This is a genomic window from Cellulosimicrobium sp. RS, assembly GCF_046159675.1.
Taxonomy (GTDB): Bacteria; Actinomycetota; Actinomycetes; order Actinomycetales; family Cellulomonadaceae; genus Cellulosimicrobium; species Cellulosimicrobium funkei.
This window is the reverse complement of record NZ_JBJXVU010000010.1, coordinates 57,055-168,099: the sequence shown is the minus strand read 5'-3', so window position 1 is coordinate 168,099 and position 111,045 is coordinate 57,055. Positions and strand designations below refer to the sequence as shown.

Genomic DNA, 111,045 nt, shown 5'->3' with positions numbered 1-111,045 from the left:
ACCTGCTGCCGCTCGGCGCGCAGGCCGCGCAGCCCGCGGCGGACGGCGCCGACGGCACCGTGTCCTGGTACGACGACGTCAAGGGCTTCGGCTTCGTCGCTCCCGACGGCGGCGGCGACGACGTGTTCGTGCACGTCAGCGCCCTGGGCCGCGGGCTCACCGAGCTCGCCGAGGGTGCGCGCGTGACCTACGACGTCGTCGAGGGCGACAAGGGGCCGAACGCCCGGAACGTGCAGCTCGTGGGCGGCTCCGGGCGCCCGGGTCCGGACCGCGGCCGTCCGGGCTCGGACCGTGGTCGTCCGGCGCCCGGCGGGCGCGTGCGCGGCGGCGAGGGCACGGTCGCGCGGTACGACGCGGACCGCGGCTTCGGCTTCATCACGCCCGACGCCGGGGGCGAGGACCTGTTCGTCCACGTGTCCGTCGTGCGCGGCGGGGAGGAGCTCGAGGAGGGCGACCGGGTCCGGTTCAAGATCCGGCAGAGCGACCGCGGGCCGCAGGCCGACGGCGTCGAGCTCATCTGAGCGAGGGGCGGCGCGGCTCCCGTCGAGCCGCCCTGCCCCGCACCTGCCCCGCACCCGCCCCGCTGCGTCTCACCGCGGCGGGGCGCGGTCGTCCTCGCCGGGGGCCGTGGGGATTGCCCTGGAAGTCGGTGGTGCCGGTCCCTAGGGTCGTCGGATGGACGCCCAGGAGATCCGCTCGGCCTACCTCGACTTCTTCGCCGCCCGGGGGCACGCCGTGATCGAGCGAGCGCCCCTGGTCCTGCGCGAGGACCCGACGACCCTGTTCACGGGCGCGGGCATGCAGCCGCTGATGCCCTACCTGCTGGGCGTGCGCCCGCACGCCGCCGGGCGGCTCCTGGTCGACTCGCAGCCGTGCCTGCGGTCGCAGGACATCGACGAGGTCGGCGACCCACGGCACACGACCTTCTTCGAGATGCTGGGCAACTGGAGCCTGGGGTCGGGCGACGTCGAGCGGCAGGTCCGGTGGTTCGCCGACTTCCTCGCGCTCGTCGGCGTCGACCTCTCGCGCCTCTACGTCACGTGCTTCCGCGGGTCGGTCGAGCACGGGATCCCCCGGGACGAGGTGGCGGCCCAGGCCTGGGTCACGGTGTTCGCCGAGCACGGCATCGAGGCGTCGGTCGTGGACGTCGGGTCGTGTGCGGACGGGGACCGCGACGGCATGCGCGGCGGCCGGGTCTTCCTCTACGACGCCGAGGAGAACTGGTGGAGCCGGGGAGGTGGTCTGGAGGGCACGCCCGTCGGCGACCCCTGCGGACCGGACTCGGAGGTCTTCTACGACCTCGGACCGGAGCTCCACGACCCGTCGACCGGCGAGCCGCACCCGGCGAGCGAGGGAGGACGGTTCGTCGAGATCGGCAACCAGGTGTTCATGCGCTACCGCCGCACGAGCGAGGGCTTCGTCCTCCTCGACGAGCCGAGCATCGACTTCGGGGGCGGGCTGGAGCGCATCGCCGCCGCCGCGACGGCGACGCCCGACGTGTTCGACGTGAGCCTGCTGCGGCCCCTGGTCGACCGGCTCGAGGACCTGAGCGGTCGCACGTACGAGGACGACCCGCGCCCGTTCCGCGTGATCGCGGACCACGTGCGCGCCGCGACGTTCCTCGCCGCCGACGGCGTGCGGCCGAGCAACAAGGCGCACGGGTACGTGCTGCGGCGGCTCGTGCGCCGGGCCGTGGTGCACGCGCTCCGGCTCGGGCTGGAGGACCGGTTCGTCGACGACCTCGTCGCCGTCGTGGCCGAGTCGTACCGCGACGCCTACCCGAACCTGGCCGAGCAGCGCGAGGACCTGAGTGCCGTGCTCCGGGACGAGGAGTCGCGCTTCCGGCGCACGGTGCACCGGGGCCTCCGAGAGCTCGAGAGGCTCCATGGCACGACCGTCACGGGCGACCACCTGTTCGTGCTCGCCGACACCTGGGGCTTCCCCGTCGAGCTGGCGGTCGACGAGGTCCGCCGCCGCGACATGCCTCTCGCCGCGGACTGGCAGGAGGGCTACGCGGAGCAGCGTGCACGCCAGCAGGCGCGGTCCCGGGTGGCCGCGAGCGGGGAATAGTGCGGGTCGCGTGAAGGTTGAGCCTGATGGACTCAAGTTGAGCCGGGTGAGGTTGCGCGAGCACCGACCACGGATCTACCTTGAGTGAAGCAGACTCAACCCGGTGTGCCGAGGCGCAGCAGCGCCGTCGGGCACCCAGAACGACGGAGGCACACACATGGCACGAGCAGTCGGGATCGACCTCGGCACCACCAACTCGGTGGTCGCCGTCCTCGAGGGCGGAGAGCCCACGGTCATCGCGAACGCCGAGGGGTCGCGCACGACGCCGTCGGTGGTCGCCTTCTCCAAGACCGGCGAGGTCCTCGTCGGCGAGGTCGCCAAGCGCCAGGCGGTCACGAACGTCGACCGCACCATCAGCTCGGTGAAGCGCCACATGGGCACCGACTGGTCGGTGGAGATCGACGACAAGAAGTACACCGCGCAGGAGATCTCCGCGCGCATCCTGGGCAAGCTCAAGCGCGACGCCGAGGAGTACCTGGGCGAGCCCGTCACGGACGCGGTCGTCACCGTCCCGGCGTACTTCAACGACGCCGAGCGCCAGGCGACCAAGGACGCCGGGCAGATCGCGGGCCTCAACGTGACCCGCATCGTCAACGAGCCCACCGCGGCCGCGCTCGCCTACGGCCTGGAGAAGGGCAAGGAGGACGAGCTCATCCTCGTCTTCGACCTGGGCGGCGGCACGTTCGACGTCTCGCTCCTCGAGGTCGGCAAGGACGAGGACGACTTCTCCACGATCCAGGTCCGCGCGACCTCGGGCGACAACCGCCTCGGTGGCGACGACTGGGACAACCGCATCGTCGAGCACCTCATCAAGCAGGTGAAGAACAGCTCGGGCGTCGACCTGTCGAAGGACAAGATCGCGCTCCAGCGTCTGCGCGAGGCCGCCGAGCAGGCGAAGAAGGAGCTCTCGTCCGCGACGAGCACCACCATCTCGATGCAGTACCTCTCGATGAGCGAGAACGGCCCCATCCACCTGGACGAGAAGCTCACGCGCGCCCAGTTCCAGCAGATGACGCAGGACCTCCTCGACCGGACGAAGGCCCCGTTCCACAAGGTCATCTCCGACGCGGGCGTCTCCGTCTCGGACATCGACCACGTCGTGCTCGTGGGTGGCTCCACCCGCATGCCGGCCGTGACCGACGTCGTCAAGGAGCTCACGGGCGGCAAGGAGCCGAACAAGGGCGTCAACCCGGACGAGGTCGTCGCCGTCGGCGCGGCCCTGCAGGCCGGCGTCATCTCCGGTGACCGCAAGGACGTCCTGCTCATCGACGTGACCCCGCTGTCCCTCGGCATCGAGACCAAGGGCGGCGTGATGACCAAGCTCATCGAGCGCAACACGGCCATCCCGACCAAGCGCAGCGAGATCTTCTCGACGGCCGAGGACAACCAGCCGTCGGTGCTCATCCAGGTGTTCCAGGGCGAGCGCGAGTTCGCGCGCGACAACAAGCCGCTCGGCACGTTCGAGCTGACCGGCATCGCGCCGGCCCCGCGCGGCGTGCCGCAGATCGAGGTCACCTTCGACATCGACGCGAACGGCATCGTCCACGTCGGCGCGAAGGACCGCGGCACCGGCAAGGAGCAGAAGATGACCATCACGGGCGGCTCGGCGCTGCCCAAGGAGGACATCGACCGCATGGTCAAGGAGGCCGAGGAGCACGCGGCCGAGGACAAGAAGCGTCGCGAGGACGCGGAGACCCGCAACCAGGCCGAGGCGTTCGTCTACTCGACCGAGAAGCTCGTCTCCGAGAACAAGGAGAAGCTCCCCGCCGACGTCGTCACCGAGGTCGAGGCCGACATCGCGTCGGTCAAGTCCGCGCTCGAGGGCGAGGACGCCGACGCCGTGAAGACCGCGCACGAGAAGCTCGTCGCGTCCTCGCAGAAGATCGGCCAGGCGCTCTACGCCTCGGCCGAGCAGGAGCAGGCCGCCGGCAACCCCGGCGCCGCGCAGGACGACGCCACCGCCGCGGCGGGCGCGACGTCCGCCCCGGACGAGGACGTCGTCGACGCCGAGATCGTGGACGAGGAGGACGAGCGCAAGTGACGGCCGACGGACCGACCGACCCGCAGGGCCCCGAGGAGCAGGCCGGGCGCGAGCCCGGGCAGGGCTCCGACGACAAGCCCTTCCAGTTCACGGACAAGCGTAAGGTCGACCCGGAGAGCGGTCGGCCCCGCCCCGAGGGCGAGGCCGGCGGCTCCGCGGGCGACGACGCGGAGACGGACCCGCTCGCGGGCCTCGACTTCGAGCCGTCCGACGAGGCCGGGGTCGACGCCGCGGTCCTCGCGGCGAAGGCCGAGGCCGCGGAGCACCTCGACGCGCTCCAGCGCGAGCGGGCCAGCTTCACGAACTACCGCAACCGGTCGCTGCGCGACCAGGAGGCCGCGCGCACGAAGGGGATCGAGGACGTGCTCACCGCGCTCCTGCCGGTCCTCGACGACATCGACCGCGCGCGGCAGCACGGCGAGCTGACGGGGCCGTTCGCGGCCATCGCCGACAAGCTCGACGCGTCGCTCGAGAAGTTCGGGATCGAGCGCTACGGCGCGGTCGGGGACGAGTTCGACCCCACCGTCCACGAGGCGCTCATGCACCAGCCCGACCCCGAGGCCACCGCCACCACGGTGAACCTCGTCATCGAGCCGGGCTACCGGATCGGGGAGCGGGTCGTGCGCGCCGCGCGCGTCTCGGTCGTCGGCCCGCAGTAGCCACCCCTTCCTCGTGCCCGACGGCGCGGGCGCACCTCCCGCGCGGAGGTGCGCTCCGCCGTCGGGCACGCGAGGATCACCAGCAGCAGACCCACCGGCAGCAGCCACGGAACGAAGGACCAGGACCACGACCACCGACAGGAGGGAGGCGCCGTGACCGGACAGGACTGGATGGAGAAGGACTTCTACGCCGCGCTCGGCGTCCCCAAGGACGCCGACGACGCCGCGATCAAGAAGGCCTACCGCAAGCTCGCCCGCAAGTACCACCCTGACCAGAACCAGGGTGACGCGAGCGCCGAGGCCAAGTTCAAGGAGATCGGCGAGGCGTACGCGGTGCTGTCGGACCCCAAGGAGCGCGAGCAGTACGACGCGATCCGGGCGATGGCGGGCGGCGGCGCGCGCTTCTCCGCGGGCCCCGGCGGTGCCGGGGGAGCGGGCTTCGAGGACGTCTTCGGCGGCATGTTCGGCGGCGGCGGGGGCCCGGGCGGCACCCGGGTGCGCTACTCGACCGGCGGCCAGGGCGCGGGCGGGTTCGAGGACATCCTCGGCTCGATGTTCGGCGGCGGCGCGGCGGGCCAGCAGTTCGGCGGCCCCCGCCCCCGTGCGGGCGCCGACCTCGCGGCCGCCACGACCCTGCCGTTCCGGCAGGCGGTCGAGGGGTCGACCGTGACGTTCACCGTCGACGGCCGCACGGTCACCACGCGCATCCCGCCGGGCGTCCGCGACGGCCAGAAGATCCGGCTGCGCGGCAAGGGCCGCCCCGGCACGGCGGGCGGGCCCGACGGCGACCTCGTCGTCACCGTGCACGTCACCCCGCACCCGGTGTTCTCGCTCGACGGCGACAACCTGCGGATCACGGTCCCGGTGACGTTCCCCGAGGCCGCGCTCGGCGCCACCATCGCCGTCCCGACGCTCGACGGCTCGACCGTCAAGGTCAAGGTGCCGGCCGGCACGCCCTCCGGGCGCACGCTGCGCGTCCGCGGCCGCGGCGTGAAGACCGCCAAGTCGACCGGCGACCTGCTCGTCACGGTCCAGGTCGCCGTGCCGCAGAAGCTCTCGAAGGCCGCGCGCGAGGCCGTCGAGACGTTCGCCGCCGAGACCGCCGGCCAGGACGTGCGCGCCGACCTGGTCCGCCAGGCCGCGGAGTGAGGGGGGCGACCATGATGCCCCAGCAGGAAACTCATCATCTCTCGATCGGTGGGGACTCGAGCGGCGTCGGACGCGCTCCCGCGAGCGACGTCGACCAGGACGCGCCCGTCCTCGTCATCTCGCAGGCCGCCGCGCTCGCGGGCATGCACCCGCAGACCCTGCGCCAGTACGACCGCCTCGGCCTCGTGGTGCCGCGCCGCACCGCGGGCCGGGGGCGGCGGTACTCGCTGCGCGACGTCGCGAAGCTGCTCGAGGTGCAGCGCCTCAGCCACGACGAGGGCATCAACCTCGCGGGCATCCAGCGGATCCTCGCCCTCGAGTCCCAGGTCGAGCGGCTCGAGCGGCGCATCGAGGCGCTCTCGGCGCGCGTCGAGCCGGGCGGCCGCGTGTTCGCCGCCGCGGCGAGCGGCGACGTCGTCGTCGTGCCGCGCGGGCGCAGCGTGCGGCGCGGGGTCGAGGAGGCCCTGCGCGAGACGCTCGTCGAGCACGGCGAGGCGCGCGCGCTCGTCATCTGGCGGCCCCGGGCCGACGGCACCGACAACTGACCTGCGACGAGGCATTTCCGCAAGAATGCCGTGCGCTAATTGCAGCGCATTCCTGCATTTCTTAGCAAGGCCTTCCTTGCTATACACCGAGGAATTCCGGGAATACCGTGGAACGCGGAGACCGACCCACGGCGGGTCCTCGGAGACAGGAGATCGCGATGAGCAGCCTCACGGAGATGCCCCAGGTCGTCGAGTGTTCCATCGACGGCTGCGGCTACAACCACGACCACGGGTGCCACGCGGGCGCCGTGACCATCGCCGGTCACACGGGCGACGCCGAGTGCGCGACCTTCATCCCGCTGGGCACGAAGGGCGGGCTGGAGAAGGTGCTCGCGCACGTCGGGGCCTGCCAGCGCACGGAGTGCGTCCACAACGCCTCGCTCGAGTGCTCCGCGCCGTCGATCCGCGTCGGGGCGGGCGCGTCCGGCGAGGACCGGGCCGACTGCCTCACCTTCACGCCGCGCTGACGCGCGGTCGCCGCCTTGCTCGCGGGCGGTCGGTCACCCGCCGGCCGCAGACGCCCCCGGACGCCCCGGACCACGTGCTCGCCCGCGTGGGACGGGGCGTCGTCGTGTCAGCGCTGGAGCGTGTCGAGGAGCTGGACGGCCGCCGTGTGGGTGCGGGGGAGCGGTTCGAGCCAGACGCGCGGCGGCCGGCGCAGGATGGCCGTGACGCCCAGCGCGAGACCGGTGCGCTCGATGTTGTGGCGGAGCACGGTGCGCACCATCGCGTCGTCCGCGTCCCGCTCGCCGAGCACGACGAAGAGCCCGTTGCCGATCGAGGCCATGGGGTGGCCCTCGCCGAACGTGTGGGTGAGCGCGCGGCCCATCGCCGCCGAGCGCGCGAACCGCTGCCATCCCGTCAGGTCGTCGAGCGCGACGTCGACGACGAGCAGCCCGTGGGTCTGGGTCGCGTCCAGGCCCGCGCGCTCGGCCGCGCCGTACGTCTCGCGGAGCCGGTGCACCAGGTACTGCGTCGTCGCGAGGCCGGACTCCGGGTCCAGGACCTCGGGTGTCACGGGGCTGGCCTCGTACCCCTCGGACCAGCCGACCGCCACGCCGCGGACCAGGTCGACGACCGGCTCGCGGTCGTGGGCGCGGTACAGGCAGACGACGTCGTCGATGGCCTCGCCGATCCCGACCCCGGCCTCCGCGCGGACGCGGCCGAGCCGCTCGGCGGCGGGCGTCGTGTCCCGCTCCTCGCACAACGCCTCGACGAGCGCGTCGACGGCAGGGTGGTACCAGTCGCCCGGCCGTAGCCAGACGCTGTCGGCGCTCGCGCGCCGCCACCGCTCGCGCACGGCGTCGGTCGCGGGCACGGCGTACCCCGGGAGGTGGTCCATGTAGATGAGACGTCCGGACGAGCCGTCCATGACGCGGGAACGGCGAGAAGTTTCCAGGACCTCACGTCCCGGGTGAAAGGGGACGAAAGCCAGAAAGCACCGTCGTTCCTGTTCCGGTGGCGGGAACCCTCTGCCCGTGAGATGGACGGGCGTCTACTATGGCCACCGTAGCCTCGGTTCGGGGCGGTCTCCGGGGCGGGTGACGATGACGCAGGCACAACGGGTGGACAGCGAGGCGTTCAGCGACGCCGAGCTCATCACCGCCGTACGTGCAGGGGACACGAGCGCCTACGGGGTGCTCTACGAGCGGCACGCCGGGGCCGCGCGCACGGTCGCGCGCCAGTACGTCCGCTCGGGCGCCGACGCCGACGACGTCGTGTCCGACGCGTTCGCCCGCACGCTCTCCGTGCTGCAGAACGGCGGCGGCCCGGACGTCACGTTCCGCGCCTACCTCTTCACGGTCGTGCGCCGTCTGTCGTACGACCTCGTCAGCGGGGCGCGGCGCACGCAGCCGACCGACGACGAGCGCACGTTCGAGTCCGCGTTCGGCCCGATGGCCTCGACGGAGGACCCGACGCTCGAGGGCTTCGAGCGCTCGACGGTCACGCGCGCCTACCAGGACCTGCCGGAGCGGTGGCGTGCCGTGCTCTGGTACACCGAGGTCGAGAACCTGTCCCCGGCCGAGATCGCCCCGCTGCTGGGCCTCACCGCGAACGGCGTCTCCGCGCTCGCGTACCGCGCCCGCGAGGGGCTGCGCCAGGCGTACCTCCAGCAGCACCTCACGTCCGTGCCCGCTGAGGAGTGCCGCACGGTCAACGCGCTCCTCGGGTCGTACGTGCGCGGGGGCCTCGCCAAGCGCGAGACGGCACGCGTCGAGTCGCACCTCGAGGGCTGCGACGACTGCCGCGGGCTCGTGCTCGAGCTGGGCGACGTCTCCCACGGCATGCGCGCCGTCATCGCCCCGCTCGTGCTCGGCGTGGGCGCGCTCGGTCTCGTCGGGACGGCGCTGCCCACCACGGGTGGCGCGGCGGTCGCCGGCGGGCTCGTGGCCGCGCTCCAGGGCGCGTCCGGCAGCGGGACGGCGAGCGGTTCGGGCGCCGGTGGGTCGGGCGGCGCGGGCGGGTCGAGCGCCGGTGGGTCGAGCGCCGGAGGATCGGGCGCCGGTGGGTCTGGCGCGGCGGGCGGTTCGGGTGCTGCCGGCGGGTCTGGCGCGGCGGGCGGATCCGGTGCGGCGACCGGTGCCGGGGCCGGTGCGGGCGTCGGCGGCGGCGCCGGTGCGGGTGCCGCCGGGACCGGGGTGATCGGCGGGGCCGGTGCGGCGGCGGGAGCCGTCGGTGCCGCGGGCAGCGTCGCCGGGGGAGCGGCCGGTGCGGGCGCGGGTGCGGGGGTCGCCGCAGTGGGTGGAGCAGCGGCCGTCGGCGGTGCGGCGGCGGGCGGCGGTGCCCTGGCCGCGGCCGGGGCCGGAGGCCTGCTCGCGCTGGTCGCGTCCGCGCCGATCGCCGCGGCGGCGGTCACCGTGGGCGTGCTCGCGGTCGCCGGGCTGGGCGTCGCGGGCGCGCTCGGGGCCTTCACTCCCGAGCCCACGCCGTCACCGATCTCGCAGTCGTCCCCGGCGCCGTCCGGCTCGTCCCCCTCTCCGTCTCCGTCGCCCTCGCCGAGCTCGGGCACGACCGCCCCGACGCCCGACCCCACGACGGACCCGACGTCCCCCACCAACATCCCGCCGGCGCCGACGGACTCCGCCACCCCCGACGCGACGACGGCTCCACCTGCGGATGGGGGCGCGCCCGGCGGGACGACCCCGGTCGGCTCGACGCCCACCGACCCGGCTCCCGGCGGCTCGACCCCCGTCGACCCGGGGACCGGCGAGCCGACGCCCGTCGACCCGCCGCCCGAGCCGGCTCCGGCCGCGCTCGACGTTGCGCTCGGGACCGGCATCGAGATGGAGGCGCGCAAGCCCGCCGACGTGCGCCTGACGGTGTCGAACTCGGGCGGGAGGGCGGCGCAGGACGTCACGGTCGAGGTCGACCTGCCGGCCGGCGTCGAGGCCGTCACGTCGTCGGTCGTCGCGCGCGGCGCGTCGGTCGCCCCCGCGCTGCGCACGGCTGCGCTCCCGTGCGGGCCTGCCGCCGCGGGCGGGACGCTCGCGTGCGCGGTGGGCGTGCTCGCGCCCGGCGAGGCGCGTGACCTCGTCGTCACGGTCACGGCCCGGGGCGGCGGCGTCTACGAGTTCCCGGCGCGCGTGAAGGCGGAGGGCCTGCGCACGGTGGAGCGCAACCTCACGCCGCCGCCCCTGAAGTACGTCGGCGCGGAGGTCCGGCTCGACGACGAGCGCGTGACGCTCGCGGCGAACCCCGGGTCCGCGACGCTCACGCTCACGGCCGCCAACACCGGCGACCGTGATGCCCAGGGCGTCCGCTTCACCGTGCCCGAGCTGCCGAAGGGGCTGTCCCTCCGACCTGTCGACGACGGCTGGACCTGCACCACCCCCGCGCGGGGCGCCGCGCTCGAGTGCGCGAGCGACACCGTGCTGCCCGCGCCGGCCCGGGGTGCGTCCGCGGGACGGTCGGTCGAGCTGGCGGTCGAGCTGCGCGCGAACGGTGCGTTCGTGCCCGAAATCCAGCAGCGCGACGACGGCGCGCTCCGCGTGCTCCCCGCCGACGTCCCCGTCGAGGTGCGGGCCGGAGCCGACGACCAGGCGGTCACGGCGAGCCGCACCCTGAGCGCGGCGGTGCCGCTCGCGTGGCTCGGGGCCGACGGCGTCCAGGTCCGCGCGGAGAACGCGGACGGCACGGTGCGGTACACCGCCGACGTCGCGAACCGGACGGGCGCGCCCGTCACGGTCGGCCTCGCCGCGCCCGACACGCCCGCGTGGCACGCGGCCGACCTCCCCGCGCGCACGAGCGTCGGTGAGAACGCCTCGCTGGTCGTCGACGTCAACGCGCCCGCGGTGCCCGCGAGCATGCTCGTGCTCTCGCAGGAGCGGCTGCTCGTCGGGCCGGGCGGCGAGGCGGTCGTCTCGCGGCCGCCGAGCGACGTCGCGCTCGCGCTCGACGGCCAGACGATCGCGCCGGTCGTCCCGGACGCTGCGGTCGCGCAGTGCGTGTTCGACCCCGAGACGGACACGTCGTCAGCCGCCGCGACGCTGGCCTTCGACAACTCGGCCTCCACCCTCCCGGTCGAGTTCTCGGTCGACGGGCACCCGGGCCTCGCGCAGACGGTCCCGGCGCGGGCCCGTGCCGAGGTCGAGCTTCCTCCGGCGGGAGCCGCGCCTGCGACGTACGCGCTGCGGGCCGACGGCGACGCGCTCGTCTCGCGCACGGTCGGCGCGGTCGACTGCTTCGAGTGGGACGTCGAGGGCTCGGCGACGACGCGCTGGTCGCCGGAGACCGGGTCGTTCGTCGTCGAGGGCACGTTCTACAACGACCACGCCGTGGCGGCGCTGAGCGTGGCCCTCTCCGCAGGCAGGCACGGCGCCGCGGAGACCGTGGAGGTCGTGCCGGGCGGTGAGGCGTCGTTCGCCGTGGACACGGGTTCGCGGGACGTCGCGGCGGGGTCCGCGACGTTCCGGGTGGCGCGCGTCGATGCACCTGGTGCGGAGCCGCACCAGGTGCGGGCGTCGTTCGACGCGGCGCGGCACGCGCCGTCGGCGTCGCGCGAGCCCACGGTGGGCGCGTGCGTGTTCGACCCGGCGACGGACACGTCGTCCGCGCCGGTGACGCTGCACCTGGACAACGCGGCGTCGACGGTGCCGGTGACGTTCTCGGTCGCCGGCCGTGACGACCTGACCGCGACGCTCGCGGGTGGCGTGATGCGTGACGTGGTCGTGCCCGGTGGTGTCGGTGCGCAGGGCGCGACGTTCGCGGTCGTCGCGGACGGGGAGACCGTTGCGCGGCACGTGGTCGACGGCGTCGACTGCTTCGCGTGGGACGTCGAGGGTTCGGCGACGACGCGCTGGTCGCCGGAGACCGGTTCGTTCGTCGTCGAGGGCACGTTCCGCAACGACCACGCGGTGGCGGCGCTGAGCGTCTCGATGTCCGCGGGTCGGCACGGCGCCGCGGAGGCCGTGGAGGTCGCGCCGGGCGCGGAGGCGTCGTTCACCGTGGACACGGGTTCGCGGGACGTCGCGGCGGGGTCGGTGACGTTCCGGGTGGCGCGCGTCGGTGCGCCCGGTGCGGAGCCGCACCAGGTGCGGGCGTCCTACGACGCTGCGCGGCACGCGCCGTCGGCGTCGCGCGAGCCCACGGTCGGCACGTGCGTGTTCGACCCGGCGACGGACACGTCGTCCGCGCCGGTGACGCTGCACCTGGACAACGCGGCGTCGACGGTGCCGGTGACGTTCTCGGTCGCCGACCGTGACGACCTGACCGCGACGCTCGCGGGTGGCGAGATGCGTGACGTCGTCGTGCCCGGTGGTGTCGGTGCGCAGGGCGCGACGTTCGCGGTCGTCGCGGACGGGGATCCCGTCGCGCGCCACGTGGTCGACGGCGTCGACTGCTTCGAGTGGCGCGTCGAGGGCTCGGCGACGGCGGAGTGGTCGCCCGCCGAGGGCGGCGGCTCCGTGGTGGTGAGCGGGACCTTCCGCAACGACCACGCGGCGGCGACGCTGCGCGTGGCCCTGGACGGCGGAGAGCTCGGCACGACGCGCGCGGTCGACGTCGCACCCGGCGCGGAGGCCGTGCTGACCCTCGACACCGGTTCCCGGCAGGTCGCCGCGGGCGAGGTCGCGTTCCGCGTCTCCCGGCTCGACGGCTCGGGCCGGTCGCACGTCGTGACCGCCGCGTACGACGCCGTGCGGCACGCGCCCGCGGTGGACTCGCCGACCGTCGGGGCGTGCCGGCTCGACCCGGCGACCGAGCGGTCGTCCGCCCCGGTCGCGCTGCGCTACGACAACACGCGCTCGACCGTCCCCGTGGTGTTCGCCGTCGCCGGTCGCGACGACCTGACGCGCACGGTCGACGGCGGCCGGGACGCCGTCGTCGACCTGCCCGGCGGTGTCGGGGAGGCGTCGCTGACGCTCGACGTGCTCGCCGACAGCGCGGCCCTCGCGAGCCACGAGGTCCCGGGCGTCGACTGCTTCGACTGGTCCGTCGCGGACGGCTCCGCGTCGGCGACCGCCACGTGGGTCGTGCCGAAGGGCGCGGGCGCCGGCTCGACGGTCGTGCGCGGGACGTTCCACAACCCGTACCGGGCGACGACGCTGCGGGTCACGATGACGACGCCGTACGGGGTCGCCGCGCCCGTGGAGGTCGCCCCGGGCGCGACCGCGACGCTCGCCGTCGACACACGCCTGCGCGACGTCCCGGCGGGAACGGCCACGTTCGCGGTCGAGCGGGCCCACGCCCCCGGCCTGGCGGGGAGCACGCTGACCGCGGCGTACGCCGCGACGACCTACGCGCCGTCGTGGGCGCGCACGGCGACGGTCGAGGCGCGCTGGCAGGACGGCTCGATCCGGCTCGTCGGCACCCTGACGAACGACACGGCGGAGACGCTCGACGCCCGGATGCTCGGCGGAGCGCTCGGGGACTCCGCCCCGGTGAGCGGCATCAAGCCGGGGGAGACGGCGACCTTCACGATCGACACGGGCGCGCTCGACGTCAAGGCCGGGAAGGTGACCTTCCGCCAGTACCGCTGGGTGCTCGGGAAGGGCTTCCAGGACTCCGCCCTCGCGGCGACCTACCGGGGCGCGGCGTACGTGCCCGACTGGGCGGCGACGCTCACGGCGACGACGCAGTGCGCGCCCGGCGGGGGCGGGGTGGTGCTCACGACCGGTCTGCGGAACGACGCCGACGAGCCGACCCGCGTCGTCGTCCGCACCCCGTTCGGCACGCGCGACCTCGGCGAGGTCGCGCCGGGTGCGAGCGCGAGCGTCGACCTGCCCGCGGGTGCCCTCGCGGTGCGGTCCGGTGCGGTCACGTTCGAGCTCTCGCGCACGGTCCTCGGCACCCCGTTCGCGGAGACGGTGACGGCCCGGTTCGACGCGCTCGACTGCGCGGTCGTGGCGCCGGGCGGGAGCCTCGTCCTCGGTGACCCGTACTACGACGCGAAGCGTGGTGACTCGTTCCGCACGGTGTCCGTGCTCCTCGACAACGCGGGCTCCAACGTCCCGCTGACCTTCCGGGTCACCGGGCAGGCGAAGGGGCAGTGGGACCTCGCGGCGGGCGAGCGCCGCACGGTGGCGCTGGGCGAGGCCTCCGGGTCCGGGGCGAAGTACGTCCTGCACGCGGGGTCGTGGTCCGAGCAGCTCGTGGTCGACCCCTTCAGCGCGGCGCCCGCGTGCTACGCCGCGTGGGAAGCGGGGGAGTGGTACGGCTTCGGCGACGAGGTGTCCTACGGCGGCTGGAACTACACGGCGCGGATCGCGAACGTCCTCATCCGGCCCGACCGTGACCCGCTCGGGGTGATCTGGCAGCGCGAGGCCCGCTGCGAGGGCTGACGCGCCCGACGTCCGTCGCCGGGCCGGGCGGTCAGGGCAGGACGTCGGCGAGCGCGTCCTCGACGGGGCGGTCGCCGCCCACGAGGTCGAGCACGAGTCCGGCCGAGCGGGGCTCGTGGAGCACCGCCGCGAGCACGAGCGCGACGTCGTCGCGCGTCACGTCGGACCGCTCGCCCACGGCGGCGCCGGGCTTGCGCCGCTTGCCGCGCGGCTTGTCGCCGTCGCCCACGGGGGCGAGGGCCACGAGCCCGACGCCCGGGTCGTCGGTGAGACGGCCGGGCCGGACGATCGTCCACTGCAGGTCCGTGCGGGCGCGCAGGTCGTCCTCCGCGGCGGCCTTCGCGCGCAGGTAGGCCCAGAACACGTCGTCGACGCCGTCGGGGCGCTCGTCGGCGCGGGCCGCCTCGACGCCCCGCGACGAGACGAGGACGTAGCGCCCCACCCCGGCGCGCTCGGCGGCGTCGGCGAGGAGGGCCGCGCCCGCGCGGTCGACCGCGTCCTTGCGCGGCGCCCCGCTGCCGGGTCCGGCGCCCGCGGCGAACACGACGGCGTCCGCGCCCTCGAGCTCGAAGGACACGGCGACGGCGTCGTCCTTCTCGAGGTCGACGAGCGCGACGTGCGCGCCGAGCTCCGTGAGATCCGTGATCTGCGCGGCGGACCGCACGAAGGCGACGACGTCGTCCCCGCGCTCCACCAGCGTCCGGGCCAGGCGACGGCCCACCTGGCCGTGACCTCCCGCGATGACTGTGCGCATGGGCCGAACGTATCGCCGCACGCGCGTCCGCGCCCGGCGAGCGGGCGGCGTGCGAGGGTCGTCACAGGAGGGGGTTGCGCTGCCGGGCGCGTGGTCCCCCACGTACCCCCACGTCGACCGCGGCCCGGCAGCGCGGTCCTCAGGCGGCGTCCCCCGAGCCGCCGAGGACGACAGGGGTCTGCGGGTCGAACCGGTAGCCGAGCCCGCGGACCGTGGTGATGACGTGCTCCAGCCCGAGCTTCTCGCGCAGGCGTCGCACGTGGACGTCGATGGTGCGGCTGCCGCTCGCGACCTCGTGGTCGGCCCACACGGTCTCCAGCAGCTCGGCGCGCGTCACGACCCGGTGCGCCGTGCGCGCGAGGTACGACAGCAGCTCGAACTCGCGGAAGGTCAGGCGCGCCGAGCGGCCCTCCACGGTGACCGTGCGCCCCGCGGGGTCGATGACGACGCGCGGCACGGGCGAGAGGGTCGCGAGCCGCTCGCGGAACGCGGCGATGTCCTGGACGGGCGACGTCGTCGCGGTCGTGAGCTCGGCGAGCGCGAGCGCCGTGTACGTCTCGGCGCTCGGCAGCCAGTCGCGCGCGAGCTCGCCCAGGGCCTCGGCGAGCTCGACGAGCTGCGCCTGCGGCTGCTCGCCCGGTGCGGCGTCGACGCCGACGTAGAGCACGAAGCCGGGGTTGCGCCGCGGGGCGGCGGGCTCGGGCGCCGCCGCGCGGGGTGCGGGGGCGGGCCGCGGTGCGGTGGGGCGCGGCGTCGTCGCCCGGGCGGCGGGGACGCGGGCCGACGGCGTGCGGCGTGCGGTGCGGGTAGCGGTGAGCGTCATGGGTGGCTCCGGGTGCGTCGGGCCGACGGCGACGCCGGGAGTCCGGCGGGTCGGCAGGGGTCGAGGGCTGAACCGAGGTGCGGGAGAGGGTTCAGGCCTGACAACAGACGCACACGACCGCGCCCGGGAGCACGCCGGACGGCGCGCTGACGGGACGGGTCGAGGTGCTCACGGGAGCGAGCATGGCAGCGGAGCGCACGGCACGCCAAGAGGAGCCGTGGAAGTTCTCAGCATGCGGAACGCGGCGATCTCGCGTTCCGGGCGTGTCAAGCAGGGGGCGGGGCGTCCCGGCGGGTGTTCGTGCAGGTGGGAGCGTCAGACGACGCCGTACAGGCGGTCGCCCGCGTCGCCCAGCCCGGGCACGATGTATGCCTTCTCGTCGAGGCGCTCGTCGACCGCCGCGACCACGAGCTGGACGTCGACGCGCTCGCCGACCGCCTTCTCGAGCACCTGGATGCCCTCCGGGGCGGCGAGCAGGCACACGGCCGTGACATCGCGCGCCCCGCGCGCGAAGACGTAGTCGATCGCCGCGACCAGCGTGCCGCCCGTCGCGAGCATCGGGTCCAGCAGGAACACGTGCCGGCCCGTGAGGTCGTCGGGGAGGCGGTTCGCGTACGTGACCGCCTCGAGCGTCTCCTCGTCGCGCTGCATCCCGAGGAACCCGACCTCCGCGGTGGGCAGGAGCCGCGTCATGCCCTCGAGCATGCCGAGGCCCGCGCGCAGGATCGGCACGACGAGGGGGCGCGGCTCCGCGAGCCGGACGCCGACCGTCCTGGTCACGGGCGTCTCGATCTCGTGCGGCTCGACGCGCACGTCCCGCGTCGCCTCGTACGCGAGGAGCGTGACCAGCTCGTCGACGAGGAGCCGGAACGTCGAGGACGTCGTCTCCTTGTTCCGCAGGACGGTCAGCTTGTGGGCCACGAGCGGGTGGTCGGCGACGTGCAGGCGCATGGTGACAACGGTATCGGACGGCGGGCCGTCCGCCGTACCGGCCGGTAACCGGTCCGCGCACGGGGTGGGCGCCCGGTCGCTAGCCTGGTGCGGCCCGCTCCTACCGACCGGAGGTCCCGTGCCCGACGACGTCGCCCACCCCGGCGAGCCGGCCCACCCGGGCGGCCTCGCCCGCTCGGGCGACCCCGCGCACCGGGGCGACCTCGCGCACCCGGAGGAGGGGACGGCGTCGGGCACCGTGCCGCGCGGGCTCGCGATCCCTGCCACGGAGGGCGCGTTCCCGCCCGCCACGGTCGCGGGGCGCCGCCGGACGTGGGACGCCCTCATGGGCCTCGCGCTGCACGAGGCGACCCACGCGCTCGCGAGCGCCGACGTGCCCGTGGGGGCGGTCGTCGTCGGGCCGGACGGGCGGCTGCTCGGCGTGGGGCGCAACCGGCGCGAGGAGACGGGCGACCCGACCGCGCACGCCGAGGTGCTCGCGCTGCGCCAGGCCGCCGCGACGTGGGGGGAGTGGCGCCTCGAGGGCTGCACGCTCGTCGTCACGCTCGAGCCGTGCGTCATGTGCGCGGGCGCGCTCGTGCTGGCGCGCGTCGAGCGGCTCGTGCTCGGGGCGTGGGACCCGAAGGCCGGCGCGACCGGCTCGGTGTGGGACCTCGTGCGCGACCAGCGCGCGAACCACGCCGTCGAGGTCGTCGGCGGCGTGCGCGAGGACGAGTGCGCACGGCTGCTCCGCGACTTCTTCGGCGCGCAGCGCTGAGCTGCCACGCGGCCGAGGTGGCCTGCGCGGCGGTGGGGAGGGACGGCGACGCCGGGTCGTGGCGGGCCTGGCGGGAGGCGCCGAGGAACGAGGCGCCGGATGGTAGACCCGGCGTCGTCGTCCCTCCCCACCGCTCCCGACCCGACACACCTCAGCGCGCGAGCGCCTCGGCGAGGGCGGTGAGGGTCTCCGTGGTGCCGGCCTCGATCTTGAGCGTCGCGAGAGGGTCACCGCGCGTCCAGCCGCGGTTGACGATGACGACCGGCTTGCCGTCCTTCGCCGCGTGCCGCACGAACCGCAGCCCGCTCAGCACCGTGAGCGACGACCCGGCGACGAGGAGCGCGTCGCCCTCGTCGACCATCGCGAACGCACGGTCGACCCGCTCGCGCGGCACGTTCTCCCCGAAGTACACGATCTCCGGCTTGAGGACCCCGCCGCAGAACTCGCACGGTGCGGGCCGGAAGTGCGACGTCTGCTCGATCACCGCGTCCGCGTCCGGCGCGATCTCCACGTCGCCGACGTCGCCGACGCTCTCCAGGAACCCCGGGTTGAGGGCGGTCAGGCGCTCGGCCAGGTGCTCGCGCGAGATGACGCGCCCGCACTGCAGGCAGATCACGCGGTCGTAGCGGCCGTGCAGGTCGATGACGTTGCGGCTGCCCGCGTCCTCGTGCAGCAGGTCCACGTTCTGCGTGATGAGCCCGACGAGCACGCCCGCGTCCTCCAGCCGCGCCAGCGCCCGGTGGCCCGCGTTCGGGTGCGTGCGGTGCACGTGCTGCCACCCGACGTGGTTGCGCGCCCAGTAGTGGCGGCGGAACGCCTCGTCCTGCACGAACTGCTGGTACGTCATCGGGTTGCGCGGCGGGGAGTCCGGGCCGCGGTAGTCCGGGATCCCCGAGTCCGTCGACACGCCCGCGCCCGTGAGCGCCGTGACCCGCAGCCCGCGCAGCAGCTCCACCGCGTCCTCGACCGTCCCTGTCCGCGGCGCCGGCTCCGCGCCCGCCGGCGGCTGGCTCGGCCGCCACGCGAGCCGCGACGACAGGGTCGGGACGGCGGACGGCAGGTCGGCGGCCGACGTCGCCACGTGCGCGGGGGAGGCGGTCGTCGGTTCGGTCGGGTCGGTCGGGGACGGTGCGGTCGGGTCGCTGGGCACGTCTCCCACGGTACGACGAGAGCGGGGACAGAAACCCGGCCTGCCGAGGTAGCCCTGGTCACCCCGAGGGAGCCCCGAGGTCCCGCGAGGTAGAGCCGTGGTCGGGCGAGGTAGAGGCGTGGTCCACGCGAGGTAGAGCCGTGGTTGGGCGAGGTAGAGCCCAGGTCACGCGAGGTAGAGCCGCGGTTCACGCGAAGGAGAGCCGCGGTCGGGTCGGTAGACCTGTGACCACGCCTCTACCTCGCGTGACCTGGGCTCTACCTCGGTGGAACGCGCGGGCCGGGATTCCGGCCCGGGCGACATGCGGTCAGGACTCGGTGATCGTGCCGGAGGTCGTGCTGCCCTCCGTCGTCGCGCCGTCCTCCGCAGCGCCGTCCTCCGCAGCGCCGTCCCCTGTCGTGCCGGGCCGACGCGCGGCGCCGCCCGGGCCTGCGGTGCCCGACCACTCGCCCGCGACGGCGGTCACCGAGCCGGACGGGGCGGTCACCGTGTAGGTCTCGCCGGTCGTCACGTCGGGGGAGGAGACGACGACGTTCGCCGTCTCCTTGGTGACGGTGAGCTCGGCGACGCCGGTGCCGTCGGCCGCCGTGACGGTGACGGTGTCGCCGGCGCTCGCAGAGACGTCGGCGGCGAGCCAGCCCTGCTCGGAGTCCGTGGCCGGGACGACGACCATCCCCGCGCTGCCCGCCGCGACGAGCGAGCCGCCGGAGACGGTGAACGTGCCGTTCACGTCGAGCGCGCCGTTGCCGTCGTTGGTCGGACCCTGGACGACCGTCTCGCCGCCCGTGACCGTGAGCGAGCCGTTCGAGTCGATCCCGTCGCCGCCGGCGTCGATCGTGAGCGTGCCGCCGGAGATCGTCAGCGACGAGCCGTCGTCGGCGTCCATGCCGCCGCCCGCCATGCCGCCCGCCCCGCCGCCGGGGCCGCCCTGCGGCAGGTTCGCGCCGTCGGGGGGCTCGAGACCGTCGGGCAGGTCGCCGCCCTGCGGGGGCTCGGGCATCTCGCCGTCGGCCGGCATCTCCGGCGGGGTGTCGCCCGCCGTGCCACCCGGTGCACCGTCCGGCGGCTCCGGCATCGTGCCGTCGGTTGAGCCGCCCGCCGCCGAGCCGCCTGCTGCCGTGTCGCCTGCCGCCGAGCCGCCCGCCGCCGCGTCGCCCTCGCCGGTGCCGGTTGTCGACCCGACCGTCGCGTTGAGGCCGTCGTCGCTCGCCGTCACGTCGACGTCGCCGCCGGAGATCGTGAGGGTCGCGCCCTCGATGCCCTCGACGGACGTCGTGACCGTGAGGTCACCGCCGGAGACGGTGGCGTCGCCGTCGGCGTGCACGCCGTCGTCGCCGGACGACAGCTCGACGGTCCCGCCCGAGACGGACACGGCGCCGTCCGAGTGCAGGGCGTCGTCGGCGGCGTCGACGGTGACCGTCGCATCGTCGCCGACCACGACCCCCACGTCGCCCTTGAGACCCTTCGCGGACGCGTCGTCGCTCACGTCGGTACCCGCGCCGCCGGCCGCGGTGACGGTCAGCGTGCCGCCGGAGACGACGACGTCCGTCACCGCCTGGACGCCGTCGTCGCCCGACGTGACGGCGACGTCCCCGCCGCGCACGTCGACGAACCCGAGGGCCGCGTCGCCGTCCTCGGTGGACTTCAGCCCGTCCTGCGCGGCGGTGACGTCGAGCGTCCCGCCCGTGACGACGAGGTAGTCCTTGCCGCGCAGGCCGTCGTCGCCCGCGTCGACGGTGAGGTCGCCGCCCGCGACGACGAGGCCGTCCTTCGAGACGATGCCGTCGTTCGCGTGCGACGTCACGGTGAGCGCGCCGTCGCCGCCGATCACGAGGTCGGCCGTCGAGAACAGCGCGCCGTCGGGCTCGCCGTCGGCGTCCAGCTCGGAGGGCTCCTCGGCGTCGGTGAGGCTGTTCGTCGAGCCGTCGGCGAGGACCACCGCGACCTTCTCCGCGTCCTGCACGTTCACGGCGGCGTTGGTCGGGGAGGTGATGTCGGCGTCGTCGAGCACGAGCTGGACGAGCCCGTCCTCGGCGGTGTCGACGACGACCTGCCCCTCCAGGGTGCCGCTCAGCACGTACGTGCCGGGGGCGGTCACGGTGACGGTCGCGCCGTCGACGGTCACGCCGTCGCCGTCCACGGTGGCGGTGCCGCCGTCGAGCGCGACGGTCGTCGCCGACGCCTCGTCGACCGCGAGGTCGGCGTCGTCCACCGTCACCTCGGCGTTGTCGGCGCGCGCCTCCTCGGGGGTGAGGCCGGCGACGGCGTCGGACGCGGCGGTCGAGGTTGTGGTGCTCGCGCTCGCGGACGTGTCGTCCGTGGCGGCGTCGCTGCCCAGGACCGAGCAGCCGGCGAGGACGGCGGCCGCCGCAGCCGCGGTGAGGTACGTGAGGGGTCGTCGGATGCGCATCACAGGCTCCTGTCGTCGTGCCCGGGGGTGCGGGCGGGGTGTCGGGCGAGGTGGTGGTCGGGAGTCCGGTCGGACGTCGTGCCGCCCGGGGAGGGGGTGAGGTGGCGGCGGATCACGCGCCGCCAGGGGCCGTCGGGCAGGTCGGGGCGCAGCAGCGCCAGCCCGGTGCCGTACTTCGAGATCCGCTCGGGGCGGTGGCCGTGCCGCCACAGCAGCCGGTCGAGGTCCGACGGCGTCGAGCCGCCCTTCGTCTCGACGACCGCCAGGTGGGTGACGGGCCAGGAGAGGGGCCGGGCGCCGTCGGGCCGGTCGAGCTCCCACGTGAGCCCGGTGTCCACGGTGGCGCGCGCGGCGCCGTCGGGCCGGGGGAGCAGGAGCGTCGTGCGGCGGTACCGCGACACGAGGCCGGGTGCCAGCGCGTGCTCCGGCACGCCGTCGATGCCCTCGGCGGCGAGGGTCCGGTGGACGAACTCCTGCCCGCCGTCGAGCGCCGTCGGGCAGTCGTGCGCGACGCGCTGCTTGAGCGTCGTGCCGCGCGCGGCGCGCGTCTTGACCTCGAGGAAGCTCGTCCCGGAGTCGAGGTACGTGCGCGTGCGGACCTTGAACCGCCGACGGCGGCGCGTCGCCGTGAGGCGGAACGACGCGAGGTCGGGCGTGTCGAAGTACACCGACTCGTAGGCCGCGCTGCGTGCCCCGTCGATCTCCAGGACGCGCGCGGCGGTCGTGCGGGCGAGGGCGTCGAGCACGGCGACCGCGTCGTCCACGGGCAGGACGTACTTCCGGTCGACCCGGGTCAGCAGTGCGGCGGTCCCGACGAGCTCGTCGAGGTCCACCCCGGCGAGCGGGTGCAGGGCGGCGCGCACGCGGTCGTCGGCCGAGAGGGTCTGCGGGCTCATGCGCGCACCCCCGTCCGGGCGGGGAGACCGTCCGGGGCCGTGGCGGCCACGCGGAGCGGCGCGGCGTCGGCCGCGAGCGGGGGGACGGCGTCGGGCAGGACGGCGGGACGGGCGGGGCGCGCGCCCCGGCGCGGCGTGCGCGGCGCGGTCCAGCGGACGTCGACCCAGGTCGTGTCGTTGACGAGGTCGAGCCGCTGCACGCTCACCCCGCGGACCTCGGCGCCGAGCAGCTCCTCCAGGTAGCGCGTGAGCTCGGCCGGGTCGGCGAGGGCGCGGTCGACGACGACGGTCTGGCTCTGCGCGCGCCGCAGGACGCGCGGGTGGTCGACGACGGCCATCACCCCGACGACGAGCGCCATGCCCGCGAGGGACAGCCAGCCGGTGGCCGCGCCGAGGCCGCCGAGGAGGCCCAGCGCGAGGGCGGCGAAGTAGTAGGCGACCTCGGTCTGCGAGAGCTCGGTCGAGCGGAGGCGGATGATCGACAGGACGCCGAAGAGCCCGAGCCCCAGACCGGCGCCGACGCTGCTCGTCGCGAGCGTCGCCGCGACCGCGAGCACCCCCACGTTGACGCCGAGGTACGCGACGACGAGGTCCCGGCGGCGGTGCCGGGGGAAGTAGAGGCCGAACGCGAGGACGGTGACCGCGACGAGGTCGACGAGGTACAGGACGGGCTGGGACACGAGGCCTCCGGGTGCCGGGGCGCTGGGCGCCGTGGTCGAGGACGTCCCCATTCCGCCGGTCGAGCCTGTGCGGCCGCTGTGGAGGGCACAGGGTGCGTGTATGAGTTCCCTCGGGGCCTCTCGACCGCGCGATCCACGCTGCTCGGCACAGGTGGTGACCGGTGTCACGACCTCGCGCCCAGGCGGTGATGTTAGCCTCACCTAAGTCACCGACGAGAGGTTGTCATGTCGACCACCACCGCGCCCGCCCCGCGGCGCGCCCGCCCGCAGACGGTCCTCGAGGTCCTCGAGACCGCGTGGCTCTCCCCGCACCTCGTGCGCGTCGTGGCCGGGGGCGACGGGTTCGCCGCGTTCACGACGAACGAGCACACCGACAAGTACGTCAAGATCTACTTCGCCAAGCCCGAGCTCGGCCTCGAACCGCCCTACGACGTCGCGGCGCTGCGCGACACGCTCGCGCCCGAGGACGTGCCCGTCACCCGCACGTACACCGTGCGCTGGGTCGACGAGGCGGCGCAGCGGCTCGCGATCGACTTCGTCGTGCACGGCGACGAGGGCCTCGCCGGGCCGTGGGCCGCGCGCGCGAAGCCCGGCGACCGCCTCGTCCTCTCCGGCCCTGGCGGCGGGTACCTGCCCGACCCGGCCGCCGACTGGCACCTGCTCGCCGGCGACGACTCCGCGCTCCCCGCGATCGCCGCCGCGCTCGAGGCCATGCCGCGCGACGCCGTCGGGCACGCCGTGCTCGAGGTCGGGACCGAGGCGGACCGCCTGCCGCTCGAGGCGCCCGACGACGTCCAGGTCACCTGGGTGCTGCGCGGCGACGCGCCCGCCGGGACGACGACGCTCCTGCCCGACGCCGTCGCCGACCTCCCGTGGCGCGAGGGCCGCGTCCACGTCTTCGCGCACGGCGAGCGCGGGGCCATGAAGGCCCTGCGCCGCGTCTTCACGGAGCGCGGCGTGCCGCGCGCCGACCTGTCGCTCTCCGGCTACTGGGCCTACGGCCGCGCGGAGGACCGCTTCCAGGCGGAGAAGCGCGAGCCCGTCGGCCAGATCTTCGAGGACTGAGGAGTCCCATGCACCGCACCAGCACCACCCGTCCCCGCCGCGCGCTCGCGGCCGTGTCCGCGCTCGCCGTCCTCGCGCTCGCCGCGTGCTCGTCCGGCGACGGCTCCGGCGACCCCACGCCGTCCGGCAGCACCGCCGCCGACGGCGCCGCCGACACCTTCCCGGTGACCATCCCCACCGCGTTCGGCGACGTCGAGATCCCCGAGGAGCCGGAGCGCGTCGTCGCGCTCGGGTGGGGCGACGCCGAGACCGCCCTCGCGCTCGGCGTCCAGCCCGTCGGCGCGAGCGACTGGCTCGCGTTCGGCGGCGACGGCGTCGGCCCGTGGCTCGCCGACGCGTACGACGAGTCGCCCGAGATCATCGGCACCCTCGAGCCGTCGTACGAGCAGATCGCCGTGCTCGACCCCGACGTCATCCTCGACGTGAAGTCGTCCGGCGACCCCGAGCGGTACCAGCGGCTCTCCGAGATCGCCCCGACCGTCGCCATCCCCGAGGGCGGCGAGGCCTACCTCACGCCCATGGAGGACCAGGTCGGCATGATCGCCGCCGCCCTCGGGCGCAGCGAGGCCGGCGACGAGCTGCTCGCCGAGGTCGACGACGCGTTCGCCGCCGCGCGCGAGGACCACCCCGAGTTCGCGGGCAAGACCGCCGTCATCGGGTCCTACTGGGCCGAGGGCTTCGGCGCCTACGTCTCGACCTCCAGCCGCGGCGAGTTCATGCAGGGCCTCGGGTTCGACACCAAGCCCGAGATCGACGAGGCCGCCGGCGAGGAGTTCTCCGCCACCCTCGGCACCGAGAACGTCGACCTGCTCGACGCCGACCTCACCGTCATCCAGCCCATCGGCTTCAACGCCGCCGACGTCGAGGCGCTCCCGATCTTCCAGACCGTGCCGTCCGTCGCCGACGGCCGCTACGTCGTGTTCGACGACAAGGACCTCTCCAACGCCTTCTCGCTCGGCACGCCCACGGCCGTGATCTACGCGATCGACAACGTCACCCCGCTGTTCGCCGAGGCGCTCGCCGGGAAGTGACGCCCGTGCCTGGCGGCGGGGTGCCCGACGGCGGCGCGGTCTGGCCGCGGGCGCGGCCCAACGGGGGGCGCGGGCCGACGGCGCGGGGCGGGCCGGGTGGTCCGTCCCGCGCGGGCGTCGAGGGGGCGTGTGCGACCCGGCGCAGGACCGGCTGACCGGCCGATTCGGTGTCCGGGGGTGTGACCAGGTATCCTTCCTGGGCCGGGTATCCCGGCGAGGTAGCGTGTCCGAGCGGCCTAAGGAGCACGCCTCGAAAGCGTGTGTGGGTGAAAGTCCACCGTGGGTTCAAATCCCACCGCTACCGCCACCCGAAGGGCCCCACAGCCGCAGAATTTTGCGGCTGTGGGGCCCTTCGTCATGCGGAGATATCTGTCGCCCTCTCGGAGCGCCCTGGGCCTGGCCGGGACGCGCCAGCGCTCCAATGCTCGTCACTTCACGGTCGCCGGCTGTGCCGCTGCTGCCCGTCGCTCCTGCACAGCGCGCAGCTGCGCAGCGATGTGCCGTGCGGCGGCCCACGTCGCGCCGTACCAGGCGATCGCTCCCAGGACGCAGCCCACGCCGCCCCACATCTGCATGGCGTAGTAGGCCGCCACGACTGCCGCCGCCACCGCGACGACGCCAACCGCTATCCGTCGGGGCGTCTTCTCGTCCGCCGGCGGATGCCATCGGCGGGTCCGCGCCTGCTCCCACATCAGGACGATGGTGCTAGGCGTGAAAGCCGCCAACACGAAGGCCGTCGTTCCCGGCGGGACCGGGACGAGGACCGCCGACACCAGTAACGGCGGACACATCAGCGGAGGGGCCCACAGTCGGAACTTCCAGGTCCACGCGTCCATCCGGGCCAGTCGGGGGTGTTGGTCTGATACCGGTCGCACGGCACTCTCCTCGTCGTCGGCTGTCCGACCGACGACCGCCGCCGGTGACCGCACTGTAGCGAGGCGACGAGCACCCGCGGTGACGGACGACGGCCCGTCGCCTGAAGGCTCTCGGGCCGTGCGGCGGTGCAGCGATGAGTTCCCCTCCGCGCCGCGGTCTGCCGTGCAGACCGTCGGAGCCGAGGAGAACGCGATGAAGCTGTTGCTCACGTCAGGGGGAGTCACGAACCCGACGATCGAAGGGGCGCTCGTCGCGCTGCTGGGTCGGCCGGTCGGTGAGTGCTCGGCGCTGTGCATCCCGACGGCGTTGTACGGCCACCCGTGGGTGGGGCCCGGGAAGAACGTCCGGGACTTCATCACGGGGGAGTCGGACCACATGGCGGGTCTGGGGTGGGGGTCGGTCGGCGTGCTGGAGCTGACGGCGCTGCCGAGCATCCCCGCGGACCGCTGGGTGCCGCTCGTCCGGGAGACGGACGTCCTGCTGGCCGCGGGCGGTGACGCGGGCTACCTGGCGTACTGGATGCGGCGGTCGGGGTTCGCGGACCTCGTGCCGTCGCTCACCGAGACGGTCTGCGTCGGGATGAGCGGCGGCAGCATGGCGCTGACGCCGCGCATCGGCGAGGAGTTCGTGGGGTGGGAGCCGCCCGACGGCGAGGACGCGACGCCGCTGGGGCTCGTCGACTTCTCGATGTTCCCCCACCTGGGCCACCCGGACCTTCCCGACAACACGGAGGCCGCGGCGCGACGGGGGGCCGCCGCCCTGGGCGGGCCGGCGTACGCGGTCGACGACGAGACCGCGTTCGTGGTCGACGGCGCGGTCGAGGTCGTGTCCGAGGGCGTCTGGCACCGCCTGGCGTAACCCGCGTCGGCTCGACCCGGCCCCGGGCCCGGCGCGACCCCGCGCCGCTCGACCCTCGCTCCGGCGTCGGGCCCGACCCTCACCCCGACCGGCGCGACGCCCGCACGACGGCCGTCGCGGACGCGAGGCCGAGCACGAGGAACGCCCCGGCGACGAGCAGCGACCCGCGGGTCGCGTCGGCGAACCCGGACGCGAGCGCGTCGACGACCTCGGGTTCCTGCGGCCCGAGCTCGCCGTGCGTGCCCTCGGCGCGCAGCTTCGCGATGACGTCGCCGGCGGAGCCGCTCGTCGCGTCGGCGAGGCGGGTGACCTCGGCGTCGGGCAAGCCTTCGCCGTCGAGGGCCGCGGGCACGGCGCTCGCGAGCAGGACGGCGAGCGCGGTCCCGACGAGCGCGGTCCCGAGCGCGGAGCCGACCTGCCGCGCCGTCGACTGCGTGGCGGAGCCCTGGCCGGACTCCTCGGCGGGAACCTGCACGAGGGTCGTGCTCGTGAGCTGCGCGGAGGCGAGGCCGAGCCCGACGCCGTAGACGACGAGCAGGGCCGCGAGCAGCCACGGGGAGACGGTCGCGGTGACGGTGAGTGCGACGGCGGCGACCCCGACGATCTCGAGCGCGAGGCCGATGACCACGACGAGCGGGGCGCCGACGGCGGCGGCGAGGTGACGCGCCGACGCGCCGGAGAGGAACGCGCCGAGCGCCATCGCCGCGAGCACGAGCCCGGCGCCCATGGTGGACAGCGCGAGCACGTTCACGAGGAAGAGCGGCAGGACGAAGATGATGCCGAACTCGCCGACCGCGACGGTCGTCGCGGTGACGTTGCCCCACCGGAACGTCGGGATGCGGAACAGCGTGAGGTCGAGCAGCGCGGACCGCCGCACCCGCGCGCGGTGCCGCTCCCACACGACGAAGAGCACGAGCAGGAGCAGCCCGGCGGCGAGGAACACGGGGGTCGGCGAGACGGGCGCGGACGCCGGCCAGGTCGCCCCGAGCAGCTCGACGTCACCCTTCGGGCTCCACCAGCCGAACGTCTGGCCCTCGATGAGCCCGAACACGAGCGCGCCGAACCCGAGCGCGGACAGCAGGAGCCCGACGAGGTCGAGCCCGGGGGCGAACGCGTGCGCGCGGGTCTCGGGCACCCAGAGGTAGGCGCCGACCACGACGAGCGCGCCGACGGGGACGTTCACGAGGAAGATCCACGGCCACGTGAACGACGTCGTGATCCAGCCGCCCGCCAGGGGGCCCACCGCGGCGGCGCCGGAGATGACGGCGCCCCACACCCCGAACGCCGCGGCCCGGTCCTTGCCGCGGAACGTCGCGTTCACGGTCGACAGCGTCGAGGGCAGGATCGCGGCCGCGCCGAGGCCCTGGGCGAGCCGCCCGACGATGAGCGAGCCGCCGTCGTCGGCCGCGGCGGCGAGCAGCGACCCGGCGAGGAAGACGACGACGCCCACCACGAGGAGCCGGCGCCGCCCGAGCCGGTCGCCGAGACGGCCCGACGAGAGCAGCAGCGCGGCCAGCACGACGGCGTACGAGGCGCTGATCCACTGCGCCTCGCTCAGCCCGAGGTTCAGGTCGGCGACGATGTCCGGGACGGCGACGGCGACGATCGTCCCGTCGATGACGACCATCGACAGCGCGACCGCCAGGACGACGAGCGCACGCCACCGGTTGGCGTGGGCCCGCGGGTCGACGGCGGGTTCGTCGTCCTCGGGCGGTTCGGTCTGCGGCGCGTTCCCCTGCACGGACTCCACGGGGCCTCCCTGGTGTCGTGACGCGGCCCTGCGTCCAGGATCGCCGCGCACGCGGGGGAGCGCATCAGCAGCGCCGGGCAGTTCAGGCGCGGTAGCGCGCGACCGCTCCCGCCGCGAGGTCGCGCCACGGGAGGGACGCCGGGCCGTCGTCGCCCGCGACGGCGCGGCGCGTGCGGGAGGCGAGCGCGCCGTCGTAGAGCGCGAGGAGCTCGGCCGCGAGGGCGCCGGGGTCTGCGGCGCCGGTCGCGGCGGCGAGGTCGCGCAGCCGGTCGACGAGCAGCCGGGTGTCGGCGGCGAGCCATTGGTACGCGGGGTGCTCGGGGTCGGTGACCTCGACCGCGGCGGCGAGGAACGCGCAGCCGCGGGTGCTCGTCGCGGTGGGGAAGCCGTCGAGCGCGTCGAAGACGGCGAGCGCCCGTGCGTCCGCGTCGTCCCCGCAGCGATCCAGCGCCACGTCCCACGCGGCCCGCCAGCGCTCGTGCCGCCGCTCCAGGTAGGCCGCGACGAGGTGGTCCTTGCCGGCGAAGTGCGCGTACAGGGTCGCGGGGGAGACCTCAGCGCGGCGGAGCACGGCGTCGACGCCGGTCGCCGCGATCCCGTGCTCGACGAACAGCGCCTCCGCGGCATCGAGCAGGCGGTCGCGGGCCGGTCGGCGTGCGTCGGTCCGGGGCATGGGGATAGCGTAACGATCACTATGCTGAAACGATCGTTACACCCCGCCGCACCAGCCCCCGGCCGCGTGGTCGCCGCGGGCACCGGCCTCGTCGCGGTGACGTACGGCGTCGTCCGCTACGGGTACGGTCTCCAGCTCCCGACGCTCACGACCGAGCTCGGCCTCTCGTCCGCCGCCGCGGGCGCGATCGCCGCGGGCAGCTTCGCCGCGTACTGCGCCGCCGCGCTCGGGGCGCAGCGCGCGATGGCCCGACGCTCCCCGCGCGCGGTCGTCTGGGCCGCAGCGGCGCTCGCCGCGGCAGGGGCGGTCCTGGTCGGGCTGTCGTGGTCGTCCGCGAGCCTCGCGGCGGGCGTGCTCGTCGCGGGCAGCGCCGCCGGTGCGGCGTCGCCCGCGCTCGTCGCCGCGGTCGGCGCGACGGCCGACGGCCGCCGGGCCGGGCGCATGCAGGCCGTCGTGAACTCCGGGACGGGCGTCGGCGTGGCGCTCGTGGGGCGGCGACGCTCGTCGCGCCGGACGTCTGGCGTCCCGTGTGGTGCGCCGCCGCGGTCGGGGCGGTGGTCACGGCGGCGGTCGCCGACCGGAGCGCGCGCTGGCCCGCGGCCCCCGAGTCGCCGCCCGCGTCCGGCGGCGCGGGCGGGCGGTCGCTCGGGCGCGCCGGGTTCGCGGCCGCGGTGGCCGGGATCGGCAGCGCTGCGGTCTGGACGTTCGGGCGCGACCTCGTCACCGTGACCGGTGGCCTCCCCGGCCGCACGACGGCGGCCCTCTGGTGCCTCCTCGGCGCGGCGGCGGTCCTCGGTGCCCTCAGCGGCGACGCCGTCCGCGTGCTCGGTCTGCGCGGCGCCTGGGTCGTGACGGCCGTCGCGACGGCGGTCGGCACCGCCGCCCTGGCCCTCGCCCCGGGCAGCGTGCCCGTCGTCGCGGTGGCGGGCGCGCTCTTCGGCGGCGCCTACACCGCCCTCAGCGGCGTGCTCATCGCGTGGGGCACCGTGCTGCGCCCGCACGCCGCCGGACGCGCGACCGCCGCGCTCTTCGTCACGCTCACGGCCGGGCAGGCGGTCGGCGCGCTCGCGACGGGCGGGCTGAGCGACGTCGTCGGGCCGCAGGCCGCGTTCTGGGTGGGCGCGGCGTTCCTCCTCGTCGCGGCCGGGGTCGTCCCGCGCGTGCCCGACGGCGCGGGGCCCGGTCGGGAGCGCGCCGACCGCCCGTCGTCGGGCAGGGCCGGGACGGAGGGGACGAGCGCGGACAGGGCGAGCACGGACGGGACGAACAGAGGCGCGACGAGCGCGGGCGAGACGAGCGCGGGCGAGACGAGCGCGGGCGAGACGAGCGCGGACGGGACGAGCACGGACGACACACGCGCGGGCGCGGCGGCTCGCGGCTACACGTCGTCGTCGGCGGGCGAGGCGCGCACGGGCTCACCGTCGGGGCCGAGCGGCTCGACGAGCGCGAGCGCCTCCGCCTCCGGGTCGACCCAGCGCTGGTAGCCCGGGCCGGTCCGCGCCGTCTCGAAGCGGACGGCGACGCGGCCGTCGTCGCCGACGCGCACGACCCACCCGCGCCCGTCAGCCGGGGTGGCGACGTCGAGGCCGGGGGCGAGGAGGGCGGCCGTCGCCTGGACGGGTCCTGTCGCGGCGGCGCCGGGCGCCTCGGCACCCACCGACTCTGCACCCACCGACTCTGCACCGACCGCCCCGGGGCCGACCGCCTCATCGCCCGCCGCCTCGGCGCCCACCACCTCCGCGGCGATCGGAACGGCGGGGTCCTCCGCCGCGTCCGCGCCGAGCGGCAGCATGAGCTGCGCGTGCTCGGACAGCGCGTGGAACGCGACCCCGAGCAGGCGGACGGGCTCGGTGACGTCCGCGAGGCGCAGCGCGCGGTGGGCCGCGTCGCGGAGGGCGCCCTCGTCGGTCGTCGGGCGAGACAGCGTGACCGAGCGGGTGAGGGTCGTGAACGACGCGAGGCGCACCTTGACCACGACGGTGCGTGCCGCGACGGCGTGCCGCTCGAGGCGGGCGAGCGCGGCGTCGACCACGGGATCGAGCGCCGCGGCGATCGCGGACCGGCCGTGGAGGTCGGTGTCGAACGTGTGCTCCGCGCCCGCGGACTTGCGCTCACGGACCGTGGAGACCGGGCGGTCGTCCCAGCCGCGCGCGATCCGGTAGAGGTTGGTGCCGCCCGCCTCGCCCGCGACGAGGAGCAGGGTGTCGAGCGGCTGACGGCGCAGGTCGGCGACCGTGCGCACCCCGAGCTCGTCGAGCCGCGCGGCCGACACCGGGCCGACGCCCCAGAGCGCTCGCACGGGCAGGTCGAGCAGGAACGGGTCCTCGTCGTCGGCCCCGACGACCCGGACGCCGCCCGGCTTCGCGGCCTCCGAGGCGAGCTTCGCGACGAGCTTGGACCGCCCGAGCCCGAGCGAGACGGGCAGGCCGCTCAGCTCGCGCGCCCGCTCGCGGATCCCCGTGGCGAGCGCCTCGAGGTCGGTCTCCGGCCCGACGGCCGCGGCGACGTCGGCGAACGCCTCGTCGATGCTCACGGGCTCGACGAGGTCTGTCACCTCGCGCAGCGCCGCCATGATGCGGGCCGAGTAGGCGGAGTACGCGGCGAACCGCGGCACGACGACGACCGTCGACGGCGGGCACAGCCGCCGCGCCTGCTCCATCGGCATCGCCGAGCGGGCGCCGTACTGCCGGGCCTCGTACGACGCCGTCGCGACGACGCTGCGCGGCCCCACGCCGCCGACGAGCACCGGGCGCCCGCGCAGCGACGGGCGCTGGTGCTGCTCGACCGCGGCGAAGAACGCGTCGGCGTCGAGGTGCGCGATCGTCGGACGGGCGCGCAGCACGGGGGCGTGCGGCGCACGGTCGAAGCTCACCGCCCTACTCTGCGCCCTGCCACCGACAGCGGTAAGAGTTTCGTTCGGACCCTGGCGTGACGGGGACGCGCGCGGGTATCTTGCAGGAGACCGAACAAATCCCGGGATCCCCAGCCCGGGCCGAAGAGCAACGAGGCCTTCATGACCGATCGATCGACACCCAGCGCGGCTGCCCCCGGCCGCTCGCTCGCCAGGACCTCGCCAGCGCGCTCGCGCGTGGTCGCGGCCTCCGCCGTCGTCGGGGCGCTCGCCCTCACGGCCGCCACCTTCGCGTCGCCCGCCGCGGCGGCGCCCCAGCCCACGGCCAAGCCGGCGGCCTCCGTCGCCGGGCCGTCGGACATCAACGGGTTCCGCAGCGTCGGCTACGTCATGGCCGACTCGCGCGTCACCCGCGACTTCCACGTGGCCGACCTCGTGCGCACCGGAGCGATCGAGGACCTCACCCACATCAACTACGCGTTCGGCAACGTCACGACCGACCTGGTGTGCGACATCGCCGACGTCCCCGGCGAGGGCGACCCCCTCAACGACTTCGTCGCGGAGGTGCCCGCCGCGGACTCCGTCGATGGCAAGGCCGACAAGCCGGGCCAGAAGCTCGCCGGCAACTTCAACCAGCTCAAGAAGCTCAAGGCCGTCAGCCCGGAGACGAAGATCCTCGTCTCCCTCGGCGGCTGGACCTGGTCGGACAACTTCTCCGAGGCGGCGTCCACGGCCGAGGGTCGTACGCGGCTCGTCGACTCGTGCCTCGACCTCTACATCGACGGCAACCTGCCGGTCGTCGACGGCAAGGGCGGCCCCGGCGTCGCGGCCGGCATCTTCGACGGCATCGACATCGACTGGGAGTGGCCGGTCACCGGTGGCGAGACGGCGAACGTCCGCCCGGAGGACAAGGAGAACTTCCTGCTCCTCATGGAGGAGTTCCGTGCCGAGCTCGACGCGCGCGGCGCGACGACGGGCCAGGACTACCTGCTGACGGCGTTCGCGCCCGCGGGCGGCTGGAACGCCGGCCAGGGCGGCTGGCTCGACCCGCGCCTGTTCGCGGTCGTGGACTTCCTCAACGTCCAGGGCTACGACTTCCACGGCGGCTGGGTCCCGAACAAGACGGGCCACCAGGGCAACCTGCACCCCGACGGCGCGGAGAACTGGGGCCTCGGCCTCGACGGCGCGCTCGGCATGTACGTGAAGGCGGGCGCGGACCCGTCGCAGATCAACGCGGGCCTCGCGGCCTACGGCCACGGCTGGTACGGCGTCAAGGACGGCACGAAGGGCTGGCAGCCCGCCGCCGGGTACGTCGGCACGAAGACGTACGCCGAGCTGCGCTCGTTCGGCGGGAAGAAGTTCTTCGACCCGAAGATCGGCGCGAGCTGGCTGTACAACGGCGACCAGTGGTGGAGCTACGACGACCCGGCGTCCGTGACGGCGAAGGCCGAGTTCGTCGCGACGCAGGGCTACGGCGGCGCGATGTGGTGGGACCTCTCCGGCGACTACCGCAACGAGCTCGGCGACGCCCTGGGCTCGACGCTGCGCGCGGCGACCCCCGGTCCCGGCGTGGCCGAGGAGTGCGCGGTGCCCTGGTACGGCACCGGCGTCTACACCGGTGGTGAGGTCGTCTCGCACGAGGGCTCGGAGTACAAGGCCCAGTGGTGGACCCGCAACCAGGAGCCGGGTGCCAGCAACGCCTGGAAGAAGATCGGCCCCTGCGGCACCGCGCCCGAGGTCGAGGCGGCGGTCTGCGCCCCGGCCTGGTCGCGCGAGGCCGTCTACACCGGCGGCCAGACCGTGTCCCGCGCCGGCGTGAACTACACGGCCCAGTGGTGGACGAAGGGCGAGCTCCCCGGTTCCGTGACGTGGGGCTCGTGGGACCCGGTGGGTCTGTGCGCCTGAGCTGACGGCTGGTCCGGGTGCCGCGCGCGCCCGGACCGCCCCCGCACGACGACGGGGTGCCGGGAGCGCGTCCCCCCGGGGTCTCAGCGCTTCGAACGCAGGTCGCGGCGCAGATAGTGCCACGCGAGGACGCAGCACACGATGCCGTTGAGGAGCCCCACGACGACGTCCGCCGGCCCGTGGGCGCCGCGGTAGAGCCGCGAGAGCCCCACGCCGAGCGGCACGAGGCAGCACAGCACCGTCACGACGACGCGCAGGACCGGGTTCGTGATGCGCTGCGCGAGCAGGGCGAGCGTCAGGTAGAACGCCGCCGACGCGCCCGTGTGCCCCGAGGGGAAGCTGGACGTCGGGGGCGCCTCGTCGAGCCGCGAGACGTCGGGCCGCTCGCGCCCCACGACGATCGACGACGTGAGGAAGATCAGCGCCTGCAGTGCGACGGCGAGCGCGGGCACGAGGGCGAACCACCACTGCCGGGTGCGCCACCACACGAGCGCGACGGTGAGCAGCGTGCCGCCGATGATGAACTCGGTCGTGCCGATGAGGGAGAGCACGTCGGTGACGGTGTCCCAGAACGGCGTGCGCCGTTGCTCGAACCACCGGTTGACCGCGACCTCGCCCGGCAGGTCGCCGAGCGGTCCGGTGACGAGGAAGCCCGTCGCGACGATGACCACCCACAGCACCGCCCCCGGGAGGAACGCCCGCAGACCGACGTCGCGCAGCACCTCCTTCGCCGTGGGGCGGGTCGTGTCCAGCTCGTAGCGGTGCACGAAGGGTTGCATCAGACCTCGTTCCTGGGAGTGTCACCGGAGGGACGGCCGGACCGCGCGGCGGTCCACCCGTGGTAGCCGACGGCGGACGCCCCCGCGACCGCGCCGCCGAGGAGGATCCCGCCGACGACGTCGGACGGGTAGTGCGCGCCGAGCAGCACGCGGTCGGCCGCGGTGACGAGGGCGAGCGCCGTCGCACCGCCGACCACCGCGACGCGGCCTCGCCGCCCGAGCAGCGGCCAGACGAGCACGCTGAGCGTCACCCCGACGGCCGCCGCGTTCATCGCGTGCCCGGAGGGGAAGCTCGCGCCCGGCACGGTCGACACGGCGTCCTCGAGGACGGGCCGCGCGCGGCCGACGACCTCCTTCGCGCCGAGGCCGAGAGCCCACGCGCCCCAGATCGTCCCGGCCGCCCAGGCCGCGCGCGACCCGAGCCCGTGGCGTCGCCACGCCCAGACGCACACGCCCATCGCGGCGAGGTTCATCCACCGCGCGGCGAGCGCCTCCTGCCCCACGAGGAGCGCGCGCTCGAGCGCGGGGCGCTCGCCGGCGAACCGCGTCGCCGCGGCGACGGCGGCGCGGTCGGCGTCGACGACGACCCCCGACTCCGCGCGCACGAGCCAGGCGAGCGCGAGCACGGGGAGCGAGGCCGCGACCCCGTACGCCGCCGCCCGCCACAGGGCGCGGTACGGGGTCCGGTCGGCTGGCACCCCCGGACAGTAGCGGCACCCCCGTGACGTCGCGCGCGGGAGCGGGTGCCTCGCGTCAGGCGGGGAGCGCCGCGACCGCCTCGATCTCGACGAGCGCGCCCGGCCGCCCGATCCCGACCCGCAGGACGGTCACGGCGGCGGGGTGCGGGCCCCAGACCTCGCCGACGGCGGCGAAGCCCTCCATGAGGTCGGCCTCGGGGTCGAGGTAGACGGCGAGCCGCGCGACGTCCTCTGGCCCGGCGCCTGCCTCGGCCAGCACGGCGAGGACGTTGCGCAGCGCCTGCGCCGTCTGGGCCGCGATGCCGCCCTCGACGATCGCGCCCGCGGCGTCCGTGCCGTTCTGCCCGCCGACGTAGAGCGTGCGGCTCGTCTCGACGATGGTGCCCTGCGAGAACGCGGGGTTGCGGTGCAGCCCGGGCGGGTTGAGGTGCGTGACGCTCTGCGTGGCCATGGTCGTCCCCTTCTGCGGTCCCGGTCCTGGTGCTGCCGACGCTACGCCGTGCCGCCGACAGACCCCCGACAGGCCCCCGGACACGACCCCGAGACGCCCTCGGCGGGTGGTCCGCGCGGCCCCGACGGGCCGGTCCGGCGTCGGCTGTGTAGGAAGGAGGGGTGAAGCAGTCAGCAGGGCTCGTGCTCTACCGGTTCCGTGCCGACGTCGTCGAGGTGCTCCTCGGGCACATGGGGGGCCCGCTGTGGGCGCGCAAGGACGCGGGCGGGTGGACGATCCCCAAGGGCGAGGTGGAGCCGGGGGAGGACGAGCACGCGGCGGCGCTGCGCGAGTTCGCGGAAGAGCTCGGCGTCCCGGCTCCCGCCGGCGCGGCACCGGACCTCGACCTCGGCACGGTGCGCCAGCGCGCGGGCAAGCTCGTCGCGGCGTGGGCGCGGGAGGCGGACCTCGACGTCACGACGATCGCGAGCAACACGTTCGCGCTGGAGTGGCCGCCGCGCTCGGGACGCATGCAGGAGTTCCCGGAGCTCGACCGGGCCGGCTGGTTCGCGCTCGCGCGCGCCCGCGGGCTCGTCGTCGCGGGTCAGGTCCCGCTGCTGGACCGGCTGGAGGAGCTGCTCGCGCGCGAGCCGGCGCGGAGCACGACGACCGAGGGATGACGAGAGCCCGGGACCGCGGTCCCGGGACCGTCGAGCGGGAGACGTCAGCCGAGCAGGTAGGGCGCCGCGGCGAAGCCTGCGGCGAGCCCGACGAGCGCGACGGCGACGGCGGACAGGTGCGAGCGGCGCGCACGGCTCGCGGTACGGCGGGCTGCGTCGGTCACGGTGGTCATGACGGTCCTCTCGTGGGGGGCGGTTCCAGGGAGAGGGACCACGTCAGACGCGATCCATGACGCGAAACCCGGCCGTCGTGGCGCGATCTGCGTCACACCGCGGCGGCCGAAACGCGCCAACCCTGGTGCAGCATCGTGCACCAGGGTTGGTCGGCTCGCGCGGCGGAGCCCCGAGGGGGCCCGCCCGGAGGGTCAGGCGCGCAGGACGAGCGCGTCCCCCTGCCCGCCGCCGCCGCACAGCGCCGCCGCGCCGACGCCGCCCCCGCGGCGACGGAGCGCGAGCGCGAGGTGCAGCGCGAGCCGAGCGCCCGACGCGCCGACCGGGTGGCCGAGCGCGATGGCGCCGCCGTCGGCGTTGACGACGTCCGCGTCGATGCCGAGGTCCGCGACGGACTGCAGCGCGACGGCGGCGAACGCCTCGTTGATCTCCACGAGGTCGAGGTCCGCGGCGGCGATCCCCTCGCGCTTCACAGCGGCCTCGATGGCCCGCGCCGGCTGGGAGTGCAGCGAGTTGTCGGGTCCCGCGACCTGGCCGGCCGCGCCGATCTCGGCGAGCCACGGCAGGCCGTTGCGCTTCGCGAAGGCGCGGCTCGCGACGACGACCGCCGCCGCGCCGTCGGACAGGGGCGAGCTCGACCCGGCGGTGATGGTCCCGTCCTGCACGAAGGCGGGGCGCAGGCGCTCCAGGGCCTCGAGCGTCGTGTCGGCGCGCACGCCCTCGTCGTGCTCGACGACGACCGGCTCGCCCCGCCGCTGCGGCACCTCGACGGGGGCGATCTCCTCGGCGAGACGCCCGGCGTCGCGCGCCGCGGCGGCCCGCTGGTGCGAGCGCAGCGCGAACGCGTCCTGCTCGGGGCGGCCGATGCCGCGCGTCACGCAGCCGCGGTCGGTGAGCTCGCCCATGACCTCGCCGCTGAACGGGTCGTTCAGGCCGTCGTGCGTGAGCGAGTCGGCCATCGTCACGTCCCCGAACGCGAACCCGGAGCGCGACCCGACGACGAGGTGCGGCGCGTTCGTCATGGACTCCTGGCCGCCCGCGACGACGACGCTCGCCTCGCCCGTGCGGACCAGCCGGGCCGCGTCGATGATCGCGGTGAGGCCCGAGAGGCACAGCTTGTTGATCGTCACGGTGGGCACGTCCCAGCCGAGGCCCGCGAGGATCGCGGCCTGGCGCGCGGGGCCCTGCTTGGCGCCCGCCTGCACGACCTGCCCGACGATCACCGTGTCGACCTGCTCCGGCGCGACGCCCGCGGCCGCGAGCGCGCCGCGGATCGCGTGCGCGCCGAGCTCGGCCGCCGAGAGCGAGGCGAGCGCGCCGCGGAAGCGCGCGAACGGGGTGCGCGCGCCGTGCAGGAGGACCGGGGTGACCTCGTCCTCGGGGGTGACGGCGGCGGCGTCGGGCAGGGGGCTGGCGTCGGTGCTCATGGGACTCCGATCCGGGAGGGCGAGGAGACGGGGCGAACAGGAAGGAGCCCCGGCGCCGCGAGGAGGGGCGAGCGGCGCCGGGGAGCGGGGGGAGGGCGTGCGCCCTCGGGCCCGTCAGACGAACGCGGAGACGCCCGTGATGTCGCGCCCGACGATGAGCGCCTGGACCGACTCGGTGCCCTCGTACGTGTGCAGGGCCTCGATGTCGGCGAAGTGCCGCGCGACGCGGTTCTGGAGCAGGATCCCGTTGCCGCCGAGCAGGTCGCGCGCGCTCGCCGCGACCTCGCGCGCCCCGCGGGTGCACGTGTACTTCGCGAGCGACGCCTGCGGGCCGGTGAGCGTCCCCGCCTCGTCGAGCCGCGTCATCTGCGCGACGAGGAGCTGGAGCTGCGTGATCGTCGAGAGCATCCGCGTGAGGCGCTCCTGCACCATCTGGTTCGCGGCGAGCGGGCGCCCGAACTGGACGCGCTGCTTCGCGTACGCGACCGCGGCCTCGTAGCACGCGACCGCGTGCCCGACGGCGGCCCACGCCACCCCGAGGCGCGTCGCGAAGAGCACGCGCGACGTGTCCTTGAACGACCGCGCGCCGGGCAGGGCGTTCTCGGCGGGGACGAACACGTCGTCGAGCACGACGTGCGCCTGCCAGATCGCGCGGAGCGACACCTTGCCGGTGATGGTCGTGCCCGTGTAGCCCGGGTTGTCCTGCGGCACGACGAACCCGTGGACCTGGCCGTCGCCGTCGTCGCCGACGAGGCGCGCCCACACGACCGTGATGTGGCCCGACGACCCGTTGCCGATCCACTTCTTCTCGCCGTTCAGCACGTAGCCCTCGACGCCGTCGCGCGTCTCCTTGCGCGCCGTCGTCTCGAGCGAGACGGAGTCCGAGCCGTGGGTGGGCTCGGTGAGCGCGAACGCGCCGAGGATCTCCCCGCGCGCCATGGGCTCGGCGTACTTCGCCCGCTGCTCGTCGGAGCCGAGCATCTGGATGCTGCGCAGCGCGAGACCGCCCTGGACGCCGCAGATCGTCGCGACGGAGCCGTCGCCGCGCGACATCTCCATCGCGGCGAGGCCGGCGGCGAGCTGGCTCACGTGCGGACGACCGTCGACGTCGACGCCGTCGCGCAGCAGGTCGAGCTCGCCCATGCGCTTGACGAGGTCGAACGGGACCTCGGCGCGCTCCCAGTAGTCGTCGATGACGGGCAGCACCTCGTCCTGGACGAACTGCCGGACGCGCTGCAGGTGGGCGCGGTCCTCCTCGGTCGCGTCGGCGAACGCGCCGGCGTAGTCGAGGTCGAGCGGGGTCGCGAGGTCGTAGGTGGGCTCGGTGACGCCGGGCATGATCGGGGTGGTGGGCATCGGTGCTCCCCTGGGAGGGCGGCTGCGGTCGGTCGACCGTCCTCGACGCGGTTGCCCGGGGTGCGGGCCCGGCGTCGGCGGCGGTCCCTCCCATAGTGCAGCGATACCCCGTCTCAGTCAATCGAGACGGGGTATCGGTGTGGGTGGGGTCGGGTGACCGGCGGGTCAGGCGGGCGCGCCCGCCGCCGCGGCGTCCGCCTCGGCAGCGGCGGCCGCGCGGCGGTTGACGCGCCACCACACGAAGAACCCGACGAGCGTGAACGCGCCGTAGAACACGTACATGAACGCGGACGCGTAGAAGCCGGCCGAGATCAGCAGGGGCACGCCCACGACGTCCACGGCGACCCAGATGAGCCAGAACTCGACCCAGCCCTTCGCCATGCCGTACGTCGCGAGCAGCGAGCCCATGAAGATCCACGCGTCGGCCCAGACGGGCTCGTACGACTCGAGCGCGCGGAAGACCGGGGTCAGGAGGGCCGTGCCGCCGACGAGCGCGACGACGAGGAACACGCGCTGGCGCCACGACGCCCAGCGCGGCACGACGGCGACGCCGTGGCTGTCCGCGTCGGCGTCGCCGAGCCGCGCCTGGGTCTTGCGCCACTGCACCCACCCGTAGACCGACACGACGACGAACATCACCTGGCGGCCCGCCTGGCCGAGCAGGTTGACCGGGTTGGGCGTCGCGAACACCGCGCCGAGGAACACCGTGAGCAGCAGCAGGTTGCCGACGATGCCCACGGGCCACGCCCACACCTTGCGCCGCATGCCGCCCAGCGCCGACGCCAGGCCGAACCCGTTGCCCACGATCTCGCGCCACAGCAGATGCTGGTCGCCGATCGTCAGCTGCGCGTCGAACAGCGCGTGGATCAGGTCCATCGGATGTCCTCGTCCTCCCGGGCACGGGCGCTCCGGGGTGAGGGCGGGCGGCCGGGCCGGGCCACGAGGGCCCGACGGCGTCGCTCACCACGGCGAGACCGCGCCCCGTCGCGCGGGCTCGCGAGAGCCCGGCCGAGGACGGCCGCGCCGCACGTGCTTCCTCCCATCCGGACTGTCACCGTCGGTCCTGGAGTTCCACCAGGTCAACCGCGCGTGGGCGCGGGTCGCGGACTGTCACCGCCGGCTCGGAATTGCACCGACCCCGGAGCACGTTCGTGCGTACTGCGTTCTGCAACCGCCGATGCTACTCGCGCATTCCCCGGGCACGGGACTCGCACCGCACCGTCCCACGGACTGAAACACGATGCGACCCTGCGCCGCCGAGCAGGTGGTCCTGGTCCGTCCGCGGGCGCAGACGAACCAGGACCACCTGCTCGGCGGGGCGGGGCGGGAGGGGTCAGGCCAGGGCGTCGCGGACGGCGCGCGCGACGTCGTCCGCGACGCCCTGCGCGTCCGCGTCCGCGTCCACCACGGTTACGACGACGCGCCGCGCCGCGGGCACGCCGTCCCCGCTGCGCTCCTGGGCGGCGGCGTCGGGCGCGGCGTACCGGCCGACGGCGGCGCGGCGCAGGTCCGCGAACGCCTCCTCGAGCTGGGGGCGCAGGTCCTGCTCGGGGGAGCGCAACCACCGGCGCAGGAGCGCGTTGTGCACGGCGACGACGGACGCCGCGAACGCGATGGACGCTGTCGACCGGCGCTCGTCCGGCGGGAGCGCGTCGCGCAGGTACGCGGTGAACGCGCGCTCGTAGCGGTGGGTCGTGACGAGCTCGCGGTCGCGCAGCGCCGGCACCTGCTGGAGGAGCTGCCAGCGGGCGAGTGACGTCTCGCGCTGCCCGACGTGGTGGTCGAACACCAGCCGCGCCGCGCGGCACACCTCGAGGTACGGGTCGACCGTCGGGTCGGGCGTGAGGTGCCCCTCGGCGTCGGGCACGGGCCGCGTCGCGGCGAGCATGACGACGACCTCGTCGAGCAGGAGCTCGTGGTCCGCGAAGACCACGTCCTCCTTGGACCCGTAGCGGCGGAAGAAGGTGGCGCGGCTGACCTGGGCGGCGTCGGCGATCTCCTCGACGGTCGTCTGCTCGTACCCCTTGCGGGTGAAGAGCTCGATCGCTGCGTCGACGGCCTGGGCATGGGTGCGGCTGCGGACGTCGGTCATGCACCGGACGGTACACCGGTACCCGGCGCTCGCCCGGCCCGGGGCGGTGGCCCTGGGGCGGCGCCGGGTGCGAGGCTGGGGCCATGCCGGACCAGCCTCGCGTGCACGCGATCCACGTCGCGAAGGCCCGTCGGCTGCCGACGCGGGTCGTCGCGTCGGTCGAGGCGGAGGAGGGCAAGGGCCTCGTCGGTGACCGGTACCACGGGTCGAAGCACCGGCACGTGACGATCCAGACGCTCACCGACCTGGCGGCGGCCTCCGCGGACCTCGGGCAGGAGATCGACCCCGGTCTCACCCGGCGCAACGTCACGCTCACCCACGGCGACCTGCCCACGAAGCCGGGGTCGTTCCTGCGGATCGGGGACGTCGAGCTCCAGGTGCTCCGGATCGCCGCGCCGTGCCGGCTGCTCGACGACTGGATCGCGCCCGGCGCGATGCGCGCGATGCACACGCGGGGCGGCGTCGTGTGCCGGCTGCTGTCGTCCGGCACGGTCCGGGCGGGCGACGTCGTGGTGTGGGACGCGGCGGCCGCCGGCGAAGCCTGAGCCCCGGGGCGGCCTCCGGCCCGACGGTGGCCGGGCGCGTGCCGTCGGCAGCGGCGCCCGTGCTTCGACGGTAGACCTGTGGCGGCGCCCGCGTCGACGGCTGGAGCGGGTGAGACCGCGGGCGTCGGGGAGATCCCTGGTGCGCGGGCCGTGGGCGCCGGACCGAGGGTCAGCCGCCGAGGAACGCCTTCATCGCGAGGGTCGAGAAGAGCACGGCTCCTGCGGCCACGGCCAGGGCGACGACCCAGCCGTTCGCCCGCTCGACCGGGGGGACGGCGGGCCGACGCGCGGGGGCCGCGCCCCGCCGTCGGGCCCGGGACGCGCGGCGCGCGGTGAAGCGCAGGCCGCGCGCTGCCGCGCGGGCGGACGGCTGGTCGGGTGCGCCGTCGTGGGCGGGGAACGCGGTGTCCCGGGCGGGGGTGGGGGTCACGGTGCGCCTCCGGAGGTTGGCCGGCGCCGCTGACCGGCGCCGTACCGACAGTCTGTCCCGCGGCGCACCCCGGGCGCGTCGCCCGTCCGGTGGATCCTGCGGCCCGCCGGGGTGCGACCTCCGGATGACGAGCGCGTGGTCCTCGTGGCCCGCGAGGTGCACGCTCTCGCACCGCCGGCCGCACGGGCGACCCCACGGCCGACCGCACGGCGGCCCGGACGAGCGACCGCCCGGCGGTCAGCGCGGGGCGTTCTCCTGGTACCGGGGCCGGCCGCCCCGGGCGGCGCGCTGCAGGTAGCGGACCTCGCGCAGCGCGACGGCCGCGGCGACCACCAGCGGGACCCACGCCCAGACGCGGCCGCGCAGCACGAGCACGAGGCACACGACCGCGACGACGATCCCGCCGAGCACGGTCGCGACGCTCGCCCAGCGCACGCCGCTCCGGACGTCGTCGGCCCGCTGCCACCAGCGGCGCAGCCGCTCGCCGAGGCCGGGGCGGGGTGCCGGCCCCGGGCTGACGCTCATGCGCGGGCCTCGCGCGTGAGGGCGACGCCCTCGATGCTGCGGACGGCCATGCGGAGCGCGTCGGCGCGCGAGATCTCGCCGTCGTCGGCCATGGACCACGCGTTGAAGAGCATCCACCACAGGGTGCGGACGATCCACGCCACGCTGAGCTGGTCGTCGACGACGCCGGCCTCCTGCCCGCGGCGCAGCAGCTCCCGCACCGGCTCCTCGGCCTGCTCGGACTCGGCCCAGAACGCGGACTCGGCGTCGGCGAGCTCGGTGAACAGCACCATGTACCAGGGGCCGAGGTCGAAGTACTCGAAGGCGAGGCGGCGCAGCGCGGAGGCCGGGGGTCCGTCGTCGAGCCGCGCGGCGGCGATCGCCGCGCGCGTGCGCTCGACGGTCTCGGCACCGATCGCCTCGACGAGGTCGGCACGCTCGGGGAAGTAGCGGTGCAGGGTCGTGCGGCCCACCTGGGCGGCCTGCGCGACGTCGCCGAGCGACGCGGACTTGTCCGTGCTGAGCACCGAGACGGCCGCGTCGAGGATCGCGCGGCGGGTCCGGGTGCGGGTGCCGCTCGTGGGCGGCTCGTCGGGAGCCGCTCGGGAGGGCGTGGCCGCGGGGGTGCTCCGCGCGCTCGTTCGTGCCGTCACGCGGCCCACGATAGCCCGCGTCGTGACGGAACGCCGCTTGTCACGGATGGAACACCCATGTTCCACTAGGGGCGTCGAGCGCCCCGGCGCACGACCTCTCGCGCCGCGTCAACGACGGTTGACACGAGAGAGGATGTCAACCATGGTTGACGACATGTCCCCGACCTCCACCACGCCCGAGGCCCCACCCGCTCCTCGCGACGCCACCCCTCGGGGCCCGTTCCTCCCGCGCCTCGCGGTGCTGTGGCAGTTCGTCCGCCCGCACCGCCGGACCCTGCTGCTCGGCCTCGTGCTCGGGCTCGGGACGACGGCCGCCACCCTCGCGACGCCGATGGTGACCAAATGGGTGCTCGACACGCTCGGCACGGGGGAGTCGCTGACCCCGGCCGTGCTCACGCTCGTCGGGCTGCTCGTCGTCGGGCTCGTGCTCGGGCTGTGGCAGTGGGTCCTGCTCGGCACGCTCGCCGAGCGCGTGGTGCTCGACGCGCGGTCGTCCATGGTGCGGCGCTTCTTCCGCGCCCGGATCGGCGCGCTCACCGGCCGTCCGACGGGCGAGCTCGTCACGCGCGTCACGTCCGACACGGTGCTGCTGCGCGAGGCGGCGTCGTCGAGCCTGGTCAACCTCGTGAACCTGGCGGTGTCCCTGGTCGGGACGGTCGTCCTCATGGGCGTGCTCGACCTCGTCCTGCTCGGCACGACGCTCGGGGCGATCGTCGTCATCGGCGTCCTCGTGGGCGCCCTCATGCCCCGCATCGCGAAGGCGCAGGAGAAGGCGCAGGAGTCGCTCGGCAGCCTCGGCGGCACGCTCGAGGGTGGGCTGCGCGCGATCCGCACGATCAAGGCGAGCCGCGCGGAGGGGCGCCAGATCGACCGGGTGCTCGACGACGCGCAGGACTCCGCGCGCCACAGCGTGCGGGCCGTGCGGACCGAGGCGGTCGCCTGGAGCATCGCCGGGGGCGGCATCCAGCTCGCGATCATCGTCATCCTCGCGCTCGGCGCCTGGCGCGTGGACCAGGGGCTCCTGGCCGTGTCGAGCCTCGTCGCGTTCCTGCTCTACGCGTTCCAGATCGTCGAGCCCGTCACGGGGCTGACCATGAACGTCACCCAGCTCCAGGCCGGCATCGCGGCCGCGGGGCGGATCCGCGAGGTCCAGGCCATCGAGCCGGAGGAGGACGACGACCCCGCCGCGCGTCGGCCGGCCGGGGTGGGCGCGGCGTCGGGCACGGCGGCCCCGCACGACGCGCCGCGGCTGTCGCTGCGCGGCGTCACCGCGCGCTATCTGCCGGGCGGCGAGCCCGTGGTGCGCGACCTCGACCTCGACGTGCCGTCGCGCGGGCAGGTCGCGATCGTCGGCCCGTCCGGGGCGGGCAAGACCACGACCTTCTCGCTCCTGCTGCGCTTCCTGCAGCCCGAGTCGGGGCGGATCCTCCTCGACGGCGTGCCCTACGACGACCTCACGTTCGACGACGTGCGGCGCCGCTTCGCGTACGTCGAGCAGGAGACCCCCGTCGTGCCGGGCACCATCCGCGAGAACCTGCGCCTCTCCGACCCCGCCGCGACCGAGAAGGCGATGTGGGCGGCGCTCGCGCAGGTGCGTCTCGACGCCAAGGTGCGCTCGCTGCCCGACGGCCTCGACACGTCGCTCGTCGGGACGACCGTCTCGGGTGGCGAGCGCCAGCGCGTCGCCCTCGCGCGCGCCGTCCTGCACGCGCCCGACGTGCTGCTCCTCGACGAGGCCACCGCCCAGGTCGACGGGCTCACCGAGGCGGCCGTGCACGCCGTCATCGAGGACCTGGCCCGCGACCGCGCCGTCGTGACCATCGCGCACCGCCTGTCCACGGTCATCGACGCCGACGTCATCCTCGTCATGGAGGACGGCCGCGTCCGCGCGCGCGGCACGCACCCCCAGCTCCTCGCGACCGACGAGCTCTACCGCGAGCTCGTCGCCGCCCTCCGCATCGCCACCGAGGAGGCCCCCGCACCGCGCTGACCCGGGTGCGGCGATGAGTTCCGCGCCCGCCCGCGGTCGGACGTGTCGTCAGGACGGACGACGGCGGCCGCGGCGCACGCGGGCCGCGGAGGGTGAGGGCGGCATGGGGAACGTGACGTGCGACGTGGCGGTGTCGGTGGACGGGTACTCCTCGCGCCCCGACCAGACGCTGGAGCACCCGTTCGGCGCGGGCGTGGACCTGCACCGGTGGATGGTCGAGACCGCCGACGAGAACGCGGCGGAGATCGCCGCGATCGTCGACGCGGGGGCGTTCGTCATGGGCAGGAACATGTTCACGCCCGGGCGAGGGGAGTGGGACCCGGACTGGCAGGGCTGGTGGGGCCCGGAGCCGCCGTACCACGCGCCGGTGTTCGTGCTCACGCACCACCCGCGCGAGCCGCTCGTCCTGGAGGGCGGGACGACGTTCTTCTTCGTCACCGACGGCGTCGCGTCAGCCGTCGCGCAGGCGCGGGAGGCCGCGGGGGACCGGGACGTCGCGATCGCGGGCGGGGCCGCGACCATCAACCAGGTGATCGCGGCGGGGCTGCTCGACGAGCTCCGGCTGCACGTCGTGCCCCAGGTCCTCGGCCACGGCGACCGCGTGCTCGACGGCGTCCCGCCCCTCGCGCTCGAGACCGTCGCCGTGCGGGCGGCGTCCCAGGTGACCCACGTGACCTACCGCGTGCGGGGGCCGCTCGGCTGACGCGTCTCCCGGCGGGCGGCTGTCCCGGCAGGGGACTCAGCCGAGCACGGCGAGGAGGAGCGGCGCCGCGACGACCAGCACGACCACCGATCCGAGCACGACGACCCGCCGCCACGGGCCGACGTCGTCCCGCGCCCGGCGCTCGCGCGTCCGGTCGGTCCACGCCGCGCCGTCGTACCAGCGCTCGCTCCCCGAGCCCGGTGCGTCCGCGTACCACCCCGCCGGTGCCTTGCGCACGTCGCCTCCTCGCGTCCCGGTCCGGTGAGCCCTCGCACGACATGTGTCGCGGGCCCTCTGTCTCTGACACGCAGCGACGCCCCGAGAGGTTCCACCCGAGCGGGAGGACGTGCCGGAGGTGCGGCACACTGTGCGCGTGGAGAACACTCCCGAGGCGTGACGGCCTGTGCCCTACAGCCCGGCGACCTGCGCGGCGCCGTCGGTCGCGATCTGCTCGAACACGCGCTCGTCGGCCGCGAACTGGGTGCCCGGGATGGGTCGGTGGACGACGATCTCCGTGATGCCGACCTCTGCGTACCCGCGCGCCGTCTCGACGAACGCGTCGACCGACTCCAGCGCGGGGTCGGGCGTGAAGCCCGTGAGCAGGATGCGCTCCACCGACCCCGGGTCGCGACCGGCGTCGCGGCACGCGGCGTCGAGCCGCTCCACCTGGTCGCGGACGGCGGCCCGCGACTGCGCCGGGGTCGCGTCGTCCCCGAGGCGGCCGTCGCCCGTCGTCACCCACGCCTGCCCGTAGCGCGCGGCCAGCCGCAGCCCGCGCGGGCCGGTCGCGGCGACGGCGAACGGCACCCGGGGCGACTGGACCGGCCCGGGGATGGTCCGCGCCTCGTGCGCCCGGTAGTGACCCTCGACGTGCGTGACGGCGGGCTCGGTGAGCAGGCGGTCGAGCAGGATCGTGAAGTCGCGCAACCGGTCGGCGCGCTCCCGGGCCGACCACGGCTCGCCGCCGAGGACCGTCGCGTCGAAGCCCGTCGTCCCCGCGCCCAGGCCGACGGTCACGCGCCCGCCCGACAGGTCGTCGAGCGTCATGACGTCCTTCGCGAACGTCACCGGCTCGCGGAAGTTCGGCGACGACACGAGCGTGCCCAGCCGCACCCGCTCGGTGACGCCCGCCGCGGCGGCGAGCGTCGGGACCGCGCCGAACCACGGGCCGTCGCGGAACGACCGCCACGACAGGTGGTCGTACGTGTAGGCGGCGTGGAACCCGAGGTCGTCGGCGGACCGCCACACGTCCCGGCCCTCGCGCCACGGGTAGATCGGCAGGATCACGGTGCTCACGCGCATGGTCGCCAGCCTAGGGACAGCGGCCCACGCTGTCCGCCTGCCGGGTGTATCGCAGGAACGGCGTGGTCGTCCCCTCCGGGCACAGGTCGACGTCCGTGGCGAGCGCCCGGCCCGTCTGCGCGAGGAAGCGGCAGACCGCGTCGAGGGTGTGCTGGTCGTGGATCTCCCGGGCGTCGACGTCGAAGGCGATCTCGTCGTCGGGCCACAGGAACAGGTTGACGGAGACGCCGGGGGCGAGGCGGACGAAGGCCGTCGGGAGCGCGTGGTCCGCGGCGCGGTGGAGTGCGCCACCGTCCCACGGCCGGCCGTCCCGCTCGACGGACCAGCCGAGCGCGCGGTACCGCTCGACGAGCCGCGCGCCGTCGGACGCCCGGCTGCCGCGCACGAACCCGTCCGGCAGGCGCCCCTCGACGCTCTCGTCGAAGGACCTCGCGAGGTCACGCCAGAGGATGCGCACGCGGCGAGACTAGCGGGCGCCGGTCACGTGCCCCGTCTACCGTGGCGAGGTGATCCAGCACACCGTTGCCTTCCGCCTCGTCCACCCCGCCGGCAGCGCGGAGGAGGCCGAGTTCCTCGGCACCGCCCGCACGACGCTCACCGGGGTCCCGGGCGTCCGGGACTTCACCGTCTCGCGCCAGGTGAGCCCGAAGAGCCCGCTGACGTTCCAGTTCTCCATGGTGTTCGACGACGACGCCGCGTACGCCGCTTACGACGCCCACCCGGACCACCGCCGCTTCGTCGCTGAGCGGTGGATCCCCGAGGTCGCGGAGTTCCAGGAGCTCGACCTCGTCCCTCTGGCGGACTGACCGCACCGCGTCCGCCGTGACCAGCGAGGGAGGACGTCCGGGCGCGAGGTAGAGCTCTGCGCGTCCTCGTTCGCGACCGCACGTCCTACCTCGCGGAAGGGCGTCGTGCGGGCGGGGGCGGGCGCGCGGTGTGGCAGGGTGACGGCATGACCCAGATCGACCTGCGCATCTTCACCGAGCCCCAGCAGGGCGCGTCGTACGACGACCTCCTCGCTGTCGCGAAGGCCACCGAGGACCTCGGTTTCGACGCCTTCTTCCGCTCCGACCACTACCTCGTCATGGGCGACGGCGACGGGCTGCCCGGCCCGACCGACGCCTGGACGACGCTCTCCGGCCTCGCCCGCGAGACGAGCCGCATCCGGCTCGGCACGCTCGTGTCGTCGGCGACGTTCCGCCACCCCGGCGTGCTCGCGATCCAGGTCGCGCAGGTCGACCAGATGTCGGGCGGCCGCGTCGAGCTCGGCCTCGGCGCGGGCTGGTACGCCCGCGAGCACGAGGCGTACGGCATCCCGTTCCCGGAGAAGCGGTTCGGGATCCTCGAGGAGCAGCTCGCGGTGATCACCGGGCTGTGGGAGACGCCGGTCGGCGAGACGTTCTCCTTCAGCGGCGAGCACTACACGCTCACGGACTCCCCGGCCCTGCCGAAGCCCGCGCAGGAGCGCGTCCCGGTGATCGTCGGCGGCCACGGGCCCCGGCGCACCCCGGCGCTCGCGGCCCGGTACGCCAGCGAGTTCAACGCGGCGTTCCCCGACCCGGGCGTCCTGCCCGACCGGTTCGAGAACGTGCGCGCCGCGTGCCTCGACGCCGACCGCGACCCCGACTCGCTCGTGTACTCGGCGGCGTTCGTCGTCGCGGTGGGCAAGGACGAGGCGGAGTTCCGCCGTCGGGCCGACGCGATCGGGCGCGAGCCCGACGAGGTCCGCCGCAACGGCCTGGCCGGCACGGTCGGCGAGGTCGCGGACAAGATCGCGGCCGCCGCGGAGCAGGGCGCGACGCGCTTCTACCTCCAGGTGCTCGACCTGCACGACCTCGACCACCTGGAGCTTGTCGCGAGCGAGGTCGTGCCGCAGCTGCCGTGACGCCCGTGCCCACGGGTCGCCCCGGAAACACCGCCGTGACGTCGGGCCACTACCCTGCACCGGGGGTTTTTTCACACGGGCTTCACGGACGGGAGAGACATGAGCGCCATCGGGTGGCGGTTGCACGGTGACGGGAAGACGGTCCGACCGGGGGACGTCGTCGACCCGGACGAGCGTCTGACCTGGCCGCGGACCATCGGGATCGGGATGCAGCACGTCGTCGCCATGTTCGGCGCGACGTTCCTCGTGCCGCTCCTCACGGGCTTCTCGCCCGCGACGACGCTGTTCTTCTCGGCGATCGGCACGGTCGGGTTCCTGCTCATCACGCGGAACCGCCTCCCGAGCTACCTCGGGTCGAGCTTCGCGTTCATCGCGCCGATCGGTGCGGCGACCGCGTCCCAGGGCCAGTCGGTCGCGGTCGGCGGGATCCTCGTCACGGGCCTCGTGCTCGCGGCCGTCGGCCTCCTGGTCCACGTCGCGGGCGCGCGGTGGATCGACGTCGTCATGCCGCCGATCGTCACGGGCACGATCGTCGCGCTCATCGGGCTCAACCTCGCCCCGGCGGCGTGGGGCAACTTCCAGCAGGCGCCGGTCACGGCCGTCGTCACGCTCGCCGCGATCATCCTCGTGAGCGTCCTGTTCAAGGGGATCCTCGGGCGGCTGTCGATCCTCGTCGGCGTGGTCGTCGGCTACGTCGTGGCCGTGATCCAGGGCGAGGTGTCGTTCGACGCGGTGCGCAAGGCTGCCTGGGTCGGGCTCCCGGAGTTCGTCACGCCGACGTTCGACGTCGCCGTGCTCGGCCTGTTCGTCCCGGTCGTGCTCGTGCTCATCGCGGAGAACGTCGGGCACGTGAAGTCGGTCGCCGCGATGACGGGCAAGAACCTCGACGACCTCACCGGTCGCGCGCTCTTCGCCGACGGCCTCGCGACGACGTTCGCGGGGGTCGGCGGCGGCTCGGGCACGACGACGTACGCCGAGAACATCGGGGTCATGGCGGCCACGCGCGTGTACTCGACCGGGGCGTACTGGGTCGCCGCGGCGACCGCGCTGGTGCTCTCCCTGTCGCCGAAGTTCGGCGCGCTCATCGCGACGATCCCGGTCGGCGTCCTGGGCGGTGCCGCGACCATGCTCTACGGCATGATCGGAATCCTCGGCGCGCGCATCTGGGTGCAGAACAAGGTCGACTTCTCCGACCCGGTCAACCTCACGACCGCGGCCGTGCCGCTCGTCGTCGGCATCGCCAACTTCACGTGGGCCGTGGGCGACCTGACGTTCGAGGGGATCGCGCTGGGCACCGCCGCGGCGCTCGTGATCTACCACGTGATGCGGAACCTCTCGCGGTGGCGCGGCACGACGCAGGAGCCCGCGAGCCCGGCGTCGGCCCCCGGGGGCGACGAGCCCGCCGTCCACGAGACGGTCGAGGACGCCCGCTGACGCGACGCGCGGGAGCGGCCTCCTCGGAGGCTTCACGAAGACGACGGCCCGGCAGGCGCGAGCCCGCCGGGCCGTCGGCTAGAGGCGCAGGCCCAGGACGAGGCCCTCGGCGACGTCGAGCCGGGTGAAGCCGAGGTGCTCGTAGAAGCCGATCGCGGACGCGTTGTCCTCCGCCACGCCGAGGTGCACCCCGGGCGACCCGGCGGCGCGCAGCGCGTCGAAGAGCACCTCCATGAGGCGGCGGCCGTTGCCGCCGCCCTGGGCCGACGGCAGCAGGTCGACGTGCAGGTGCGACGGGTAGTCGTCGAGCACGGACGGGTCCGTGCGGTGCGGGCGGTGGATCTGCTCGACGAGCGCCTCGTCGCGCGACCCCGCGGTGAAGCTCCCGAGGGGGTAGCGCTCCCGGAGCGGCGGCCACCACTTGCGCTCGCACCGGTCCTCGAACGCGGCGGTGTCGCGGGCGCCGAGCACGTAGCCGGCCACGACGCCGTCGGCCTCGACGACGGACGCCAGCTGCGGCTCGAGCGCGAGGTACGCGCCGAGGTAGACCTCGCCGAGCAGGCGCGGGTCGGTGTAGAGCCCGCTCGCGTCGGCGCCGGACGCACCGGTCCGCAGGCAGATCTCGTACAGGCGGTCGACCTCGGCGGGGTCGGTGGTCCGGGCGGGCCGGAGGGGCAGGGTGCTCATGGGTACCGTTCGGCGGTCAGGAGGCCCGGCGGGCGCCGGGCCGGGACGTGCTAGCCCTCGGCAGGGGGCACGGGCAGCGGGCGGGGCGTGATCTCCTCGATCGGCACGCAGCCCGCGCGGCTCTCGAGCGGGACGTCGCCGGACAGGCCGACGAGCTCCGGGTCCACGATGTTCTCGAAGTCGGCGCCCACGTAGAGGTCGACGGTCGCGTCCTCGCGCGCGTCGAGCACGAGGCCCGGGTTCTCGTAGTGCGCGGCGAGGGTGTACGCCTGCGCGACGCCCGCGGCACCGAAGTGGATCTGCGTGCGCGACACGACGTCGGACTTCCCGTCGCCGTCGAGGTCCGGGGCGTTGCCCGTCGAGAGCACCGCGAACCCGCGCGACGTGAGGATGTCCTGGTTGAGCCGGCCCAGCGGGTCGTCCTTGCCGGACGCGTTGTAGACGTTGACCTGGATGTCGCCCGTGGCGACGGGCAGCGTGCCGTCCGCGAGGCAGGGGACCTTGACGTCCGCGAGGTCGTCGACGGCCTCGGGCGAGGACAGCTCCCGGTCGAACGGCGCCTCGATCGCCCCGGTGTACACGGCGAGCGCGCCGATCCCGACGACGGCGAGCGCCGCGATGAGCAGCCCGAACACGACGGCCTGGCGCTCGTGCATGCGCCGGCGGCGGACGGCGCGCGCGGTGTCGGGGCGGAGTGTCACGCCAGCAACCTACCGGACCGGCCGCTCATCGCAGCGTCAGCACGCGCGCGTGCAGGATCGCCCGCTGCTGCAGGGCGGCGCGGACGGCGCGGTGCAGGCCGTCCTCGAGGTAGAGGACGCCGTCGAACTCGACCACGTGCGCGAAGAGGTCGCCGAAGAACGTGGAGTCCTCGGCGAGGAGCGCGTCGAGGTCGAGCGTGCGCTTGGTGGTGACGAGCTCGTCGAGGCGCACCTGACGCGGGGGCACCTCCGCCCAGTCGCGGGCGGTGACCCGGCCGTGGTCCGGGTAGGGGCGCCCGTCGCCGACGGCCTTGAAGATCATGCGGGACATCCTAGGTGCCCGACGGCGGCCGCCGCCCCCGATGGCGGGGCGTCGGTCACGCACTCGTCACGAACTCCCCACGGGAACCGACGGGCTCGTCCGCGACCGCCCGGACCGACGGCCGACCGTCAGGAGATCGTTAGCGTCGCGCCCCGGCCCGTATGGGTCCCGTGAGGACGGGCTCCGCCGTCCCGGAGCGGGTGTTCGATCGTCGTCGGCGCCCCGTCCGGTGGGTGCCCGGCCGCCCGACAGGGGGCCGTCGGTCTCGACCTGGGGACGTCTCGTGCTCGACATCGTCTACGTGCTCGGCGTGATCGCCGTGTTCGTGCTGGTCGCCGGAATCGGGAAGGCGGTGGAGAAGCTGTGATCGTGCTCGAGCTCCTCGCCGCGGCTCTCGGTGCGGCGGCGATCGTGTATCTCGTGGTGGCGCTCGTGAGACCGGAGCGCTTCTGATGACCTGGATCTTCGCGCTCCTCGCGCTCGGGACCGTCGCCCTGGTCCTCGCGGCGCTCTACCGCCCGCTGGGCGACCACATGGCGCGGGTCTACTCCTCGCCGAAGGACTGGCGGGTCGAGCGGGGCCTGTACCGCGTCCTGGGCGTCGACCCCCGCTCCGAGCAGACGTGGCCCGCCTACCTGCGCAGCATCCTCGCGTTCTCGGCCGTGGGTCTCGTGCTGCTCTACCTGCTCCAGCGCACGCAGCAGTGGCTCCCGTACTCGCTCGGGCTGCCCGCACCGTCGGAGCACCTCGCCTTCAACAACGCCGCGTCGTTCGTGGGCAACACGAACTGGCAGTCGTACTCGCCGGAGCAGACGCTCGGCTACACCGTGCAGCTCGCCGGGCTCGCGGTGCAGAACTTCGTGTCCGCGGCGGTCGGCATGGCGGTCGCCGTCGCGCTCGTGCGGGGCTTCGCATACCGCCGGGTCGGCACGATCGGCAACTTCTGGGTGGACCTCGTGCGCGGGTGCCTGCGCATCCTGCTCCCGATCTCCCTCGTCGGCGCGGTCGTGCTGCTCGTCGGCGGGGTCGTGCAGAACTTCGACGGCTTCACGCAGGTCACGACCCTCGCGGGCGGCACCCAGAGCGTGCCGGGCGGGCCGGTGGCCTCGCAGGAGGTCATCAAGCTGCTCGGCACGAACGGCGGCGGGTTCTTCAACGTGAACTCGGCGCACCCGTTCGAGAACCCGTCGGCGTGGACGAACGTCGTCGAGGTCCTGCTCATGCTCGTCATCCCGTTCTCCTTGCCGCGCACGTTCGGCCGCATGGTCGGCGACGACCGCCAGGGCTACGCGATCCTCGCGACGATGGGCGTGCTCTTCGTGGCGTCGTTCGTCGCGCTCACCGCGCTGGAGTCCGCCGGGAACGGCACCGCGCCGCAGCTCGCCGGGGGTGCGATGGAGGGCAAGGAGGCGCGGTTCGGGATCATCGGCTCGACCCTCTTCGCCACCACGAGCACCACGACGTCGACCGGCGCGGTCAACTCGATGCACGACTCCTACACGGCGCTGGGCGGGATGCTCCCGCTGCTCAACATGATGCTCGGCGAGGTCGCCCCGGGCGGCGTCGGCTCCGGGCTGTACGGGATGCTCGTGCTCGCCGTCATCGCGGTCTTCATCGCGGGCCTGCTGGTCGGTCGCACGCCGGAGTACCTGGGGAAGAAGATCGGGCCGCGCGAGATCAAGCTCGCGAGCCTCTACATCCTCGTGACGCCGACGCTCGTGCTCGCCGGCACGGCCCTGAGCTTCGCGATCCCGCCCGTGCGCGAGAGCGTCGAGACGGTGTCGATCTGGAACCCCGGCGTGCACGGCACGACCGAGGTGCTGTACGCCTTCACGTCCGCGGCCAACAACAACGGGTCGGCGTTCGCCGGGCTCACCGCGAACACCCCGTGGCTCAACACCGCGCTCGGCGTCGCGATCCTGCTCGGCCGGTTCGTGCCGATCGTCCTCGTCCTCGCGCTCGCGGGCTCGCTCGCGCAGCAGGACAAGGTGCCCGCCACCGTCGGCACGCTGCCGACCCACCGCCCCCAGTTCGTGGGGCTCCTGATCGGCGTGGTGGTCCTCCTCACCGCGCTCACGTACTTCCCCGTTCTCGCGCTGGGTCCCCTGGCTGAAGGGCTGCTGTAACCCATGTCCACGCTCACCCACCCCTCCCCGCGCGCCGTGCACCAGCCGGCCGCGACCACCGGCGGCCTCTTCACCTGGTCGCAGGTGCGCCAGGCGCTGCCCGGCGCGTTCCGCAAGCTCGACCCGCGCCAGATGTGGCGCAACCCCGTGATGTTCCTCGTCTGGGTCGGGGCAGCGCTCACCACCGTGATCGCGGTCGTCGAGCCGTTCCTCGGCGGCCCGGAGGAGTCGGGCGGCACGCCCGTCCCCGGGTCCTTCACCGCGGTCATCGCCGTGTTCCTCTGGCTCACGGTCCTGTTCGCCAACCTCGCGGAGTCGGTCGCCGAGGGCCGCGGCAAGGCCCAGGCCGACTCGTTGCGCCGGACCCGCACCGCGACCGTCGCGCACCGGGTCGCCGCGTACGACGAGACGGACGACCCCGGCGCCCTGCGCGCCCGCGCGGTCGAGGTGTCCTCGGCCGACCTGCGGCTGGGGGACGTCGTCGTCGTCGAGGCGGGGGAGCTGGTCCCCGGCGACGGCGAGATCGTCTGGGGCATCGCGTCGGTCGACGAGTCCGCGATCACGGGCGAGTCCGCGCCGGTGATCCGCGAGTCGGGCGGCGACCGGTCCGCCGTCACCGGCGGCACGCGCGTCCTGTCGGACCGCATCGTCGTGCGCGTCACCTCGATGCCGGGCGAGACGTTCGTCGACCGGATGATCGCGCTCGTCGAGGGCGCGAGCCGGCAGCGCACGCCGAACGAGATCGCGCTGAGCATCCTCCTCGCGTCGCTGTCGATCGTGTTCGTCGTGGTCGCCCTCACGCTCAACCCCGTCGCGTCGTACGCGGCGAGCCCCGTGAGCGTCGCCGTCCTCGTCGCGCTCCTGGTCTGCCTCATCCCGACGACGATCGGCGCGCTGCTCTCGGCGATCGGCATCGCGGGGATGGACCGCCTCGTGCAGCGCAACGTGCTCGCGATGTCCGGCCGCGCGGTCGAGGCGGCGGGCGACGTCACGACCCTCCTGCTCGACAAGACGGGCACCATCACCTACGGCAACCGGCAGGCCGCGCGGTTCGTCGCGCTGCGCGACGTCGACGAGCGCGAGCTCGTCCGCGCCGCCGCGCTGTCGTCCCTCGCCGACCCGACGCCGGAGGGCACGTCGATCGTCGAGCTCGCGCGCCGCGGGGGCCTCGACGTCGGGCCGACCGCGCCGGGCGAGATCGTGCCGTTCACGGCGCAGACCCGGATGTCGGGGCTCGACGAGCCGGACGGGACCCAGATCCGCAAGGGCGCCGGCTCCGCCGTGACGGCGTGGGTCGAGCAGGGCGGCGAGCGGGCGGCGTCGAGCGTGCTCGCGGAGCTCGACGACGTCGTGGAGGAGGTCGCGCAGTCGGGCGGCACGCCGCTCGTCGTCGCGGTGCGCACGCCCGACGGCGTGAGCCGCGTGCTCGGCGTCGTCCACCTCAAGGACGTCGTCAAGGAGGGCATCGCGGACCGCTTCGCCGAGCTGCGGTCGATGGGCATCCGGACGGTGATGATCACGGGCGACAACCCGCTCACCGCCGCCGCGATCGCGCAGGAGGCCGGCGTCGACGACTTCCTGGCCGAGGCCACGCCCGAGGACAAGCTCGCGCTCATCCGCGCCGAGCAGGAGGGCGGCAACCTCGTCGCCATGACGGGCGACGGCACGAACGACGCGCCCGCCCTGGCGCAGGCCGACGTGGGCGTCGCGATGAACTCCGGCACGTCGGCCGCGAAGGAGGCCGGCAACATGGTCGACCTCGACTCCGACCCGACGAAGCTCATCGACGTCGTGCGCATCGGCAAGCAGCTCCTCATCACGCGCGGGGCGCTCACCACGTTCTCGATCGCCAACGACGTCGCGAAGTACTTCGCGATCATCCCCGCGATGTTCATGGGCGTGTTCCCCGGCCTCGAGGTGCTCAACGTCATGGGCCTCAGCTCGCCGTCGTCGGCGGTGCTGTCGGCGATCGTCTTCAACGCGATCGTCATCGTGCTGCTCATCCCGCTCGCGCTGCGCGGCGTGCGGTACCGGCCGGCCGACGCCTCGACGATCCTCGGGCGGAACCTGCTCGTCTACGGCGTCGGCGGCCTCGTGGCGCCGTTCGTCGGCATCTGGCTCATCGACCTCGTCGTGCGCCTCCTCCCCGGCTACTGACCCGCACGACGACCAGGAGAACCCCATGAACACCACGGCACGCAGCACCGGGCGGGTCGTCTGGGTCGCGACCCGGGCGATGCTCGTCCTCACCCTCCTCCTCGGCGTCGGGTACACGCTCGTCGTCACCGGCGTCGGGCAGCTCGTCCTTCCGGCGCGCGCCGACGGCTCGCTCGTGCACGACGGCGCGGGCCGGGTCGTCGGGTCGGCCCTGCTCGGGCAGGCGTTCACCGACGCCGACGGCGACCCGCTGCCCGAGTACTTCCAGCCCCGGCCGTCGGCGGCGGGCGACGGGTACGACGCCGCGGCGTCGTCGGGCTCGAACCTCGGCCCCGAGAACGCGGACCTCGTCGCCGCGATCACGGAGCGGCGCGCCCAGGTCGCGGAGCTCGAGGGCATCGACCCGGCCGACGTCCCCGTGGACGCGCTCACGGCCTCGGGCTCCGGGCTCGACCCTCACATCAGCCCGGCCTACGCCGCCGTCCAGGTCGACCGCGTCGCGGCGGCGCGCGGTCTGACCACCGCGCAGGTCGAGGAGCTCGTCGCGCGGCACACTGGGGGACGTGCGCTGGGGTACCTCGGCGAGCCGACGGTGAACGTGCTCGAGCTCAACGTCGCCCTGGACCGGATCGGAGGCTGAGCATGGCGCGCGGACGGCTGCGGGTCCTCCTCGGCGCGGCGCCCGGCGTCGGGAAGACCTACGCCATGCTCGAGGAGGGCCGCCGTCTGCGCGAAGAGGGCCGGGACGTCGTGGTCGCGGTCGTGGAGACCCACGGCCGCGCCGCGACGGCGGCCATGGCGGAGGGCCTCGAGGTGGTGCCGCGCGTCCGCGTGACCCACCGGGGCGTCGAGCTCACGGACCTCGACCTGGACGCCGTCCTCGCGCGGCGCCCGGACGTCGCGCTCGTCGACGAGCTCGCGCACACGAACGCGCCGGGCCTCGCCCACGAGAAGCGCTGGCAGGACGTCGACCGGCTGCTCGACGCCGGGATCGACGTCATCTCGACCGTCAACATCCAGCACATCGAGTCGCTCAACGACGTGGTCGAGAAGATCACGGGCGCCGTGCAGCGCGAGACGATCCCCGACGCCGTCCTGCGCGGCGCCGACCAGATCGAGGTCGTCGACCTCGCGCCCCAGGCGCTGCGCGACCGTCTCGCGGGCGGGTACGTGTACCCGGCCGAGCGCGTCGACGCGGCGCTGTCGAACTACTTCCGCCTCGGCAACCTCACCGCGCTGCGCGAGCTCGCGCTGCTCTGGCTCGCCGACGAGGTGGACGCGGCGCTCCAGCTCTACCGGACCGAGCACGGGATCGACAGCACGTGGGAGGCGCGCGAGCGCGTCGTCGTGACGCTCACGGGCGGCCCGGAGGGGGAGACGCTCGTGCGGCGCGGCGCCCGCATCGCCGCGCGGTCGGCGGGCGGCCAGCTCCTCGCGGTGCACGTCACGACGCAGGACGGCCTGCGCGACGCGGCCCCCGGCGCGCTCGCGCACCAGCGCGCGCTCGTCGAGCAGCTCGGCGGGACGTACCACCAGGTCGTGGGCGACGACGTCCCGACCGCGCTCGTCGAGTTCGCCAAGGGCGTCAACGCCACGCAGCTCGTCATCGGGGTCTCGCGCCGGGGCCGGCTCGCGTCGGCCCTCAGCGGCCCCGGCATCGGCGCGACGGTCACGCGCGAGGCGGGCAACATCGACGTCCACATCGTCAACCACGCCGCCGCCGGGGGAGGGGCGCGCCTGCCCCGCTCGGGCGGCGCGCTCACCCTGCGCCGCCGCGTCGCCGGGTTCGTGCTCGCGCTCGTCGGCGGACCGCTGCTCACCTGGCTCCTCGTCACGGCGCGCGACGAGGACACGCTCGTGACCGACGTCCTGGCGTACCAGCTGCTCGTCGTCGTCGTCGCGCTCGTCGGGGGCGTCTGGCCCGCGGTCTACGCCGCGGTCCTGTCGGGCGTCACGCTCGACTACTTCTTCGTCGAGCCCCTGCACACGATCACCGTGGGCGAGCGGTTCCACCTCGTGGCCCTCGTCCTGTACGTCGTCATCGCCGTCCTCGTGAGCGTCGTCGTCGACCGCGCGGCGCGCACGACGCGCGCGGCCCGGCGGGCGGCCGCGGAGTCCGAGGTGCTCGCCACGGTCGCGGGCAGCGTCCTGCGCGGGCAGGACGCCGTGCAGGCCCTCGTGAGCCGGGCGCGCGAGGCGTTCGGCATGGTGGGGGCGCGGCTCGTCGTCTCCGGGACGGAGCTCGCGGCCGACGGCGACCCGGGGCCGGGTGCGCCCAGCACGACGGTGCGCGTGGACGACCGCGCCGACCTCGAGCTGTTCGGGCCGGACCTCGCCGCGTCCGAGCGGCGCCTGCTCAACGTCATCGCCGTCCAGCTCGAGGCGGCGCTCGAGCACAGCGACCTCGCCGAGGTCGCGAGCGAGATGGACCAGCTCGCCGAGTCCGACCGCGTGCGCAGCGCGCTGCTGTCGGCGCTGAGCCACGACCTGCGCCGCCCCCTGAGCGCCGCGACCGCCGCCGTGAGCGGCCTGCGCTCGACGCGCGGCGCGCTCAGCCCCGCCGACCGGGACGAGCTGCTCGCGACCGCCGACGAGAGCCTCGGCGCGCTCGGCACGCTCATCACCGACCTGCTCGACGTGAGCCGGCTGGAGGCGGGCGTCCTCGGGGTGTCGCGCACCGAGGTCGAGCCGGCCGACGTCGTGCTGCCCGCGCTCGACGAGCTCGGTCTCGGGCCCGCCCAGGTGGAGCTCGACCTCGAGCTCGACGTCCCCGCGGTCGTCGCCGACCCGGTGCTGCTCCAGCGCGTGCTGGTCAACCTGCTCGCCAACGCGACGCGGCACTCGCCGCCGGACGAGCGCGTGCGGATCTCGACGAGCGCGTTCGGGGGGTCGGTCGAGATCCGCGTCGTCGACCACGGCCCGGGCATCCCGCCCGAGCGGCGCGAGGACGTGTTCGTGCCGTTCCAGCGCCTCGGCGACACCGACAACACGACCGGCCTCGGGCTCGGCCTCGCGCTGTCGAAGGGGTTCGTCGAGGGCATGGGCGGCACGCTCACCCCCGAGGACACCCCCGGTGGAGGGCTCACCATGGTCGTGGCCCTGCCCGCCGCAGGCCCGACGCCCCACCCCGACGCCCCGGAGACCAGCGCGCCATGAAGATCCTCATCGCCGACGACGACCCGCAGATCCTGCGCGCCCTGCGCATCACCCTCACCGCGCAGGGCTACGAGATCATCACGGCGACCTCGGGCTCGCAGGCGATCGCGCGCGCGATCGACCACCGGCCCGACGTCCTCATGCTCGACCTCGGCATGCCCGAGCTCGACGGCCTCGACGTGATCCACGCCGTCCGGGGCTGGTCGGACGCCCCGATCCTCGTCGTCTCCGGGCGCACGGGCGCCGCCGACAAGGTCGAGGCCCTCGACGCGGGCGCCGACGACTACGTCACGAAGCCGTTCTCCATCGAGGAGCTGCTCGCGCGCATCCGCGCGCTCACGCGCCGCGTCGCGCACGAGGACTCCGCGCCGGTCGTCGTGCTGGGCGACGTGACGGTCGACCTGTCGGCCCACAGCGTCGTGCGCGTGCGCGACGGCCAGACCGAGCAGGTGCGGCTCACCCCGACGGAGTGGCAGGTGCTGGAGCGGCTCGTCCGCAACCCGGGCAAGCTCGTCACGCGGCAGACGCTGCTCACGGAGATCTGGGGCTCCCAGCACGTGAGCGACACGGGCTACCTGCGCCTGTACGTCGCGCAGCTCCGCAAGAAGCTCGAGCCGGAGCCGGCGGCCCCGCGCTACCTGCTCACCGAGGCGGGCATGGGCTACCGCTTCGAGCCGGACCCCGGGGCGCCGACCGCGGCGTCCTGAGGGCCGTCCGCGGGCGGCTTCCCGACGGGCGGCGACCACGCCCGTCGGGAGGCCGTGAGGATCCGGGCGCGGGCCGTGTGCGTTCCGTCAGGCCCGGTCCCCGCCCCCGCCGCGCGCGGTAGACCGGAGCCATGACCCTCGTGCACACCGCGTTCTCCGCCCGGCTCGCCGCGCTGCGCGGCGCTCCCTCGTCGGCCTGGCCGGGCGGCACCGTCCTCGCCCCGCACGACGTGCTCGTCGACGGGACGAGCCTCGCCGCCTGCGCCCGGCTGCGCGCGACCCCGACCGTCCACGTGCCCGCGAGCGCCGACCCCGGCCGCGTGGGGCGCCTGTGGGAGGCGTCGCCGCGGTGCGTCGTGCTCGCCGGGGTGGAGGACGTCGTCCCGCGCCTCGGCGGCCACCACCGGCAGCTGTGGCTCGACGCCGACCTCGACGCGTGCGGCGCGGCGGTCGAGGAGGCCCGGCTCGTCGGCCGCGTCTCGGCGGCACCCCTGCGCCGCTTCACCGTGCACCCCGCCCCCGGTCGCGCCGGGGGCGTCGCGCGGCTCCCCGAGGACCTGCGGCGCGGTGACGTCGTCGCGGTCCCGTGCCCCGGCGTCGTCCACGAGCGCGAGCTCCGGCGCTGAGCGGGAGCCGCGGGCCGTGAGGGGACCGCTACGGCGTCACGGGGCCCGCGGCGTCGTCGACGAGGCGCGCGAGCTCGCGCACGACCGCACCCGGCAGGGCCGGAGGGAAGAGCAGCGCGCGCTGCCGCTCGCCCGCCCGCCAGCCGTCGCACGCGAGCGCCGCGAGCACGAGGGACGACGGCGCGCCCTCCTCCCGCCACGCGCGCAGCACGTCCGCGTGGACGGCGTGCTGGCCCTCGGGCACGTCGTCGCGCGTGACCCCGCCGAGGGCGTAGAGGCGCAGGAGCGCCGCCGCCTTGCGCGAGTCGTCGAGCGCCGCGACCGACGCCGCGACCGCGGCGCGCGACGGGTCGAGCCGCAGCGGCGAGAGGTCGTCGAACCCGGACTGCACGACCTCGATCGCGACGTCGTCGACCAGCGTCTCCGCGTCCCCGAACATCGACCGCAGGGTCGACTCGCTGCGGTCGCACCGCCGCGCGACCGCGGCGAAGGTGACGTTCTCGACCCCCTCCTCGAGCGCGACCCGCAGCACCGCGTCCACGAGCGGGCGCTCGTCGTCGCGGAACGGGTCCTCGTCGAGCTCGACGTCGCGGAACACGACGGCGCGCGCGGGCGGCCGGACGTGGGCGTACCGGGAGAGGTCGTCGACCAGCTCGTCCCACTCCGTCTCGGTGAACCGGTACGCGTCCTGGTACAGGCCCAGCCACGTGCCCTCGAGCGCGAGGGCCGCGACCCACGTGCGCGGCTCGCGCGCTCCCGCGCCCTCGGTCGGCTCCCGCGTGGGGATCGCGTCGACCCACTCGTGCAGGGTGGCCCTGGCCGAGCGCGTCGCGTCGCTCCGGTCGGGCGTGGACATGACCGTCACCTCCGTGGTCGGAAAAGGTGGATCGAGCCTAGCCGGAGCCCACGACGGCCACGCGTCAGGGGCGCGGGACGTCGCGGCGGCGGAAGCCCGCGAGGCCCAGCGCGACGAGCACGACGGCGAGGAGCGTGAGCCACACGAAGGGCCACGGCTCGGCGTCGGCCCCGGGGAGCTGGGGCACGTGCCAGAAGGGCGAGAGCCCGCTCGCCCACGACGGGAGGTCGAGCAGGGCGCCGAACATCGTCACGACGAACGAGTAGGCGAGGAGCGCCCACGCGAGCGCCGCGAGGCCAGGGCGCGACCCGAACGCCGCCACCGCGACCCCCGCGACGACCGCGACCGCGGGCAGGTACGCGAACGACGCGGCGAGGTGGTCCCCGAGGCCGAACGCGTCCTCCCCGACGCTCAGGGCGCCGAGCCACAGCCCGACGGCGCTCACGGCCAGCAGCACGCACGTCCCGACCAGCGTCACGACGAGCTGGCCCGCGAGCCACCGCACGCGCCCGACGCCTGTCGCGAGCACCGGCTCGAGCCGCCCCGCGGTCTCCTCGCCCCGCGCGCGCTGGGCCGAGGCGACGGCGAACCCGCCTGCGCCGAGCCCGAGGAAGAGCGCCATGACGGCGACGAAGCCGGCCACGAGGTCGGACGCGTCGCCGATCATCTGGGCGACCTCGGGGTTGGCCGCGACCATGTCGCCCACCGAGTCGACGAACGTCCCGCACGCGAGCGCCGTGACGCCGATCCCGATCGCCCACGCGAGCACGGACGCGCGCTGCTGGCGCCACGCGAGGGCGAGCGGGCTCGCGAGCCACCGGGCGGCGTCGGGCCGGCCCGCGCGGGGCGGCACGAGCCCGGCGCCGAGGTCGCGCCGGGCGGCGAGCGCCGCGCCCAGGGCGAGGAGCAGCACCACGAGCGCGACGGACAGGCCGAGGGGCCACCAGCGCAGGTCGACGAACGCCCGGATCTGCTGCGCCCACCCGATGGGGGAGAGCCACGAGACCCAGCTCCCGTGCTCCTCCTGCACGTCGCCGACGGCGCGGAGCAGGAACGCGACGCCGAGCACGGCGAGCGCGAGCCCGCTCGCGCCGCGCGCGTGCTCGGTGACCTGGCTCGTCACGACGGCGACGGCGGCGAACACGAGGCCCGTGACCCCGACGGCGGCGCCGAGCGCGAGGGAGTCCACGGCGTCGAGACCGGTCGCGACGAGCACGACGCCGGTCGCGAGCGCGATGGCCGCGTTCGCGACGACCGCCGCGACGAACGCCGCGGTCGCGGGTGCGTGCCGCCCCACGACGCCCGCCCGGACGAGCTCGGCCCGGCCGGTCTCCTCCTCGGCGCGCGTGTGCCGCACGACGAGGAAGATGCTCATGATCGCGACGGCGACCATGACGGTGAGCGCCATCTCGTTGGCGATCATCGCGCCGAGCGTGTAGTCCTCGATGCCGTACTGCGGCCCGGACAGCATGATCCCGGCCGGGCTCGAGACGAGCGCCGCGCGCGCCTGGCGGTCGGCCGCCGTCGGGTAGAGCGTGTCGAGGGCGACGGCCGCATACCCGAAGAGGAGCGCGACGGACGCCGTCCACACGGGGATGCGGACCCGGTCGCGGCGCAGGACGAAGCGCAGCAGGGTGAGCCAGCCCGTCGCCGCGCGGCCCGGGCGGGGAGGCTCGGGAGCGACGGCGGCGCCTCGGCCGCGGGGCGGTGCCGCGGTGGGGGCGCTCACAGCGCACCGGCCCCGTCGAGCTGGGCGAGCTCGTCGCCGTAGTGGCGCAGGAACAGCTCCTCGAGCGACGGCGGGGTGACCGTGACGGACCGCAGCCCGAGGTCGGTGAGCGCGCGCAGCACGGGCTGCACGTGGTCGTTGTCGACGTCGAACCGGGCTCGGGTCCCGTCGGCGCCGGGCTCGACGAGGAGGTCGTGCACGCCGTCGAGCGCGTCGAGGGCGGCGGGGTCGCGGTCGGTCACCGCGGTGACCGACGACCGCGTGAGGTGCCGCAGCTCGGCGAGCGTGCCGGACTGGACCGTGCGGCCGGCGCGGATGATCGTCACGGTGTCGCACAGCTTCTCGACCTCCGCGAGGATGTGGCTCGAGAGCAGCACCGACCGGCCCTCCGCCGTGACCTCGCGCACGCACTGCGTGAACACCGACTCCATGAGGGGGTCGAGGCCCGACGTCGGCTCGTCGAGCACGAGCAGCTCGACGTCGGACGCGAACGCCGCGACGAGCGCGACCTTCTGCCGGTTCCCCTTGGAGTACGTGCGCGCCTTCTTGGACGGGTCGAGCTCGAAGCGTTCGAGCAGGAGCTCCTCGCGGCGCGGGTCGACGCGCCCGCGCAGCCGGGTGAGCAGGTCGATCGCCTCGCCGCCGGTGAGGTTCGGCCACAGGCTCACGTCGCCCGGCACGTACGCGAGGCGCCGGTGCAGGTCGACGGCGTCGCGCCACGGGTCCCCGCCGAGCAGCCGGGTGGTCCCCGAGTCGGCACGCAGCAGCCCGAGCAGCACCCGGATCGTGGTCGACTTGCCGGCGCCGTTGGGCCCGAGGAACCCGGCGACCTCGCCCGTGCGGACGGTCAGGTCGAGGCCGTCGAGCGCCTGCACGTGGCCGAACGCCTTGCGCAGGTCGTGCACCTCGACGGCGGGGGTCGTGCTCGTCATCGCGTCTCCTCCTGGTGGGTGGTGTGCCGGACGTACGCGTCGAGCAGCGTCGGCTCGACGAAGAGCCCCTCGGTGAAGACCTCGAGCGCGGGCAGCATCACGCGCTCGACGTACTCGCGGAGGTCGGTCTCGGGTTCGCGCGGCTCGGTCCGGTCGCGCAGCGCGCCGTCGACGAGGAGCGAGCCGAGGGAGAGCGAGACGAGGTACCGCGCGCGGGCGGGCTCGTCGCGGCTCGGGCGGATCACCCCGGCGGCGACGCCGTCCTCCATGTACTCGAGCGTGACCTGCGTGAGGTGCTCGACGAACGACCGTGCGAGGTCGCCGCCCGCCTGGAGGCTGCGCAGCGTGTACTCGAACACGGGCGCGTAGTCCTCGATCCCGGCGAGCTGCGTGAACAGCGCCATGGGCCCGGCCGCCGGGTCCTGCGGCGAGATCGCGTCGGTCTTCGCGGCGCGGACGGCGTCGAACACGTACGCGTCGCACGCCCGGCGCAGCCCGTCCTTGGATCCGAAGTGGTGCACGACGAGCGCCGCGCTCACGCCCGCGTCCGCCGCGATGGTGCGCAGCGGCGCGCCGAACCCGTCGCGCGCGAACCGCGAGATCGCGGCGTCCCGGATGCGGGCACGGGTCGTGAGGTCGTCGGTGCCCGACGGCGCGGGCGTGGCCCGACCGGCCCGCGGAGGCTGCTCTGAACGCATGTTCAATAGACTAAACACGCGTTCAACGCCTGTCCAGGGGTCCAGGGTGCTCCCAGGGTGGGTGGATGTGGCGAAGATCCGGGACTCCGGGGCTCTCCACCCCTGCCGTTCCGGGCCGGACACCCGTAGGCTGGGGGGAGCCGTCGGCGGCACCGCCGGCGCCACGTCCCGGCGCGTCGGACCGTCGGGACGTCGAGAGGCCCGTCGCACCTGTGCGACGGGCCTTTTCGGTGTGCGCCCGCACCACGACGACGAAGGGCCCGCCGCGAGTGCGGCGGGCCCTTCGGTCTGCGGAGGATGGGGGATTCGAACCCCCGCAAGCCCCCAGGGTCCGCATGGAAACGGCAGAATCTCGCCGCTTCAGGCCCCAATGGATCGCAGTGAATCGCACGGAGGCTGGGGCGGGTGTGCCCAATCTGTGCCCAGCAACCGTCTCAGGTCGCGTAAGTCCCGAGGCACCATCCGCTGATCTGGTCGACTCGCACGCGCCAGGCGCCCTTCTGCAGGGTCGACGGCCCGACATGCACTGTCGACTCCGCGAAGTGGAGGTAGCGGTGCGGCGGGTCTGGCAGACCGTGCTGCTCTCGATGCGCCCGTGATTGCGCGACGTGCTCATCTACCGCGGCCAGGCTCTTCGCGAGCTCCGCTCGAGCGTCCTCATTTCGCCCCGCCACGCCTTCGATGAACAACTCGTTCCATGCCCTGCGGGAAACGGCCTTCCCGGTGACGACCGCACCTTGTGCGATCACAGACAGCTGGATCGAGCCATCGATGCTGTCTGAGTCGCGCCCCAGGATCGAGTCGAGCAACAGCCCGAGGTAAAAGTCCGACTTCTGAATCTGCTCGACGATCCGTTTCCGGGCTTGGTCAACGTCTGGCTCGTTCGATGCTTCGTCGCTCATCCGATGCCTCCTCGCATGTCAGCCCGACCTCTTCGGGCTGGAGGCTGACCGTAGCGGCAATGCGCTGCGGAGTGCGAGCGCCCATGGGTCCGTTTTCGTTGCCACGTGGTGGTGGTTGGTGGGGTGGGGGGTGGTCGGGCCTGGGGAGGGAAAGACCACTACTGGCGAAGTGGTCCGTCGGCGGGCCGGCTAGAGATTGAGACCCCCCTACCCCCGGTGCCGGCTGCGGGTGGCCGGCACCGGGCGTCGGGCTCTACTTCGTGCTCTAGCTCGCCGTGGTCTTGGACTCGACGGTGCCCATGGTCTGGGCGAACTCTGTGGGCTCGGCGCTCGCGGTGGTGCCGGTCTTGACGTGGCGGATGTGGAAGGCGCCGGCGCGCTCGACGCCGACGTCGACGCGGGCGCGGATGAGAAGCGCGGTCGCGTTGCGGTCGATGCCGTAGTCCTCGGCGACCTTGACGTTGATCTGCGAGCGCCAGCCGATGACGAGGTGCTGCCAGGCGCCGGTGAAGATCAGGCCCTCGTCGTCGGTGTCGCCGAGGTCGACCGGTACGGAGCTCGAGACGGCGCGGGTGATGGGGGATCCGTTGCGGCCGCGCTCGAGCGAGGACGGCGGCTGGAGGAACTGGCCGTCGTTGCCGGTCTGGAGGTTGAGGTCGGCGTCGGTGATCGGGGAGTACAGGAACGCGTTGGGCTCGTAGTTGCGGGCGCGGACGGCGGCCTGGGAGCGCACGAGGTCGGCCCAGGTGGGGGCGGCGGCGTCGGTGGTGATCTTCTGCACGCCCGGGGTGTTGTAGAGGCCGCGGGGCTGCTCGTCGGCGCCGGTGCCCAGGATCGCGGCGCGGTCGATCTCTGCGGCGATCGCGGCCGCGGCGGCCTGGGCGATGAACTCGTCGGGCTCGGCGTCCTCGAGCAGCTCGTCGGAGATGAGCGCGAGCGCGCGGATGGTCTTGGCCTCGAGGACCATCGCGCCGAAGCTCGTGGCGGAGTCGCTCTGCTCGGCGAGCTCGGGCAGCCACTGGACGGTCATGTCGGACTCGAGGCGGGGGACGGTGACCTTGCGTGCGTCCATGGGGACGGTGGCGGCGCCGACCTGGGTCACGACGGACGCGGCTCGTGCGAGGTCGATGATCCGGGCGGAGACCTCCTCGGGCACGAGGATGCCGCCGGCGGAGTCGGTCAGGCCGGAGATGGCGCGGTGCTCGGCGTCGGCGCCGTTCCAGCCGCGGCCGGTCATGCCGCGCACGATGCGGTCGAACGACAGGTCGCGGCCGCGGCGGGTGAGGCCCCAGTGCTCGGCGAGGGAGTCGCTCGAGCGCAGGCGCCGCACGCGCCGGTCGTCGCGGTGGGTGCGGCCGTGCTCGTCGACGTTGCCGCCGGGCAGGCCCGCGCCGACGAGCGGTCGGGCGTTGGCGGCCTCGCGGTGCTCGGCGGCCTCGGTCTGGGCGATCGCCTCGGTGAGGTCGCGGAACGCCTGCTCGGCGGCGTCGTAGGTCACGCGCTCGCCCGAGGACAGGTTCCGGTTGTGGGTCTCGGCGTTGCGGGTCGCGGCCCGCATGTCGTCGAGGTGGGCCGCGCGGCGCTGGCGGAGCTGGACGGCGGTCAGGCCCTCGGCGAGCAGGCGGCGCACCTGGTCCGGGTCGGCGTCGAGGTGGGTGCGGGCGGCGTCGAGGTCGGGGCGGGTGGACGGGGCGTGCACGCTGCGCTGCAGCTCGCCGGCGTAGGTCGCGATGCGCTGCTGGTCGTCACGCAGGGTTCGGGTGGTAGGCATGGCTGTCTCCTGGGAATGGGGCGCGCTCGAGCGCGCGAAGGTGAGGGGGTGCCGTGAGGCGGCGCCGGCTGGGAGCGGAGTCCACCGCTGCGACCTGGCCGGTCGGTTCCCGGGCCCTGGGGCGCGTCCACGCCGTCGGGCCGGTAGTTCCTCGGGGCCGGTCCGGGGCGAGTCCACGCACCCGGGAGCATCCGATCGAGCACAGCCTAGCGCGGGGGTCTGTCACGGGCCTGTCGCCGCGTCGGTGAGCCGGTCGAGCTCGGCGCGCGGGTCGTCGACGTGCGCGAGGCCGGCGAGCAGCAGCGACAGCGCCTGCATGAGCAGGTCCGCGGCTCCCTCGCCCGTGCGGGGGAACAGGGCAGCGAACGCGGCGGCGTCCTGGTCCAGGTGCGCGCGCAGCAGCCCGACGAGCGTGCGGCGGGCTTCCTGGGCGTCGGCGAACTCCGGGGCGGGCGTGGGGTCGCTCACGGGTGTCGCACCTCCGGGCCCGTCGCGGCGGCCACGGCGGCGAGGACGGCGGCGTTGTGCCGGGCTGCCTCGAGCGCGGCCACGGGCAGGCTCGGCAACATGCCCTGGGCGAGCCGGGCGCGTCGTGCCGGTGCCGGGCGCTCGGCGTGCCGCGGCCGCACGGCGGCCTCGCGGGCGTCGAGGTACTCGCTCCACGCGACGCGCAGGCGCTCGAGCGCCGCGAGCGCCTCGGCGAGCTGGGGGCTGAAGTCGTCGGGCTCGGTGACGGGGAGGTGGGTGCTCACGGGTTCCTCTCGGTGGGTGGGGTCGGGTCGTGGTGGTCGAGTACCGCGGACGGGGTCCACGGGCCGGGCGGGGCGGCGGGCGTGCACCGTGCGCAGTGCGGGGCCGGGTCGGCGTGTTCGCCGGCGAGGTGGTCTGCGGCGCACGACGGGCACGTGCCGGCGTCGGTGAGCCGGACGTCGTGCTCGGGGCAGCGGGTGGCCGCGAGCGCCGCGGGGGTCATGCTGCCCATCCCTGGCTGGCCGCGACGTCGACCACGGCCCGCTGCATCGGCACGTCGGGGTTCTTGGTGTGGTACTCCGCGACCAGGCCGCCGGCGAGCTCGGTGCCGACCGTCTGCTCGAGGTAGGCGATCGCGGCCGGGTACAGCTCGTCAACGGGGACGTCGTCGAACAGCGGAACATCCGACCACCCCTGCTCGCCGTCACGTTTCTCGCGCGCGCGGTCTGGACGACTGAGCGTGACGGGACCGATGTTTGATCTGGTGGTGGTTGGTAATGATCTGGTGGGCGGAACCTGAGTTCCGGTGATCGTGCACTCAGGTTCCGGTGATGGCGCACTCAAGTTCCGGTGATCAGGGGCCGCGGGGACGTCGTCAGGGGAACCTGAGTTCCGCTGATCGTGGCTCGTCACCGGAACCTGAGTTCCGGTGAACTCGTCGGGGTCGAGCAGGTCGAGAGCCGCGAGCTTCTCGTCGTCGGTCGGCACGGTGAGGCGGTGCTCGTCGGCGCGGCCGTGTCGACGGTCGGCGCGCGAGACGAGCTCGAGCAAGCCAGCAGCGCGCAGGGTCGCGATGTGCTTGCGGATCATGCGCGGGCTCACGCCGCACACGAGCGCGAGGCGCTGCTCTCCGGGGAAGATCCGCCGGCCGTCGTCGCTCGCGTAGGTCGCGAGCGTGTACGCGACGCCCTTGGTCGCCAACGGCAGTGCGCGGGCACGCCGCACGACGCGCTCCCACTCGAAGCGCGGCAGGGGCGCGACGTCGTCGGTCACGACGCCTCCCTTCGAACAGGGCCGCGAGCGCCCCCGTGCGGGGCGTGGGGGCGCTCGCGGGCGCTGGGGTGGGTCACGGGCGCTCGCGGCCGTCCGCGGGCTCCTGCGGGCTTCTGGTGATCGCGTCGGCACGGTCCGCGGCGACGATGAGCGCGGCCGCGAGCGCGCGCGCCTGGTCGGGCAGCACGCGGACGTCGGCGCTGAAGCAGTCGGTGATGAGCACGGCGAGCGGGTCGCCGCCGTCGTCGACGTACAGCACGCCGTGGTCGTCGACGAGCGGGACGTACTGCTCGAGCGCGACGTCGAGCTCGTCCCCGACGTCCGCGCGCGGCATGACGCACGCGAGCGTCGACACGTCCGCGACCAGGCGCACACCCTCGGGGGCGACGCCGGGACGGCTGTCGTAGGTCACGTCCTCGGCCCAGGCGGGCTGTGCCCACGGCGTCCCGGCGGCGGTCACAGGGCACCGCCGGCGGTGATCGTCTCGGCACGGTCCGCGGCGACCGTCAGCGCGGCCGCGAGCTCGCGCGCCTGCGAGGGCGTGTACCGGAGGTCCCGCTCGCCGTCGGTGACGGTCACGAGGAGCGGGCCGGCCTTAGCGAGGTGCCGCACGCCTCGCACGTCAGCGAACTCGACCGACTGCTCGAGCGTGACCTCACCCTCGGTGTCCTGGTCGTTGCAGCTGGACGACGACACGCACGTGACCGTCGCGACGTCAGCCTCAAGGAGCGCGAGGTCTTCGACGTAGTGCGCCTCTTCGACCCACGTGGGCTCCACCCACACCGGCAGGGTCGACGGCGCGGGAGCGGGCTCCACGAGGACGTAGGGCACGGGCTCGTCCACGTTGTCCGCGAGCGCCGTGGCGTCGACGTCGGGGGCCGGCGGCTCGGTGTGCCGCTCGAGGTCGGTCCACAGGACGGCGCCGATGTGCTCGCCGTCGTCGTCGGGCTCGTCGAACCGCACGACGACGCTCGCGGTGCCCCAGGTGGGCAAGTAGACGATCGTCCCGGCCTCGCCGGTCGGGCAGTGGCGCACTCGGGTGCCGACGTCGACGTAGTCGAGGGCGGGCTGTACCGTGGTCATGTTCTCGTTCTCCTTGGTTGGGCTCGGAACCACGCCCTCGGGACCGCTGCAACGGTCGCCGGGGGCTTCTTCGTGCCTGGGCGCGGGCATCACGCCGAGCGCTTCCGGTCGGTGCGCTCATAGACGTTCGCCTCGAGGAACGCCTCGACGTCCTGGCGGCGGTAGCGCACCTTGCGGCCGAACTTCACGAACGCCGGGCCGGTCCCGCGGTAGCGGTGATCCGCGAGCGCCTGGGGGGACGTACCGAGCTCGACTGCGAGCTCCTTGTCCGTCATGAGGTCCTTCATGGAGCAGGTCCTTCCTGGTCGGATATCCCGAACGCGTTCGGATGTGCCGAACATAGCCGGGCCCATTCATGGTCGGCAAGTCCGAACACGACCGAGTACGATTCGGCGCATGGCGAAACGGAGAGTGCAGCTCGGTGCCACTGGCGAGAACGTCCGGCGCAACCTCGCTGCGGTCCGGCGCTCGCGGAGCGGAGGTGGGCCGCTCACGATCCGCGCGCTCGCTGACCGGCTGAACGATGCCGGCGCACGAACAGCCCACAGCGCACTGAGCGAGATTGAGAACGGTGCCCGCCGCGTCGATGTTGACGACCTGACGGCGCTGGCGGCCGCGCTCGAGGTCTCGCCACTCTCGCTACTCCTGCCGCAACGCTGGCACGAGGGCGATGCCGTCGAGCTCACAGGGGTAGGCGAGTTGCCCGTGAGCGACGCGTGGGCGTGGATGCGCGATTCGGTCTTGCCCGTTGAGGTTCACGACGACGAGCCCGGGTACCGCCGCGATGTGCTCCGAGCGCTCTCGGGAGAGCCGGTCGAGGGTGCTCCCAGCAGGGCGGCGCTCGAGCTGGCGGCCGTGGTCTACAACCGGTTGCTCGAGCTCGGCGCGATCGACGGGCTTGACCCGGCCGCACTCGGTGACGAGATCCAGCGTTTCGGCCGGTTTCGGCGCCACCTCGCCCGAATGATGCGAGAGTTCGCGGACGCGGAAGGTATCGCGGACCGCCTGAGCGTCGACGCCGAGGGCGACGACGGCGACGTGCTGACGAGGTTGCATCGCGAGTGGGCGGCGGTCATGCGCGACCGCGAGAGAGCGGTCGAGAACTTGGCCAGGTGGACCGAGCGGCGCGTCAACGGGGTAATCGAGGCAACCCGCCGAGTTGCACCCGAGCGGATACGTTCCGCGGAGGTTTGGATCGGCCTCCTGGACCAGCGTCTGGATGCCCTCCGCGCTGACTTCTACGGCCAGGGTGTGAACCCTCCTGACGAGACGCGTCGTCAGCTCACAGCCGAGGAGGTTGCCGAGCAGTTCCCTGACCACCCGGTGGGGTGGGTGGCATGGGAGAAGGCGCGAGAGCGATACCCGCACGACGACATACGCCTCGAGCTGACGGACTCGGGATGGAAGGTGCACCGTGGCGACGGTTGAGGCGTACTCGACGGGTTCGGGCCGGCGGTACATGGTCCGGTACCGCAAGCCGGGCACGCGCACGAGCACGAAGAAGCGCGGGTTCACGACGAAGCGGGACGCGGAGCTGTTCGCGGCCACGGTCGAGGTGAGCAAGGCGCGCGGCGAGTTCGTCGACGCGACGGCGTCGCGCGCGCCGATCGGTGAGCTCGGGCCGGCGTGGCTCGATCGGCGTCGGCACCTGAAGCCGTCGACGATGCGGAGCCTGGCGACATCGTGGCGGGTGCACGTCGAGCCGCGGTGGGGGCGCGTGGCCGTCGCGGACGTCTCGACGACGGACGTGCAGGCGTGGGTGACGGACCTCGCGAGCGGACGAGAGGCGACCGGGGCCGCGGCCGCCGGCGTCGAGCCGGATGCGGACGGCCGGCGGTGGTTGGTGCCGCCCAAGTCCGCGACGGTCGTCGGGCGCGCCTACGGGATCCTGGCGAGCGTGCTCGACGACGCGGTGCGTGACCGGCGCGCGAGCACGAACCACGCCCGGGGCGTGACGCTGCCACGCAAGGCCCGGCGGCCGCGGACGTACCTCACGCACGACCAGGTCGAGGCGCTCGCGGAGCAGTGCGGGGAGATCTCCGGGCAGTACCGGACGCTCGTGTACGTGCTCGCGTACTGCGGGCTGCGGTGGGGCGAGGCGACGGGCCTGCGGGTGCGCAGCCTGGACATGCTGCGCCGGCGCCTGGCCGTCGAAGAGAACGCGGTCGAGGTCGGGAACGTGATCCACGTCGGGACGCCGAAGACGCACGAGCGCCGCTCGGTCCCGTTCCCGCGCTTCCTCGCGCCGATGCTCGCGCGGCAGTGCGAGGGCAAGGGGCGCGACGAGCTCGTGTTCGTCGGGCCGGACGGCGAGCACCTACACCGCTCGAGGACGACGGAGCGCGGCTGGTTCGCGGCGTCGGTACGGCGCGCCGACGTCCCGCACGTCACGCCGCACGACCTGCGACACACCGCGGCGTCGCTCGCGGTGTCCGCCGGCGCGAACGTGAAGGCCGTCCAGCGGATGCTGGGGCACGCGTCCGCGGCCATGACGCTCGACGTCTACGCGGACCTCTTCGACGACGACCTCGAGGCCGTAGCCACGGCGCTCGACGACGCCCGGACGGCCGCCGTCGGGCAGTAGTTGGGCGCGCTCGGTCGGGCCTGTTCGCGCGGGAGTGTGCCCATTCTGTGCCCACGGGGCCGGAAACGGCGACGGCCCCTGACCTGTCTGTGCAGGTCAGGGGCCGTTTCCCTGTGGCGGAGGATGGGGGATTCGAACCCCCGAGGGCTGTTAACCCAACACGCTTTCCAAGCGTGCGCCATAGGCCACTAGGCGAATCCTCCTGGCGACGGTCGGCGACGCACGGATGCGCACCGACAGCAGCGCAACGAGGATACCGGACGGCGGCGCCCCGGCCGAATCGCCTCCGGGGAGCCTGTGCCGGGGCGCGCGGTGCGGCGTGCGGTGGAGCGGGTTTCGAGCGCGGCGCCGACCTGGGCTAGGGTGGGTGCAGACCCCTCGTGCGGCATCATCTCGCCGAACTCCCCCAGGGCCGGAAGGCAGCAAGGGTAGGTGAGCTCTGGTGGGTGTGCGAGGGGTCCTTTGTGTCCCCGGACCGCCCGCTCCGCCGTCGGGCCGAGTCGCCTCCACCCTGCGGCATTCGCCCCTTTTAACCCGGTCGAGACGCTTCCGTTCCCGGCATGCGATCACTTTCCGGTCCACATCGTGGACTTTCGCGGTCGGAGATTGGCGTGCGGGCCGTCGTCGTGCCCATGATGTCGGCATGACCCGTCAGCACGTCGTGACCACGATCCCGCGCGCAGCAGCCTGCGCCGGCTCGTCGTGCTGTCGCCGCGTGCGCACCGGGCGAATGTGCGGCTGCTGACGCCGTCGTGACCCGCAGGGAGACCTGCGCCGCACCCGCCGCGTCGTCCTCGACGACGACCGGCCCCGCTCGCCGCGTGGCTGATGGCCCGCCGGAAGCACCCCGAACCCCACCGCCTCGCAGGGACCCCCTGCACCCCCGGCCGTGCCGGTCGCCACCCGTGACCGCGCCGCCGTCATCGGAAGGAACCCCCATGTCGTTCTCCACCACCCGCAAGCGCCTGACCTGGACCGCGATCGCCGCGACGGCCGCCCTGACCCTCACCGCGTGCGGTGGCGGCGACTCCTCGGGCGGCGCCTCCGGCGAGAGCGGCGACGAGGGCCCGATCCGCGTCGGCGTCGTCGGCGCGTCCGACGACAAGTGGGCCGTCTTCCAGGAGCAGGCCGAGGCCGAGGGCATCGACGTCGAGCTCGTCGACCTCCAGGACTACACGCAGGCGAACCCCGCGCTGTCCCAGGGCGAGCTCGACGTGAACCAGTTCCAGCACCTGCAGTTCCTCGCGGGCTACAACGTGGACGCGAACGACGACCTGCAGCCCATCGGCGCGACCGCCGTCTACCCGCTCGGCCTGTACTCGACGAAGCACACGTCGCTCGAGCAGATCCCCGACGGCGGCCAGGTCGCCGTGCCCAACGACCCGACGAACCTCGCCCGCGCGCTCCTCGTGCTGCAGGAGGCCGGCCTCGTCGAGCTCAAGGACGGCGGGAGCTCCATCTCCACCGAGGCCGACGTGCTGCCCAGCTCGAAGGTGACCGTCACGCCCGTCGACGCCGCGCAGACGCCGATCCAGCTCCAGTCGGTCGACGCGTCGATCATCAACAACGACTTCGTCGAGGACGCGGGCCTCTCGCCCGACGAGGCCCTCTTCCAGGACGACCCCGACTCCGACGCCGCCAAGCCCTACATCAACGTTTGGGTCGCGCGCGCCGAGGACAAGGACGACGAGACGCTGCTCAAGCTCGCCGAGCTCTCGCACTCGCCGGAGGTCGTCGAGGCCGAGAAGAAGGCGTCGGGCGGCACGGCCGTCATCAAGGAGAACTCCCCGGCGGAGCTCCAGGAGATCCTCGCGGGCATCGAGGACGACATCCGCGGCTGACCCGGCACGTCCCGGGCGACGGGAGGGCGGGCGCGCACGACGCGCCCGCCCTCGCGCGCCGTCGTGCCGGGGAGAGACGATGGCAGGCGGACGGCTCGCCCGACGGCGGGCGCCCGACCGCGCCAGGCGGCCGGCCCTGCGGCCCGGCCTCCGACGAGAGGATTCCGACGTGACCGACGTCCCCCGCGACCCGGGTGGTGACGAGCAGCCCGCGATCGAGCTGCGCCACGTGAGCAAGACCTTCGGCGAGGGCGACGGTGCCGTGCACGCGGTCGACGACGTCTCGCTGTCCATCCGCCGCGGCGAGATCTTCGGCGTCATCGGCTACTCCGGCGCCGGGAAGTCGACGCTCGTGCGGCTCGTCAACGCGCTGGAGACGGTGACGAGCGGCGAGGTCGTCGTCGACGGGCAGGTCATCACGGGCCTGTCCGAGCGCCGCGTGCGCGAGGTGCGCTCGCGCATCGGGATGGTGTTCCAGCAGTTCAACCTGCTGTCGTCCCGCACCGTCGCGGGGAACGTGGCGTACCCGCTCAAGGTGGCGGGCTGGTCGCGCGAGAAGCGCGCGGCGCGCGTCGCCGAGCTCCTCGCGTTCGTCGGGCTCGCCGACAAGGCGAAGGCGTACCCGCGTCAGCTCTCGGGCGGGCAGAAGCAGCGCGTCGGGATCGCCCGCGCGCTCGCGGCGCAGCCCACGATCCTCCTCGCCGACGAGGCGACCTCCGCGCTCGACCCCGAGACGACGCGCGAGGTCCTCGCGCTCCTGCGGCGCGTCAACGCCGAGCTCGGCATCACCATCGTCGTCATCACGCACGAGATGGAGGTCGTGCGCTCGACGTGCCACCGCGTCGCCGTGATGGAGCACGGGCGGGTCGTCGAGACGGGCGACGTGTACGACGTCTTCTCCGCGCCCCGCGCCGACGCCGCGCAGCGGTTCGTCGGCACCGCCCTGCACGACCGGCCGTCGCGCGAGACGCTCGCCCGCCTGCGCGAGCGCCACCCGGGCCGGCTCGTGACGGTCGGCGTGCGCGAGGGCGCGAGCACCGGGACGGACCTGTTCCGCCTGCTGCGCGAGCACGACGTCGACGGGTCCGTCGTCTACGGCGGCATCTCCGAAGTGGGGGAGCGGCCGTTCGGGTCGCTCACCGTCGAGCTCGACGCGCCCGAGGACCGCATCGCGCCGTTCCTCCTCGCGCTGGGCGAGCGCGCCGACGTCGTCGACCTCGGGACGGCGGAGCACCCGCTCGACGACCCGCGCGTCGCGCGCCTCGCCGCGGCTCCGGCCGACGAGGACGCCCCCGACCCGACCGACGACGACCCGGGCGACCCGTACGGTCTCGCCCGCGACACCCTCTTCCGCCACGGCAACCTCGGAGGCCGCTGATGAACCGCGACTGGTCCCAGCTGTGGCCGATCCTCGTCGAGTCGTTCGGCCAGACGCTCCAGATGGTGTCCGTCGCCCTGCTCACGGGCGGCGTCGCGGGCCTCGCGCTCGGCATCGCGCTCTACGTGACGCGGCGCGGCAACCTGCTCGCCAACCGGTGGGTGTTCGGCGTGCTCAACGTGCTCGTCAACATCGTGCGGCCGATCCCGTTCATCATCTTCGTCACCCTGCTCGGGCCGGTGACGCTCCAGGTGGTCGGGACGACGCTCGGCACCGAGGCGTTCATCTTCCCGCTGTCCGTCATGACGGCGTTCGGCACGAGCCGCATCGTCGAGCAGAACCTCGTGGGCATCGACCCGGGCGTCATCGAGGCGGCGCGCGCCATGGGCGCGTCGTCGTGGCGCATCATCACGACGGTGCTCGTGCCCGAGGCGCTCGCGCCGCTCATCCTCGGCTACACGTTCCTCTTCATCGCGGTGCTCGACATGTCGGCGATCGCCGGGATCATCGGCGGCGGCGGGCTGGGGAACTTCGCGATCGTCTACGGCTACCAGCGCTACAACTGGGGGGTCGTGGTCGTGACGGTGCTCGTCATCATCGCGATCGTGCAGGTCGCGCAGCTGCTGGGCAACTGGCTCGCGCGCAAGGCGCTGCACCGCTGACGCGGCCGGGCCGGGACCGGCGGGACCGACGGCGGAGCGACCTCGTGCGTGTGGGTCGCGACGTCTAGAGTGACCGGGGTGAGCACCGCCCTGTACCGCCGCTACCGGCCCGAGACCTTCGCCGAGGTGATCGGTCAGGACCACGTGACCGCACCGCTCATGCAGGCGTTGCGCAGCGGTCGGGTGAACCACGCCTACCTGTTCTCCGGGCCCCGGGGGTGCGGCAAGACGACGAGCGCGCGCATCCTCGCGCGCACGCTCAACTGCGAGCGCAACACTCCCGAGAGCCCGCTCGACACGCCGTGCGGGCAGTGCCCGTCGTGCGTCGAGCTCGCGCGCGGCGGCCCGGGCAGCCTCGACGTGGTCGAGATCGACGCGGCGTCGCACAACGGCGTGGACGACGCGCGCGAGCTGCGCGAGCGCGCCGCGTTCGCCCCCGCGCGCGACCGGTACAAGATCTTCATCCTCGACGAGGCGCACATGGTGACGCCGCAGGGCTTCAACGCCCTGCTCAAGCTCGTCGAGGAGCCGCCGGAGCACGTGAAGTTCGTGTTCGCGACGACGGAGCCGGACAAAGTCATCGGCACCATCCGCTCGCGCACGCACCACTACCCCTTCCGCCTCGTCCCGCCGGACGTGCTCGGCCCCTACCTCGAGGAGCTGTGCGCGGCCGAGGGCGTGTCGATCGGCAGCGGCGTGGTCCCGCTCGTCACGCGCGCGGGCGGCGGCTCGGTCCGCGACTCGCTGTCCGTCATGGACCAGCTCATCGCGGGTGCCGAGGACGGCGCCGTCGAGTACGAGCGCGCGGTCGCGCTCCTCGGCTTCACGCACGCGACCCTGCTCGACGACGTCGTGGACGCGCTCGCCGCGCGCGACGGCGCGAGCATCTTCCGGGTGGTGGACCACGTCATCGCGACGGGGCACGAGCCGCGGCGCTTCGTCGAGGACGTGCTCGAGCGCCTGCGCGACCTCATCGTCATCGCGGTCTCGGGCGACGAGGCGCAGGCCGTCCTGCGCGACCAGCCCGCCGACCAGCTCGAGCGCATGCGCACGCAGGCGCAGCACCTCGGGGTGGCCGAGCTGTCCCGGGCCGCCGACCTCGTTAACGCCGCGCTCACCGAGATGACGGGCGCGACGTCGCCCCGCCTGCACCTCGAGCTCCTCATGGCCCGCCTGCTCCTGCCCGGGGCGGACGACGGCGCGGCTGGGTTCGCGGCGCGCCTCGACCGGCTCGAGCGCGGGGGCCTGGGCAACGTCGTGGTCCCGCCGGCCACGGGGACGCCCGCCCCGGGCGACGGCGCCACGGCCACCGCGACGGCCCCGGCTGCTGCTCCGGCCGGCGCGCCCTCCTCGGGCCTCACCGGTGCCGCTGCCGTCCGCGCGGCGCTCCGGCCCGCGCGACCGGGCCAGCCCGCCGCGGCACCTGCAAGCGCGCCGGCCGCGCAGGACCCGACGCCGGTCGGGCACGTCGCGGCTCCCGCCGCGCCGGAGCAGGAGCGCCCGTCCGGCGACGCCTCCGCGTCTCCTGCCGCCGCATCACCCTCTGCCGCATCACCTGCTGCCGCGTCGCGCGCGGCCGACGGCGCCGGGTCGGCCGTCGGGTCGTCCGCTCCCACGGACTCGTCCGCGCCGGGCGAGGAGACCGCGCCCGCCGAGGCGTCCGCCCCCGAGCGGACCGGTCCCGTGTCCGGTGCGGCGAGCGCTCCGCCCCGCACCGCGTCCGACGCGACGTCGGGCGCCGTGTCCGGCACGACGTCCGTCGCGGAGTCCGACGCCCCGGACGACCGCGCCCGCGAGACCGCTGCCTCTGCTGCCTCGGCGGACGCTCCCTCCCACGCCCCCGAGGCACCGCACCACGAGGCCTCGCGCCACGAGACGTCCCGCGAGGAGGCGCCGCGCGAGGAGACCCCGCGGCCGTCGACGCCGCGCGAGGCGGCTCCCCGGCAGGAGGCGGCTGCGTCGTCTGCTCCGGCGGCGGGTGGCGTGAGCCCTGCCCTGACGACGGAGGAGCTGCGGCGACGCTGGCCGGAGGTCCTCGAGAACCTGCGCGCGAGCCCCGTGACGTGGTCGCTGGTGAGCGCCAACGCGCAGGTCGCGGAGCTCGGTGCCGACGTGCTCTACCTCGCCTTCCCGTCGCCCGGGCTGGCCCGCACGTTCTCGTCGTCCCGGCACACGAGCGCGGTCCAGGACGTCGTCTACCAGACGCTCGGGCTCCAGGTCCGCGTCGAGCCGCGCCTCGACGAGGGTGGCCAGGCGGGCGGCGGCTCGGCACCGTCGTCCGGCCCTGCACCGGTCTCGCCCGTGCCGTCCGCCGGCCCCGCGCCGTCGGGCCCTGCGTCGCCCGTCGCCACGTCGTCCGGCCCGGCGGCGAGCGCCCCGACGGCAGCGGCTCCCGCCGCGTCCGGCCCCGCGGGGTCCGCCTCGGCGAGCGCCGGGGCTGCCGCACTCCACGGCTCGGGCGGCGCGCAGCCAGGAGTGCCGGTCGCGACCGTCGCGGCGCCGAGCGCGCCCGGCGCCGCCCGCTCCGCGAGCGCCTCCCGCCCGGCGGACGAGGCCGCGGAGGCGCACGAGACCCCGCGCGCCGCCGTCGCGCTCCAGGAGCGACCGAGCACCGAGATCGCACCTGCCGCGCCGCCGGCCCGCTCGACCGTGGTGGACGCCGCCGACGAGGCGTGGCTCGCCGGGGCGTCTGTCCCGGCGTCCGCACCGGCGCCAGAGCCGCGCGTGGACAGCGCGGACGAGGCGTGGCTCGCGGGGCTGCCCGCGGAGCCGCCCGCCGACCTCGACGACGGCCCCGAGCCGGAGCCCGTGCTCGAACCGGCCCCGCCGACCACCCCGACCCCCACGCAGGCCCCCGCCCGCACTGCGCCGTCCGCCGCCCCCGCGCCGACGGCGCCGGGACGGCCGCCCGCCGCGTCGCCCGCGGCCTCGCCGCAGGGGGCGCCCGCCCGCGCGGCGGCCCCCGCCGCACCGGCGTCCGCAGGCACGTCGGCCGCACCGCTGCGCGGCGTCTCCGCCGCGCGCGCGGCGATCGCGGCGGCCCGCGTCCCGCGGCCCGCCGAGGAACCCGCCCGGCGGGGCGAACCGTCCACGGCCGACCCCATGGACGACCTCCCGTCCGCCGACGACCCCGACATCGTCTCGACAGGCCTCGTCGGGACCGCGCTCGTGGTGAGCCTGCTCGACGGCAAGATCATCGAGGAGATCCAGGACCAGGGCTGACGCCCCCCGAGACAGGGCCTGGTGGCCGGGGAGGTCTGCGACCCGGCGACGATCGGCGGCCCCGGCCGCGACGGCGGCGGGCCGGGTCCGCCGTGTGGGCCGCGCCCCGTAGGCTGGGGGTGTGTACGAAGGCGCTGTCCAGGACCTGATCGACGAGCTCGGCCGACTCCCCGGCGTCGGGCCCAAGAGCGCGCAGCGCATCGCGTTCCACCTGCTCGCCGCCGACGCGGTGGACGTGCGCCGGCTCGCCGACGCGCTCACCGAGGTCAAGGCGCGCGTCCGCTTCTGCGAGACGTGCGGCAACGTCGCGGAGTCGGAGCAGTGCCGCATCTGCGCGGACCCGCGCCGCTCGCCCGAGGTGATCTGCGTCGTCGAGGAGCCCAAGGATGTCGTCGCGATCGAGCGCACGCGCGAGTTCCGCGGCCGGTACCACGTGCTCGGCGGCGCCATCAACCCGATCGAGAACGTCGGGCCGGGCGACCTGCGGATCGCGGAGCTCATGAGCCGGCTCGCGGACGGTCAGGTGACCGAGGTGATCCTCGCGACCGACCCGAACGTCGAGGGCGAGGCCACCGCGACCTACCTCGCGCGCATGCTCGGCCCCATGGGCCTGCGCGTGACCCGCCTCGCGTCGGGCCTCCCGGTCGGTGGAGACTTGGAGTACGCGGACGAGGTGACGCTCGGCCGGGCGTTCGAGGGCCGCCGCCTCGTCGGCGGCTGACGGGAGGTGACGAGCATGGGGGAGATCCACAACGACCCCGACCTGCGGGACATCGCCGAGGGCATGGCGGAGCAGGCCCGCGCCTACCTCACCACGACGACGCAGGTCGCGTCCGGCGCGGCCCCCGGCGCGGTGCTGCCGCTCCTGCTCCTCGCGCTGTCCGACGCGCTCGCCGCGGGCGCCCGCCTGGGGGCCGTGGGCGACGTCGTACCGGTGGAGCGCTTCGAGCCCGACGCCGGCCGCGACACGGACGTGGACCCGCTGCGGACGGCGCTCGCGCGGCTCTTCGACGGGTTCGACGACTACGCCGAGATCACCGACCCGCTCGTCGGTGCCGAGGTCGGCGCGGCGTCGCTCTCGGGCGACCTGGCGTGCGTGGCCGAGTGCCTCGCGAAGGGCCTGCAGCACTACGACGGCGGCCGTGAGCTCGAGGGCCTGTGGTGGTGGCAGTTCTCCTACGTCTCACTGTGGGGGGAGCGCGCCGCGAGCGCGCTGCGCGTCCTGCAGCTCGCGCTCGCGCACCTGCGTCTCGACGTCGAGGACGACGTCGCGACCGAGGCGGAGTACGACGCCCTTCAGTCTTGAGCCGTCGGTCCCGGCGCCGCGGGCGTCCCGCGGTCAGACGGCGCCGGCCGCCCGGCCGTAGTGGTCCGCCAGCCCGGCGAGGTACGGCTCCCACGGCACGGTGGCGGCGTCGCGCCCCTCGCGCACGGCGACGAGCCGGTCGAGGTAGTACTCCCACCCGGGCCCCACGTTCCGCGCGTCGTCGCCGGGGCCGAGGAGCTGGCGGAAGGTCAGCGTCGTGACGCCGTCCTGCTCGGTGAGCTCGAAGGACAGGTGCCACGTCTGGTCGCCCGAGGACGTCACCCCGGCGAAGCGGTGCGGCGGCTCGCACCGGGTGATGCGGTACTCCTCGGGATCGGGGTCGTCGCTCTCGGCCGTCATGAAGAACTCGACGCGGCCGGTCGCGGGGTCGCCCTCCCAGTAGCCGATCCACCGCGCGAGCCGGCCGGGCTCCGTGAGGCTCGCCCACACGTCGTCGGCCGGCGCGCGGAACGTCCGCGTGACGACGAGCTCGTCGCCCGCGGGGCCGCGCTCCACCGTCCCGCCGGGTGTCGGCAGACCGGGTGCTGGCGGGACGGGCGCTGCCGATGGGGTCGTCGGGTCGCTCATGCGCTCTCCTCGTGCCGGGTCGTGCCGCGCTCGGCACGACGTTCTCGGGTCGTGCGGCGGACCTCGAGGTCGAGGCCGTCGAGCGCCCGCGCCGGGACGGGCGGGGCGGGTCTGGTGAGCGCCGCGACGAACGCGGCGAGGGGGTCGAGCGCGGCGGGCCGCAGCGAGTAGACGCGACGGCGTCCCGCGACGACGGCCTCCACGAGCCCCGCCTCGCGCAGCACGCGCAGGTGGCGGCTCACGGCCGGGCGGGAGACGTCGTCGCGCACGCGCGCGAGGTCGCCCGCGCTGAGCGACCCCGCCCGCAGCGCGCGGAGCAGGTCGCGGCGCACGTCGTCGGCGACGGCCTCGAATACGTCCATCCGTCAAGCGTAACCGCACGGTTACGCATAGGGAAGGGTCGTGGCGTCCTCCGTGCCGCGAACCGGACGTGGACCCGGCCCGGGCGCGCCCCGTGGGCGTGGTACCACTGGGGGGTGCTTTCCGCCCTCTCCCTCCCGGTCTCCGGCGGGCTCGAGATCGACGGCGTGACCGTCCTCCTGCTCGTCCTCGCCGCGCTCACGGCGGGGTGGATCGACGCCGTCGTGGGCGGGGGCGGGCTCGTCCAGCTCCCGGCGCTCCTCCTGGTCCCGGGCATCAGCCCCGTCCAGGCGCTCGCGACGAACAAGCTCGCGAGCATCATGGGGACGTCGGTGAGCGCCGCGACGTACTACCGGCGCGTCGGGCCGGACCTGCGCACCGCGGGGCCCATGGCGCTCGCGGCGCTCGTGGGCGCCGTCGGGGGAGCGGCGCTCGCGTCGCGCATCCCGGCCGACCTGTTCAAGCCGATCATCCTCGTGGTGCTCGTCGGCGTCGCGGCCTACACGATCGCGAAGCCGAAGCTCGGGCACACGACGAACCTGCGCTGGGAGGGCAACGGCCACCGCTGGGCCGCGGCCGGGATCGGCCTCGTCATCGGCACCTACGACGGCCTGCTCGGCCCGGGCACGGGGACGTTCTTCGTCATCGCGCTCGTGAGCATCCTCGGGTACGCGTTCCTGCCGGCGTCGGCGCTCGCGAAGATCGCGAACTTCGCCACGAACGCCGGCGCGCTGATCTTCTTCGTGCCGTACGGCGCGGTGCTGTGGGGGCTGGGCCTCGTCATGGGCGCGGCCAACCTGCTCGGGGCGTACGTGGGCGCCCGGATGGCGGTCGCCAAGGGCAGCGCGTTCGTGCGCGTGGTGTTCGTGGTCGTCGTCGGCGCGCTCATCGTCAAGCTCGGGTACGACGTCGTCCACGACCTCACGGCCTGACATCCCGGCGTCTCGAGGCGGGTACTACCCGTGGTGTCATCGTGTTGTCACCCAGGGGTTGCGGTGACACCACGCGTGGTGCCATGATGGCGTCATGGACCTCACCCCGTACGTCGACGACCTCCAGGACCGCCTCGCCGCTGCTGCGGACGCCGCCGGTGACGACGGCCGTCGGCTCGCCGAGCGCCTGACCGCTCCGCTGGACGCGGCCGTGCGTCTCGTCCTCCTCGACGCGCTCTCCGCCGCGGCGGGGGAGATCTCCGCGGAGCTCGCCCCCGGGTCGGTGGACGTGCGGCTGCGCGGCGGTGCCCCCGAGTTCGTGGTCGCCGTCCCCGCCGTCGCGCCCGCCCCGCCCGAGGCGCTCGTCCCGGCGAGCGCCCCGACCGCGCCGGCCGGCCCCGCGGCGGCCGACGTCGAGGCGGGGGCCACGACCCGCACGACCCTGCGCCTGCCCGACCACCTCAAGACGCAGGCCGAGACCGCCGCCGCGCGCGACGGCGTCTCCGTCAACACGTGGCTCGTGCGCGCGGTCGCCGCGGCGCTCGAGCAGTCCACCGGGCGCCCCGCCGCGCAGGCCCGCCCGCAGCAACGCGGCTCCGCCCGCGTCACCGGCTGGGTGCGCTGACCCCCACGGTCCCCGCCCCCGCCTCCTCCGACCGCACCTGACACCACCACGACACCACTCCTGGAGCTTCGTCATGCCCACTTTTCCTGCCCCTCAGCCCCTGCCCGTCGTCGTCGACGTGCCGTTCGCCCAGCTGCACGTGGTCGCCGGGGACCGCGACGACGTCGTCGTCACGGTCCTGCCGACCGACCCCGCGAAGTCCGGCAGCGTCCGCGCCGCCGAGGCGGTCCGCGTCGACGGCGACGGCAGCGCCCTGACGATCTCCTACCCCGGGTCGTGGAAGCAGTACGTGCTGCCGTTCGCGTCCGGCACCGCCGACATCACCGTCGAGCTGCCCGCGGGCTCCGACGTGCGCGGTAAGGCGGGCTCGCTCTACGCCGAGGGCAGGCTCGGCACCGTCGAGATGGCGCTCTCCGCCGGGGACGCCCGCGTCGAGGACGTCGACCGGCTCGACGTCAAGGCCTCGGCGGGCTCCGTGGCGGCGCGCCGCGTGCGGGGCTCGCTGGACGCCCGCGTCAGCGCCGGGTCGGTCCGCGTCGAGGAGGTCCGTGGCGAGGGCACCATCAAGGCGACCAACGGCACGACGACGGTCGGCGCCGTCACCGGCTCGCTCGCCGTGCACGGCGCGCACGGCGACATCGCGGTGGCGCGCGTGAGCGGCACGCTCACGGCCAAGTCCGCGCACGCCGGCATCCGGGTCGAGCGCCTGGACTCCGGGAGCGTCACCCTCGCGACGTCGTACGGCTCGATCGAGGTGGGCGTGCCCGAGGGCACCGCCGCGTTCCTCGACGCGAGCTCCGAGCACGGCAGCGTGCGCAACCACCTCACGCCCACGGAGGGCCCCGTCGAGGACGAGGCCACCGCGGAGATCCACGCCAGCACCGGGTTCGGCGACGTCGTCGTCCGCCGGCCCTGAACCCACCAACCTCAGGATCGGAGATCCGCAGATGTCTGCTGACCAGACCCTCGCCCCGGCCGTCCGGGTGCGAGGCATCGAGAAGTCGTACGGCGACCTGCGCGTGCTGCGCGGTGTCGACCTCGAGGTGGCGCGCGGGAGCATCGTCGCGCTGCTCGGGTCCAACGGTGCGGGCAAGACGACGCTCGTGCGGATCCTGTCCACCCTGCTCGCGCCGGACGCGGGGACCGCGGCCGTCGACGGGCACGACGTCGTCGCCCAGCCCGGGCAGGTGCGCGAGTCCATCTCGCTGACGGGGCAGTTCGCCGCGGTCGACGAGGTGCTCACCGGGCGGGAGAATCTGGTGCTCGTCGCCCGCCTGCGGCACCTGGCCGACCCGGGCCGCGTCGCGGACGACCTGCTCGCCCGGTTCGCCCTCACCGACGCCGGGGCCCGCCGCGCCGGGACCTACTCGGGCGGGATGCGGCGCCGGCTGGACATCGCCATGAGCCTCGTCGGCGACCCGTCCGTCATCTTCCTCGACGAGCCGACGACGGGCCTCGACCCGCAGGCCCGCAACGAGGTCTGGGCCACGGTGCGCGAGCTGGCCCGGGGCGGCACCACGGTGCTGCTCACCACCCAGTACCTCGACGAGGCCGAGCAGCTCGCCGACCGGATCGCGATCCTGCACCGCGGGACGATCATCCAGAACGGCACCCTGGCCGAGCTCAAGGCCCTGCTGCCCCCGGCGACCGTCGAGTACGTCGAGAAGCAGCCCTCCCTCGAGGACGTGTTCCTCGCGCTCGTCGGCGACGCCGGCGACAGCGCCCCCACCGCGGACCGGACGAGCGTCGACGGCGCCCGCCCGGCAGGAGAGGAAGCCCGATGACCACCCACGCCCTGGCCGACACCCGAGCCCTCACGGGCCGCTCGCTGCGCCACGTGCTGCGCAGCCCCGACACGATCATCACGACCGCCGTGACCCCGATCGCGCTCATGCTCCTGTTCGTCTACGTGCTCGGGGGCGCGATCGACACCGGGAGCGGCGGGTCGTACGTCGACTACCTGCTGCCCGGCATCCTGCTCATCACCGTCGCGTCGGGCGTCGCGTACACGTCCTACCGGCTGTTCCTGGACCTGCAGGGCGGCATCGTCGAGCGCTTCCGGTCGATGCCCGTCACCCGCTCCAGCGTCCTGTGGGCGCACGTGCTCACCTCGCTCGTGGCCAACCTCGTCTCCGTGACGCTCGTCGTCGGGGTCGCGCTCCTCCTGGGGTTCCGCACGAGCGCGTCGGTGGGATCGTGGCTGGCCGTGCTCGGCATCCTCGTCCTGTTCGTCCTCGCGCTGACCTGGCTCGCGGTCGTCGCCGGGCTCTCGGCCAAGACGGTCGACGGCGCGTCAGCCTTCAGCTACCCGCTGATCTTCCTGCCGTTCGTCAGCTCGGCGTTCGTCCCGACGGACAGCATGCCGGGGCCGGTCGCGTGGTTCGCCGAGAACCAGCCCGTCACCGCGATCGTCGACACCCTGCGGTCCCTCTTCGCCGGCCAGCCCGTCGGGAGCGACATCTGGGTCGCGCTCGCGTGGCTCGTCGGCATCCTCGTCCTTGCCTATGCGTGGGCGACGGCGATCTACCGGCGCCGCGTCGGCTGACGACCGACCGGGACCGACGCCCGAGGGGCCGCGAGCGGGAGACCGCGCGCGGCCCCTCGGGCGTTCCCGCACCGTGCGGCCCGGAGCCGGCGGGCGGACCTTCGGTCCCGCCCCGTCGCGACCACCGGCCCTGTCCGGGACGCCGCCCGGCCGCGAGGATCGAGGGCGTGCAGACCCTCGCCCAGGCGGTGACCACCCAGTCGGAGGCGGCCCGGGAGAAGGTGCTCCTCGCCAGACGCCCCGGGCGCTACCTCGTCGCGGCGATGCTCGCGGGCGCGTACATCGGCGTCGGCGTCGTGCTCATGGTCGCGACGGCGGGCCCGTTCCTCGCCGCCGGGGCGCCGGGCGAGCGGCTCGTCGCCGGCGGCGTGTTCGCCGCGGCCCTCACCCTCGTCGTCTTCGCCGGGGCCGAGCTCGCCACGTCCGCGATGATGGTCCTCACCCAGGGCGTCGCCACGCGCGCCGTCCGGGTGCGCGACGCCGTCGTCACGCTGGGCCTGTGCCTCGTCGGCAACCTGGCCGGGTCGATGCTCTTCGCCTGGGCCGTCACGCAGGCGGGGGTCCTGCGCTCGAACGGGGCCGCGGGCGAGATGGTCGCCTCGATGCTGCGGGCCAAGGCGCACGAGACCGGGGGCGAGCTCTTCTTCCGCGGCGTGCTGTGCAACGTCCTCGTGTGCGCCGCGATCTGGGCCTGCGGGCGCCTGCGCTCGGAGGCGGGCAAGGCGGTGATCCTGTTCTGGGGGATCCTCGCGTTCATCGCGTCCGGGTTCGAGCACGTCGTCGCCAACATGACGACGTTCTCCCTCGGGCTCTTCGGCGACCTCGGGCCGACGACGTGGGCCGACTTCGGCCGCAACCTCACCTGGGTGGGCCTCGGCAACCTCGTCGGCGGGGCCGTCGTCGTCGGGCTGGCGTACGTCGTCGTGGCCGGTCCGCGGGCGCGCGTGCTGCCGGAGGTGTGAGCCCGGCGTCGGTCGTCACGGTCCGCAGGGCGGGACGGGCTTGGCCGGGGCGTGGGACGCGTGCCTATCATCGACCGACCCACAAGCACCCGGCGGGCCGTTGAGAGAGACGGAGGCCGGCGACAGATGGAGCAGCACGTGGCACTTGTCGTGCAGAAGTACGGCGGTTCGTCCGTCTCGGACGCCGAGAGCATCAAGCGGGTGGCCAAGCGCATCGCCGAGGCGAAGCGGGCCGGGAACGACGTCGTCGTCGTGGTCTCGGCGATGGGCGACACGACCGACGAGCTCATCGACCTCGCCCAGCAGGTCAGCCCCCTCCCTCCGCAGCGCGAGATGGACATCCTCCTCACCGCGGGCGAGCGCATCTCGATGTCGCTGCTCGCGATGGCGATCACGAGCCTCGGCGTGAAGGCGAAGTCGTTCACCGGGCAGCAGGCCGGTCTCATCACCGACGCGGTGCACGGCAAGGCGCGCATCGTCGACGTCGTCCCGACGCGCGTGCGCGAGACCCTCGACCGCGGCCAGGTCGCGATCGTCGCGGGGTTCCAGGGCGTGACGCAGTCGACGAACGACGTGACGACGCTCGGGCGCGGCGGGTCGGACACGACCGCCGTCGCGCTCGCGGCAGGTCTCGACGCCGACGTGTGCGAGATCTACACCGACGTGGACGGCGTGTTCACGGCCGACCCGCGCATCGTGCCGTCCGCGCGCAAGATCGACCGCATCACGTACGAGGAGATGCTCGAGATGGCGGCGAGCGGCGCGAAGGTCCTCGCGCTGCGCTGCGTCGAGTACGGCCGCCGGTACGGCGTCCCCATCCACGTGCGCTCGTCCTTCAGCGGCAAGGACGGCACGTTCGTCAGCGCGGACGCGTACACCGCGCGCCCCGGCGCGAGCGCCGGCTCCCCGGCCGGCACCGCCGGCAGCACCGCAGACCTTCCCGAGGAGACCGTCATGGAAGACCCGATCATCTCCGGCGTCGCGCACGACCGCAGCGAGGCCAAGATCACCGTCGTCGGCGTGCCCGACGTCCCGGGCACGGCCGCGCGGATCTTCGAGGTCGTCGCGGGCTCGGGCGTGAACATCGACATGATCGTGCAGAACGTGTCGGCGGCCCGCACGGGCCTCACCGACATCTCGTTCTCCCTCCCCGAGGGTGACGGCCCGGCCGCGATGTCCGCCCTCTCGGCGCTGCAGGCCGAGATCGGGTTCGACTCGCTCCAGTTCGACGACCAGATCGGCAAGCTCTCGCTCGTCGGCGCGGGCATGAAGTCGCACCCCGGCGTCTCCGCGAAGCTCTTCGGCGCGCTGCGCGACGCGGGCATCAACATCGAGATGATCTCCACCTCGGAGATCCGCATCTCCGTCGTCACGCGCGAGGACTCGCTCGACGACGCGGTGCGCGCCGTGCACACCGCCTTCGAGCTCGACGCCGCCGACGGCGAGGCCGTCGTCTACGCCGGCACCGGCCGCTGACCCGACGCAGGAGAGGACCCACCATGAGCACCCAGAGCACCCCCGGTCTGCACCTCGCCGTCGTCGGCGCGACCGGCCAGGTCGGCGCGGTCATGCGCCGCCTCCTCGAGGAGCGCGACCTGCCCGTCGCGAGCGTCCGCTACTTCGCGTCGGCGCGCTCCGCCGGGTCGACGCTCCCGTGGCGCGGGACCGACGTCGTCGTGGAGAACGTCGCCGCGACCTCGACCGAGGACCTGCGGGGGATCGACGTCGCGCTCTTCTCCGCGGGCGGCGCGACGTCGAAGGCGCAGGCCGAGCGGTTCGCCGCAGCCGGCGCTGTCGTCATCGACAACTCCTCCGCGTGGCGCATGGACCCCGACGTCCCGCTCGTCGTCTCGGAGGTGAACCCGGGCGCGCTGCGCGAGGCGCGCAAGGGCATCATCGCCAATCCCAACTGCACGACGATGGCCGCGATGCCCGTCCTCAAGCCGCTCTCGGACGAGGCCGGGCTGGAGCGCCTCGTCGTCGCGACGTACCAGGCCGTCTCCGGGGCCGGGCTCGCCGGCGCGGAGGAGCTGCGCGCCCAGGCCGTCGCGGGCGCGGCGGCCGAGGGCACGGGTGCCGGGCTCGTCGGGCTCGTGCACGACGGCGGCGCGGTCGCCTTCCCCGAGCCCACCGTCTTCCCGCGCAACGTCGCGTTCAACGTCGTCCCGCTCGCCGGGTCGATCGTCGACGACGGGCAGGAGGAGACGGACGAGGAGAAGAAGCTCCGCAACGAGTCCCGCAAGATCCTCGGGCTGCCCGAGCTCGCCGTCGCCGGGACCTGCGTGCGCGTCCCCGTGTTCACCGGGCACTCGCTCGCGATCCACGCCGAGTTCGGCGCCGCGATCACGCCCGACCGGGCGCGCGAGATCCTCGCCGCCGCCCCCGGCGTCGCGCTCGCGGACGTGCCGAACCCGCTCGAGGCGGCGGGCAAGGACCCGTCGTTCGTCGGTCGCGTCCGCACCGACCAGTCCGTCCCCGGCGGACGCGGCCTCGTGCTGTTCGTCTCGAACGACAACCTCCGCAAGGGCGCCGCGCTCAACGCCGTGCAGCTCGCCGAGCTCGTCGCGCAGGACCTCGACGGCGTCCGCGCCGCGTTCGCCCCCGCCCTCGCGAGGTAGAGCCCCGGTCCCGCGAGGTAGAGCCCCGGTCGTGACCAGGGCTCTACCTCGCGAGCCGGGGGTGTCAGCGGGCCGCGCTCAGCCCTCGACGAGCCGGGCCATGTCGTCCCCGTCCGCGAGGCCCACGATGTTGCCGGCCGGGTCGGTGAACCAGGCGCCGTCGCCGCCCTCCATGAAGCCGCGCGCGATCCCCTTCTCGTCCTGGTCGAACCCTTCGTAGCGCTCGAACGTCACGCCCTTCGCGGTGAGCTCGTCGACGACCTGGTCCACGTCGTCGACGGTGAGGTGCATGACCGTGAAGGCGGCCGGCCGATGGTCCTCCTTCGGGTAGACGAACACGTCCGAGCCGCCGCCGAGGTGGAGCACCAGACCGTTCCCGCCGTCGAGTGCCGTGACGGGGAGCCCGAGGGTGTCCCCGTAGAACGTGCGCGCCGCGTCGAGGTCGTCCGCCGAGAAGCTGGAGAACCCGCGCCTGATGGTGACCATCGTTGTTTCACTCCTTCAGGACCGCCGGCGGCCGGAGGGCGGGGCCCGCCGCGGACGCCGGATCCTCCCAGCGTCCCACCGCCGGCCCGCGGTGGGTACCTCCCGGGGCGGGTGAAGGGAGCGGGTCAGGGCGAGCGTGCGGGCGCGGGGCGGGTCCCGAGCGTCGGTGCGAGCACCCACAGCGCCGTGGCGGCGAGCACGTGCCAGACGGCGTGCCCCGGGAGCGCGAGGCCGAGCGCGCCGTCGGCGTCGCACAGCGGCCAGCCCGGGCGGGTCAGGGTCCCCGCGGTGCTGCCGACGGCGACCAGCACGAGCGCGGCGACCGTGCGGCGTCGGACGGCGGGCCGTCGCCACGCGCGCGCGGCGCTCGCGGCCACGGCGACGCCCGCCGCGACCACCTGGGCGGCGGTGGACGCCGGGACCGAGACCGCCGCGAGCACGACCCCGAGCAGGGTCGGTGCGAGCCACCACCACGTCCGCAGGCGGCGCCCGGTGCGGTCCGTGAGGGCGTCGGCGGCGACGAGCGCGAGGGCCCCGAGCAGCGGCGGGTCGTGCGCGACGGGGTTCCACGACGGCGACGGCCCGTGCTGCACCACGGAGCCCACCCCGATGAGGACGACCAGCACCCCGAAGGCCACGCGGAGGCGCGACGCCGCACCCACGGCGTCGGCCACGCCCGGGGCCGCGTGCGTCCCGGTTCCGGACCGCCGCGCCGCCAGCACGACGGCCGCGCCCGCCAGGACGAACGCGAGGCTCGTCCACGTGCTGAGCGGCTCGGCCCAGGGCGTCCCGCCCGCGAGCTCGCACGCTCCGCCCACCTCGCCTCCTCCGCCTCGCGGCCTGCCGGACCGGCGCGACTGGCACCAGCCCTGCCACTGACGTCCCCCATCGTTCCGCCCGGAGCTGGTCGCCGCGTCCGGAAGAGGGGTTGCGCGCAGCGCCTCATCTGTGGTTCATTACTCAAGTAATGAACCACAGAACGCGCGAGGCGGGAGAGGATGGGCCCCATGTTCGACGGACCTGAACCCATCTACCTCCAGATCGCGCAGATGATCCGTGCGCAGGTGCTCGCGGGGGAGCTCGCGGAGGAGGAGCAGGTCATGTCCACGACGCAGTTCGCGACGACGTTCCGGATCAACCCGGCGACGGCGGCCAAGGCCTTTGCCGGCCTCGTCGACGAGGGCGTCCTCTACAAGCGGCGCGGGCTCGGCATGTTCGTCGCACCCGGCGCGCGCGAGCGGCTGCTCGCCGAGCACCGCGCACGGTTCTTCGACGAGGTCCTCGACCCCGCGCTGGCGCAGGCGGACCTCCTGGACATCCCGGCCGCCGAGATCGTCGAGCACGTCCTCGGCCGCCCGCGGCCCGCCGGTCCCGGGACCGGCGACGCACCCCGTACCGGCCCCGACACCGACCCCACCCCGAGGTGAGACCCGTGACCGCCCGGCCCACCAGCCACCCCACCGACCGCCCCGCCGAGACCCCACCCTTCGGCGCCGAGGTGCGCGACGTCGTCGTGCGGTACTCCCGCGGCGACGACCCCGCGCTCGACGGCGCGACCCTGACGATCCGGCCCGGCGTCATCACCGGCCTCCTGGGCCGCAACGGCGCCGGCAAGACGACGCTCGCCGCCCTGCTGGCCGCGTTCCGGCGCCCGACGTCGGGCACGGTCCGCGTCGGTCCGGACGGCGAGCTCGAGGACCCGTTCGAGAACGTCTGGGCGACGATGCACACCCAGCTCGTGCGCGAGAGCGGCGACGTGGGGGAGTCCGACAAGGCGCGCGACACGCTCGAGTACTACGCGGACGTGCGACCGCACTGGGACGCCGACCTCGCCGGGCGCCTCCTCGACACCTTCGAGGTGGACGTCCGCAAGAAGCCCAACGAGCTCTCGCGCGGCAAGCGCTCGGCGCTCGGCGCGGTCGTCGGGCTCGCCGCCCGCGCGCCCCTGACGATCTTCGACGAGGTCTACCTCGGCATGGACGCCCCGAGCCGCTACGCGTTCTACGACGCGCTCGTCGCGGACTACGCCGAGCACCCGCGCACGATCCTGCTCTCGAGCCACCTGATCGCCGAGGTCGAGCGGCTCTTCGAGGACGTCGTGATGATCGACCGCGGGCGGGTCCTGCTCGCCGAGAACGCCGACGACGTCCGCGCGCGCGGCATCAGCCTCACCGGGCCGGCGGACGTCGTCGAGCGCCACACCGCGGGCCGGGAGGTGCTCGCCCGGCAGCGGCTGGGGAGCACGGCCCAGGTCACGCTCTTCGGCACGTTCGCCCCCGACGAGCGGGCCGCGGCCGCCGCGGCCGGGCTCGAGGTCGGGTCGGTGCCCGTCCAGGACCTGTTCGTCCACCTCACGCGCACCGACCGCACCGAGGACGGCGCGCGCGCCCGCACCCGCACGCAGGAGGCACGATGACCGCCACGACCCCGCGCGCCGCGGAGCGCCGCGCGCTCGAGAAGGCCGCCCACCGGCGCGGCGTCCGCGCCGTCGCCTGGTACTTCATCGGCGGCACCTGGTACGTCGGCGTGTGGTTCTGGCTCATCGCGCTCGCCATCGGGGCCCTCGTCCTGTGGATCATGCTGCGCAACGACGACGTGAGCATCGAGGGCGTGGGCGGCGTCGCGGGCTCGGCGAAGTTCTTCCTCTTCGTCATGGGCATCCTCTTGCCGCTGATGTCGATCGCGCTGCACGTCGCCGCCGGCGGCACGCGGCGGTCGTACACGCACGGGCTGTGGATCGGCGCCGCCGTCTCCGGGCTCACGTTCGGGATCGCGACCGCGCTCGTGCGGTGGGCGGAGTGGGCGCTGTTCCGCCGGGCCGGCTGGCCGACGGAGCAGGACCTCACGCAGCTCTACGCGGACGGGTCCGAGGTCGGGCTCATGATCCTCGTCGAGGGCACGTTCTGCGTCGTCTACTACCTCGCGGGCATGGTCGTCGCCGCGGGCTTCTACGGCTTCGGGTTCCTGCGCGGCGTGCTGCTCGTCGTCGCGTCGCTCGCGACCGTCGTGGTGAGCGAGGTGTTCCTCCGCTCCGGGTTCTTCGGCCACGCGCTCTCGCGCGTCGTCGGTCTCGACGGCACCCCCGTCTGGCTCGCCGTGCTCGGCGGGCTCGTCGGGGTCGTGCTCGCCGCACTGCTCCTGCGCGTCGTCCTGCGGGGCGTCGCGATCCGTCCGGTCGAGTTCGCGGGCACCGCGAGCGCCTGACCGGCGGCACCCTCCCACCGCACTCCCACCCGTCCGGGCGGCGCACGGCGCCGTCCGTGGGTGCCGCACACCCTCCTGGAGGTCACCATGAGCACCGCAGCACCGCCCCCGGGCGGCACGACGGCGACGTCGCCCGCCCCGCCCGCCGACCGCACGGCCGGGCCCGCCCCGGTCGTCGAGATCCGGAACCTGCGCAAGACGTACCCGGGACCGCAGGGTTCCGGCACGCGCACCGTCGCGGTCGAGGACGTGAGCCTCACCGTCCGGCCGGGCGAGATCTTCGGCATCCTCGGGCCCAACGGGGCCGGCAAGACGACGACCGTCGAGTGCCTCGCCGGGCTGCGCCAGGCCGACGGCGGCACGGTGCGCGTGCTCGGCGTCGACCCGCAGGCCGACCCCGCCGCGGTGCGCGACGTCGTCGGCGTCCAGCTCCAGGAGGCCGCGCTCAACGAGAAGATCACGGTCGAGGAGGCGATGCGGCTCTTCGCGTCGTTCTACGCGTCGCCCGGCGACGTGGAGGAGCTCCTCGACCTGCTCGACCTCGCCGCGCACCGGCGCGTCGCGTTCGCCAAGCTCTCGGGCGGGCAGCAGCAGCGCCTGTCGATCGCGCTCGCGCTCGTCGGGAACCCGCGCGTCGCGATCCTCGACGAGCTGACCACCGGGCTGGACCCGGCGGCGCGCCGCGCGACGTGGGAGCTCGTCGAGCGCGTGCGCGACCGCGGCGTGACGATCCTGCTCGTCACGCACTTCATGGACGAGGCGGAGCGCCTGTGCGACCGGCTCGTCATCATCGACCGCGGCCGGGTCGTCGCGCAGGGCACGCCCGCGGAGCTCGTGGACTCCGTCGACACGTCGCGCACCGTGCGCCTGCGCGTGCCGCCCGCGGACCACGACCTCGCGCTGCACACGATCGCGGGGCTCGCGGACGTCGAGCGCGTCGAGGCGTCGCCGACCGGCGGGCGCGAGATCGAGGTCACGGGCTCCCGACGGGTGCTGCCCGCCGTCGTGCTCGCGCTCGCGGAGCACGAGGTCGTGCCCGACGACGTCCGGACCGTCTCCCGCACGCTCGAGGACGTCTTCGTGGCCGTGACCGGCCGCACCTACGACCCGGACGCGACCGACGCCTCGGACGCGACCGACGCCCGGCCGACCCGAGGGGAGCCCCGATGACCGCCACGACCCTGACCCCGTCCGCCGTGCCCGTCCGCCGCAGCAGCGGCTGGCGCGGGTTCGGCGTCCTGCTCGCCACGGAGGCGCGGCTCTGGCTGCGCGACCCGGGGACGGTGTTCTTCGCGCTCGTGTTCCCGACCGTCCTGCTCGTCGGGGTCGGTTTCGCCATCCCCGGGATGCGCGTGCCGATCGAGGACGCGCCCCCGCCGTGGGGCGGGCTCACGCCCGTCGCGCTCTACGCGCCCGTGGTGCTCGCCGCCGCGATCGCGACCCCGGCCCTGACGACCATGCCGGTCTACTTCGCCACGTTCCGCGAGAAGGGCCTGCTGCGGCGGCTGTCGACGACGCCCATGCGCCCGCAGGGGATCGTCGTCGCGCACCTCGTCATCAACCTCGTGGCCGTCGTGGTCGCGTCCGTGGTCGCGCTCGTCGTCGGGCAGCTCGTGTTCGGCCTGCCGGCGCCGCAGAACGCGGCGACGGTCGTGCTGGCGTTCGTCCTCGGCGTCGCGTCGATGTACGCGCTCGGCACCCTCGTCGCGGCGCGTGCGCCCAAGGCGAGCACGGCGTCCGCGATCGGGACGCTGATCTACTTCCCGCTCCTGTTCCTCTCCGGGCTGTGGACGCCGGGGCCGATGATGCCGGAGGCCGTCGCGCAGGTCGGGAGGTTCACGCCGCTCGGTGCCGCGTCGCAGGCGATGACGGCGGGGTGGTTCGAGGAGGGCTTCCCCACGGTGCAGGTGGTCGTCATGCTGGTGTGGACGGCCGTGCTCCTGCCGCTCGGCATCCGGCTCTTCCGCTGGAGCTGAGGCGGGACCGACCGCGGAGCCGGGCCCTCGGCCCCGTCCGCGCCACCGCTCGGCCTCGTCCGGGTGGCGGCCCGGCCCCGCGGGCGTGGCCGCCGGAGCGCCCCTAGCCTGACCGGCATGAAGCCCTTCCTGCTGCTGGCGTCCCGGGCGGAGGACCCGGCCGCGGACGGCGAGCACGCGGCGGTGCTGCGTCACTCCGGCCTCGCGCCGCACGAGCTGCACCGCGTGCGGATGGAGGCGGGCCCGCTGCCGGCGATCGACCTCGACGCGTACTCGGGGGTGATCGTCGGCGGCAGCCCGTTCGACTCGTCGCGGCCCGAGGCGGAGAAGTCGGCGACGCAGCGCCGGGTCGAGCGCGAGCTCGCGCCGCTCCTGGACGAGATCGTCGAGCGCGACGTCCCCTTCCTCGGGGCGTGCTACGGCGTCGGGACCCTTGGCCTGCACGAGGGCGCGGTGCTGGACGACACGTACGCCGAGCCCATCTCGCCCGTGACGATCCGGCTCACCCCGGAGGGCCGGGCCGACCCGCTGCTCGCGGGCCTGCCCGACGCGTTCGAGGCGTACGTGGGCCACAAGGAGGCGGTGCGGGAGCTGCCGCCGCACGCGGTGCTGCTCGCGACGTCGGACGCGTGCCCGGTGCAGATGTTCCGCGTCAAGGAGAACCTCTACGCGACGCAGTTCCACCCGGAGCTCGACCTGGAGGGCATCCTCACGCGCATCGGCGTCTACCGGGACTACGGCTACTTCCCGCCCGAGGCCGCGGGCGACGTCGAGGCGGCCGTCCGGCGCGGCGACGTCCGGGAGCCCCACCGCATCCTCGCAACTTTCGTCCACCGCTACGCGACCGACTGAGATCGAGCCGTCCCCCGGAGGTCGAACAGGCGGTTGTGGTCCGTCCTGCCGCCAGGACGGACCACAACCGCCTGCTCGGCGGAGCGGGTCAGCGGGTGGCCGGGGCCGGGTGGGGGGTGTCGGCGGGTGTCGGGTCGGCCGCTGCCTCCGCCGCTACGGCGCGGCGGTGCGCCCGCACCGACCAGACGACGGCCGCGGCCCAGACGACCGCGACGAGCGCCAGCACGACGCCCTGGACCGCGCTGCTCGCGTCCACCCAGTCGGAGCGCAGCAGCGTGCGGACGTTGGTGAGCACGATGACGCCGCCCACGGCCGAGCCGAGGATCCGGGGCGGGAGCATCCGCACGAGCCACGCCGCGATCGGCGCGGCGACGAGCCCGCCGAGGAGGAGCGCCACGACCCACGTCAGGTCGATCCCCTGCGAGCCGAGCGACCAGAGGAACCCGAGCGACGCGGCGACCGCGACGAGGAACTCGCTCGTGTCGACGGACCCGATGACCTTGCGGGGCTCGATCCGGCCCGACGCGAGCAGGGCGGGCGTGCCCACCGGGCCCCAGCCGCCGCCGCCCGTGGCGTCGACGAAGCCCGCCACGAGGCCGAGCGGCGCGAGGAACCGCTTGCGCAGCGGCAGCCCGAGGCGACCCGTCGGCAGCCCGGCGAACGTGAAGCGCGAGAGCACGTACACGCCGAGCGCGAGGAGCAGCAGCGACATGACGGGGGCGGCGACCTCGGTCGACAGGTTCGCGAGGAACGTCGCGCCCGCGAACGCCCCGAGCGCGCCCGGCACGCCGATGCGCAGCACGACCTTCCAGTCGACGTTCCCGAACCGCCAGTGCGCCGCGCCGGACGCGAGCGTCGTCCCGATCTCCGCGAGGTGGATCGTCGCCGACGCCGCCGCGGGGTTGGTCCCGATCGCGAGCAGGAGCGTCGTGGACGTCACGCCGTACGCCATGCCGAGGCTGCCGTCGACGAGCTGGGCACCGAGGCCCACGAGGGCCAGCAGGACGAGGGTCCGCACCGGGGCCTCCTTGCTCGGGCCGTCGGGAGGGTCCCGACGTGTCCTGACAAGGTTGACCGGACGGGTCCACTATGTGAAGCGCCGACCGCATCGTGGGCCAGTGTTAACGGGAGCGTCCCGTCAGGGGTTCTCCCACGCGTCGGCGCGAGCCGCGAGCGCGTGCACGTCGTCGGGCAGGTCGCGGCGCACGACGTCGTCGATCGTCACGCGGTCCAGCACGTCGCGGACGCTCGCGCGCAGGGCGATCCACACCTCGAGCAGGCCCGCCGCGGAGCCGTCGTACTCGAGGCTCGGGGGGCGCTCGTCGCGGACCGTGACGAGGGGGCCGTCGACCGCGCGGAAGACGTCGGCGAGCGTCACCTCGGACGCCGGGCGCGCGAGGCGGTGGCCGCCGGAGCGCCCGCGGACGCTCGCGACGATCCCGGCCCGGCGCAGGTCGCCGAGGATCCGTTCGAGGAAGCTCACCGGGAGGCCCTGACCCGTCGCGAGGTCCTCCGCCCGCACCGGGTCGCCGTGCGGCGACGCCGCGAGCTCGGCGCACGCCCGCACCGCATAGTCCGCCTTCGCCGAGACACGCATGAGGACATTGTGCCGTGCGCGGGTCTCACCCCGGGGCGCCGCTGCCCCTCGCGACCCCTTCCCCCCTACGCTGTGACGCGTGGACGTGCACGAGCGCAACAACGTGCGGGTCATGGGGGCGCAGGACGGCCCGACGATGGTCTTCGCGCACGGTTTCGGCTGCGACCAGTCGATGTGGCGCTTCGTCGCGCCCGCGTTCGCGACGGACCACCGGGTCGTGCTGTTCGACCACTCGGGGTGCGGGGCGTCGCACCCGACCGCGCACGACGCCGTCCGGCACGCCGACCTCGCGGGCTACGCCGCGGACGTGGTGGAGATCGTCGAGGCCGTTGGACCCGGGGACGGGCGCGGCCCCGTGGTGCTCGTCGGCCACTCGGTGAGCGCCGTGATCGCGCTGCTCGCGGCGGCCGACCGCCCGGACCTGTTCGACCGGCTGGTGCTCGTGGGCCCGAGCCCGCGGTACGTCGACGACGACGGCTACCGCGGCGGGTTCACGGCCGAGGAGATCGACGAGCTCCTGGAGACGATGGACGCGAACTACCTCGGCTGGACGCAGGTCATGGCGCCCGTGATCGCCGGGAACCCGGACCGCCCGGCGCTCGGCGACGAGCTCGCTGCGGTGTTCCGGCGCAACGACCCCGCGATCGCGCGCCAGTTCGCGCGCGCGACGTTCCTCGGCGACAACCGGGCCGACCTGGCGCGCGTGCGCACGCGGAGCCTCGTGGTGCAGAGCCGGGAGGACGTCATCGCGCCGCCCGAGGTCGGGCGCTACGTGCACGAGCACCTGCCCGGCAGCGACCTCGTCGTCATCGACTCGGTGGGGCACTGCCCGAACCTCTCGCACCCCGCGCTGCTCGTGCGCGCGATGCGCGACTGGCTGGGCGCCGCCTGATGGCGATGTCCCGGGCCGAGCGCTGGGCGCTCGCCCCCGTCGCGCTGCTCCTCCTCGACGCCGAGGCGCGCGTCCTCGACGCCAACGACGAGTTCCTCCGGACGATCGAGGTCCCGGACGTCGAGGCGGTCGCGGGCCGCCGGCTGGCGGACCTGCTCACGGTCGGTGGGCGCATCTTCTGGGAGACGCACGTCGGCCCGCGCCTGCACATCGAGGGCCGCGTCGACGAGGTCGCGGTCGAGCTCCGCACGCCCGGGGGCCGCGAGCCCGTGCTGCTCACGGCGATCGAGCGCGAGGCGCGCGGCGAGCGGCTGATCGAGGTCGCGATGCTCGGCGCGCGCGAGCGGTCGCGGTTCGAGCACGAGCTCGTCGAGGCGCGCCGCGCGGCGGAGGAGGCGGAGCGCCGGGTGCGGCTGCTGCACGGCGTCGCGGCCGACCTCGCGAGCGTCGCCGGTCTCGACGGCGTCGCGTGGGTCCTGCTCCGCGCGGCCGTCACGATGCTGGGCGCGGGCGACGCCGCGCTGTGGACGGCGCAGGAGCGCGGCCCGTTGCGGCGGTGGGGCGGCGCCGTCGGCGTCCTGGCGCCGTCGATCGACGAGCTCACCGAGGCGACCGTGCGGGACGACGGGACGGTCGTCGTGCCGCTGCGCACCGCGGGCGCGCTGCTCGGCGTGCTCGCGCTCGAACCACGTCGCGCCGCGGGTTCCGACCCCGTCGACCTGGGCACCGCCGCCGCCGCGGGCCAGCTCGCGGCGCTCGCGCTCTCGCGCGCGCGGGTCCACGAGCAGAGCGTCTCGGTCGCGAGCGAGCTCCAGGGCGCGATGCTCTCGGACGGGATCGTCGCCGACCCGCAGGTCGAGGTCTCGGCGTGCTACCGCCCGGGCGTCCACGACCTCCAGGTCGGCGGCGACTGGTACGACACCTTCCGGGTCGCGCCCGACGTCGTCGCGCTCAGCGTGGGGGACGTCGTCGGCCGCGGGCTCAAGGCGGCGACGTCGATGGGGCAGCTGCGCACCGCCGTCCGGGCGGCGTCCGACACGGGGCTGCCGCCCGAGGAGGTGGTCGAGCGCGTCGACCGCTTCGTCGACCGGACGGGCACGGGCTTCATGGCGAGCCTCGTCTACGGGGAGCTCGACCTGCGCGCCGGGGTGCTGCGCTACACGTGCGCGGGCCACCTGCCGCCCCTGCTCGTGCGGGCCGGCGGCTCCGCGGCGTACCTGTGGGAGGCGCGGTCGACGCCGCTGGGCGTGCGGGGCACGACGCCGCGCGTCGCCAAGGCCGTGCGGCTGGCCCCGGGCGACCTCCTGCTGCTCTTCACGGACGGCGTCGTCGAGCGCCGCGACCGGCCGCTCGCGCTGGCGCTCGACGAGCTCGCGGACGTCGTCACGCGCGCGCTCGGCGCGGGGCTGCGCGACGAGCGGCTGCTGGAGGCCGTCGTCTCGCGCGCGCCGGAGGACGACGACGCGTGCCTGCTCGCGGTGCGCTGGCTCGGCCCCGCCGGGGACGGACGGGCGGTGCCCGACGCTCCAGCCGCCGCGTCAGCGGACGAAGAACGGGCCGGCTGAGGGGTCGGCGAGCCGCGCGAGGGCGTGGCCGAGGCGCTCGGTCGACGAGCGCGCGACGTCGTCGGGCAGGGCGTCCGGGGCGAACCACGCGACGGCGAGGGACTCGTCGTCCGCGACGTGCGCCGCCGCGGCGGCCGCCGGCGACGCCGGGCGGCACAGGAACGCCAGGTCGAGGTACTGCGACCGGTCGCCGTTGGGGTACTCCATCGGCTCCGTGACCGTCACCGCGACGAGCGCGTCCACCACGACCTCGACGCCCGTCTCCTCGAGCACCTCGCGCGCGAGCCCGACCGCCGGGTCCTCGCCCGGCTCGAGGATCCCGCTGATCACGGCCCACTGGCCGGAGTCGGCGCGCTGCCCGAGCAGCACCCGGCCGGCGTCGTCCACGACGACGCCCGACACCCCCGGCATCCACAGCAGGTCGGTCCCGACGTGGGACCGGAGGGCGGCGACGAACTCGGGGATCGGCATGCCCCGAGCGTAGGCGCTGCCCGACCGGCCCGTGAGACGGGCCGTCCGCCCCTCGGAGGCGCTGTGCTACCGTCGGCTCGTGACTTCTCAGTGGTATTGGCGCTTTACGCAGGCTCCCGGTGGGGCCGTGCGGGCGTCAGCCTGACCACAGATCACCACCCGGAGCCAGCACAGGGCCTTGGACGCGGACCGCGTCCGGGCCCTTCGTCGTGAGACGGGCCGCTCCGGGACCACGGGCGGCAGCAGGCCGGTGGAGCGCCGCTGGGCATCCCGACTCACGGCGTTCCCCAGACCCCGCCGCACAGACCAGGAGCCCCCCGTGACCAGCACGACCACCTCGCCCGAGACCGCGACGACCGACGGTGCGACGAGTACCGTCGACCCCGTGGACAGCCCCGAGCTCCAGGCCCGCACGAGCGACCTGCGGGTCCGCGCGCTCGACGCCCTCCCCGCGCCGCGCGCCATGCTCGCCGACCTGCCCCTCGGCGCGACGCGCAGCGACCTCGTGACGACGTCGCGCCGCGAGGTCCGTGACGTGCTCGCGGGCGACGACGACCGCCTCCTCGTCATCGTCGGCCCCTGCTCGGTGCACGACCCCGAGGCCGCGCTCGAGTACGCGGGGCGCCTGGCCGCCGTCGCGCACGAGCTCGCGGACGACCTCATGGTCGTCATGCGCGTCTACTTCGAGAAGCCGCGCACGACCGTGGGCTGGAAGGGCCTCATCAACGACCCGCACCTCGACGGCTCGCACGACGTGCACCACGGCCTGCGGCTCGCGCGCGAGGTGCTGCTCGGCGTCCTCGACGCCGGCGTCCCGGCCGCGTGCGAGTTCCTCGAGCCGACGAGCCCGCAGTACATCGCCGACGCGGTGTCGTGGGGCGCGATCGGCGCGCGCAACGCCGAGTCGCAGGTGCACCGCCAGCTCGCCTCGGGTCTGTCCATGCCCGTCGGGTTCAAGAACGCGACCGACGGCGACGTGCAGATCGCGGTCGACGGCTGCATCACCGCGGCGAGCGAGCACACGTTCTTCGGCATGGACTCGCTCGGCCGGGCCGCCGCCGTGGAGACCGCGGGCAACCCCGACTGCCACGTCATCCTGCGCGGCGGGCGCTCGGGCCCCAACTACGGGGCCGACGACGTCGCTGCGGCGCTCGCGGTCGCGCGCACCTCGGGCCGCGGCGGGGTCACGGAGCACGGGCTCGTCGTCGACGCGTCGCACGGCAACTCCGGCAAGAGCCACGTGCGCCAGGCGGAGGTCGTGCGCGAGGTCTCCGCGCGGCTGGCCGAGGGCGAGCAGGGCATCACGGGCCTCATGATGGAGAGCTTCCTCGTGGCGGGTGCGCAGAAGCCCGCGCCGAGCGGCCTCGTCTACGGGCAATCCGTCACGGACGCGTGCATCGACTGGGACACGACGGCCGACCTCCTCCAGGAGCTCGCGGCGGCGGTCCGCGCCCGGCGCGCGCTCTGAGCGGTGCCCGCGGGACGAGGACCCATCCGTCCGCGCGTCGGCGCCGAACCCAGGGTGTCCCGGACCGACCGGGACGGCGCTGGCGACGGGAGGTCGGGTGCCGAGAGCCGTGGTCGACGCGCCGCAGCGCGTGCGGGAGGCGCCCGTGCTGCACACTGACCGGGTGCCACCTCCCGTGACGACGAACCCGGCGGTCGACGCCGCCCTCGCGGCGTGCGCCGGCGGCGACCCCGCCGCGTTCGCGCCCGTCTACGACGCGCTCGCGCCGGTCGCGTACGGCACGTGCCTGGGGGTCCTGCGGGACCCGGACCACGCGGCGGAGGTCGTGCAGGAGGTGATGGTGGAGGTGTGGCAGACGGCGGCGCGCTACGACGCGACCCGCGGCTCGGCGCGAACCTGGGTCGCCACGCTCGCCCGGCGGCGCGCGGTGGACCGCGTGCGGGCCGAGCAGGCGCGCCGTGACCGCGACCAGCGCGACGTGGACGCCTCGACGGCCGCGGCACCGCGGGACGTGGTGGTGGAGGACGTCGAGCGACGTCTCGAGGGCGCGGCCGTGCGGCGGTGCCTGGACTCGCTCACGGCGACGCAGCGGGAGGCGGTCGTGCAGGCGTACTACGGCGGGCTCACCTACCGGGAGGTCGCCGAGCGGCTCGACGCCGCGCTGCCGACCGTGAAGTCCCGCATCCGGGACGGGCTCCTGCGGCTCCGCGACTGCCTGGGGGTGCGTCGTGGCTGACCCGACCACGCCCCGCGGCGACGGCGCGCACGACCGTCCGGACGTCCGCGACCTGCTCCCCGCCTACGCGCTCGACGCGGTGGACGACGTCGAGCGGCGCGCCGTCGAGCGCCTGCTCGCGGCCGACCCCGACGCGCGGCGCGAGCTCGACGAGTACCGCGACGTCGTGGCGGCGTTCGCGGTCGAGAGCGACCCGCCGCCCGCGCTGCGCGACGCCGTGCTGGCCCGGGTGGCCGCGGCCACGGTACCGCCCGCCGGGGAGAGCACGGGGGGCGTCGTCGTCGACCTCGCGGCCGCGCGGCGCGCCCGTCGACGGCGCTGGACCGGGCTCGCGGCGGCGGTGGCCGCGGTGGTCGCGGTGGCCGTCCCGACGACGGTCGCGGTCCGCGCGACGCAGGAGCAGTCCCGCCTGGAGGCGCGGGCGGACGCGATCGAGCGCATGCTCGCCGACCCCGACGCGACGATCCTGCACGGCGACGTGGCGGGCGGCGGGCAGGCGTCCGTCCTCGCGGCGGGCGACGACATGTACTTCCGCGCGTCCGACCTGCCCGACACGGGCGACGACCGGGACTACCAGCTCTGGGTGGTCGAGCCCGACGGCGCCGTCGTCTCGGCGGGCGTCCTCGACGTCCAGGACGGCAGCACGTCCCGGCTCGTCCAGGGCGAGCCGGGCGTCGGCATGGCGGTGACGGTCGAGCCGGCGGGCGGCTCGGAGCAGCCCACGACGGACCCGGTGGTCGCGCTCGTCGGCTGAGCGCCGCGGCCCGGAGGGGTCGGGACGCGCGCGGGAAAAACTCGTGCCGATCCCGACCCATCCACCCGGGCCAGCGCTCCGAACCCTCGGCATGACGCCCCGCACCGGCGGGGCGACGACCCGAGGAGAGACCGATGAACGTTCGCACCCGCACGTCGTACGCCGTCGCCGGCATCGCCACGCTCGCCGTGCTCGGCCTGTCCGCGTGCAGCTCGGACTCGGACACGGGGTCCGACTCGACGACGACCGACTCCCAGTCCGACACCATGACGGACGACTCGACGTCCGACGACATGACCGACGACTCGACCGAGGGCTCGGACGACATGGCGGCCGACCCCGCCGCGAACCTCGTGGGCCCCGGCTGTGCCGCCTACGCGGAGCAGGTGCCCGACGGCGCCGGGTCGATCACGGGCATGTCGACCGACCCCGTCGCCGTGGCGGCGTCGAACAACCCGCTGCTCACGACGCTCACCGCGGCCGTCTCGGGTGAGCTCAACCCGGACGTCGACCTCGTCGACACGCTCAACGGCGGCGAGTTCACCGTGTTCGCCCCCGTCGACGACGCGTTCGCGAAGATCGACGCCGCGACGCTCGACTCGCTGAAGACGGACTCCGACACGCTGACGAAGATCCTCACGTACCACGTGGTGCCCGGCCAGCTCACGCCCGACCAGGTCGTCGGCGAGCACGAGACCGTCGAGGGCGGCACGGTCGAGGTGACCGGCTCGGGCGACGAGCTCATGGTCAACGACGCGGCCGTCGTGTGCGGTGGCGTGATGACGCAGAACGCGACCGTGTACCTCGTCGACTCGGTGCTCATGCCGACCATGTGACCCTCCCGGCGCGCCCAGAAGCGGGCGCGCGGTGGACCCGCGCGAGCGGGTCCCGACGGCCCCGACCGAACGGTCGGGGCCGTCGTCGTGCGCCCGGCGACCTCCCCTCGGCGCGCGGCGGACCCATCCGCGAGGGCCGCCGGTCCGAACCCCGGGCATGGAGACGCTCATCGTCATCGGCCTGCTCGGGGGACTCATCACGGGGATCTCGCCGTGCATCCTGCCCATGCTGCCCGTCATCTTCTTCGCGGGCGGCGTGCAGGGCGCGCGCACGGGGGAGACGCCGTCGGGCACCGCGGAGACCGGGACGGGCGGCGTCTCCCCGGGGCTGTTCGCCGGCGTCCCCGACGCGGTCCGCGTCGGCGGACGCCCGGCCGCGGGGCCGCGCGGCCGGGGCGGCCCGGGCGGTGCCCGGGAGACCGGGGCGCGCGAGGTCGCGGCGCGGCCGACGCGCGGCGGGACGCTCGCCCTCGACCTGCCGACGGGGGACGCGGCGGAGCCCGCCGCCCCGGCCGACGGTGGCCCCGGTCGCCGCGCGACGCGGCGGACCACGCGCCGCTCGTGGCGCCCCTACCTCGTCATCGCGGGCCTGGTCCTCAGCTTCAGCGTCTTCACGCTCCTCGGCTCCCTCCTGCTGACCGCGCTCGGGCTCCCGCAGGACCTGCTGCGCTGGGCGGGCATCGTGCTCCTCGTCGCGATCGGCGTCGGGATGATCGTGCCGCGCGTCGAGGAGGTCCTGGAGCGGCCGTTCCGGCGGGTCGCGGCGCTCGGGGCACGACGCGGCGCCGCCCGCCAGGACCGCGGGGCGTTCGTGCTCGGCCTCGGCCTCGGCGTGCTGTACGTGCCGTGCGCCGGGCCGGTCCTCGCGGCGATCACCGTGGCCGGGGCGACGGGGAACATCGGCCCGGGCACCGTCGCCCTCACGGTGTCGTTCGCGGTCGGTGCGGCGGTCCCGCTCCTGGTCTTCGCGCTCGCGGGGCGCCGCGTCGCGGAGCGGGTCCGCGGGTTCCAGCGGCACACGCGCGGCATCCGCGTCGCGGGCGGCGTCGTGATGATCGCGCTCGCGGGCGCGCTCGCGCTCAACCTCCCCGCCGCGCTCCAGCGCGCCCTGCCCGACTACACGGGCGCGCTCCAGCAGCGGGTCGACGAGAACGACGCCGTGCGCGAGGCCCTCGACCTCGGCGGGCTCGTCACCGACGAGAATCGTGAGCTCTCGAACTGCTCGAACGGCGCGCCCGTGCTGGAGGACTGCGGCACCGCCCCGGAGCTGCGGGGCATTGACACGTGGCTCAACACCCCGGGCGGCGAGGCGCTGACGCTCGAGGGGCTGCGCGGCAAGGTCGTGCTCGTCGACTTCTGGACCTACTCCTGCATCAACTGCCAGCGCGCGATCCCGCACGTCAACGCCTGGTACGACCGGTACCGCGACGTCGGCGCGGGGTTCGAGGTCGTCGGGGTGCACACGCCCGAGTTCGCGTTCGAGCGCGAGACGCGCAACGTCGTCGCGGGCGCGCAGGACCTCGGCGTCACCTACCCCGTGGCCCAGGACAACGCGTACGCGACCTGGACCGCCTACCGGAACCGCTACTGGCCCGCGCAGTACCTCGTCGACGCCGACGGGACCGTGCGCCACATCCGCTTCGGGGAGGGCGGGTACGAGGACACCGAGCGCCTGGTGCGCGAGCTCCTCGAGGACGCGAACCCGGGCGTGGAGCTGCCCGAGCCCACCGCCGTCGGCGACAGCACCCCGCAGGACGAGACGACGCCCGAGACGTACTTCTCCATCAAGCGCGTCGTCAACTACGCGGGCGAGCCGCGCTACGCCGCGGGGCAGCAAGACTTCACGCTCGCCGACGACCAGCGGCAGGACACGTTCTCGCTCGGCGGCACGTGGGACGTCGACTTCCAGGGCGCGACCGCCGTGTCCGGCGACGCGCGCGTGCGTCTCGCCTACCGCTCGACCGACGTGTTCACGGTGCTCGGCGGCGAGGGCACCGTCACGGCGCGCGTCACGACGGACGGGCGGACCACGACCCGCGAGATCGACGTGTCCGGCAGCCCGACGCTCTACCCCGTCCTGGAGGGGGACGGTCCGACGGAGGGTCTCGTCGAGCTCGACGTCCCGCCCGGCGTGCAGGTGTTCACCGCGACGTTCGGGTGACGCGTCAGCTCGCGAGCTCCCGCGCGGGCGTCCACGACCCGATCGTCGCGGTCCCGCCGCCGAGCAGGTCGAGGCCGTCCCCGACGCCGGGGATCCCCGCGAGCCCGACGACCGACTCGGGGTCGCCCGGGTGCGGGGCCACGAGCAGCGTCGTGACGAGCGGCGGGTCGTCGGCCGTCGACCCGCCGCGCCACGAGAGCGCGGCCCAGGCGGTGGCGCCCGGCGCGAGGGTGATCGGGGCGAGGCCGTCGTCGTCCGGCTCGAGGAGCACGTCCGTCTCCGAGCCGTCGTCGGCGACGAAGCGGACCGCGGGCGCGCCCGCGAGGACGCACTCCGCGGTGCCGTCGTTGCGAGCCGTGACGGTCAGGAACCGGCGCCCCGCCGCGGCGTCGAACCCGAGGGCTCCGAGCGTGAGGTCGCCGGGGGCGCACGCGCCCGCGGGGCGCGTCCCGGTCGTCGGTGCGGCGGCTCCCGCGACGAACCCGGAACGCGTCGCGGACGCGCCGCCGTCGGTCGAGCCGTGGACCTGGTACGCGAGGGTCGGGCCGGCATAGGCGGCGCCTTCGAGGGTCCGCGCGACCACGGCGGCGTCGCCCGAGGTGATGACGGTGAGCAGGGGTCTCGGCGGGAACGTGTCCCGCGCGGTCTCGTGCGCGACCTGCGTCACGCCGGGTTCCGCGGCGACCTCTCCGAGCAGGGTGAGCAGCGCGTCGTCGGGGACGGACTGCCCGCCGATGTCGTAGGTGCCGACGGCGCCGCCGGCGACACCGAGGCTCGTCAGCCCCCGGCCCTCGGCACGGACGAGCGCGGCGACGCCGACGAGGTCGTCGGCCGTGCCGACGTCGACCGACGCGGACCCCGACGACAGGAACACGCGGCGCACGGGGTCGTGGGCGACGAGGCGCACGGCGTCGGCGACGGCGTCGGCCCCGAGGAGCTCGGGGCGTGGCTCCCCGGTGGCCGGGTCGACGCCGCGGTCGGTGTCCGCGCCGGGGCCGTGCGCGACGGCGAACGTCCCGCCGGCCCCACCCGTGCCCTCGACGCGGAGCGACCAGGCACCACCGCCGGGCACGGCGGCGACGATCGCGCTCGCGTCGTCGGCGGTGCGCTGCGCCTCCTCAGGTGTCGGCAGCGGGCCGACCAGCGTGATGCGCGCGGACTCGCCCGCGGTCCCCAGGGCCTCCACGGCCGCGACGCCGGGCAGCGCCCGCAGCCGCACCGCGACGGCCTCGCGGTCGCTCTCGGGGGAGGTCGGCGCGGGCGTCGCGCCGGGTGCGGGGGTCGTCGGGGCCACCGACGAGGTGGCCGGGGCGGGCTGCTCGGCCGCGGTGCGCAGCGCCGCCGGCCCGACGACGGCGGCGACCACCGCGAGGACGCCGCCCACGCCCGCGGCGGCCACCGCGACGAGGGGGCCGCGCCGTCGTGCCCGTGGCGGGGCCGTCCCGGCGCCGGGGTCGGTGGCGGGCTCGGGGGAGGGTGTGCCGTCGTCGTCCACGGCCGTGACCGTACCGGTCGCCGCCACCGCGCGGGGTGGCGCGCCGACGTCCTCCCCAGGGTCCGCCCGTCGTCTTCACCGTGCCAGGACCTACCCGGGCCGACGCGAGGGGGAACCGGTCTTTTCGGCGCATCGCCGGACGAGCCGGGCGCGCAGGGACCCCGCGCTTTTACCAGGACTCCTGCTGACGGGCAACATCTGGCATGATCCGGCCATGACAGTGCGGACGGCTGCGGAGCTCGCTGCGGTCGACGACCCGGCGTGGCCGACGCTCTCGCGCATGCTGGGTCGCGGCGGCGTCGAGGTCGTGCCCGCGCCCGCCTGGTCGCTCGAGGTCCTCTACCGGCTCCAGGTCACCGTCCGCTCGACCCTGGGCGCGCTCGCCCTGCACACCGGCGGGGTCCTCGTCGACGGCGGCTGGCTCCGGATCATCGGCGGGGGCGGGGCCGGGCTGCCGGACCTCGCGACCGTCAACGGCCTCGGCGAGCCGGGCGAGGACAGCGTCGCGCCGTCCGTCCTCGTCGTCGCGTACGACGTGCTCGGCGGCACGTTCGCGATCAACGGCGGCGGGCTCCCTGGCCCGCTCGGCAACGTCCACTACTTCGCGCCCGGATCGCTCTCCTGGCTCGACCTCGGGTTCGGCCAGGCGGCGTTCCTCGAGTGGTCCGTGAGCGGGGGGACCGCCGAGTTCTATGCGCCCGTGCGCTGGCCCGGCTGGTACGACGAGATCGGCTCCGTGCGCCTCGACGAGGGCCTGAGCGTCTACCCGCCCCTGTGGTCGGAGGAGGGGCGCGACGTCGCGCGGTCGTCGCGCACCCCGGTGCCGCTCGGCGAGCTCGTGGACTGGCACTTCGAGATGGCGGAGCGCATGGCCCCGGTCGACGACTACGTGCGCGACGCCGACGAGCACCTCGACGGCTACGGCGCCTGGCCCACCGACGGCTACCGCCCCTGAGCCCCGGTCACGCCCTGGGTCACGCCGGGTCCGCGTCGAGGAGGTCGGCGCGCACCGTCCTCAGCTTGTCGGGGTTGCGCACGAAGTCGAGCGCCGCGACCCGCCCCCCGACGACCGTGAACGCGATCACAGTGAGCACCCCGGTCCCGTCGCGCAGGAGCAGCCCGGGCGCGCCGTTGACGTCGACCGCGCGCACGGCCTCGGGCGGCCGGCGCAGGTAGCTGAGCAGCACGGGACCTGCCGTCCCCGCCCCGCGCACGGTGTGCCGCAGCGCCCGGACCTTGCCGCCGCCGTCGGCCCGCAGCACCACGTCGGGGTCGAGCACCGCGAGCAGGGCCGGCAGGTCGGCGTCGGAGCAGGCCGCGACGAACGCCTCGACGACGCGCGCCTGCTCGGCGCGCGTCGCGGTCCCGCGCGGCCGCCCCGCCTCCACGTCCTTGCGGGCTCGCGCCGCGAGCTGGCGGACGGCGGCGGGCGAGCGCCCGACGACGTCGCCCACCTCGTCGAACGGCAGCCCGAACACGTCGTGGAGCACGAACGCGACGCGCTGCGCGGGGGAGAGGCGCTCGAGCACGACGAGGAGGGCCATGCTCACCTCCTCGTCGAGCGTCACGCGGTCGGCCGGGTCCGTCGCGTCGACGGCGCCCGCGGCGACCGGCGACGCGGCGCCCGGGGTCGTCACGACCGGCTCCGGCAGCCACGTCCCGACGTAGCGCTCGCGGCGCGCCCGCGCGCTCCCGAGCACGTCGAGCGCGAGCCGCCCGACCGTCGTCGTCAGCCAGGCCGCGAGGTTGCGGATCGAGCCCGCGTCCTGGGTGCGCAGCCGCAGCCACGCGTCCTGGACGCAGTCCTCGGCGTCGGACCAGGAGCCGGTCGTCGTGTACGCGAGCCGCAGGAGGCGGGAGCGCTCGGCCTCGAACGCGCGCGCGAGGTCGTCGGCGGCCGGGCCGGTCACCGGGCCGCCGCCCGCTCGGCGCGCTGCGCGGCGAGCCAGTCGCGGAACGTCGTGGTGCCGCGCACGTCGGGC

Annotated in this window: 110 protein-coding genes, 2 tRNA genes, 1 other RNA gene, 1 pseudogene and 1 riboswitch (2 of these 115 cut by a window edge); of the genes and pseudogenes, 62 read left to right on the top strand and 52 right to left on the bottom strand. The window is 74.9% G+C overall.

What is annotated here, in order from left to right; genetic code table 11:
- The 7 genes from ACI769_RS15965 to ACI769_RS15935 all read left to right on the top strand — a co-directional run.
- Window positions 1-521, top strand: the 3' portion of a protein-coding gene (locus tag ACI769_RS15965) for a cold-shock protein (RefSeq protein WP_409141945.1). Its footprint begins 412 nt before the window's first position; 521 of the gene's 933 nt are visible here — the last part of the coding sequence; the start codon falls outside the window, past its left edge; the stop codon is at window positions 519-521.
- 154 nt (window positions 522-675) lie between these two features.
- A complete protein-coding gene (locus ACI769_RS15960) occupies window positions 676-2,070 on the top strand; it encodes an alanine--tRNA ligase-related protein (protein WP_409141944.1) in 1,395 nt (464 codons plus the stop codon).
- A gap of 157 nt (window positions 2,071-2,227) precedes the next feature.
- Window positions 2,228-4,111, top strand: a complete 1,884-nt coding sequence (gene dnaK / locus ACI769_RS15955; protein ID WP_021479837.1) for a molecular chaperone DnaK — start codon at window positions 2,228-2,230, stop codon at window positions 4,109-4,111.
- A complete protein-coding gene (grpE, locus tag ACI769_RS15950; protein ID WP_051028412.1) occupies window positions 4,108-4,770 on the top strand; it encodes a nucleotide exchange factor GrpE in 663 nt (220 codons plus the stop codon). The genes dnaK and grpE overlap by 4 nt, the downstream gene beginning before the upstream one ends.
- A gap of 153 nt (window positions 4,771-4,923) precedes the next feature.
- Window positions 4,924-5,919 carry a DnaJ C-terminal domain-containing protein gene (locus ACI769_RS15945; RefSeq protein WP_114552964.1) on the top strand — a complete coding sequence of 332 codons (996 nt, stop codon included), beginning with the start codon at window positions 4,924-4,926 and terminating at the stop codon, window positions 5,917-5,919.
- A gap of 143 nt (window positions 5,920-6,062) precedes the next feature.
- Complete coding sequence (locus ACI769_RS15940; protein WP_051028413.1) at window positions 6,063-6,464, top strand: heat shock protein transcriptional repressor HspR; 402 nt, start codon at window positions 6,063-6,065, stop codon at window positions 6,462-6,464.
- Window positions 6,465-6,622: 158 nt separating this feature from the next.
- Window positions 6,623-6,931, top strand: coding sequence for a DUF1540 domain-containing protein (locus ACI769_RS15935; protein ID WP_021482763.1), 309 nt, complete (start codon window positions 6,623-6,625; stop codon window positions 6,929-6,931).
- 107 nt (window positions 6,932-7,038) lie between these two features.
- Here the strand turns inward: ACI769_RS15935 and ACI769_RS15930 are convergent, their stop codons facing one another.
- A complete protein-coding gene (locus tag ACI769_RS15930) occupies window positions 7,039-7,806 on the bottom strand; it encodes a hypothetical protein (protein ID WP_043657794.1) in 768 nt (255 codons plus the stop codon).
- A gap of 223 nt (window positions 7,807-8,029) precedes the next feature.
- Between ACI769_RS15930 and ACI769_RS15925 the strand changes: the two genes are divergently transcribed.
- Window positions 8,030-14,242: a sigma-70 family RNA polymerase sigma factor gene (locus ACI769_RS15925; RefSeq protein WP_409141943.1), complete on the top strand. Its 6,213-nt coding sequence runs from the start codon at window positions 8,030-8,032 to the stop codon at window positions 14,240-14,242.
- A gap of 31 nt (window positions 14,243-14,273) precedes the next feature.
- On the opposite strand, the gene ACI769_RS15920 is transcribed toward ACI769_RS15925, so the two are convergent.
- The 3 genes from ACI769_RS15920 to upp all read right to left on the bottom strand — a co-directional run bounded on the left by ACI769_RS15920 (window position 14,274) and on the right by upp (window position 16,770).
- Window positions 14,274-14,996, bottom strand: coding sequence for an NAD(P)-binding oxidoreductase (locus ACI769_RS15920; protein ID WP_034651883.1), 723 nt, complete (start codon window positions 14,994-14,996; stop codon window positions 14,274-14,276).
- A gap of 139 nt (window positions 14,997-15,135) precedes the next feature.
- Window positions 15,136-15,819, bottom strand: coding sequence for a winged helix-turn-helix domain-containing protein (locus ACI769_RS15915; RefSeq protein WP_409141942.1), 684 nt, complete (start codon window positions 15,817-15,819; stop codon window positions 15,136-15,138).
- Between the two features lie 315 nt (window positions 15,820-16,134).
- Complete coding sequence (upp, locus tag ACI769_RS15910) at window positions 16,135-16,770, bottom strand: uracil phosphoribosyltransferase (RefSeq protein ID WP_021482058.1); 636 nt, start codon at window positions 16,768-16,770, stop codon at window positions 16,135-16,137.
- Between the two features lie 325 nt (window positions 16,771-17,095).
- On the opposite strand from upp, the gene ACI769_RS15905 reads away from it, so the two are divergent.
- Complete coding sequence (locus ACI769_RS15905) at window positions 17,096-17,527, top strand: nucleoside deaminase (protein WP_074804208.1); 432 nt, start codon at window positions 17,096-17,098, stop codon at window positions 17,525-17,527.
- 151 nt (window positions 17,528-17,678) lie between these two features.
- Here the strand turns inward: ACI769_RS15905 and ACI769_RS15900 are convergent, their stop codons facing one another.
- The 4 genes from ACI769_RS15900 to ACI769_RS15885 all read right to left on the bottom strand — a co-directional run bounded on the left by ACI769_RS15900 (window position 17,679) and on the right by ACI769_RS15885 (window position 22,663).
- Window positions 17,679-18,482, bottom strand: a complete 804-nt coding sequence (locus ACI769_RS15900) for an NAD-dependent protein deacetylase (RefSeq protein ID WP_043656515.1) — start codon at window positions 18,480-18,482, stop codon at window positions 17,679-17,681.
- Window positions 18,483-18,984: 502 nt separating this feature from the next.
- Window positions 18,985-21,087 (bottom strand): carbohydrate-binding domain-containing protein, encoded by a 2,103-nt coding sequence (locus ACI769_RS15895; protein WP_409141941.1) that lies wholly within the window; start codon window positions 21,085-21,087, stop codon window positions 18,985-18,987.
- Entirely contained in the window at window positions 21,087-21,983 is an 897-nt protein-coding gene (locus ACI769_RS15890) for a polyphosphate polymerase domain-containing protein (protein ID WP_409141940.1), read from the bottom strand. The genes ACI769_RS15895 and ACI769_RS15890 overlap by 1 nt, the downstream gene beginning before the upstream one ends.
- On the bottom strand, window positions 21,980-22,663 hold the full coding sequence (locus ACI769_RS15885) for a DUF4956 domain-containing protein (protein WP_338077463.1): 684 nt from the start codon (window positions 22,661-22,663) through the stop codon (window positions 21,980-21,982). The genes ACI769_RS15890 and ACI769_RS15885 overlap by 4 nt, the downstream gene beginning before the upstream one ends.
- A gap of 225 nt (window positions 22,664-22,888) precedes the next feature.
- Between ACI769_RS15885 and ACI769_RS15880 the strand changes: the two genes are divergently transcribed.
- From ACI769_RS15880 to ACI769_RS15870, 3 genes are all read left to right on the top strand, one after another.
- On the top strand, window positions 22,889-23,728 hold the full coding sequence (locus tag ACI769_RS15880) for a siderophore-interacting protein (protein WP_409141939.1): 840 nt from the start codon (window positions 22,889-22,891) through the stop codon (window positions 23,726-23,728).
- A gap of 8 nt (window positions 23,729-23,736) precedes the next feature.
- Window positions 23,737-24,759, top strand: coding sequence for an iron-siderophore ABC transporter substrate-binding protein (locus ACI769_RS15875; RefSeq protein WP_409141938.1), 1,023 nt, complete (start codon window positions 23,737-23,739; stop codon window positions 24,757-24,759).
- Window positions 24,760-24,976: 217 nt separating this feature from the next.
- A tRNA-Ser gene (locus ACI769_RS15870) sits at window positions 24,977-25,066 on the top strand.
- A 121-nt stretch (window positions 25,067-25,187) separates the two neighbouring features.
- On the opposite strand, the gene ACI769_RS15865 is transcribed toward ACI769_RS15870, so the two are convergent.
- Window positions 25,188-25,595 (bottom strand): hypothetical protein, encoded by a 408-nt coding sequence (locus ACI769_RS15865; RefSeq protein ID WP_409141937.1) that lies wholly within the window; start codon window positions 25,593-25,595, stop codon window positions 25,188-25,190.
- Between the two features lie 232 nt (window positions 25,596-25,827).
- On the opposite strand from ACI769_RS15865, the gene ACI769_RS15860 reads away from it, so the two are divergent.
- Window positions 25,828-26,493, top strand: a complete 666-nt coding sequence (locus ACI769_RS15860; RefSeq protein ID WP_409141936.1) for a Type 1 glutamine amidotransferase-like domain-containing protein — start codon at window positions 25,828-25,830, stop codon at window positions 26,491-26,493.
- Between the two features lie 79 nt (window positions 26,494-26,572).
- Here the strand turns inward: ACI769_RS15860 and ACI769_RS15855 are convergent, their stop codons facing one another.
- Window positions 26,573-28,243 carry a DHA2 family efflux MFS transporter permease subunit gene (locus ACI769_RS15855; RefSeq protein WP_409141935.1) on the bottom strand — a complete coding sequence of 557 codons (1,671 nt, stop codon included), beginning with the start codon at window positions 28,241-28,243 and terminating at the stop codon, window positions 26,573-26,575.
- Window positions 28,244-28,325: 82 nt separating this feature from the next.
- On the bottom strand, window positions 28,326-28,916 hold the full coding sequence (locus ACI769_RS15850) for a TetR/AcrR family transcriptional regulator (protein ID WP_085387271.1): 591 nt from the start codon (window positions 28,914-28,916) through the stop codon (window positions 28,326-28,328).
- A gap of 21 nt (window positions 28,917-28,937) precedes the next feature.
- On the opposite strand from ACI769_RS15850, the pseudogene ACI769_RS15845 reads away from it, so the two are divergent.
- Window positions 28,938-29,348 (top strand): annotated as a pseudogene (locus tag ACI769_RS15845) (YbfB/YjiJ family MFS transporter); the annotation flags it as partial.
- Window positions 29,240-30,400, top strand: coding sequence for a YbfB/YjiJ family MFS transporter (locus ACI769_RS15840; protein WP_409141934.1), 1,161 nt, complete (start codon window positions 29,240-29,242; stop codon window positions 30,398-30,400). The pseudogene ACI769_RS15845 and the gene ACI769_RS15840, both read left to right, overlap by 109 nt.
- Here the strand turns inward: ACI769_RS15840 and ACI769_RS15835 are convergent.
- Complete coding sequence (locus ACI769_RS15835; protein WP_198163171.1) at window positions 30,295-31,788, bottom strand: DNA polymerase IV; 1,494 nt, start codon at window positions 31,786-31,788, stop codon at window positions 30,295-30,297. The genes ACI769_RS15840 and ACI769_RS15835 overlap by 106 nt on opposite strands.
- Before the next feature lie 141 nt (window positions 31,789-31,929).
- Between ACI769_RS15835 and ACI769_RS15830 the strand changes: the two genes are divergently transcribed.
- Window positions 31,930-33,672 (top strand): glycosyl hydrolase family 18 protein, encoded by a 1,743-nt coding sequence (locus ACI769_RS15830; protein WP_085387273.1) that lies wholly within the window; start codon window positions 31,930-31,932, stop codon window positions 33,670-33,672.
- A gap of 83 nt (window positions 33,673-33,755) precedes the next feature.
- On the opposite strand, the gene ACI769_RS15825 is transcribed toward ACI769_RS15830, so the two are convergent.
- From ACI769_RS15825 to ACI769_RS15815, 3 genes are read right to left on the bottom strand one after another with little or no spacing between them, the layout of a single operon-like run.
- The gene (locus ACI769_RS15825) at window positions 33,756-34,451 is read right to left on the bottom strand and encodes a phosphatase PAP2 family protein (protein ID WP_085387274.1); all 696 of its coding nucleotides are present in this window, start codon (window positions 34,449-34,451) and stop codon (window positions 33,756-33,758) included.
- On the bottom strand, window positions 34,451-35,149 hold the full coding sequence (locus ACI769_RS15820) for a phosphatase PAP2 family protein (RefSeq protein ID WP_157446595.1): 699 nt from the start codon (window positions 35,147-35,149) through the stop codon (window positions 34,451-34,453). Before ACI769_RS15820 ends, ACI769_RS15825 begins: the two co-directional genes overlap by 1 nt.
- 55 nt (window positions 35,150-35,204) lie before the next feature.
- Window positions 35,205-35,600 carry a RidA family protein gene (locus tag ACI769_RS15815; protein WP_085387275.1) on the bottom strand — a complete coding sequence of 132 codons (396 nt, stop codon included), beginning with the start codon at window positions 35,598-35,600 and terminating at the stop codon, window positions 35,205-35,207.
- Window positions 35,601-35,761: 161 nt separating this feature from the next.
- Between ACI769_RS15815 and ACI769_RS15810 the strand changes: the two genes are divergently transcribed.
- On the top strand, window positions 35,762-36,259 hold the full coding sequence (locus ACI769_RS15810) for an NUDIX domain-containing protein (RefSeq protein ID WP_043658711.1): 498 nt from the start codon (window positions 35,762-35,764) through the stop codon (window positions 36,257-36,259).
- Between the two features lie 44 nt (window positions 36,260-36,303).
- On the opposite strand, the gene ACI769_RS15805 is transcribed toward ACI769_RS15810, so the two are convergent.
- The 5 genes from ACI769_RS15805 to ACI769_RS15785 form a co-directional block, all read right to left on the bottom strand.
- On the bottom strand, window positions 36,304-36,432 hold the full coding sequence (locus tag ACI769_RS15805; RefSeq protein WP_255179672.1) for a hypothetical protein: 129 nt from the start codon (window positions 36,430-36,432) through the stop codon (window positions 36,304-36,306).
- A 192-nt stretch (window positions 36,433-36,624) separates the two neighbouring features.
- The gene (locus ACI769_RS15800) at window positions 36,625-37,857 is read right to left on the bottom strand and encodes an acetyl-CoA C-acyltransferase (protein WP_211932829.1); all 1,233 of its coding nucleotides are present in this window, start codon (window positions 37,855-37,857) and stop codon (window positions 36,625-36,627) included.
- 114 nt (window positions 37,858-37,971) lie between these two features.
- Window positions 37,972-39,213, bottom strand: a complete 1,242-nt coding sequence (locus ACI769_RS15795) for an acyl-CoA dehydrogenase family protein (protein ID WP_171468394.1) — start codon at window positions 39,211-39,213, stop codon at window positions 37,972-37,974.
- A 165-nt stretch (window positions 39,214-39,378) separates the two neighbouring features.
- On the bottom strand, window positions 39,379-40,089 hold the full coding sequence (pnuC, locus tag ACI769_RS15790) for a nicotinamide riboside transporter PnuC (protein ID WP_051027656.1): 711 nt from the start codon (window positions 40,087-40,089) through the stop codon (window positions 39,379-39,381).
- A gap of 149 nt (window positions 40,090-40,238) precedes the next feature.
- Window positions 40,239-40,364: riboswitch (FMN riboswitch) on the bottom strand.
- A 182-nt stretch (window positions 40,365-40,546) separates the two neighbouring features.
- Window positions 40,547-41,305: a TetR/AcrR family transcriptional regulator gene (locus ACI769_RS15785; protein ID WP_137280773.1), complete on the bottom strand. Its 759-nt coding sequence runs from the start codon at window positions 41,303-41,305 to the stop codon at window positions 40,547-40,549.
- Between the two features lie 83 nt (window positions 41,306-41,388).
- Between ACI769_RS15785 and ACI769_RS15780 the strand changes: the two genes are divergently transcribed.
- On the top strand, window positions 41,389-41,850 hold the full coding sequence (locus ACI769_RS15780; RefSeq protein WP_409141933.1) for an MOSC domain-containing protein: 462 nt from the start codon (window positions 41,389-41,391) through the stop codon (window positions 41,848-41,850).
- Window positions 41,851-42,019: 169 nt separating this feature from the next.
- On the opposite strand, the gene ACI769_RS15775 is transcribed toward ACI769_RS15780, so the two are convergent.
- The 3 genes from ACI769_RS15775 to ACI769_RS15765 all read right to left on the bottom strand — a co-directional run bounded on the left by ACI769_RS15775 (window position 42,020) and on the right by ACI769_RS15765 (window position 43,437).
- The gene (locus ACI769_RS15775) at window positions 42,020-42,280 is read right to left on the bottom strand and encodes a hypothetical protein (protein ID WP_043652259.1); all 261 of its coding nucleotides are present in this window, start codon (window positions 42,278-42,280) and stop codon (window positions 42,020-42,022) included.
- Between the two features lie 237 nt (window positions 42,281-42,517).
- Window positions 42,518-42,805: a hypothetical protein gene (locus ACI769_RS15770; RefSeq protein WP_232322700.1), complete on the bottom strand. Its 288-nt coding sequence runs from the start codon at window positions 42,803-42,805 to the stop codon at window positions 42,518-42,520.
- Window positions 42,802-43,437 (bottom strand): TetR/AcrR family transcriptional regulator, encoded by a 636-nt coding sequence (locus tag ACI769_RS15765; protein WP_061268987.1) that lies wholly within the window; start codon window positions 43,435-43,437, stop codon window positions 42,802-42,804. The genes ACI769_RS15770 and ACI769_RS15765 overlap by 4 nt, the downstream gene beginning before the upstream one ends.
- A 154-nt stretch (window positions 43,438-43,591) precedes the next feature.
- Between ACI769_RS15765 and ACI769_RS15760 the strand changes: the two genes are divergently transcribed.
- Window positions 43,592-45,427 (top strand): ABC transporter ATP-binding protein, encoded by a 1,836-nt coding sequence (locus ACI769_RS15760; RefSeq protein ID WP_409141932.1) that lies wholly within the window; start codon window positions 43,592-43,594, stop codon window positions 45,425-45,427.
- A gap of 103 nt (window positions 45,428-45,530) precedes the next feature.
- Entirely contained in the window at window positions 45,531-46,130 is a 600-nt protein-coding gene (locus ACI769_RS15755) for a dihydrofolate reductase family protein (RefSeq protein WP_085387282.1), read from the top strand.
- Window positions 46,131-46,166: 36 nt separating this feature from the next.
- Here the strand turns inward: ACI769_RS15755 and ACI769_RS15750 are convergent, their stop codons facing one another.
- The 3 genes from ACI769_RS15750 to ACI769_RS15740 all read right to left on the bottom strand — a co-directional run bounded on the left by ACI769_RS15750 (window position 46,167) and on the right by ACI769_RS15740 (window position 47,889).
- Window positions 46,167-46,367 carry a DUF2510 domain-containing protein gene (locus tag ACI769_RS15750; protein WP_021482786.1) on the bottom strand — a complete coding sequence of 67 codons (201 nt, stop codon included), beginning with the start codon at window positions 46,365-46,367 and terminating at the stop codon, window positions 46,167-46,169.
- 171 nt (window positions 46,368-46,538) lie between these two features.
- The gene (locus ACI769_RS15745) at window positions 46,539-47,432 is read right to left on the bottom strand and encodes an LLM class flavin-dependent oxidoreductase (RefSeq protein WP_409141931.1); all 894 of its coding nucleotides are present in this window, start codon (window positions 47,430-47,432) and stop codon (window positions 46,539-46,541) included.
- A gap of 10 nt (window positions 47,433-47,442) precedes the next feature.
- Entirely contained in the window at window positions 47,443-47,889 is a 447-nt protein-coding gene (locus ACI769_RS15740) for a hypothetical protein (RefSeq protein WP_043652274.1), read from the bottom strand.
- A 49-nt stretch (window positions 47,890-47,938) separates the two neighbouring features.
- Here ACI769_RS15740 and ACI769_RS15735 point away from each other — a divergent pair, with 49 nt between their 5' ends.
- From ACI769_RS15735 to ACI769_RS15725, 3 genes are all read left to right on the top strand, one after another.
- Window positions 47,939-48,238, top strand: coding sequence for a Dabb family protein (locus ACI769_RS15735; protein WP_021480414.1), 300 nt, complete (start codon window positions 47,939-47,941; stop codon window positions 48,236-48,238).
- Window positions 48,239-48,393: 155 nt separating this feature from the next.
- Window positions 48,394-49,317 (top strand): LLM class F420-dependent oxidoreductase, encoded by a 924-nt coding sequence (locus ACI769_RS15730; protein WP_409141957.1) that lies wholly within the window; start codon window positions 48,394-48,396, stop codon window positions 49,315-49,317.
- Window positions 49,318-49,416: 99 nt separating this feature from the next.
- Complete coding sequence (locus tag ACI769_RS15725) at window positions 49,417-50,751, top strand: uracil-xanthine permease family protein (RefSeq protein ID WP_409141930.1); 1,335 nt, start codon at window positions 49,417-49,419, stop codon at window positions 50,749-50,751.
- A gap of 78 nt (window positions 50,752-50,829) precedes the next feature.
- Here the strand turns inward: ACI769_RS15725 and ACI769_RS15720 are convergent, their stop codons facing one another.
- Genes ACI769_RS15720 through ACI769_RS15710 form a run of 3 tightly spaced genes read right to left on the bottom strand, consistent with a single transcriptional unit; the run spans window position 50,830 to window position 52,461 of the window.
- The gene (locus ACI769_RS15720) at window positions 50,830-51,438 is read right to left on the bottom strand and encodes a GNAT family N-acetyltransferase (protein WP_409141929.1); all 609 of its coding nucleotides are present in this window, start codon (window positions 51,436-51,438) and stop codon (window positions 50,830-50,832) included.
- A gap of 50 nt (window positions 51,439-51,488) precedes the next feature.
- On the bottom strand, window positions 51,489-52,139 hold the full coding sequence (locus ACI769_RS15715; protein WP_043652283.1) for a LytR C-terminal domain-containing protein: 651 nt from the start codon (window positions 52,137-52,139) through the stop codon (window positions 51,489-51,491).
- 25 nt (window positions 52,140-52,164) lie between these two features.
- Window positions 52,165-52,461, bottom strand: a complete 297-nt coding sequence (locus tag ACI769_RS15710) for a type II toxin-antitoxin system VapB family antitoxin (protein ID WP_021480409.1) — start codon at window positions 52,459-52,461, stop codon at window positions 52,165-52,167.
- A 229-nt stretch (window positions 52,462-52,690) separates the two neighbouring features.
- On the opposite strand from ACI769_RS15710, the gene ACI769_RS15705 reads away from it, so the two are divergent.
- The 8 genes from ACI769_RS15705 (at window position 52,691) to ACI769_RS15670 (ending at window position 61,233) form a co-directional block, all read left to right on the top strand.
- Complete coding sequence (locus ACI769_RS15705) at window positions 52,691-52,828, top strand: hypothetical protein (protein ID WP_163188684.1); 138 nt, start codon at window positions 52,691-52,693, stop codon at window positions 52,826-52,828.
- On the top strand, window positions 52,825-52,914 hold the full coding sequence (locus tag ACI769_RS15700) for a potassium-transporting ATPase subunit F (RefSeq protein ID WP_061268977.1): 90 nt from the start codon (window positions 52,825-52,827) through the stop codon (window positions 52,912-52,914). Before ACI769_RS15705 ends, ACI769_RS15700 begins: the two co-directional genes overlap by 4 nt.
- The gene (gene kdpA / locus ACI769_RS15695; RefSeq protein WP_409141928.1) at window positions 52,914-54,587 is read left to right on the top strand and encodes a potassium-transporting ATPase subunit KdpA; all 1,674 of its coding nucleotides are present in this window, start codon (window positions 52,914-52,916) and stop codon (window positions 54,585-54,587) included. Before ACI769_RS15700 ends, kdpA begins: the two co-directional genes overlap by 1 nt.
- Before the next feature lie 3 nt (window positions 54,588-54,590).
- Window positions 54,591-56,744 carry a potassium-transporting ATPase subunit KdpB gene (kdpB, locus tag ACI769_RS15690; RefSeq protein ID WP_409141927.1) on the top strand — a complete coding sequence of 718 codons (2,154 nt, stop codon included), beginning with the start codon at window positions 54,591-54,593 and terminating at the stop codon, window positions 56,742-56,744.
- Window positions 56,745-56,769: 25 nt separating this feature from the next.
- Window positions 56,770-57,384 carry a potassium-transporting ATPase subunit KdpC gene (gene kdpC / locus ACI769_RS15685; protein WP_194227199.1) on the top strand — a complete coding sequence of 205 codons (615 nt, stop codon included), beginning with the start codon at window positions 56,770-56,772 and terminating at the stop codon, window positions 57,382-57,384.
- A gap of 2 nt (window positions 57,385-57,386) precedes the next feature.
- The gene (locus tag ACI769_RS15680; protein ID WP_354807290.1) at window positions 57,387-59,900 is read left to right on the top strand and encodes an ATP-binding protein; all 2,514 of its coding nucleotides are present in this window, start codon (window positions 57,387-57,389) and stop codon (window positions 59,898-59,900) included.
- Window positions 59,897-60,607: a response regulator gene (locus tag ACI769_RS15675; RefSeq protein WP_021483553.1), complete on the top strand. Its 711-nt coding sequence runs from the start codon at window positions 59,897-59,899 to the stop codon at window positions 60,605-60,607. Before ACI769_RS15680 ends, ACI769_RS15675 begins: the two co-directional genes overlap by 4 nt.
- A 131-nt stretch (window positions 60,608-60,738) precedes the next feature.
- Entirely contained in the window at window positions 60,739-61,233 is a 495-nt protein-coding gene (locus ACI769_RS15670) for a hypothetical protein (RefSeq protein WP_194521281.1), read from the top strand.
- Between the two features lie 28 nt (window positions 61,234-61,261).
- Here ACI769_RS15670 and ACI769_RS15665 read toward each other — a convergent pair whose 3' ends face one another.
- From ACI769_RS15665 to ACI769_RS15610, 12 genes are all read right to left on the bottom strand, one after another.
- Window positions 61,262-62,089, bottom strand: coding sequence for a hypothetical protein (locus tag ACI769_RS15665; RefSeq protein WP_409141926.1), 828 nt, complete (start codon window positions 62,087-62,089; stop codon window positions 61,262-61,264).
- 64 nt (window positions 62,090-62,153) lie between these two features.
- Window positions 62,154-63,818 (bottom strand): ABC transporter permease, encoded by a 1,665-nt coding sequence (locus ACI769_RS15660; protein WP_396050362.1) that lies wholly within the window; start codon window positions 63,816-63,818, stop codon window positions 62,154-62,156.
- Window positions 63,815-64,750, bottom strand: coding sequence for an ATP-binding cassette domain-containing protein (locus ACI769_RS15655; RefSeq protein ID WP_409141925.1), 936 nt, complete (start codon window positions 64,748-64,750; stop codon window positions 63,815-63,817). The genes ACI769_RS15660 and ACI769_RS15655 overlap by 4 nt, the downstream gene beginning before the upstream one ends.
- Entirely contained in the window at window positions 64,747-65,448 is a 702-nt protein-coding gene (locus ACI769_RS15650) for a TetR/AcrR family transcriptional regulator (RefSeq protein ID WP_085387294.1), read from the bottom strand. The genes ACI769_RS15655 and ACI769_RS15650 overlap by 4 nt, the downstream gene beginning before the upstream one ends.
- 434 nt (window positions 65,449-65,882) lie before the next feature.
- Window positions 65,883-66,350: a hypothetical protein gene (locus tag ACI769_RS15645; RefSeq protein ID WP_409141924.1), complete on the bottom strand. Its 468-nt coding sequence runs from the start codon at window positions 66,348-66,350 to the stop codon at window positions 65,883-65,885.
- Between the two features lie 265 nt (window positions 66,351-66,615).
- Window positions 66,616-68,121: a phage major capsid protein gene (locus ACI769_RS15640; RefSeq protein ID WP_409141923.1), complete on the bottom strand. Its 1,506-nt coding sequence runs from the start codon at window positions 68,119-68,121 to the stop codon at window positions 66,616-66,618.
- A 222-nt stretch (window positions 68,122-68,343) separates the two neighbouring features.
- Entirely contained in the window at window positions 68,344-68,589 is a 246-nt protein-coding gene (locus ACI769_RS15635; protein WP_409141922.1) for a hypothetical protein, read from the bottom strand.
- Window positions 68,586-68,873 (bottom strand): hypothetical protein, encoded by a 288-nt coding sequence (locus ACI769_RS15630; protein WP_409141921.1) that lies wholly within the window; start codon window positions 68,871-68,873, stop codon window positions 68,586-68,588. The genes ACI769_RS15635 and ACI769_RS15630 overlap by 4 nt, the downstream gene beginning before the upstream one ends.
- Before the next feature lie 217 nt (window positions 68,874-69,090).
- A complete protein-coding gene (locus ACI769_RS15625) occupies window positions 69,091-69,864 on the bottom strand; it encodes a helix-turn-helix domain-containing protein (protein ID WP_409141920.1) in 774 nt (257 codons plus the stop codon).
- A gap of 73 nt (window positions 69,865-69,937) precedes the next feature.
- A complete protein-coding gene (locus ACI769_RS15620; RefSeq protein ID WP_409141919.1) occupies window positions 69,938-70,324 on the bottom strand; it encodes a hypothetical protein in 387 nt (128 codons plus the stop codon).
- Window positions 70,321-70,947, bottom strand: a complete 627-nt coding sequence (locus tag ACI769_RS15615) for a hypothetical protein (RefSeq protein WP_409141918.1) — start codon at window positions 70,945-70,947, stop codon at window positions 70,321-70,323. Before ACI769_RS15615 ends, ACI769_RS15620 begins: the two co-directional genes overlap by 4 nt.
- 89 nt (window positions 70,948-71,036) lie before the next feature.
- Complete coding sequence (locus ACI769_RS15610) at window positions 71,037-71,234, bottom strand: helix-turn-helix transcriptional regulator (protein WP_409141917.1); 198 nt, start codon at window positions 71,232-71,234, stop codon at window positions 71,037-71,039.
- A 109-nt stretch (window positions 71,235-71,343) separates the two neighbouring features.
- On the opposite strand from ACI769_RS15610, the gene ACI769_RS15605 reads away from it, so the two are divergent.
- Together ACI769_RS15605 and ACI769_RS15600 are read left to right on the top strand one after the other, a co-directional pair.
- The gene (locus ACI769_RS15605) at window positions 71,344-72,375 is read left to right on the top strand and encodes a helix-turn-helix domain-containing protein (RefSeq protein WP_409141916.1); all 1,032 of its coding nucleotides are present in this window, start codon (window positions 71,344-71,346) and stop codon (window positions 72,373-72,375) included.
- Window positions 72,362-73,531, top strand: coding sequence for a tyrosine-type recombinase/integrase (locus ACI769_RS15600; RefSeq protein ID WP_409141915.1), 1,170 nt, complete (start codon window positions 72,362-72,364; stop codon window positions 73,529-73,531). Before ACI769_RS15605 ends, ACI769_RS15600 begins: the two co-directional genes overlap by 14 nt.
- 114 nt (window positions 73,532-73,645) lie before the next feature.
- On the opposite strand, the gene ACI769_RS15595 is transcribed toward ACI769_RS15600, so the two are convergent.
- A tRNA-Ser gene (locus tag ACI769_RS15595) sits at window positions 73,646-73,734 on the bottom strand.
- 166 nt (window positions 73,735-73,900) lie between these two features.
- Between ACI769_RS15595 and ffs the strand changes: the two genes are divergently transcribed.
- From ffs to ACI769_RS15560, 7 genes are all read left to right on the top strand, one after another.
- An RNA gene (ffs, locus tag ACI769_RS15590) (signal recognition particle sRNA small type) lies at window positions 73,901-73,997 on the top strand.
- A 472-nt stretch (window positions 73,998-74,469) separates the two neighbouring features.
- Window positions 74,470-75,372 carry a MetQ/NlpA family ABC transporter substrate-binding protein gene (locus ACI769_RS15585; RefSeq protein ID WP_043652304.1) on the top strand — a complete coding sequence of 301 codons (903 nt, stop codon included), beginning with the start codon at window positions 74,470-74,472 and terminating at the stop codon, window positions 75,370-75,372.
- 169 nt (window positions 75,373-75,541) lie between these two features.
- The gene (locus ACI769_RS15580) at window positions 75,542-76,750 is read left to right on the top strand and encodes a methionine ABC transporter ATP-binding protein (protein WP_082774752.1); all 1,209 of its coding nucleotides are present in this window, start codon (window positions 75,542-75,544) and stop codon (window positions 76,748-76,750) included.
- The gene (locus ACI769_RS15575; protein WP_021483094.1) at window positions 76,750-77,412 is read left to right on the top strand and encodes a methionine ABC transporter permease; all 663 of its coding nucleotides are present in this window, start codon (window positions 76,750-76,752) and stop codon (window positions 77,410-77,412) included. Before ACI769_RS15580 ends, ACI769_RS15575 begins: the two co-directional genes overlap by 1 nt.
- 78 nt (window positions 77,413-77,490) lie before the next feature.
- Window positions 77,491-80,634, top strand: a complete 3,144-nt coding sequence (locus ACI769_RS15570) for a DNA polymerase III subunit gamma and tau (protein WP_085388645.1) — start codon at window positions 77,491-77,493, stop codon at window positions 80,632-80,634.
- Window positions 80,635-80,755: 121 nt separating this feature from the next.
- Window positions 80,756-81,355 carry a recombination mediator RecR gene (recR, locus tag ACI769_RS15565; protein ID WP_021483478.1) on the top strand — a complete coding sequence of 200 codons (600 nt, stop codon included), beginning with the start codon at window positions 80,756-80,758 and terminating at the stop codon, window positions 81,353-81,355.
- A 15-nt stretch (window positions 81,356-81,370) separates the two neighbouring features.
- On the top strand, window positions 81,371-81,940 hold the full coding sequence (locus ACI769_RS15560; RefSeq protein WP_085388646.1) for a DUF5063 domain-containing protein: 570 nt from the start codon (window positions 81,371-81,373) through the stop codon (window positions 81,938-81,940).
- Between the two features lie 33 nt (window positions 81,941-81,973).
- On the opposite strand, the gene ACI769_RS15555 is transcribed toward ACI769_RS15560, so the two are convergent.
- Both ACI769_RS15555 and ACI769_RS15550 read right to left on the bottom strand, forming a co-directional pair.
- A complete protein-coding gene (locus ACI769_RS15555; protein ID WP_085387295.1) occupies window positions 81,974-82,528 on the bottom strand; it encodes an SRPBCC family protein in 555 nt (184 codons plus the stop codon).
- On the bottom strand, window positions 82,525-82,890 hold the full coding sequence (locus ACI769_RS15550) for a helix-turn-helix transcriptional regulator (protein WP_043659923.1): 366 nt from the start codon (window positions 82,888-82,890) through the stop codon (window positions 82,525-82,527). Before ACI769_RS15550 ends, ACI769_RS15555 begins: the two co-directional genes overlap by 4 nt.
- Window positions 82,891-83,004: 114 nt before the next feature.
- Here ACI769_RS15550 and ACI769_RS15545 point away from each other — a divergent pair, with 114 nt between their 5' ends.
- From ACI769_RS15545 to ACI769_RS15510, 8 genes are all read left to right on the top strand, one after another.
- Complete coding sequence (locus ACI769_RS15545) at window positions 83,005-83,820, top strand: TSUP family transporter (RefSeq protein ID WP_409141914.1); 816 nt, start codon at window positions 83,005-83,007, stop codon at window positions 83,818-83,820.
- 94 nt (window positions 83,821-83,914) lie between these two features.
- On the top strand, window positions 83,915-84,445 hold the full coding sequence (locus tag ACI769_RS15540; protein ID WP_085387297.1) for a histidine kinase: 531 nt from the start codon (window positions 83,915-83,917) through the stop codon (window positions 84,443-84,445).
- A 73-nt stretch (window positions 84,446-84,518) separates the two neighbouring features.
- Complete coding sequence (locus ACI769_RS15535) at window positions 84,519-85,361, top strand: DUF4097 family beta strand repeat-containing protein (protein WP_043654371.1); 843 nt, start codon at window positions 84,519-84,521, stop codon at window positions 85,359-85,361.
- A gap of 31 nt (window positions 85,362-85,392) precedes the next feature.
- Window positions 85,393-86,229 (top strand): ABC transporter ATP-binding protein, encoded by an 837-nt coding sequence (locus ACI769_RS15530; protein ID WP_085387298.1) that lies wholly within the window; start codon window positions 85,393-85,395, stop codon window positions 86,227-86,229.
- A complete protein-coding gene (locus tag ACI769_RS15525; protein ID WP_171468382.1) occupies window positions 86,226-86,990 on the top strand; it encodes an ABC transporter permease in 765 nt (254 codons plus the stop codon). Before ACI769_RS15530 ends, ACI769_RS15525 begins: the two co-directional genes overlap by 4 nt.
- Window positions 86,991-87,157: 167 nt before the next feature.
- Complete coding sequence (locus ACI769_RS15520) at window positions 87,158-87,952, top strand: formate/nitrite transporter family protein (RefSeq protein WP_409141913.1); 795 nt, start codon at window positions 87,158-87,160, stop codon at window positions 87,950-87,952.
- A gap of 138 nt (window positions 87,953-88,090) precedes the next feature.
- The gene (locus ACI769_RS15515) at window positions 88,091-89,428 is read left to right on the top strand and encodes an aspartate kinase (protein WP_031316267.1); all 1,338 of its coding nucleotides are present in this window, start codon (window positions 88,091-88,093) and stop codon (window positions 89,426-89,428) included.
- 23 nt (window positions 89,429-89,451) lie between these two features.
- The gene (locus tag ACI769_RS15510; RefSeq protein ID WP_409141912.1) at window positions 89,452-90,570 is read left to right on the top strand and encodes an aspartate-semialdehyde dehydrogenase; all 1,119 of its coding nucleotides are present in this window, start codon (window positions 89,452-89,454) and stop codon (window positions 90,568-90,570) included.
- A gap of 78 nt (window positions 90,571-90,648) precedes the next feature.
- On the opposite strand, the gene ACI769_RS15505 is transcribed toward ACI769_RS15510, so the two are convergent.
- Together ACI769_RS15505 and ACI769_RS15500 are read right to left on the bottom strand one after the other, a co-directional pair.
- Complete coding sequence (locus ACI769_RS15505; RefSeq protein WP_137280746.1) at window positions 90,649-91,056, bottom strand: VOC family protein; 408 nt, start codon at window positions 91,054-91,056, stop codon at window positions 90,649-90,651.
- A gap of 125 nt (window positions 91,057-91,181) precedes the next feature.
- Window positions 91,182-91,874, bottom strand: a complete 693-nt coding sequence (locus ACI769_RS15500; RefSeq protein ID WP_409141911.1) for a hypothetical protein — start codon at window positions 91,872-91,874, stop codon at window positions 91,182-91,184.
- A gap of 189 nt (window positions 91,875-92,063) precedes the next feature.
- Here ACI769_RS15500 and ACI769_RS15495 point away from each other — a divergent pair, with 189 nt between their 5' ends.
- The 6 genes from ACI769_RS15495 to ACI769_RS15470 all read left to right on the top strand — a co-directional run bounded on the left by ACI769_RS15495 (window position 92,064) and on the right by ACI769_RS15470 (window position 97,088).
- Complete coding sequence (locus ACI769_RS15495) at window positions 92,064-92,483, top strand: GntR family transcriptional regulator (protein ID WP_031316974.1); 420 nt, start codon at window positions 92,064-92,066, stop codon at window positions 92,481-92,483.
- Between the two features lie 5 nt (window positions 92,484-92,488).
- Window positions 92,489-93,472: an ATP-binding cassette domain-containing protein gene (locus ACI769_RS15490; protein ID WP_409141910.1), complete on the top strand. Its 984-nt coding sequence runs from the start codon at window positions 92,489-92,491 to the stop codon at window positions 93,470-93,472.
- Window positions 93,469-94,260 (top strand): hypothetical protein, encoded by a 792-nt coding sequence (locus tag ACI769_RS15485; RefSeq protein WP_396050390.1) that lies wholly within the window; start codon window positions 93,469-93,471, stop codon window positions 94,258-94,260. Before ACI769_RS15490 ends, ACI769_RS15485 begins: the two co-directional genes overlap by 4 nt.
- Window positions 94,261-94,347: 87 nt before the next feature.
- Window positions 94,348-95,430, top strand: coding sequence for an ABC transporter ATP-binding protein (locus tag ACI769_RS15480; protein ID WP_409141909.1), 1,083 nt, complete (start codon window positions 94,348-94,350; stop codon window positions 95,428-95,430).
- The gene (locus ACI769_RS15475; protein WP_137280741.1) at window positions 95,427-96,236 is read left to right on the top strand and encodes an ABC transporter permease; all 810 of its coding nucleotides are present in this window, start codon (window positions 95,427-95,429) and stop codon (window positions 96,234-96,236) included. The genes ACI769_RS15480 and ACI769_RS15475 overlap by 4 nt, the downstream gene beginning before the upstream one ends.
- 117 nt (window positions 96,237-96,353) lie before the next feature.
- Window positions 96,354-97,088: a glutamine amidotransferase gene (locus ACI769_RS15470; RefSeq protein WP_114552945.1), complete on the top strand. Its 735-nt coding sequence runs from the start codon at window positions 96,354-96,356 to the stop codon at window positions 97,086-97,088.
- A gap of 88 nt (window positions 97,089-97,176) precedes the next feature.
- On the opposite strand, the gene ACI769_RS15465 is transcribed toward ACI769_RS15470, so the two are convergent.
- Complete coding sequence (locus ACI769_RS15465; protein WP_043654400.1) at window positions 97,177-98,106, bottom strand: sulfite exporter TauE/SafE family protein; 930 nt, start codon at window positions 98,104-98,106, stop codon at window positions 97,177-97,179.
- A gap of 120 nt (window positions 98,107-98,226) precedes the next feature.
- On the bottom strand, window positions 98,227-98,685 hold the full coding sequence (locus tag ACI769_RS15460; RefSeq protein ID WP_034652034.1) for an Rrf2 family transcriptional regulator: 459 nt from the start codon (window positions 98,683-98,685) through the stop codon (window positions 98,227-98,229).
- Window positions 98,686-98,764: 79 nt separating this feature from the next.
- On the opposite strand from ACI769_RS15460, the gene ACI769_RS15455 reads away from it, so the two are divergent.
- Together ACI769_RS15455 and ACI769_RS15450 are read left to right on the top strand one after the other, a co-directional pair.
- On the top strand, window positions 98,765-99,577 hold the full coding sequence (locus tag ACI769_RS15455; RefSeq protein WP_034652032.1) for an alpha/beta fold hydrolase: 813 nt from the start codon (window positions 98,765-98,767) through the stop codon (window positions 99,575-99,577).
- Window positions 99,577-101,142: a PP2C family protein-serine/threonine phosphatase gene (locus tag ACI769_RS15450; RefSeq protein ID WP_171468376.1), complete on the top strand. Its 1,566-nt coding sequence runs from the start codon at window positions 99,577-99,579 to the stop codon at window positions 101,140-101,142. The genes ACI769_RS15455 and ACI769_RS15450 overlap by 1 nt, the downstream gene beginning before the upstream one ends.
- On the opposite strand, the gene ACI769_RS15445 is transcribed toward ACI769_RS15450, so the two are convergent.
- Window positions 101,116-101,613 (bottom strand): NUDIX domain-containing protein, encoded by a 498-nt coding sequence (locus ACI769_RS15445; protein WP_076404510.1) that lies wholly within the window; start codon window positions 101,611-101,613, stop codon window positions 101,116-101,118. The genes ACI769_RS15450 and ACI769_RS15445 overlap by 27 nt on opposite strands.
- 385 nt (window positions 101,614-101,998) lie before the next feature.
- Here ACI769_RS15445 and ACI769_RS15440 point away from each other — a divergent pair, with 385 nt between their 5' ends.
- The 5 genes from ACI769_RS15440 (at window position 101,999) to ACI769_RS15420 (ending at window position 107,568) form a co-directional block, all read left to right on the top strand.
- Complete coding sequence (locus tag ACI769_RS15440; RefSeq protein WP_034652063.1) at window positions 101,999-103,081, top strand: 3-deoxy-7-phosphoheptulonate synthase; 1,083 nt, start codon at window positions 101,999-102,001, stop codon at window positions 103,079-103,081.
- Between the two features lie 163 nt (window positions 103,082-103,244).
- The gene (gene sigK, locus ACI769_RS15435; protein WP_085951324.1) at window positions 103,245-103,817 is read left to right on the top strand and encodes an ECF RNA polymerase sigma factor SigK; all 573 of its coding nucleotides are present in this window, start codon (window positions 103,245-103,247) and stop codon (window positions 103,815-103,817) included.
- Window positions 103,810-104,571, top strand: coding sequence for an anti-sigma factor domain-containing protein (locus tag ACI769_RS15430; protein ID WP_171468375.1), 762 nt, complete (start codon window positions 103,810-103,812; stop codon window positions 104,569-104,571). Before sigK ends, ACI769_RS15430 begins: the two co-directional genes overlap by 8 nt.
- 134 nt (window positions 104,572-104,705) lie before the next feature.
- Window positions 104,706-105,407 (top strand): fasciclin domain-containing protein, encoded by a 702-nt coding sequence (locus tag ACI769_RS15425; protein ID WP_043654406.1) that lies wholly within the window; start codon window positions 104,706-104,708, stop codon window positions 105,405-105,407.
- A gap of 157 nt (window positions 105,408-105,564) precedes the next feature.
- The gene (locus ACI769_RS15420) at window positions 105,565-107,568 is read left to right on the top strand and encodes a cytochrome c biogenesis protein DipZ (protein ID WP_137280737.1); all 2,004 of its coding nucleotides are present in this window, start codon (window positions 105,565-105,567) and stop codon (window positions 107,566-107,568) included.
- 4 nt (window positions 107,569-107,572) lie between these two features.
- On the opposite strand, the gene ACI769_RS15415 is transcribed toward ACI769_RS15420, so the two are convergent.
- Complete coding sequence (locus ACI769_RS15415; RefSeq protein ID WP_409141908.1) at window positions 107,573-109,063, bottom strand: DUF4232 domain-containing protein; 1,491 nt, start codon at window positions 109,061-109,063, stop codon at window positions 107,573-107,575.
- Between the two features lie 214 nt (window positions 109,064-109,277).
- Here ACI769_RS15415 and ACI769_RS15410 point away from each other — a divergent pair, with 214 nt between their 5' ends.
- Window positions 109,278-110,018, top strand: a complete 741-nt coding sequence (locus ACI769_RS15410) for a DUF2625 family protein (protein ID WP_082774512.1) — start codon at window positions 109,278-109,280, stop codon at window positions 110,016-110,018.
- Between the two features lie 19 nt (window positions 110,019-110,037).
- Here the strand turns inward: ACI769_RS15410 and sigJ are convergent, their stop codons facing one another.
- Both sigJ and ACI769_RS15400 read right to left on the bottom strand, forming a co-directional pair.
- A complete protein-coding gene (gene sigJ, locus ACI769_RS15405) occupies window positions 110,038-110,973 on the bottom strand; it encodes an RNA polymerase sigma factor SigJ (protein ID WP_409141907.1) in 936 nt (311 codons plus the stop codon).
- Window positions 110,970-111,045, bottom strand: the 3' end of a protein-coding gene (locus ACI769_RS15400) for an SDR family oxidoreductase (RefSeq protein WP_409141906.1). 695 nt of this gene lie beyond the right edge of the window; the window shows 76 of its 771 coding nt (coding positions 696-771); the start codon falls outside the window, past its right edge; the stop codon is at window positions 110,970-110,972. Before ACI769_RS15400 ends, sigJ begins: the two co-directional genes overlap by 4 nt.

Excerpts from the sequence above, each read along its gene's own strand:
- ACI769_RS15755 (WP_085387282.1), top strand. The coding sequence starts at position 45,531 with ATGGGGAACGTGACGTGCGACGTGGCGGTGTCGGTGGACGGGTACTCC.
- upp (WP_021482058.1), bottom strand. The coding sequence starts at position 16,770 with ATGCGCCTGCACGTCGCCGACCACCCGCTCGTGGCCCACAAGCTGACC.
- ACI769_RS15825 (WP_085387274.1), bottom strand. The coding sequence starts at position 34,451 with ATGCAACCCTTCGTGCACCGCTACGAGCTGGACACGACCCGCCCCACG.
- ACI769_RS15650 (WP_085387294.1), bottom strand. The coding sequence starts at position 65,448 with ATGCGTTCAGAGCAGCCTCCGCGGGCCGGTCGGGCCACGCCCGCGCCG.
- ACI769_RS15670 (WP_194521281.1), top strand. The coding sequence starts at position 60,739 with ATGACCCTCGTGCACACCGCGTTCTCCGCCCGGCTCGCCGCGCTGCGC.
- ACI769_RS15890 (WP_409141940.1), bottom strand. The coding sequence starts at position 21,983 with ATGAGCCCGCAGACCCTCTCGGCCGACGACCGCGTGCGCGCCGCCCTG.
- ACI769_RS15510 (WP_409141912.1), top strand. The coding sequence starts at position 89,452 with ATGAGCACCCAGAGCACCCCCGGTCTGCACCTCGCCGTCGTCGGCGCG.
- kdpB (WP_409141927.1), top strand. The coding sequence starts at position 54,591 with ATGTCCACGCTCACCCACCCCTCCCCGCGCGCCGTGCACCAGCCGGCC.
- ACI769_RS15480 (WP_409141909.1), top strand. The coding sequence starts at position 94,348 with ATGAGCACCGCAGCACCGCCCCCGGGCGGCACGACGGCGACGTCGCCC.
- ACI769_RS15930 (WP_043657794.1), bottom strand. The coding sequence starts at position 7,806 with ATGGACCACCTCCCGGGGTACGCCGTGCCCGCGACCGACGCCGTGCGC.
- ACI769_RS15745 (WP_409141931.1), bottom strand. The coding sequence starts at position 47,432 with ATGCGCGTGAGCACCGTGATCCTGCCGATCTACCCGTGGCGCGAGGGC.
- kdpC (WP_194227199.1), top strand. The coding sequence starts at position 56,770 with ATGAACACCACGGCACGCAGCACCGGGCGGGTCGTCTGGGTCGCGACC.
- ACI769_RS15540 (WP_085387297.1), top strand. The coding sequence starts at position 83,915 with ATGGACCTCACCCCGTACGTCGACGACCTCCAGGACCGCCTCGCCGCT.
- ACI769_RS15710 (WP_021480409.1), bottom strand. The coding sequence starts at position 52,461 with ATGATCTTCAAGGCCGTCGGCGACGGGCGCCCCTACCCGGACCACGGC.
- ACI769_RS15485 (WP_396050390.1), top strand. The coding sequence starts at position 93,469 with ATGACCGCCACGACCCCGCGCGCCGCGGAGCGCCGCGCGCTCGAGAAG.
- ACI769_RS15830 (WP_085387273.1), top strand. The coding sequence starts at position 31,930 with ATGACCGATCGATCGACACCCAGCGCGGCTGCCCCCGGCCGCTCGCTC.
- ACI769_RS15445 (WP_076404510.1), bottom strand. The coding sequence starts at position 101,613 with ATGCCGATCCCCGAGTTCGTCGCCGCCCTCCGGTCCCACGTCGGGACC.
- ACI769_RS15940 (WP_051028413.1), top strand. The coding sequence starts at position 6,063 with ATGCACCCGCAGACCCTGCGCCAGTACGACCGCCTCGGCCTCGTGGTG.
- ACI769_RS15495 (WP_031316974.1), top strand. The coding sequence starts at position 92,064 with ATGTTCGACGGACCTGAACCCATCTACCTCCAGATCGCGCAGATGATC.
- ACI769_RS15585 (WP_043652304.1), top strand. The coding sequence starts at position 74,470 with ATGTCGTTCTCCACCACCCGCAAGCGCCTGACCTGGACCGCGATCGCC.
- ACI769_RS15420 (WP_137280737.1), top strand. The coding sequence starts at position 105,565 with ATGGAGACGCTCATCGTCATCGGCCTGCTCGGGGGACTCATCACGGGG.
- ACI769_RS15805 (WP_255179672.1), bottom strand. The coding sequence starts at position 36,432 with ATGACCACCGTGACCGACGCAGCCCGCCGTACCGCGAGCCGTGCGCGC.
- ACI769_RS15880 (WP_409141939.1), top strand. The coding sequence starts at position 22,889 with ATGTCGACCACCACCGCGCCCGCCCCGCGGCGCGCCCGCCCGCAGACG.
- ACI769_RS15470 (WP_114552945.1), top strand. The coding sequence starts at position 96,354 with ATGAAGCCCTTCCTGCTGCTGGCGTCCCGGGCGGAGGACCCGGCCGCG.
- ACI769_RS15895 (WP_409141941.1), bottom strand. The coding sequence starts at position 21,087 with ATGCGCATCCGACGACCCCTCACGTACCTCACCGCGGCTGCGGCGGCC.
- ACI769_RS15960 (WP_409141944.1), top strand. The coding sequence starts at position 676 with ATGGACGCCCAGGAGATCCGCTCGGCCTACCTCGACTTCTTCGCCGCC.
- ACI769_RS15915 (WP_409141942.1), bottom strand. The coding sequence starts at position 15,819 with ATGACGCTCACCGCTACCCGCACCGCACGCCGCACGCCGTCGGCCCGC.
- ACI769_RS15720 (WP_409141929.1), bottom strand. The coding sequence starts at position 51,438 with ATGAGCACCCTGCCCCTCCGGCCCGCCCGGACCACCGACCCCGCCGAG.
- ACI769_RS15530 (WP_085387298.1), top strand. The coding sequence starts at position 85,393 with ATGTCTGCTGACCAGACCCTCGCCCCGGCCGTCCGGGTGCGAGGCATC.
- dnaK (WP_021479837.1), top strand. The coding sequence starts at position 2,228 with ATGGCACGAGCAGTCGGGATCGACCTCGGCACCACCAACTCGGTGGTC.
- ACI769_RS15860 (WP_409141936.1), top strand. The coding sequence starts at position 25,828 with ATGAAGCTGTTGCTCACGTCAGGGGGAGTCACGAACCCGACGATCGAA.
- ACI769_RS15640 (WP_409141923.1), bottom strand. The coding sequence starts at position 68,121 with ATGCCTACCACCCGAACCCTGCGTGACGACCAGCAGCGCATCGCGACC.
- ACI769_RS15905 (WP_074804208.1), top strand. The coding sequence starts at position 17,096 with ATGGGCCTCGCGCTGCACGAGGCGACCCACGCGCTCGCGAGCGCCGAC.
- ACI769_RS15575 (WP_021483094.1), top strand. The coding sequence starts at position 76,750 with ATGAACCGCGACTGGTCCCAGCTGTGGCCGATCCTCGTCGAGTCGTTC.
- ACI769_RS15615 (WP_409141918.1), bottom strand. The coding sequence starts at position 70,947 with ATGACCACGGTACAGCCCGCCCTCGACTACGTCGACGTCGGCACCCGA.
- pnuC (WP_051027656.1), bottom strand. The coding sequence starts at position 40,089 with ATGGACCTGATCCACGCGCTGTTCGACGCGCAGCTGACGATCGGCGAC.
- ACI769_RS15535 (WP_043654371.1), top strand. The coding sequence starts at position 84,519 with ATGCCCACTTTTCCTGCCCCTCAGCCCCTGCCCGTCGTCGTCGACGTG.
- ACI769_RS15875 (WP_409141938.1), top strand. The coding sequence starts at position 23,737 with ATGCACCGCACCAGCACCACCCGTCCCCGCCGCGCGCTCGCGGCCGTG.
- ACI769_RS15560 (WP_085388646.1), top strand. The coding sequence starts at position 81,371 with ATGGGGGAGATCCACAACGACCCCGACCTGCGGGACATCGCCGAGGGC.
- ACI769_RS15460 (WP_034652034.1), bottom strand. The coding sequence starts at position 98,685 with ATGCGTGTCTCGGCGAAGGCGGACTATGCGGTGCGGGCGTGCGCCGAG.
- kdpA (WP_409141928.1), top strand. The coding sequence starts at position 52,914 with ATGACCTGGATCTTCGCGCTCCTCGCGCTCGGGACCGTCGCCCTGGTC.
- ACI769_RS15665 (WP_409141926.1), bottom strand. The coding sequence starts at position 62,089 with ATGTCCACGCCCGACCGGAGCGACGCGACGCGCTCGGCCAGGGCCACC.
- ACI769_RS15850 (WP_085387271.1), bottom strand. The coding sequence starts at position 28,916 with ATGCCCCGGACCGACGCACGCCGACCGGCCCGCGACCGCCTGCTCGAT.
- ACI769_RS15780 (WP_409141933.1), top strand. The coding sequence starts at position 41,389 with ATGCCGGACCAGCCTCGCGTGCACGCGATCCACGTCGCGAAGGCCCGT.
- ACI769_RS15610 (WP_409141917.1), bottom strand. The coding sequence starts at position 71,234 with ATGAAGGACCTCATGACGGACAAGGAGCTCGCAGTCGAGCTCGGTACG.
- ACI769_RS15555 (WP_085387295.1), bottom strand. The coding sequence starts at position 82,528 with ATGAGCGACCCGACGACCCCATCGGCAGCGCCCGTCCCGCCAGCACCC.
- ACI769_RS15675 (WP_021483553.1), top strand. The coding sequence starts at position 59,897 with ATGAAGATCCTCATCGCCGACGACGACCCGCAGATCCTGCGCGCCCTG.
- ACI769_RS15410 (WP_082774512.1), top strand. The coding sequence starts at position 109,278 with ATGACAGTGCGGACGGCTGCGGAGCTCGCTGCGGTCGACGACCCGGCG.
- ACI769_RS15525 (WP_171468382.1), top strand. The coding sequence starts at position 86,226 with ATGACCACCCACGCCCTGGCCGACACCCGAGCCCTCACGGGCCGCTCG.
- ACI769_RS15450 (WP_171468376.1), top strand. The coding sequence starts at position 99,577 with ATGGCGATGTCCCGGGCCGAGCGCTGGGCGCTCGCCCCCGTCGCGCTG.
- ACI769_RS15920 (WP_034651883.1), bottom strand. The coding sequence starts at position 14,996 with ATGCGCACAGTCATCGCGGGAGGTCACGGCCAGGTGGGCCGTCGCCTG.
- ACI769_RS15725 (WP_409141930.1), top strand. The coding sequence starts at position 49,417 with ATGAGCGCCATCGGGTGGCGGTTGCACGGTGACGGGAAGACGGTCCGA.
- ACI769_RS15785 (WP_137280773.1), bottom strand. The coding sequence starts at position 41,305 with ATGACCGACGTCCGCAGCCGCACCCATGCCCAGGCCGTCGACGCAGCG.
- ACI769_RS15680 (WP_354807290.1), top strand. The coding sequence starts at position 57,387 with ATGGCGCGCGGACGGCTGCGGGTCCTCCTCGGCGCGGCGCCCGGCGTC.
- ACI769_RS15645 (WP_409141924.1), bottom strand. The coding sequence starts at position 66,350 with ATGAGCGACGAAGCATCGAACGAGCCAGACGTTGACCAAGCCCGGAAA.
- ACI769_RS15865 (WP_409141937.1), bottom strand. The coding sequence starts at position 25,595 with ATGGACGCGTGGACCTGGAAGTTCCGACTGTGGGCCCCTCCGCTGATG.
- ACI769_RS15605 (WP_409141916.1), top strand. The coding sequence starts at position 71,344 with ATGGCGAAACGGAGAGTGCAGCTCGGTGCCACTGGCGAGAACGTCCGG.
- ACI769_RS15935 (WP_021482763.1), top strand. The coding sequence starts at position 6,623 with ATGAGCAGCCTCACGGAGATGCCCCAGGTCGTCGAGTGTTCCATCGAC.
- ACI769_RS15550 (WP_043659923.1), bottom strand. The coding sequence starts at position 82,890 with ATGGACGTATTCGAGGCCGTCGCCGACGACGTGCGCCGCGACCTGCTC.
- ACI769_RS15475 (WP_137280741.1), top strand. The coding sequence starts at position 95,427 with ATGACCGCCACGACCCTGACCCCGTCCGCCGTGCCCGTCCGCCGCAGC.
- ACI769_RS15770 (WP_232322700.1), bottom strand. The coding sequence starts at position 42,805 with ATGAGCGTCAGCCCGGGGCCGGCACCCCGCCCCGGCCTCGGCGAGCGG.
- ACI769_RS15815 (WP_085387275.1), bottom strand. The coding sequence starts at position 35,600 with ATGGCCACGCAGAGCGTCACGCACCTCAACCCGCCCGGGCTGCACCGC.
- ACI769_RS15800 (WP_211932829.1), bottom strand. The coding sequence starts at position 37,857 with ATGAGCACCGACGCCAGCCCCCTGCCCGACGCCGCCGCCGTCACCCCC.
- ACI769_RS15760 (WP_409141932.1), top strand. The coding sequence starts at position 43,592 with ATGTCCCCGACCTCCACCACGCCCGAGGCCCCACCCGCTCCTCGCGAC.
- ACI769_RS15795 (WP_171468394.1), bottom strand. The coding sequence starts at position 39,213 with ATGCCCACCACCCCGATCATGCCCGGCGTCACCGAGCCCACCTACGAC.
- ACI769_RS15425 (WP_043654406.1), top strand. The coding sequence starts at position 104,706 with ATGAACGTTCGCACCCGCACGTCGTACGCCGTCGCCGGCATCGCCACG.
- ACI769_RS15505 (WP_137280746.1), bottom strand. The coding sequence starts at position 91,056 with ATGGTCACCATCAGGCGCGGGTTCTCCAGCTTCTCGGCGGACGACCTC.
- ACI769_RS15655 (WP_409141925.1), bottom strand. The coding sequence starts at position 64,750 with ATGACGAGCACGACCCCCGCCGTCGAGGTGCACGACCTGCGCAAGGCG.